General features: G+C 59.7%; 99 protein-coding genes (2 of these 99 cut by a window edge). 68 read left to right on the top strand and 31 right to left on the bottom strand.

Annotated features, from left to right (window positions below; all coding sequences use genetic code 11):
• From eccCa to CRD13_RS04455, 18 genes are all read left to right on the top strand, one after another.
• Window positions 1–1,376 carry the 3' portion of a type VII secretion protein EccCa gene (gene eccCa, locus CRD13_RS04540; protein WP_187401343.1) on the top strand. Its footprint begins 2,452 nt before the window's first position, so 1,376 of the gene's 3,828 nt are visible here — the last part of the coding sequence; its start codon lies off the left edge, out of view; its stop codon occupies window positions 1,374–1,376.
• Window positions 1,376–2,764 carry a type VII secretion-associated protein gene (locus CRD13_RS04535; protein WP_187401342.1) on the top strand — a complete coding sequence of 463 codons (1,389 nt, stop codon included), beginning with the start codon at window positions 1,376–1,378 and terminating at the stop codon, window positions 2,762–2,764. The genes eccCa and CRD13_RS04535 overlap by 1 nt, the downstream gene beginning before the upstream one ends.
• Before the next feature lie 202 nt (window positions 2,765–2,966).
• On the top strand, window positions 2,967–3,293 hold the full coding sequence (locus CRD13_RS04530; RefSeq protein ID WP_005510029.1) for a WXG100 family type VII secretion target: 327 nt from the start codon (window positions 2,967–2,969) through the stop codon (window positions 3,291–3,293).
• A 73-nt stretch (window positions 3,294–3,366) separates the two neighbouring features.
• A complete protein-coding gene (locus tag CRD13_RS04525) occupies window positions 3,367–3,654 on the top strand; it encodes a WXG100 family type VII secretion target (protein ID WP_016422090.1) in 288 nt (95 codons plus the stop codon).
• 316 nt (window positions 3,655–3,970) lie between these two features.
• Window positions 3,971–4,414 (top strand): 50S ribosomal protein L13, encoded by a 444-nt coding sequence (gene rplM, locus CRD13_RS04520; protein WP_005509852.1) that lies wholly within the window; start codon window positions 3,971–3,973, stop codon window positions 4,412–4,414.
• The gene (gene rpsI / locus CRD13_RS04515) at window positions 4,411–4,971 is read left to right on the top strand and encodes a 30S ribosomal protein S9 (protein ID WP_016422091.1); all 561 of its coding nucleotides are present in this window, start codon (window positions 4,411–4,413) and stop codon (window positions 4,969–4,971) included. Before rplM ends, rpsI begins: the two co-directional genes overlap by 4 nt.
• 219 nt (window positions 4,972–5,190) lie before the next feature.
• The gene (locus CRD13_RS04510; protein WP_187401341.1) at window positions 5,191–7,113 is read left to right on the top strand and encodes an acyltransferase family protein; all 1,923 of its coding nucleotides are present in this window, start codon (window positions 5,191–5,193) and stop codon (window positions 7,111–7,113) included.
• A gap of 43 nt (window positions 7,114–7,156) precedes the next feature.
• Window positions 7,157–8,845 (top strand): VanW family protein, encoded by a 1,689-nt coding sequence (locus tag CRD13_RS04505; protein ID WP_187401340.1) that lies wholly within the window; start codon window positions 7,157–7,159, stop codon window positions 8,843–8,845.
• 102 nt (window positions 8,846–8,947) lie between these two features.
• Window positions 8,948–10,291 (top strand): phosphoglucosamine mutase, encoded by a 1,344-nt coding sequence (gene glmM / locus CRD13_RS04500; protein WP_016422094.1) that lies wholly within the window; start codon window positions 8,948–8,950, stop codon window positions 10,289–10,291.
• Between the two features lie 16 nt (window positions 10,292–10,307).
• Window positions 10,308–10,964, top strand: a complete 657-nt coding sequence (gene idi, locus CRD13_RS04495) for an isopentenyl-diphosphate Delta-isomerase (protein WP_016422095.1) — start codon at window positions 10,308–10,310, stop codon at window positions 10,962–10,964.
• A 4-nt stretch (window positions 10,965–10,968) separates the two neighbouring features.
• Complete coding sequence (mvk, locus tag CRD13_RS04490) at window positions 10,969–11,994, top strand: mevalonate kinase (RefSeq protein ID WP_101687816.1); 1,026 nt, start codon at window positions 10,969–10,971, stop codon at window positions 11,992–11,994.
• On the top strand, window positions 11,991–12,968 hold the full coding sequence (gene mvaD, locus CRD13_RS04485; RefSeq protein ID WP_048731502.1) for a diphosphomevalonate decarboxylase: 978 nt from the start codon (window positions 11,991–11,993) through the stop codon (window positions 12,966–12,968). Before mvk ends, mvaD begins: the two co-directional genes overlap by 4 nt.
• Window positions 12,969–12,980: 12 nt before the next feature.
• Window positions 12,981–14,066, top strand: a complete 1,086-nt coding sequence (locus CRD13_RS04480) for a phosphomevalonate kinase (RefSeq protein WP_070862802.1) — start codon at window positions 12,981–12,983, stop codon at window positions 14,064–14,066.
• A 93-nt stretch (window positions 14,067–14,159) separates the two neighbouring features.
• The gene (locus CRD13_RS04475; protein WP_016422099.1) at window positions 14,160–15,215 is read left to right on the top strand and encodes a hydroxymethylglutaryl-CoA reductase (NADPH); all 1,056 of its coding nucleotides are present in this window, start codon (window positions 14,160–14,162) and stop codon (window positions 15,213–15,215) included.
• 210 nt (window positions 15,216–15,425) lie between these two features.
• A complete protein-coding gene (locus tag CRD13_RS04470; protein ID WP_016422100.1) occupies window positions 15,426–16,616 on the top strand; it encodes a hydroxymethylglutaryl-CoA synthase in 1,191 nt (396 codons plus the stop codon).
• A gap of 99 nt (window positions 16,617–16,715) precedes the next feature.
• The gene (locus CRD13_RS04465; protein WP_016422101.1) at window positions 16,716–17,051 is read left to right on the top strand and encodes a hypothetical protein; all 336 of its coding nucleotides are present in this window, start codon (window positions 16,716–16,718) and stop codon (window positions 17,049–17,051) included.
• A complete protein-coding gene (locus CRD13_RS04460; RefSeq protein WP_187401338.1) occupies window positions 17,051–18,364 on the top strand; it encodes a hypothetical protein in 1,314 nt (437 codons plus the stop codon). The genes CRD13_RS04465 and CRD13_RS04460 overlap by 1 nt, the downstream gene beginning before the upstream one ends.
• Window positions 18,364–18,645, top strand: a complete 282-nt coding sequence (locus tag CRD13_RS04455; protein ID WP_049190377.1) for a hypothetical protein — start codon at window positions 18,364–18,366, stop codon at window positions 18,643–18,645. The genes CRD13_RS04460 and CRD13_RS04455 overlap by 1 nt, the downstream gene beginning before the upstream one ends.
• A gap of 15 nt (window positions 18,646–18,660) precedes the next feature.
• On the opposite strand, the gene CRD13_RS04450 is transcribed toward CRD13_RS04455, so the two are convergent.
• On the bottom strand, window positions 18,661–19,512 hold the full coding sequence (locus CRD13_RS04450) for a dienelactone hydrolase family protein (RefSeq protein ID WP_049169967.1): 852 nt from the start codon (window positions 19,510–19,512) through the stop codon (window positions 18,661–18,663).
• A 111-nt stretch (window positions 19,513–19,623) separates the two neighbouring features.
• Between CRD13_RS04450 and glmS the strand changes: the two genes are divergently transcribed.
• Window positions 19,624–21,498 carry a glutamine--fructose-6-phosphate transaminase (isomerizing) gene (glmS, locus tag CRD13_RS04445; RefSeq protein WP_049190374.1) on the top strand — a complete coding sequence of 625 codons (1,875 nt, stop codon included), beginning with the start codon at window positions 19,624–19,626 and terminating at the stop codon, window positions 21,496–21,498.
• Here glmS and CRD13_RS04440 read toward each other — a convergent pair.
• Together CRD13_RS04440 and CRD13_RS04435 are read right to left on the bottom strand one after the other, a co-directional pair.
• On the bottom strand, window positions 21,481–22,833 hold the full coding sequence (locus CRD13_RS04440) for an HNH endonuclease signature motif containing protein (RefSeq protein WP_187401337.1): 1,353 nt from the start codon (window positions 22,831–22,833) through the stop codon (window positions 21,481–21,483). The genes glmS and CRD13_RS04440 overlap by 18 nt on opposite strands.
• A gap of 218 nt (window positions 22,834–23,051) precedes the next feature.
• Window positions 23,052–24,113, bottom strand: coding sequence for a triacylglycerol lipase (locus tag CRD13_RS04435; RefSeq protein ID WP_049190370.1), 1,062 nt, complete (start codon window positions 24,111–24,113; stop codon window positions 23,052–23,054).
• Between the two features lie 24 nt (window positions 24,114–24,137).
• On the opposite strand from CRD13_RS04435, the gene CRD13_RS04430 reads away from it, so the two are divergent.
• From CRD13_RS04430 to groL, 10 genes are all read left to right on the top strand, one after another.
• Complete coding sequence (locus CRD13_RS04430) at window positions 24,138–25,808, top strand: NAD(P)H-hydrate dehydratase (protein WP_070438147.1); 1,671 nt, start codon at window positions 24,138–24,140, stop codon at window positions 25,806–25,808.
• Window positions 25,805–27,418, top strand: a complete 1,614-nt coding sequence (gene alr, locus CRD13_RS04425; RefSeq protein ID WP_070545672.1) for an alanine racemase — start codon at window positions 25,805–25,807, stop codon at window positions 27,416–27,418. The genes CRD13_RS04430 and alr overlap by 4 nt, the downstream gene beginning before the upstream one ends.
• Window positions 27,419–27,448: 30 nt before the next feature.
• Window positions 27,449–28,099, top strand: a complete 651-nt coding sequence (gene tsaB, locus CRD13_RS04420; RefSeq protein ID WP_187401336.1) for a tRNA (adenosine(37)-N6)-threonylcarbamoyltransferase complex dimerization subunit type 1 TsaB — start codon at window positions 27,449–27,451, stop codon at window positions 28,097–28,099.
• Window positions 28,096–28,575 (top strand): ribosomal protein S18-alanine N-acetyltransferase, encoded by a 480-nt coding sequence (gene rimI / locus CRD13_RS04415; RefSeq protein WP_016422111.1) that lies wholly within the window; start codon window positions 28,096–28,098, stop codon window positions 28,573–28,575. Before tsaB ends, rimI begins: the two co-directional genes overlap by 4 nt.
• A 38-nt stretch (window positions 28,576–28,613) precedes the next feature.
• Entirely contained in the window at window positions 28,614–30,350 is a 1,737-nt protein-coding gene (locus CRD13_RS04410) for a pyruvate dehydrogenase (protein ID WP_016422112.1), read from the top strand.
• A gap of 56 nt (window positions 30,351–30,406) precedes the next feature.
• Window positions 30,407–30,835 carry a hypothetical protein gene (locus CRD13_RS04405; protein WP_042388422.1) on the top strand — a complete coding sequence of 143 codons (429 nt, stop codon included), beginning with the start codon at window positions 30,407–30,409 and terminating at the stop codon, window positions 30,833–30,835.
• A gap of 58 nt (window positions 30,836–30,893) precedes the next feature.
• On the top strand, window positions 30,894–31,973 hold the full coding sequence (gene tsaD, locus CRD13_RS04400; protein ID WP_070595976.1) for a tRNA (adenosine(37)-N6)-threonylcarbamoyltransferase complex transferase subunit TsaD: 1,080 nt from the start codon (window positions 30,894–30,896) through the stop codon (window positions 31,971–31,973).
• Window positions 31,974–32,076: 103 nt separating this feature from the next.
• Window positions 32,077–32,718 (top strand): hypothetical protein, encoded by a 642-nt coding sequence (locus CRD13_RS04395; RefSeq protein ID WP_187401335.1) that lies wholly within the window; start codon window positions 32,077–32,079, stop codon window positions 32,716–32,718.
• A 156-nt stretch (window positions 32,719–32,874) separates the two neighbouring features.
• The gene (gene groES, locus CRD13_RS04390; RefSeq protein ID WP_005510054.1) at window positions 32,875–33,174 is read left to right on the top strand and encodes a co-chaperone GroES; all 300 of its coding nucleotides are present in this window, start codon (window positions 32,875–32,877) and stop codon (window positions 33,172–33,174) included.
• Window positions 33,175–33,193: 19 nt separating this feature from the next.
• A complete protein-coding gene (gene groL / locus CRD13_RS04385) occupies window positions 33,194–34,798 on the top strand; it encodes a chaperonin GroEL (protein ID WP_070858131.1) in 1,605 nt (534 codons plus the stop codon).
• 119 nt (window positions 34,799–34,917) lie between these two features.
• On the opposite strand, the gene CRD13_RS04380 is transcribed toward groL, so the two are convergent.
• Both CRD13_RS04380 and CRD13_RS04375 read right to left on the bottom strand, forming a co-directional pair.
• On the bottom strand, window positions 34,918–35,241 hold the full coding sequence (locus CRD13_RS04380) for a WhiB family transcriptional regulator (RefSeq protein ID WP_016422117.1): 324 nt from the start codon (window positions 35,239–35,241) through the stop codon (window positions 34,918–34,920).
• A gap of 137 nt (window positions 35,242–35,378) precedes the next feature.
• Window positions 35,379–35,747, bottom strand: a complete 369-nt coding sequence (locus CRD13_RS04375) for a DUF5319 domain-containing protein (protein WP_069359475.1) — start codon at window positions 35,745–35,747, stop codon at window positions 35,379–35,381.
• A gap of 263 nt (window positions 35,748–36,010) precedes the next feature.
• Here CRD13_RS04375 and guaB point away from each other — a divergent pair, with 263 nt between their 5' ends.
• The 4 genes from guaB to guaA all read left to right on the top strand — a co-directional run bounded on the left by guaB (window position 36,011) and on the right by guaA (window position 42,195).
• Entirely contained in the window at window positions 36,011–37,540 is a 1,530-nt protein-coding gene (guaB, locus tag CRD13_RS04370) for an IMP dehydrogenase (RefSeq protein ID WP_187401334.1), read from the top strand.
• 50 nt (window positions 37,541–37,590) lie between these two features.
• The gene (locus tag CRD13_RS04365) at window positions 37,591–38,739 is read left to right on the top strand and encodes a GuaB3 family IMP dehydrogenase-related protein (protein WP_187401333.1); all 1,149 of its coding nucleotides are present in this window, start codon (window positions 37,591–37,593) and stop codon (window positions 38,737–38,739) included.
• Between the two features lie 119 nt (window positions 38,740–38,858).
• Window positions 38,859–40,607, top strand: a complete 1,749-nt coding sequence (locus tag CRD13_RS04360; protein ID WP_187400000.1) for an FAD-dependent oxidoreductase — start codon at window positions 38,859–38,861, stop codon at window positions 40,605–40,607.
• Window positions 40,608–40,620: 13 nt separating this feature from the next.
• Window positions 40,621–42,195: a glutamine-hydrolyzing GMP synthase gene (gene guaA / locus CRD13_RS04355; protein ID WP_187401332.1), complete on the top strand. Its 1,575-nt coding sequence runs from the start codon at window positions 40,621–40,623 to the stop codon at window positions 42,193–42,195.
• A gap of 4 nt (window positions 42,196–42,199) precedes the next feature.
• Here guaA and CRD13_RS04350 read toward each other — a convergent pair whose 3' ends face one another.
• Window positions 42,200–42,961, bottom strand: a complete 762-nt coding sequence (locus tag CRD13_RS04350) for a hypothetical protein (protein ID WP_016422123.1) — start codon at window positions 42,959–42,961, stop codon at window positions 42,200–42,202.
• Between the two features lie 65 nt (window positions 42,962–43,026).
• Here CRD13_RS04350 and CRD13_RS04345 point away from each other — a divergent pair, with 65 nt between their 5' ends.
• The 3 genes from CRD13_RS04345 to CRD13_RS04335 all read left to right on the top strand — a co-directional run bounded on the left by CRD13_RS04345 (window position 43,027) and on the right by CRD13_RS04335 (window position 45,908).
• Window positions 43,027–43,332, top strand: a complete 306-nt coding sequence (locus tag CRD13_RS04345; RefSeq protein WP_038629377.1) for an antibiotic biosynthesis monooxygenase — start codon at window positions 43,027–43,029, stop codon at window positions 43,330–43,332.
• A gap of 216 nt (window positions 43,333–43,548) precedes the next feature.
• The gene (locus tag CRD13_RS04340) at window positions 43,549–44,244 is read left to right on the top strand and encodes a hypothetical protein (protein ID WP_016422125.1); all 696 of its coding nucleotides are present in this window, start codon (window positions 43,549–43,551) and stop codon (window positions 44,242–44,244) included.
• A complete protein-coding gene (locus CRD13_RS04335) occupies window positions 44,244–45,908 on the top strand; it encodes a DNA polymerase Y family protein (RefSeq protein WP_187401331.1) in 1,665 nt (554 codons plus the stop codon). Before CRD13_RS04340 ends, CRD13_RS04335 begins: the two co-directional genes overlap by 1 nt.
• Before the next feature lie 23 nt (window positions 45,909–45,931).
• Here CRD13_RS04335 and CRD13_RS04330 read toward each other — a convergent pair whose 3' ends face one another.
• A complete protein-coding gene (locus tag CRD13_RS04330) occupies window positions 45,932–46,612 on the bottom strand; it encodes a hypothetical protein (RefSeq protein ID WP_070642893.1) in 681 nt (226 codons plus the stop codon).
• 164 nt (window positions 46,613–46,776) lie between these two features.
• Here CRD13_RS04330 and CRD13_RS04325 point away from each other — a divergent pair, with 164 nt between their 5' ends.
• Window positions 46,777–47,688: a sucrase ferredoxin gene (locus tag CRD13_RS04325; protein WP_187401330.1), complete on the top strand. Its 912-nt coding sequence runs from the start codon at window positions 46,777–46,779 to the stop codon at window positions 47,686–47,688.
• A gap of 24 nt (window positions 47,689–47,712) precedes the next feature.
• Here the strand turns inward: CRD13_RS04325 and CRD13_RS04320 are convergent, their stop codons facing one another.
• The 3 genes from CRD13_RS04320 to CRD13_RS04310 all read right to left on the bottom strand — a co-directional run bounded on the left by CRD13_RS04320 (window position 47,713) and on the right by CRD13_RS04310 (window position 50,391).
• On the bottom strand, window positions 47,713–48,345 hold the full coding sequence (locus tag CRD13_RS04320; RefSeq protein ID WP_224433327.1) for a methionine ABC transporter permease: 633 nt from the start codon (window positions 48,343–48,345) through the stop codon (window positions 47,713–47,715).
• Window positions 48,346–48,410: 65 nt separating this feature from the next.
• Window positions 48,411–49,460: a methionine ABC transporter ATP-binding protein gene (locus CRD13_RS04315; protein WP_049190340.1), complete on the bottom strand. Its 1,050-nt coding sequence runs from the start codon at window positions 49,458–49,460 to the stop codon at window positions 48,411–48,413.
• 64 nt (window positions 49,461–49,524) lie between these two features.
• Entirely contained in the window at window positions 49,525–50,391 is an 867-nt protein-coding gene (locus CRD13_RS04310; RefSeq protein WP_187401329.1) for a MetQ/NlpA family ABC transporter substrate-binding protein, read from the bottom strand.
• Window positions 50,392–50,638: 247 nt separating this feature from the next.
• On the opposite strand from CRD13_RS04310, the gene CRD13_RS04305 reads away from it, so the two are divergent.
• The 5 genes from CRD13_RS04305 (at window position 50,639) to CRD13_RS04285 (ending at window position 57,746) form a co-directional block, all read left to right on the top strand.
• The gene (locus tag CRD13_RS04305; protein ID WP_070827284.1) at window positions 50,639–53,878 is read left to right on the top strand and encodes an error-prone DNA polymerase; all 3,240 of its coding nucleotides are present in this window, start codon (window positions 50,639–50,641) and stop codon (window positions 53,876–53,878) included.
• Window positions 53,879–53,896: 18 nt separating this feature from the next.
• Window positions 53,897–55,861 (top strand): S9 family peptidase, encoded by a 1,965-nt coding sequence (locus CRD13_RS04300; RefSeq protein WP_187401328.1) that lies wholly within the window; start codon window positions 53,897–53,899, stop codon window positions 55,859–55,861.
• A 31-nt stretch (window positions 55,862–55,892) separates the two neighbouring features.
• Complete coding sequence (locus CRD13_RS04295) at window positions 55,893–56,432, top strand: tRNA (cytidine(34)-2'-O)-methyltransferase (protein WP_016422134.1); 540 nt, start codon at window positions 55,893–55,895, stop codon at window positions 56,430–56,432.
• A gap of 67 nt (window positions 56,433–56,499) precedes the next feature.
• The gene (locus CRD13_RS04290; protein ID WP_070429823.1) at window positions 56,500–57,357 is read left to right on the top strand and encodes a bifunctional methylenetetrahydrofolate dehydrogenase/methenyltetrahydrofolate cyclohydrolase; all 858 of its coding nucleotides are present in this window, start codon (window positions 56,500–56,502) and stop codon (window positions 57,355–57,357) included.
• A gap of 20 nt (window positions 57,358–57,377) precedes the next feature.
• Window positions 57,378–57,746, top strand: coding sequence for a DUF3017 domain-containing protein (locus CRD13_RS04285; RefSeq protein WP_005510063.1), 369 nt, complete (start codon window positions 57,378–57,380; stop codon window positions 57,744–57,746).
• A gap of 6 nt (window positions 57,747–57,752) precedes the next feature.
• Here the strand turns inward: CRD13_RS04285 and CRD13_RS04280 are convergent, their stop codons facing one another.
• The 4 genes from CRD13_RS04280 to CRD13_RS04265 all read right to left on the bottom strand — a co-directional run bounded on the left by CRD13_RS04280 (window position 57,753) and on the right by CRD13_RS04265 (window position 64,399).
• Entirely contained in the window at window positions 57,753–58,889 is a 1,137-nt protein-coding gene (locus tag CRD13_RS04280; protein WP_048731552.1) for a homoserine O-acetyltransferase, read from the bottom strand.
• Between the two features lie 45 nt (window positions 58,890–58,934).
• Window positions 58,935–60,257, bottom strand: a complete 1,323-nt coding sequence (locus CRD13_RS04275; protein ID WP_048731554.1) for an O-acetylhomoserine/O-acetylserine sulfhydrylase — start codon at window positions 60,255–60,257, stop codon at window positions 58,935–58,937.
• Window positions 60,258–60,921: 664 nt separating this feature from the next.
• Window positions 60,922–63,144, bottom strand: coding sequence for an NADP-dependent isocitrate dehydrogenase (locus CRD13_RS04270; protein WP_049190323.1), 2,223 nt, complete (start codon window positions 63,142–63,144; stop codon window positions 60,922–60,924).
• Between the two features lie 265 nt (window positions 63,145–63,409).
• Window positions 63,410–64,399 (bottom strand): molecular chaperone DnaJ, encoded by a 990-nt coding sequence (locus tag CRD13_RS04265; protein ID WP_147722401.1) that lies wholly within the window; start codon window positions 64,397–64,399, stop codon window positions 63,410–63,412.
• A gap of 395 nt (window positions 64,400–64,794) precedes the next feature.
• On the opposite strand from CRD13_RS04265, the gene CRD13_RS04260 reads away from it, so the two are divergent.
• Window positions 64,795–66,105, top strand: a complete 1,311-nt coding sequence (locus CRD13_RS04260) for an MFS transporter (RefSeq protein ID WP_016422141.1) — start codon at window positions 64,795–64,797, stop codon at window positions 66,103–66,105.
• Between the two features lie 43 nt (window positions 66,106–66,148).
• Window positions 66,149–67,105, top strand: coding sequence for an exodeoxyribonuclease III (locus tag CRD13_RS04255; protein WP_049171950.1), 957 nt, complete (start codon window positions 66,149–66,151; stop codon window positions 67,103–67,105).
• Between the two features lie 28 nt (window positions 67,106–67,133).
• Here CRD13_RS04255 and CRD13_RS04250 read toward each other — a convergent pair whose 3' ends face one another.
• Window positions 67,134–69,821, bottom strand: a complete 2,688-nt coding sequence (locus tag CRD13_RS04250) for a DUF6541 family protein (RefSeq protein WP_187401327.1) — start codon at window positions 69,819–69,821, stop codon at window positions 67,134–67,136.
• A 190-nt stretch (window positions 69,822–70,011) separates the two neighbouring features.
• On the opposite strand from CRD13_RS04250, the gene CRD13_RS04245 reads away from it, so the two are divergent.
• The 3 genes from CRD13_RS04245 to CRD13_RS04235 all read left to right on the top strand — a co-directional run bounded on the left by CRD13_RS04245 (window position 70,012) and on the right by CRD13_RS04235 (window position 72,683).
• Complete coding sequence (locus CRD13_RS04245; RefSeq protein WP_187401326.1) at window positions 70,012–70,443, top strand: hypothetical protein; 432 nt, start codon at window positions 70,012–70,014, stop codon at window positions 70,441–70,443.
• A gap of 96 nt (window positions 70,444–70,539) precedes the next feature.
• A complete protein-coding gene (trpS, locus tag CRD13_RS04240; RefSeq protein ID WP_049171954.1) occupies window positions 70,540–71,595 on the top strand; it encodes a tryptophan--tRNA ligase in 1,056 nt (351 codons plus the stop codon).
• Window positions 71,596–71,657: 62 nt separating this feature from the next.
• Complete coding sequence (locus CRD13_RS04235) at window positions 71,658–72,683, top strand: YhjD/YihY/BrkB family envelope integrity protein (RefSeq protein WP_070549728.1); 1,026 nt, start codon at window positions 71,658–71,660, stop codon at window positions 72,681–72,683.
• Here CRD13_RS04235 and CRD13_RS04230 read toward each other — a convergent pair whose 3' ends face one another.
• Window positions 72,684–73,934 carry a D-alanyl-D-alanine carboxypeptidase family protein gene (locus CRD13_RS04230; RefSeq protein WP_187271235.1) on the bottom strand — a complete coding sequence of 417 codons (1,251 nt, stop codon included), beginning with the start codon at window positions 73,932–73,934 and terminating at the stop codon, window positions 72,684–72,686. It abuts the gene before it with no gap.
• Between the two features lie 155 nt (window positions 73,935–74,089).
• Between CRD13_RS04230 and CRD13_RS04225 the strand changes: the two genes are divergently transcribed.
• Complete coding sequence (locus CRD13_RS04225) at window positions 74,090–75,319, top strand: adenosine deaminase (protein WP_154862957.1); 1,230 nt, start codon at window positions 74,090–74,092, stop codon at window positions 75,317–75,319.
• Window positions 75,320–75,348: 29 nt separating this feature from the next.
• Here CRD13_RS04225 and CRD13_RS04220 read toward each other — a convergent pair whose 3' ends face one another.
• From CRD13_RS04220 to CRD13_RS04210, 3 genes are all read right to left on the bottom strand, one after another.
• Window positions 75,349–76,590, bottom strand: a complete 1,242-nt coding sequence (locus CRD13_RS04220) for a hypothetical protein (protein WP_187401325.1) — start codon at window positions 76,588–76,590, stop codon at window positions 75,349–75,351.
• Window positions 76,591–76,722: 132 nt separating this feature from the next.
• Window positions 76,723–77,766 carry a C40 family peptidase gene (locus CRD13_RS04215; RefSeq protein WP_150963722.1) on the bottom strand — a complete coding sequence of 348 codons (1,044 nt, stop codon included), beginning with the start codon at window positions 77,764–77,766 and terminating at the stop codon, window positions 76,723–76,725.
• Window positions 77,766–78,086, bottom strand: coding sequence for a hypothetical protein (locus CRD13_RS04210; protein WP_150963714.1), 321 nt, complete (start codon window positions 78,084–78,086; stop codon window positions 77,766–77,768). Before CRD13_RS04210 ends, CRD13_RS04215 begins: the two co-directional genes overlap by 1 nt.
• Window positions 78,087–78,434: 348 nt before the next feature.
• On the opposite strand from CRD13_RS04210, the gene upp reads away from it, so the two are divergent.
• A complete protein-coding gene (upp, locus tag CRD13_RS04205) occupies window positions 78,435–79,070 on the top strand; it encodes a uracil phosphoribosyltransferase (protein ID WP_016422152.1) in 636 nt (211 codons plus the stop codon).
• A 9-nt stretch (window positions 79,071–79,079) separates the two neighbouring features.
• On the opposite strand, the gene CRD13_RS04200 is transcribed toward upp, so the two are convergent.
• A complete protein-coding gene (locus CRD13_RS04200) occupies window positions 79,080–79,766 on the bottom strand; it encodes a hypothetical protein (RefSeq protein ID WP_141747104.1) in 687 nt (228 codons plus the stop codon).
• Between the two features lie 196 nt (window positions 79,767–79,962).
• Between CRD13_RS04200 and CRD13_RS04195 the strand changes: the two genes are divergently transcribed.
• Both CRD13_RS04195 and CRD13_RS04190 read left to right on the top strand, forming a co-directional pair.
• The gene (locus CRD13_RS04195; protein WP_049171968.1) at window positions 79,963–81,189 is read left to right on the top strand and encodes a M20 family metallopeptidase; all 1,227 of its coding nucleotides are present in this window, start codon (window positions 79,963–79,965) and stop codon (window positions 81,187–81,189) included.
• 75 nt (window positions 81,190–81,264) lie between these two features.
• Window positions 81,265–82,674: an NAD(P)H-quinone dehydrogenase gene (locus CRD13_RS04190; protein WP_016422155.1), complete on the top strand. Its 1,410-nt coding sequence runs from the start codon at window positions 81,265–81,267 to the stop codon at window positions 82,672–82,674.
• A 122-nt stretch (window positions 82,675–82,796) separates the two neighbouring features.
• Here the strand turns inward: CRD13_RS04190 and CRD13_RS04185 are convergent, their stop codons facing one another.
• From CRD13_RS04185 to pgi, 5 genes are all read right to left on the bottom strand, one after another.
• Window positions 82,797–83,075 carry a mycoredoxin gene (locus tag CRD13_RS04185; RefSeq protein WP_038627805.1) on the bottom strand — a complete coding sequence of 93 codons (279 nt, stop codon included), beginning with the start codon at window positions 83,073–83,075 and terminating at the stop codon, window positions 82,797–82,799.
• A gap of 139 nt (window positions 83,076–83,214) precedes the next feature.
• Window positions 83,215–83,745 (bottom strand): dihydrofolate reductase, encoded by a 531-nt coding sequence (locus CRD13_RS04180; RefSeq protein WP_070429818.1) that lies wholly within the window; start codon window positions 83,743–83,745, stop codon window positions 83,215–83,217.
• 23 nt (window positions 83,746–83,768) lie between these two features.
• Window positions 83,769–84,605, bottom strand: coding sequence for a thymidylate synthase (locus CRD13_RS04175; RefSeq protein ID WP_069359434.1), 837 nt, complete (start codon window positions 84,603–84,605; stop codon window positions 83,769–83,771).
• Window positions 84,606–84,621: 16 nt separating this feature from the next.
• A complete protein-coding gene (locus tag CRD13_RS04170) occupies window positions 84,622–85,377 on the bottom strand; it encodes a 3'(2'),5'-bisphosphate nucleotidase CysQ (protein ID WP_187401324.1) in 756 nt (251 codons plus the stop codon).
• Between the two features lie 168 nt (window positions 85,378–85,545).
• Entirely contained in the window at window positions 85,546–87,183 is a 1,638-nt protein-coding gene (gene pgi / locus CRD13_RS04165) for a glucose-6-phosphate isomerase (RefSeq protein WP_101687773.1), read from the bottom strand.
• 203 nt (window positions 87,184–87,386) lie between these two features.
• Here pgi and CRD13_RS04160 point away from each other — a divergent pair, with 203 nt between their 5' ends.
• Complete coding sequence (locus CRD13_RS04160) at window positions 87,387–88,868, top strand: NAD-dependent succinate-semialdehyde dehydrogenase (protein WP_187401323.1); 1,482 nt, start codon at window positions 87,387–87,389, stop codon at window positions 88,866–88,868.
• 22 nt (window positions 88,869–88,890) lie between these two features.
• On the opposite strand, the gene CRD13_RS04155 is transcribed toward CRD13_RS04160, so the two are convergent.
• Complete coding sequence (locus CRD13_RS04155) at window positions 88,891–89,265, bottom strand: chorismate mutase (RefSeq protein WP_005509925.1); 375 nt, start codon at window positions 89,263–89,265, stop codon at window positions 88,891–88,893.
• Between the two features lie 65 nt (window positions 89,266–89,330).
• Between CRD13_RS04155 and CRD13_RS04150 the strand changes: the two genes are divergently transcribed.
• Complete coding sequence (locus tag CRD13_RS04150) at window positions 89,331–92,030, top strand: UvrD-helicase domain-containing protein (RefSeq protein ID WP_187401322.1); 2,700 nt, start codon at window positions 89,331–89,333, stop codon at window positions 92,028–92,030.
• A 67-nt stretch (window positions 92,031–92,097) separates the two neighbouring features.
• On the opposite strand, the gene CRD13_RS04145 is transcribed toward CRD13_RS04150, so the two are convergent.
• Both CRD13_RS04145 and CRD13_RS04140 read right to left on the bottom strand, forming a co-directional pair.
• Window positions 92,098–92,589 carry a hotdog fold domain-containing protein gene (locus CRD13_RS04145; RefSeq protein ID WP_038627827.1) on the bottom strand — a complete coding sequence of 164 codons (492 nt, stop codon included), beginning with the start codon at window positions 92,587–92,589 and terminating at the stop codon, window positions 92,098–92,100.
• Between the two features lie 152 nt (window positions 92,590–92,741).
• Window positions 92,742–93,449 (bottom strand): M23 family metallopeptidase, encoded by a 708-nt coding sequence (locus CRD13_RS04140; protein ID WP_016422164.1) that lies wholly within the window; start codon window positions 93,447–93,449, stop codon window positions 92,742–92,744.
• A gap of 534 nt (window positions 93,450–93,983) precedes the next feature.
• Here CRD13_RS04140 and CRD13_RS04135 point away from each other — a divergent pair.
• From CRD13_RS04135 to CRD13_RS04070, 14 genes are all read left to right on the top strand, one after another.
• Window positions 93,984–95,813, top strand: a complete 1,830-nt coding sequence (locus tag CRD13_RS04135) for a DUF6350 family protein (protein ID WP_187401321.1) — start codon at window positions 93,984–93,986, stop codon at window positions 95,811–95,813.
• Between the two features lie 57 nt (window positions 95,814–95,870).
• Complete coding sequence (gene purN, locus CRD13_RS04130) at window positions 95,871–96,524, top strand: phosphoribosylglycinamide formyltransferase (protein ID WP_016422166.1); 654 nt, start codon at window positions 95,871–95,873, stop codon at window positions 96,522–96,524.
• On the top strand, window positions 96,521–98,068 hold the full coding sequence (gene purH, locus CRD13_RS04125; protein WP_016422167.1) for a bifunctional phosphoribosylaminoimidazolecarboxamide formyltransferase/IMP cyclohydrolase: 1,548 nt from the start codon (window positions 96,521–96,523) through the stop codon (window positions 98,066–98,068). Before purN ends, purH begins: the two co-directional genes overlap by 4 nt.
• Before the next feature lie 199 nt (window positions 98,069–98,267).
• A complete protein-coding gene (locus CRD13_RS04120; RefSeq protein ID WP_016422168.1) occupies window positions 98,268–98,861 on the top strand; it encodes a TetR/AcrR family transcriptional regulator in 594 nt (197 codons plus the stop codon).
• Between the two features lie 307 nt (window positions 98,862–99,168).
• Window positions 99,169–100,749 (top strand): carboxyl transferase domain-containing protein, encoded by a 1,581-nt coding sequence (locus CRD13_RS04115; protein ID WP_187401320.1) that lies wholly within the window; start codon window positions 99,169–99,171, stop codon window positions 100,747–100,749.
• 54 nt (window positions 100,750–100,803) lie between these two features.
• Complete coding sequence (locus CRD13_RS04110; protein ID WP_069359441.1) at window positions 100,804–102,897, top strand: acetyl/propionyl/methylcrotonyl-CoA carboxylase subunit alpha; 2,094 nt, start codon at window positions 100,804–100,806, stop codon at window positions 102,895–102,897.
• A gap of 79 nt (window positions 102,898–102,976) precedes the next feature.
• Window positions 102,977–104,146 carry an acyl-CoA dehydrogenase family protein gene (locus CRD13_RS04105; RefSeq protein WP_069359442.1) on the top strand — a complete coding sequence of 390 codons (1,170 nt, stop codon included), beginning with the start codon at window positions 102,977–102,979 and terminating at the stop codon, window positions 104,144–104,146.
• Window positions 104,147–104,148: 2 nt separating this feature from the next.
• On the top strand, window positions 104,149–104,691 hold the full coding sequence (locus CRD13_RS04100) for a MaoC family dehydratase (RefSeq protein ID WP_069359443.1): 543 nt from the start codon (window positions 104,149–104,151) through the stop codon (window positions 104,689–104,691).
• A 7-nt stretch (window positions 104,692–104,698) separates the two neighbouring features.
• Entirely contained in the window at window positions 104,699–105,577 is an 879-nt protein-coding gene (locus CRD13_RS04095; RefSeq protein ID WP_069359444.1) for a CoA ester lyase, read from the top strand.
• A gap of 102 nt (window positions 105,578–105,679) precedes the next feature.
• The gene (locus CRD13_RS04090; protein WP_070601221.1) at window positions 105,680–107,434 is read left to right on the top strand and encodes an AMP-binding protein; all 1,755 of its coding nucleotides are present in this window, start codon (window positions 105,680–105,682) and stop codon (window positions 107,432–107,434) included.
• A gap of 4 nt (window positions 107,435–107,438) precedes the next feature.
• Window positions 107,439–108,191, top strand: a complete 753-nt coding sequence (locus tag CRD13_RS10985; RefSeq protein ID WP_016422175.1) for a CoA transferase subunit A — start codon at window positions 107,439–107,441, stop codon at window positions 108,189–108,191.
• Window positions 108,192–108,860 carry a CoA transferase subunit B gene (locus tag CRD13_RS10980; protein WP_005509864.1) on the top strand — a complete coding sequence of 223 codons (669 nt, stop codon included), beginning with the start codon at window positions 108,192–108,194 and terminating at the stop codon, window positions 108,858–108,860.
• Window positions 108,861–108,918: 58 nt separating this feature from the next.
• Window positions 108,919–110,127, top strand: a complete 1,209-nt coding sequence (locus CRD13_RS04075) for an acetyl-CoA C-acetyltransferase (RefSeq protein WP_038627863.1) — start codon at window positions 108,919–108,921, stop codon at window positions 110,125–110,127.
• Window positions 110,128–110,260: 133 nt separating this feature from the next.
• The gene (locus CRD13_RS04070; RefSeq protein WP_016422177.1) at window positions 110,261–111,124 is read left to right on the top strand and encodes a CoA ester lyase; all 864 of its coding nucleotides are present in this window, start codon (window positions 110,261–110,263) and stop codon (window positions 111,122–111,124) included.
• Here CRD13_RS04070 and hypD read toward each other — a convergent pair whose 3' ends face one another.
• A complete protein-coding gene (gene hypD / locus CRD13_RS04065; RefSeq protein ID WP_049172770.1) occupies window positions 111,125–112,276 on the bottom strand; it encodes a hydrogenase formation protein HypD in 1,152 nt (383 codons plus the stop codon).
• Between the two features lie 16 nt (window positions 112,277–112,292).
• The gene (locus CRD13_RS04060; RefSeq protein WP_049172773.1) at window positions 112,293–112,562 is read right to left on the bottom strand and encodes a HypC/HybG/HupF family hydrogenase formation chaperone; all 270 of its coding nucleotides are present in this window, start codon (window positions 112,560–112,562) and stop codon (window positions 112,293–112,295) included.
• Between the two features lie 123 nt (window positions 112,563–112,685).
• Between CRD13_RS04060 and hypE the strand changes: the two genes are divergently transcribed.
• Window positions 112,686–113,828: a hydrogenase expression/formation protein HypE gene (gene hypE, locus CRD13_RS04055; protein WP_049172775.1), complete on the top strand. Its 1,143-nt coding sequence runs from the start codon at window positions 112,686–112,688 to the stop codon at window positions 113,826–113,828.
• Here the strand turns inward: hypE and CRD13_RS04050 are convergent.
• Window positions 113,825–115,343, bottom strand: partial view of a carbamoyltransferase HypF gene (locus CRD13_RS04050; protein WP_222866639.1) — the 3' portion only. It continues 890 nt past the right edge of the window; only the last 1,519 of its 2,409 coding nucleotides appear in the window; the start codon falls outside the window, past its right edge; the stop codon is at window positions 113,825–113,827. The genes hypE and CRD13_RS04050 overlap by 4 nt on opposite strands.

Below are 115,343 nucleotides of genomic sequence, written 5' to 3'. Positions count from 1 at the left end.
CACGCACAGCGATCCTCGCGCTAGCCGACGGTATCAGCGCTCGTGACCTGCATTTTTATATCGTCGATTGTGGTGCGGGCGGCCTGAGCGACCTGGCTGAGTTGCCGCATGTCGCGTCGGTTGCACACCGCGGAGACGAGGAGCTTATTCGCCGTACGATTGGTTTCTTGCGTCGTGAGGTAAGTCGTCGGGAACAGCTCTTTCGCACTAATGGATGGCTCTCTCCGGAAGCAGCACGGGCGGCGGGTCAGCCGGATTCGGTGTTGGTCATTGACGGCTGGGGTGCGTTCAAAACGGAGTTTCCGGCGCTGAGCGACGATGTGCAGGCGCTGGTTGCAGATGGATTGGCGGTGGGAATTCATGTCCTGCTCACGGCCTATCGCTGGACGGACATGAGACCTGCCGTTCGCGACCTGATTGGTACGCGGATTGAGCTGCGGCAGGCGGAGTCGATGGATTCAATGATTGACCGTAAGGCAGCAGAGCTGGTGCCGGAGAGCCCAGGACGCGGAGTCGCGCCGGGCGGGTTTGCGATGCTGGTAGCTCTCACCGGCGCTGCAGACACTAAGCGGATTGCAGAGACAGCGCCGCACGGTGAGCAGGCACCAAAGCTCCAGTTGTTGCCACGGCGGATTGATATTGCGCGTTTGCCGCGACCAGCGGCCGCTGCGAGAGGTGCGATTGCAGTGGGGCTCGAAGAAGCCGGTCTGGGCGCGGTGATATTCCACCCAGATAAGGATCGTCACCTACTGATATTCGGTTCGGCAGGCAGTGGCAGAACCGCCGCGTTGAGGGGCATCGTTCACCAGTTGCGGTACTCGCAGTCGGACTCGAAATTCGTCGTAATTGACTACCGCCGTGGGCTAATGGAGGCCGTGCCCCAAGAGCGGCTGGCCGGCTATGCGGGCTCGGCTGCGGTGGCGACACCCATGCTGGCAGAGCTGGCAGAGGTACTGAAGGCCCGTCTCCCGCAACCGGATATCACCCCAGCGCAGTTGAAGGCCCGAAATTGGTGGAGTGGTCCAACCATCAATGTCATCGTGGACGACTATGACCTCGTGGCCGGCTCGCGGGGTAACCCCTTGCAGCCGCTGGCAGAAGTCATCGCTCACGCCGCCGACATTGGGCTCAATATCTTTTTTGCCCGTCGAATCAGCGGGGCGTTGCGATCCCTCCACGACCCGGTCATGGGTGCGGTTAAGGACCAGGGTGCCAGCGTCTTTGTTATGGACGGCACACGCGACGACGGCCCCATCCTCGGCGTAAAGCCTTGCGAGCAGCCGCCGGGCCGTGGCTATTGGGTGGCGCACGGCCAGAGTCCGCAGATTGTGCAGTTGGGTTGGTTGGATACCGCTGGTGACCAGGAGGACAGTTGATGATTCGGGTCGAATCTTCCTCCACCACCCAGACCCCGACGCTGCGCCACGGCACCTGGCACCTGTGGGGACTCGCGGCACCTGCAGACACCGCAGAACCGGCGGTGCATGGCCCTAGACCGCTTCTCGAGAGCATGCAAACAGTCATTGTGCCCAGCTATTGGGGTGCTGTGCGACAGTGCCGGTTGGCCTCCGCGCTATTGGCTGCTGAACTCAATCCGTACATCCTGACGCTTGCCGACGCCGTTGTGGAACTCGATGAGGCAACTGTGTCTCATAGCGTGTTGGTGGAAGTAGAGGAAACGCGTGTCTGTGTCACTCGTCTGAGCGGGGGCCACATTGCCAGTCGGATGACACATTTGGTCGGAGCGAACGACAGCGCACCATTGGTGGAAACAGTCATTGCGCTGGCTTATCAGCTGACCATGTATCCGGATGCGCCCCAGGGGATACCCGATGATGTGGAAGTTAGTGGTGGGCGCGGTATCACTGAGTATCCGCCCCGCTGGCAGGAGGATATTGAGTTCATCGTCGGCGAAGTTCCACCCGGGCTAGCGAACTCGCGGCGAGCTCTACTAGTCGATCGTCTGCGCGACCGTGGATTTTTAGTCTTCGACTGCCCAGCATCGCGGCTCGGGGAGTGCGTAAATCCGGCCTGGTTGAAAAACATCGGCGACGCTGAAGCCGGTGAAGTGGAGCCGTCGGAGGATTTCGCGGGGCGGCGTCCTGCAGCCAGGGCAGAAGTCAGCTCAGCGTCGAATCAAAGCACAGTTGTGTCAGTAGCTGCCGTTGGTTTGTTGACGGTGGTGGTTCTGATTGTTGGGATTGCTGCATGGCTCTTTAGTGGCGGCATAGTTAGGGAGAACGAAGGGAGACAGAAGCAGCGTGAGACATCGCACGCACAGGCTCCTCCTGTAACTACGCCTCCTGTAACGACGCCTCCATCCACATCGAAACCAGTTCCCGATTCTGCTCCAATAGTCAAACTGACCAATGCGGGCGTGGAAGCTCGGTTTCCCGGCGGGTGGGAGCTTGACTCGGCAAGTCCGTTAGACCGTCTGATTGCGGTGGATGGCGGAGATATGCGCGTCTTGGTGCTCGCTAGCCCGCTTTCGCAGTTCATGGCGCTTGAACATCTAGCCGCCGCTTTGAGCAGCTCCGTTGCCGGGGATGAGACAAAGTCCGCGCCGGAACGCAGACAAGTACTGGGCACCGATGTCGTAGTCGTAGAGGAGCGGCTGCCGTCAGGTAATTCGATAGTGCTCTGGCATCACAAAGTGATGTACGGAACTCAAGTCAGTGTGGGGTGCCAGTTCAGAGGAAGGACTATTGCGCCGGTACGGCCCGTATGCGACCAGGCAGTAGTAAGCGCTCGGCCGGTGCCGTAACACGCAAGGGGCGTAGAGAAAGTGACTGGGGGATGGGCGGGGGTAGGCAGGGGTAAAGGTTGGAAAACCAAAATGGAACCGAATCGGGGTTTTTCGCGCCAAACAATATGACGGGTTTTTAACGCGGGAAGCTGGCTGGCTCGCGCGGGGAGGTAAAAATGCCGTCGTTAATCAGTCACTCAACACGAATAAGGGGGAAACAGTGGCAAACCTATTTGCAGCCGAATCAGATCAAATGACCACTACCGCGGGGGACGTCGATGGCGTCAACTCGGAAGTACAGGGCGAGCTGGGGCGCATTCGAGGCGTCGTGGACGGTCTGGCGGGGGAATGGAAGGGCCAGGCTAAAGACAGCTTCGATGATCTGATGCTTCGTTGGGATGACGCAGCTATGCGTCTATCCAATGCGCTGACGGATATCGCGGATAACATCCGCGCAAATTCCAGCAGCTTCGATGCGGGCGAGGACGAGGGGGCGTCGTCGTTCAAGCAGGTGGCAGCAGCGGGTGCGTCGTTGCTGAACCTCTAAACGTTTTATCGAATCGCACAACCACAACACTGAATCACACAACACACATCACCTTTTGGGGAAAGGGTTCTTAATGCAACCAATTAGGTACAGTTTTGGCGGCATCGACGGTGCTGCCGATGACATTCGGTCCACTTCTGGCACCATCAACGGGCTGCTCGGAGATTTGAAGAAGCGCATCGCGCCGATGGTCTCTACGTGGGAGGGTGACTCTTCGGATTCTTACCAGGAGGCTCAGCGTGAATGGGACACAGCAGCGGAGGAGCTCAATATGATTCTCACGACTATCGCGGATACGGTCAGCGCAGGTAGCCAGCGAATGGCGGATATTAACCGCCGCGCGGCAGCTAGCTGGGGATAGCTTGGTTCCTGATTGAGGCACTTTTGATTGAGCTATGTAACCGGGGGAGGGGAGGACATTGCTCAATTGAGATCTTCAGTTAGGTATCTGCCTTTGAAGTATTCTTGCTAGCAGCACTCCAGGGGGGAAAGGCCAGTCTCAGCAGTTTGCGGCTGAGACTGGCTTTGGCATTTTTGTTCTAGCGTCATCTCAAGGTAAAGTAGCCAAACTGTGTGCGCACACGTGAATGTTGCCTCGGGTCTCCACCGGCCGCCGGGGAATAACAACAGTGTGCACGGTGGCTGGCAAATCTACACGGACCCTAAAAGGAGTCATGTTGTCTACTTTCCATCCGAAGGACGGTGACATCGAGCGCAAGTGGTACGTCATCGACGCTACCGACGTTGTTCTCGGCCGTCTGGCTACTCACGCCGCAGACTTGCTGCGCGGTAAGGGCAAGGCTTACTTCGCCCCTAACGTCGACTGCGGTGACCACGTCATCATCATCAACGCCGATAAGGTACACGTCTCCTCGAACAAGCGGGAACGTGAGATGCGCTACCGCCACTCGGGCTTCCCGGGCGGCCTGAAGTCGATGACCCTGGGTCGTTCCCTCGAGGTTCACCCGGAGCGTGTTATCGCTGAGGCTATTGAGGGCATGATGCCGCACAACAAGCTTTCGCGTGCGTCCATCAAGAAGCTGCACGTCTTCGCCGGTTCCGAGCACCCGTTCGCCGGTCAGAAGCCTGAAAACTACGAGATCAAGGCGGTGGCACAGTGACCAACCCACAGGACGTCAATGAGAACCAGAACGTAGAGGCCACCGAGGCTTCCTACGATGATGTTCAGGCTGCCGCTGCTGCTGCCACTGAAGAGTTCACCTCTTCCATCGGCGACGCAGTTGCTACCGAGACCGAGGCTGAGGCTGCTCCGGCTGCACCGCTGACCCTGGATCGTCCGATTCAGACTGTCGGTCGTCGTAAGCGCGCTGTCGCCCGCGTCGTTCTGACCGCTGGTTCCGGCAAGATTGTCTGCAACGGCCGCGAGCTCGAGGATTACTTCCCGAACAAGCTGCACCAGCAGGAGATCAAGGATCCGCTGGTCCTGGTCGAGCGCGAGAGCCAGTTCGACATCAAGGCCAACATCAACGGTGGTGGCCCGTCCGGTCAGGCCGGTGCTCTGCGCCTGGCTATCGCTCGTGCCCTGAACGAGTTCAACCCGGAGGAGCGCAGCGTTCTCAAGAAGGCTGGCTTCCTCACCCGCGACGCTCGTGCTGTCGAGCGCAAGAAGGCTGGTCTGCACAAGGCCCGTCGCGCACCGCAGTACTCCAAGCGTTAAGCTTTACTGCTTCGAAAAGCACCTCAGTTTGAGTATTACACGCAAGCCGAGGTGCTTTTTTGGTTAAAGTCCGCAGTGACCAGGCATGGCTGCATTTTTGGGACAAGCCCCGTACGTTAGACTTTTATCCGTTAAAAACTGCCGCGAGAATCGTTTATCGCGGTGCGATTGCAGTGCGATGAAAGTGCGATTGCAGTGCGATGGGAAGAAGGAAACCGTATGGCGGTGAGCACCACAGCCACCAAGACCTCCGACGCGAAGAGCTCCTCTAGCTCGTCGTCGGTGGCGAAGCATCCCTTCCGCATTCGACGCGTACCAGGCATTGATGGGCTGCGCGGTCTGGCCGTTGCCACAGTGGTGATCTACCACTACTTCGATAATGTGCTGCCCGGTGGCTACATCGGTGTGGATATCTTCTTCGTGCTCTCCGGATTTCTTATCACCTCGCTTCTGGTGCGCGAACGCGCGGTCACTGGGCGCATCGATCTAAAGGACTTCTGGCTCCGTCGACTGCGCCGCATCGCTCCGGCTGCGATGTTCGTGTTGTTTATTTCCATCGCCGTCGCAGGTCTGGTCGGCGGGGATCCCGCTGTTGGCTTGTCGACGCAGTTTCTCGGCACGGTCTTTTTCGTCAATAACTGGACGCAGATTGCGGGCTCTCAGTCCTATTTCGCGGATTCCGGAGTGCAGCTGTTAGCGCACTACTGGTCACTGTCGGTGGAGGAGCAGTTCTACTTGCTCTGGCCATTGATCTTTGTGGCTCTTCTCGCCCTGAAGCTGGCATCTCGCAAGCTGGCAGCAGTGGCGGGCATTGGGGCGGTTGCCTCTTTCGTGTGGATGGTCTCGCTCTATGATCCGAAGGTCGACCCCACGCGGGTCTACTACGGTACCGATACTCACGCCTTTGGACTCCTGTTTGGCGCGGCCCTCGCATTGTGGTTGACATCGACGTCGTCACGCGCGGAAGCGGACTCCTGGCCACGCACAGAACCCCTGCTGCGGGACTTCTTTGGCAGTTCCGCCCAGGCTTTCGTAGTGGCCTCGCTGCCGCTGATCTTCCTTTCGTTGGTTTTGCTGATGATGTCGGATACCGCGTCGGCGACTTACCGCGGTGGGTTGGTGTTCGCCTCGTTGCTGTCGGTGGCGATTCTCTATCTTGTCGTTCGCGGTGTCTCACCCGTGCGTCAGATTTTTGAGTTCAAGCCACTGTGCTGGCTGGGAAAGATTTCCTTCTCGCTGTACCTGTGGCACTGGCCGGTCATCGTGCTCATCCGCGAACTGCTGGAGCGCAATGAGGCCATGCAGTATGAGAACCTCGCTGCCTTCGCAGGCATCGCGCTATCGCTGCTTTTGGCGAACTGGTCGTACAAGAATGTGGAATCGCCAATTCGCCGGATGGGTTACCGCCGTTGGATGTTGCAGTTTTCGGGCACGCAGTTTGCCGGTTCCTGGAAGCCGCGCGTTGCAGCAGGGCTGGCGCTGGTCGTCGTGGTTGGTGCAGTTGTGGGAATGGCTACGGCGCCGAAGATGACGCGTTTGGAGGCACAGCTACAGGAGGCAGCTGAGCGCCGTGCACAGGCACAAAAGGCGGAGGAAGCCGAGTTGGCCAAGCGTGTTATGCCGCGTGGTGACCAGATCACCGCTATCGGCGACTCTGTGATGCTCGCCTCGGCGTCGGCGTTGGAAGAGAAGCTGCCCGGTATCTATATCGATGCGGCTGTTTCTCGTGGTTATCCGGCTGCGCCAGAGATTATCGCCAGTATGAAGGCGGCGGGTACGCTCGATCCATTCGTCGTGCTGGGTCTTGGTATCAATCAGTCGGCTGCGGCATCGGACGAACACCTGTTGGATGAGATCCTCGATTCGCTGGGTGAAGACCGCATCATTGTCCTCATCAACCCGTACGGTGATCGTGTGTGGATGCCGCAGTCGGAGAGGGAAGTCCTCGACGCGGCAAAGAAGCGCGACAATGTCTATGTGTCTGACTGGTGTCATGGTGTGCGTGATGATTTGTCCAAGCTGCGCGCGGACCTTATCCACCCGACCCCGGATGGCGCCGAGGTCTATGCCAATGCCGTGGTCGATGCTTTCCAGCAGTATGCGAAGAACAAGAAACGCATTCCGGACACCTGCGGAATCTAATAAAAATCTAGTTAGTAGTGTTTCCACGGTAAAGTAAGTGGCTGTGGCCAAACAAAAGTCTTCCTCCAGTCACCGTGGATTAAAGATTTTCCTCGGCATCGTCCTCGGTATCTTCGCACTCTTCGGTGTGTTTTACGCTGTCGATTACGTGCTGAACAAGGACCATGTCCCGCGCGGGTCTACCGTCGCGGGTATTGACATCAGCACGCTGAGCGCGAATCACGCTGAGGCGAAGCTCGAAGAGCAGCTCGGTGATCTTTCCACTCATCCAGTGGCGTTTCGTGCCGGCGAACGCACGGCGGAGGTTCTGCCCGAGGAGGCGGGGCTGAGCATCGACTGGGAGAAGACGGTCGCGCAGGCGGGTAAGCAGACGGCGAACCCAGTTACCTGGGTGCGCAGTTTCTTTACTACCCGTGAGCTGGATTTGGTCAGCGATATCGATAGCTCTAAGTTCGAGCCGCAGGTCGACCGTCTCGTCGGCGAACTGACTATTGCTCCCGTCGATGGCGAGGTCAAGCTTGTCGACGGCCGCGTGGAAACAACTCCACCGGTCATCGGCCAAGATGTCGACCGCAATGCGGTCAGCGGGGATTTGGCCGCCAAGTGGTTGTCGCCGGAGGGCATCGATGTAGAGACCACCGCGCACGACCCGGCTATCGGTGAGGATCAGGTCCGTGAGGCAGCTGAAGGAGAGGCCGCCGATGCGGTGTCGGGCCCCATTGTTGCCAAGGGCCGTGATGGCAAAGATGGTGTAATTCCGCCGGAGCGCATGGCTGAAATCATCAGCTTTGTGCCGCGCGACGGTGGATTGGTTGCCGATATCAATGTCGACCGCGCACGCGAGATCCTCGAGGAGGGGCTGGCTGCTTCCGAGGTTGATAAGCGCAATGCGTCGATACGCTTCAGCGGTGGTTCGCGTGAAGTGGTCCCCTCGGTTGATGGCGTAGCCGTGAAGTGGGATGAAACTATGAAGGACTTCGCCGAGCGTGTGACTTCGACGGATAAGCGCGAGTTTGATGCGGTCTACGAGGACAAGCCCGCCACCTACACCACCGAACAAGCGGAAAGTGCCACCTTCGATGATGTCATTGGTGAGTTCACCACCGGTGGCTTCAGCTCGGCATCGGGAACAAACATTGCCCTGGTGTCGCAGATGGTCAACGGCGCATTCGTGGCGCCGGGCGATACATTCAGTCTGAACGGCTACACGGGTCCGCGCGGTACTGCGCAGGGTTTTGTCGAGTCGGGCATTATCCTCAACGGCCATGCGGATAAGGCTGTCGGTGGTGGCATTAGCCAGTTCGCCACCACTTTGTACAATGCTTCGTACTTTGCGGGCATGGAGGATGTCGCGCACACCCCGCACAGTTACTACATTTCGCGTTACCCGGCCGGCCGTGAGGCGACGGTGTACGAGGGCGCAATCGACCTAGCGTTTAAGAACAGTTCCGACACTCCGATTCTTATCGAGGCCGTTACTACTGGTTCCGACGTCACTGTGCGCATCAAGGGTGTGAAGAAGGTCAACGTCGAGTCCATCAATGGTGGCCGTTGGGCATACACGCAACCACAGCGTATGCAGGTCAGTGGCAGCTCTTGCCAGCCGTCGTCGGGTGCGCAGGGCTTCACCACTTCTGATACACGCGTTATTCGGGACCTCTCGGGCGCGGAAATCTCGCGTGAAACTCAGACTACGGTTTATGACCCGCAGCCAATTGTGTCCTGTGGCTAGTCTGGATTCGCCTGCGCGACCGGCTAAAGTAATACAGCATTGACAATGCAATAGTCCGCGATACCAAAACTCATAAAACCCCCAAGGAGTGGTCTAGCAACAATGGCACGTCTTTTCGGAACTGATGGCGTCCGCGGTTTGGCGAATAAGACTCTGACCGCACCGCTGGCAATGCGGCTGGGTGCTGCTGCGGCCACTGTGCTGACTAGCGGCACGAATCCGTCGGGGCGTCGTCCCCTGGCCATTGTTGGCCGCGATCCGCGTGTCTCCGGTGAGATGCTCGCCGCAGCGCTGTCTGCCGGCATGGCTTCCCAGGGCGTCGACGTTTTGCGTGTCGGCGTGCTGCCCACTCCGGCTGTCGCTTTCCTCACCGACGACTACGGTGCCGACATGGGTGTGATGATTTCGGCTTCTCACAACCCCATGCCGGACAACGGCATCAAGTTCTTCGCCGCGGGCGGCACCAAGCTTGACGACGCGGTGGAGAAGGAAATCGAACACGCTCTCCACAACTTGCCGGAGACCGGACCCACGGGCACCGGAGTGGGGCGTGTCATCGAGGAGGCCCCAGACGGGCTCGACCGCTACCTGTTCCACCTCTCCCGTGCGGTCAGCACCAAGCTCGACGGCATTCGTGTCGTGGTGGATTGTGCAAATGGTGCTGCTTCGCAGGCCGCCCCCATGGCGTACGCGGCCGCCGGTGCCGACGTCGTCGCTATTCATGACAAGCCGAACTCCTACAACATCAACGACAACTGCGGTTCCACCCACATTGAGGTTTTGCGCGCGGCAGTGCTGGAGCACGGCGCGGATCTGGGTCTGGCTCACGATGGCGATGCCGACCGCTGCCTGGCTGTGGACTCGCAGGGCAACATCGTCGATGGTGACCAAATCATGGCCATCCTGGCCGTCGCCATGAAGGAAGAGGGGCTACTGCACCACAACACGCTGGTGGCCACTGTGATGAGTAACCTCGGCCTCAAGCTGGCGATGGAGGAAAACGATATCGCCCTGCGTACCACCAAGGTCGGCGACCGCTATGTGCTGGCTGATTTGAACGCTGGCGGTTACTCGCTCGGCGGTGAGCAGTCGGGGCACGTGGTCATTCCGGATCACGCCACCACCGGTGACGGCACCCTCACCGGTCTGTACCTCATGGCGCGGATGGCACGCACCGGTAAGTCTCTGGCTGAGCTGGCCTCCGTAATGAAGGTGCTGCCGCAGACTCTTATCAACGTGCCGGTGTCCAACAAGGCCGCAATTCTGGAGTCTGATGAGGTCAAGGCCGCCATCGATGCAGCCGAGGAGAAGCTGGGTTCCACCGGTCGCGTGCTGTTGCGCCCGTCCGGCACCGAGGAGCTCTTCCGCGTCATGGTGGAGGCCGCCGATGCGGAATCGGCCCGCAAGATTGCCGGGGAGTTAGCTGCGGTTGTGGCCGCAGTCTAGAGTCAGGAGTGTGGAAATGAATGACGCGCCAGAGGACATTAAAGCCCGCTTTGCCCCGGGTGAAGCCGACATCCAGGTAGAGGTGGTCGATCGTGACGGTCGGGTTCTCGGTACCGTCGGCAAGCTTGAAGCACACGTTCCACCGGGAATTTTGCACCGTGCTTTTTCTCTTTTCCTCTTCGATGAGCAGGGACGCATGCTGCTGCAGCGCCGTGCGGAGTCGAAGTATCACTCACCACTGCTACTGACGAATGCGACCTGCTCGCACCCACTGCCGGGGGAGCCGGTGGCCGATGCCGTTGAGCGTCGTGCGAAGGAAGAGCTCGGTGCGGATGTCTCCCAGTTGGAGGAAATCGGCATTGTTATCTACCAGGTCATCGATGATCGTTCGGGATTGGCGGAGCACGAGTACAACCACGTGTACGCCGGCATCGTCGATCCGAAGTCGGTGGATATCAACCCCGATGAGGTCGATGAAGTGGTGTACGTGACTCCGCAGGAACTCGCAGAACGTCGCGCGAACGAACCGATGACGGAGTGGTTTAACCACGTCTGGGGTGTTGGGGCGGAGAAGTTCTCCAAGTACGGTTTCGACATTGCGGGTGTGCCGGGTATCCATGGCCCAGCGGAGGCGCAGGCTGCCGCGCAGTCGGTTTCGGAAAAGGATGTGTAGCTTCGTGACCAGCGTAGAAAACGCCAGCGTCGACGACTTTGGCCTCGACAAGTCCGAGGAATTGGAGACCGGGGAGTTCTATGCCCTGGCCAATGAACAGGGTGCCGCATTCGGTGAAGGCCATGCCAAGTCGATTTTGTTGGGTGAGCACTCTGTCGTCTACGGCAAGCCGGCTATCGCACTGCCGGTGACGTCGCTGCGCACGATGGCGTGGATTGACCGCGTGGAGGATTCTCCCGTCCTGTTTTCCATGGACGGCGAGGTCATCGACATCGACGAGCTGCCGGAGCGCTTTGCCTCCATCGCCGCTGCACTCCGCGCTGGCCTGCGCACCTTCGGTATTCCCGAACGCGACCTGCTGGTTCGTCTCCGCTCCGGTATCCCACCCGCTGCAGGGCTGGGTGGTTCTGCCGCAGTGGCACATGCGCTTATCGACGCAGTGCGTGACCTCGCCGATGGCACTCTGACCGAGCGTCAGCGCTTTGACCTGGTGCAGGAAGCTGAGCGTCTGGCGCACGGTAACCCCTCTGGCCTGGATGCCACGGTTGCCCGTGCATCGCGTCCGGTCTACTTCAAGCAGGGTGAGTTCCATCCGCTGAAGGTGGCCAAGAAGATGTGGCTGGTGCTGGGGGATACCGGTGTGCGTGGTTCGACGTCGCTGGCCGTTGCCCGCGTGCGTGGTTTCGTCGATTCCCACCGAGTCCATGGCCAAGAGTTGCTGGACCACTTGGGGCAGCTGGCCGACGGCGCGGTGCACAACCTGGCCAAGGGTGATTTTGCCCGTCTGGGACATCGCATGGACTCGGCGCAGGAAGCGCTAGAAGAACTAGGTGTTGGGCATGAGTCCATCACCGATCTCGTCACTGCCGCCCGACTGGCAGGTGCCCACGGGGCAAAGCTCACTGGTGCCGGTTGCGGTGGCTGTGTGATGGCGCTGGCAGAGTCCGCCGATCACGCGGAACTGATTAGCCATGCCATGATGGGCGCCAATGCCGTTGCTACTTGGACTGTGGAGGTAAATCCCTCGTGACCACGACCGCTACCGCCGTCGCTCATCCCAACATCGCCCTGATTAAATACTGGGGCAAGCGCGATGAGGCCGTGCAGCTACCGGCCACAGGTTCGCTGTCCCTTACTCTGGGCATCGCTCCGACGACGACCACGGTGTCGCTTATCGACGATCCCAGCGTCACCGCCGACTCGGGCACTCTGAACGGCCAGGAGATGGTGGGCAAGGACCTCTCCCGTGTCCAGAAGTTTTTGGATTTGGTCCGCGAGCGTGCGGGCAGCACTAGCTTCGCAGAGGTGACCAGCACCAACGAGATTCCGACGGGTGCGGGTCTGGCTTCGTCCGCGTCGGGTTTTGGCGCGCTCGCGCTGGCCGCGGCGAAGGCCTACGGCCTGGACTACACCCCGGAACAGCTCTCGGCTCTGGCCCGTCGCGGTTCGGGCTCGGCCTGTCGCTCTATTTTCGGCGGCCTCGTTGAGTGGCTGCCCGGCGATGACGATGCTTCCAGCCACGCAGTGGCTCTGCCGGATTCCGGCCTGGATCTCTCCCTGGTCGTGGCGGTTTTGGCCCCGGGGCGCAAGAAGATTGACAGCCGTGCCGCCATGCGTCGCACGGTCGAGACATCACCGTTCTTCCCGGCCTGGGTGGAGCAGGTGCCTCGTGATATCGAGGACATGAAGGCCGCCATTGCCGCTGCGGACTTCACTGCGGTCGGCGAGCTTGCCGAGGCCAATGCCATGCGCATGCACGCCACTATGCTGGGGGCTCTTCCTCCGGTGCGGTACTGGAATCCGGATTCGGTGGCGGCTCTCGATCTCGTCGCTACGCTGCGTGACGAGGGCACCGAGTGCTACGCCACCATGGATGCCGGGCCGAACGTGAAGGTGCTGTGCCGCAGCGGCGATGCCGAGACCATCGCGGATCGTTTCCGCGCAGAGTTCGAGGATATTGACGTGCTGGTTTCCGGCTCCGGCCCTGGCGCATACCTGGTGTAGCTGGGGGAGTAGTTGAGCAACGCTAAAGGCGGACCTATCGAAGGCGAGTCCATCGGTCGTGGCTGCGGCAAGCTGTACCTCACTGGTGAGTATGCGGTGATGGATGTCGAGGGGCTGGCCGTCATCGCAGGTGTCGACCGCTATGTGACAGTTCGGTGCCGCGATGCCGAACCATCGCAGCCGGTCTCTCGCGTGTACTCCAGCTATTACGGCCCGCGGGGGCGTGTCATTGATATCGATGCACCAGATGACATCGCTACCCATACGATTTCCCTGGTCTATCGCATTGCTGCGGGCGAGTTGGAAAACACCCCAGAGCGCCCCATAAATATCGTCATTGAATCAGACCTCGATGACGCCGACAGTGGTGCGAAGTATGGCCTGGGATCCTCCGGGGCTGTCGCTGTGGCTGTAACTCGTGCGCTGGGGACGCACCTGGGTCTGGAGCTGGATTCACTGGACGTGTACAAGATTGCGATGGTGGCCACGCTTCTGGCTGGTGCAGCTGGTTCCGGCGGCGATATCGCGTGCTCCGCGCACGGCGGGGTGGTGCTCTATCGCCGGCCGAATCCGACGGCGCTCGCAGAGCTCGTGGCGGCTGATCCTGTCGCTGCCGTGGCGGCACCGTGGCCGAATCTTCGCATTGACGCCCGCACCGACCTCGGTGGGCTACAACTGTTGGTCGGCTGGACGGGCAGTCCGGTGAAGACGGACTCGCAGTTGAAGAAGGCCGGTGGCGCAGACCGTGATTTTGTGCGCGGGGTCTCGTCGATAAGCGAAAGACTCTGGCAGGCGCTTGCCGACGGCGACCACACCGCGGCGTTTGCCTGCCTGCGTGAGAATCGGACGCTGCTGCAGGACTATGAGCGTGAGCGTGCTGTATGCATCGAGACGGAGAAACTGAAAGCGCTCGCCGACATCGCCGATGGCGCGGGGGCCGCGGGCAAGAGCAGCGGCTCCGGTGGTGGTGACTGCGGAATCGCGCTGGTGGGAGTCTCAGATGGTGTCGATGCCGAGGAGACTGCCGCGGACATCACCGCGCGCTGGCAAGCAGCTGGCATCCAGCCGTTGCCGCTGAAGCTGGCCGCTCAACTTTGACCACAGTTTTTTGACCGTAGAATTTAAGACAGCTGAAATTTACAGAAGCTGGGAACCGAAGCTGCATGCAGCTAGAAAGGGTCGCATAGGACAATGGCTGAAAAGAGCTCGCACGACCTGGAATATGCACACGTACCGCTGAGCTGGATTGGTCCGGTGCGCATTAGTGGCAACGTCATGAATGACGAGGTGAAGATTCCGCTGGCGACTTACGAGACCCCGCTGTGGCCGTCGTGTGGTCGCGGTGCGAAGGTCTCCCGCATGATCGAAGGTGGCATTACCTGCACTTTCGTCGGTGAGAAGATGACCCGATCGGTGATTTTCACTCTCGACTCGGCAGCGGATGCCGTCATTGCGCGCGACAACATCCTGTCTCGTTATGACGAGCTGAAGAAGGTCGTGGAGTCCTCCTCGCGTTTTGCCAAGCTGGTAGATATTCACTTCCAGATCGCATCGCGTCTTCTCTTTGTCCGCTTTGACTTCTTCTCCGGTGATGCCTCGGGCCACAACATGGCCACGCTGGCGTCTGAGCGTTTGATGTCCTACCTGATGGAGCAGATGCCAGAGTTGGGCTATGGCTCCATCTCGGGCAACTACTGTACCGATAAGAAGACCTCCGCAGTCAATGGCATTCTGGGCCGCGGTAAGTACGTAATCGCCGAGGCCGTCATTCCGGAGCCGGTTGTCCGCGAGCGTCTGCGCACAACTGCCAAGCGCCTGGCTGAGCTCAACGAACGCAAGAACCTCGTCGGCTCCATCATGGCCGGTTCGCTGCGCAGCGGTAATGCGCACTACGCCAATATGCTGCTGGGCTTTTACCTCGCTACCGGTCAGGACGCTGCGAATATCGTCGAAGGCTCGCAGGGGCTGACGCAGGTAGAGGCGCTTGACGACGGCTCCGTGCGCTTTAGCTGCACCCTGCCACATTTGATCGTCGGTTCCGTGGGCAACGGCAAGGGCTTGGACTTCGTGGAGAAGAATCTCACAGCGCTGGGCTGCAAGGAGGACCGTGAGCCGGGCGAGAATGCCCGTCGTCTAGCAGCGTGCTGCGCGGCAATCGTCTGGTGTGGTGAGCTTTCCCTGCTCGCGGCACAGACGAACCCGGGGGAGCTGATGGAGGCGCACGTTTCTATCGAGCGTGCGAAGTAGTGCTTTGTGAATAGTCGTTTGCGACAATTCGCAAAACCTAAGACAAATCTCAGGTAAACGCGCTAGATTTCTGTAGTAGGCAATTAACATTTTGTGGGCAAAATATCCCGTGGTCTGATGACTGCTCTGATGGCCGTTCTGATGACATGGGGATGTTTCGTTGCCCGTTATTTCTTAAAAATCTGTAGAGGTAGTGAAGGCACGGTTTTGATGACAACAAGCAATGTGACCCCGATCGGTATTGATGACATCGCCTTTGCGACGGGTTCGTACTGCATTGACCTCGCCGATATTGCGCCCCGACTCGGAGCGGAACCGGCAAAGTACCACAAGGGCCTGGGGCAGGAACGCTCCAGCGTGGTTGCCTCTGATGAAGATCCGGTGACGATGGCCGCGACCGCGGTGAAGAAGATCGTCGACCGCCACGGTATCGACGGCGTGCGCACCATCATGTTCGCCACTGAGACCGGTATCGACCAGTCGAAGGCCGCTGCTGTCTATGTGCATGAGTTGGTCGGTCTTGACCCGCACGCGCGATCTGTCGAGCTGAAGCAGGCTTGCTACTCCGGTACCGCGGCGCTGCAGTTCGCGTGCGCTCTGGTGGCCCGCAATCCGGAGGAGAAGGTCATCGTTGTCGCCTCCGACATTGCCCGCTATGACCTGGACTCCGCTGCGGAGCCGACCCAGGGCGCAGGTGCTGTAGCCATGCTGGTGACCGCTAATCCGCGCATCCTGGCTATCGATGCCGCTTCGGGCGTCTTCACCCGCGAAGTTATGGACTTCTGGCGTCCGAACCACCGCAGCCAGGCGTTGGTGGAGGGCAAGCTCTCTATTAGTGCTTACATCGACGCTGTTCAGGGTGCTTACGAGGACTACCGTGCCCGCGGCGGTGTGGACTTCAGCGAGATTGACTACTTCAGCTACCACCAGCCGTTTACCAAGATGGCCTACAAGGCGCACCGGCAGCTTTCGGCCAATAACGGTGTGGAGCTCACCGCAGAGGACGAGGCCCGCCAGCTCGGCCCAACCACTGAGTACAACCGCATCATCGGTAACTCCTACACAGCATCGGCCTACTTCGGCCTGCTCTCGCTGCTGGACACCGAGAAGGACCTGGCTGGTAAGAAGGTCGCTGTTGTCTCCTATGGTTCCGGCTCGGTTGCTGAGTTCCTCACCGGCAATGTGGTCGAGGGCTACGAGTCCCAGCTGCGCGCCGAAGATAATGCTCGTGAACTGGATGAACGCGTAAAGCTCGATGATCCGACCTACTACCGCCACGCTCAGGTGACGCATGAAGATCCGGGTGAGTACTCCAACCTGGGAGACGACGCCCTGATTGGCACCGGCCCATTCAGCTTCACCGGTGTTGAGGGGTGTAAGCGCATCTACCGCGCTCGTTAGCCCCGGGGGCACCCGTGCTAGTACCTCAACGGAACCGAATCCCCTTTTTTCGCGCCTAACAGTAATAAGAACTGTTTTTCGCGGGGAAGGGGATTTTTCGTGTCCGCACGTTTTACTGGAGGCAGTGGCGGAGGCTTGCTGCACTTTTCGGAAGATGCAGTGACAGCGGCTGCCCGAGAGATCGAGCAGCGCGGCCGTGAAGGCCATGAGCGGTGGGGAAGCGCTCCCGATATTTCCGCGGCAGACTGTGGCCAGGGTTTTGCCGCCCAGGGGCGTCGTCTGCAGCAGGCGGCAGCGCGGCTGCGTGAGCACGGGCAATCGATGTACGCGGGACTTGGCAATCATGCTCCGGCAGTGCGGGAACAGTGGCGTGTCTTTGCAGGCTGTGACAGCGACGGGAGCGCCGACCTCGGTGGAATTGAGGTAGTGGACTGATGCCATGGGTTGCTCGAATTCTTCCGATATTGGTGCGTGTTATTGGCCGTGGAAGCCGTATTGGAGCCAAGCGCGGGGTTGGCGGCATCGGCAAGAATCTGCCCAAAGTCTTGGATAAGGTGCGACGCGCTGACGGCTGGAAGGGCAGCGCCCTATCCAAGTTCTCTAACTCCGTGGGGTTGATAGCCTCCGCGATAACTATTGCTATGGCTTTCGATTGGGGCGGTTTGAAAGGCGATGCCGCCGACGCCGCCAAGGAACGCTGTGATAAAGCCGCGCAGGACTGTGCGAATCAGGATGAGCAGTCCGCCAATGGCGCGCAGAGCGTCGGCGAGTGCGGCAAGAAAGTCGACGAGGTCCTGGAGGATTGCGAAAAGCAGGCCGAAGATATGGCTGAGCAAACCGACGGCATCCTCTCTCAGTGCGAAGCGCTTGTCGACGATCCGGAGGTCGGCGCCGAAGCCGCACAAGTGGCCCAGCAGGTGTGTAACAGTCTCGTCGACTCCACTGGTCAGCTCTACGATGCGCGTAATAGTTGCATCGAGCAGTGTCTTGAGCAGGCAGCGTGTGACACTGAGGCCGCGGTGGTCGCCACCCCGCCGCAGCCTCCTACTGTTCCTGCCAGTTCGGGTGCTACCTCGGCGGCCTGTGCAGAGGTGGCTGAGTCTGGGAGTGGCGAAGGAGCTACTGTAACCGGTGGCAACGGTGCTACCGCTGGTGGAATTGGGGTCGTTGCCAACGTTGATATTGGGATAGAGGCAGGCGTTGCTGCTGGAATATCCGTTGGAGGTGCCATTGGCGCTGCCGGGGCGGCCAGTATCGCTGGAATTGCGGGAGCTGTCGGGGTTGCAGGCAGTGTCGCGTCCTCACTGCTCAACTTAGACATGTGCACGGAGACGGAAGAGCCAGTGTGCGAACAGGCACCTGCGCCAGCACCAGCACCAGCACCAGCTCCTGCGCCGGAGGACTGTGTGCCGGAACCCGAACCAGAACCCAAGCCCGAACCTGAACCCAAGCCCGAACCTGAACCCGAGCCCGAACCTGAACCCGAGCCCGAACCTGAAAATGTTCCTGAACCGCCTCCTCCAGCTGAGAAACTAAAGCACTTGGGAATCGAGCTGCCACAGGAGACGCAAGCAGAACAGCGAGCGGAACCGCAGCCAGAACCACAAGCAGAGCCGCAGCCAGCACCAGCCCAGGATTCGGCAGCATCAGTGCAGGAATCTGCTTCAGCTGTGCCCGAGCCCCCTGAGCAGCCCAACGCCCAGGAGCTTGTGGGCGCGGTCAATTCGCCAACGGCAGGTGAGTGGTAATGGGGAGTAAGCATGCCGCGAAATATGACCGGATTGGGCAGGCCTATTACGACGCTGCTGCAATGACTAGGCAGGAGTTCGATACGGCGGTACAGAGGGCACAGAAAGAATTGCAGGGTTTGGAGGAGCGTCGTAAAGCACGCGAAATTAAGGAGAGGGAGGTGGCGGCGGGCGTCGAAAAGCAACAAAAAACCGCCCGACCGAAGGGAACCGTTACGCGGTTGTTCGGGCGGGCGGGGAAAGGGACGCCGACGGTGAAGTCGATTCGGGGCGTGTCCTGAAGCGTGGCCTAGTGACTACTTGCCGGGAATCAGCGAGTGCTCCGGGTTTTCCGGCAGCTCCTTGATGAGCCACTCCATGTCGCGGTTAGTTGTGCCCTTGATAGTGGCGGTCGGGTCTGCGAAATCTGAGTACTTCTTGTCGTCACCGACCGTGGCCAGCAGGAAGCCTGTGAGTGCGGCGCGCGCGACCTCCTGGTACTTCACCTTGGAGGAAGAGAAGCCCGCTAGACGACGGAGAAGAGTTGTTTCCGAGAAGCTGCCCTGGTCAGCCTTGTCTACTTCGCGGTAAACGACATCGCCCTTCCACTGAACAGCCAGGCGAGCCGGGTTGCCGCGATCGAGCCACTGATCCTCGCCAGGGGCCAGGACGAGGCCCGGGGCCGAGACATTAGTTGCAGCGGCGCTGGAGGAAGGCGCGGTAGTTGCGGGGAAGACGCAGCCAACGCCGGAGATGAGGTCGTGACCAGCAGCGGCGAGGACGGCTACACCCGCGCCCATGCCGTGACCGGCAACGCCAAGCTTCTTCGGGTGGACGACGACCTTGCCCTCACCGAGGCGGACACCAGCGAGAATCTGGAGCGCTGTCTCCAAATCGTTGGCGAGACCACGGTGATCTGCCACGATGCCATTTTCGGTGTCCGGAGCAGCGACCGCGATGCCCCACGAAGCTAGGTGACGCAGCGTGGCGTGGTACTCCTCAATCGGTGTGCGCCAATCGTGTGCGAAGGCGATACCGGGGATGCCATTGCCCTCGGCAGGCGTGTAGACCTTTCCCGGCAGGCCAGTAAAAGCGAGATCACCGACCATGACGCGGTGCGGTCCACGCTTGGAAAGATTAGATGTCAGAGTCTTCAAGTTGTCAGCCACAGTGAATAGCTTAACTATAAGGTGCATACCTTTGCTGAAAAAGTGCCAGGATGAGCGAGAATGTCTATTTCGTTATGACGATTTTCCGCTTCGCGGGTTATTCTGTAGGACATGTGTGGAATCGTTGGATATGTGGGCCATCAGCCCGCCCTGGATATTGCTGTCGATGCGCTACGACGCATGGAATACCGTGGCTATGACTCCGCGGGGGTTGCCATTGTCGACGATCAGGGGCATATCACTGTAGAGAAGAAGGCCGGTAAACTCGCCAACCTCGAGGCTGCCCTTGATGCGGATGGGCGCGACAAAATCACTGGAACCACCGGAATTGGGCACACCCGCTGGGCTACCCACGGTCGCCCAATTGATGAGAATGCCCACCCACACCAGTCCTATGACGGCAAGGTGGCTATCGTCCACAACGGCATTATCGAGAACTTTGCTCCGCTACGTCAGGAGCTGGAGGATGCCGGCATTGAGCTGAAGTCCGAAACCGACTCCGAGGTCGCCGCGCACATGCTCGCCCGTGCCCTGGACGGTTCCGACGGCGGATCTACCGCTGGTGATTTCGAGGCCTCTGCGCTGTCCGTGCTCAACCGCCTCGAGGGTGCTTTCACGCTGCTGTTTACTCATGCAGACCACCCGGATCGCATCATCGCTGCTCGTCGCTCCACTCCGCTGATTGTCGGGGTGGGCGAAAACGAAATGTTCCTCGGCTCCGATGTTGCGGCTTTCATCGCGCACACCCGCGAGGCCGTGGAGCTGGGGCAGGACAACGTCGTCATCATCACCGCAGATGACTACCGCATTCTGGATTTCGCCGGCAACGAGCAGCAGGGTCGACCATTCACCATCGACTGGGATCTCGCCGCAGCCGAAAAGGGTGGCTATGACTCCTTCATGATGAAGGAAATCCACGAGCAGGCTGCCGCCGTCCGCGATACGTTGGCCGGTCACCTCGTTGACGGCCGCATCGTTCTCGACGAGTCCCGCCTGAGTGACCAAGATCTGCGTGACATCGAGAAGGTCTTCGTCGTCGCCTGTGGTACCGCATACCACTCCGGTTTGTTGGCCAAGTACGCCATTGAGCACTGGGTTCGTATCCCGGTCGAGATTGAGGTCGCTTCCGAGTTCCGCTACCGCGATCCGGTGCTGGACCGCCAGACGCTGGTGGTCGCTATTTCGCAGTCGGGTGAGACTGCGGACACCCTTGAGGCCGTGCGACACGCAAAGAGCCAGGGCGCCCGCGTGCTGGCTGTCTGTAACACCAACGGTGCACAGATTCCGCGTGAGTCTGACGCCGTGCTCTACACGCACGCCGGCCCGGAGATCGGTGTTGCTGCAACCAAGTCGTTCCTGGCGCAGGTTGCCGCAAACTACTTGGTCGGATTGGCTCTGGCCCAGGCACGCGGCACTAAGTACCCGGATGAGGTCACTCGCGAGTTTGAAGAGCTGGAGACCATCCCGGCACTGATTGACAAGGTCGTCGCTAAGGGCGATGAGTTCATCGACATGGCCAAGGAAATCGGTGCTATTCCGACGATGCTCTTCCTCGGCCGACACGTTGGTTTCCCAGTCGCACTTGAGGGTGCGCTGAAGCTCAAGGAGCTTGCCTACATTCACGCAGAGGGGTTCCCGGCAGGCGAGCTCAAGCATGGCCCAATTGCACTCATCGAGGATGATCTTCCGGTCGTCGTCGTAGTGCCATCGCCGAAGGGGCGCGCCGTGCTGCACTCCAAGATTGTCTCCAACATCCAGGAAATTCGAGCCCGAGGTGCCAAGACCATCGTGATTGCCGAAGAAGGGGATCAGTCGGTGGTTCCTTTTGCGAACTACCTGATTGAGATCCCGGAGACCTCCACGCTGCTCCAGCCGCTGTTGTCTACGATTCCAATGCAGTTCCTGGCAGCTGAGATTGCTCGCCAGTGCGGTAACGAGGACATCGATAAGCCGCGCAACCTGGCTAAGTCAGTCACCGTCGAGTAGTTCGTCCTGCTTTCGTCGGTACTGCTCAATCTCCGCATCGAGTTCTTCATCCGTGAGGGACTCGATGCGTTTTGCTTCTTCCTCGGATAGGTCCCAGACCTCATCGGATACATGGCAAAATGACAACATCCAATCGAGGTTGCGTTTCTGAATCGTCTTTATCTTCCGTGTCACACGCTGATGAAAAGTTTGCTTGCCGACGTTCTTTAGCGGCCCAACCGGAACGCTAGTCGCGGTGTCCCCATTACGGGAAGTCCACACTTCTGTTCCGTCGGGGTATCTGTCGATATCCCAGCCCTCGTGCGTTTTTAGATTGTGGTGTCGGCGGCAGAGACAGTGCAGATTCTCAGTGTCAGTCGGCCCGCCCTGCTTGGGATTGTCGTGGTTGTACGGCTGAATATGGTCCAGGTCGCACTTGGCTGCCGGGACGTCGCAGCCGGGGAAGCGGCAGGTACCGTCACGCCCACGGACGCGAGCCACCTGGCTCTCGGTGGGGCGGTAACCATCCACCTTGCTGTCGGCGGAGATACGGATGTGAGTTGCGCGGGCAAGCCATTCTTCGGTGGCTACCTCGCTCAACCAGCCGACGCCATCAATCCATGCTGGCCCACCGCCGACCTCGCGGTAGACATTGATGACAATCTCGGCATTGGTCGATTTCTGTGCCAGCTGTAGTAGCGCTTCCGCCTGCGTGCACTGTTCACCACGATTGATTGCTGTGTTGCGAATCCCCTGAATCCTGGCCATGAGCTCGGTCGCGCGGTCGTTTTCAAGGATTGCTGTGACCTTTTTGTGCTTGCCATCGCCCGTGTCGGAGAGTGCGACCGCTTCGCCTTCTGGAACCCGTTGGGTGCCGTCGTTGCGGGCGCAGTCGTTGTACTCAGAAACCAAGTCGCCGATTAGACGAGACAGCGTGTAGACACCAACCATTGCTTGTCGAGGTCGCGTCGGAGTGAGCATTTCCAAAAGATGGGGCTCTACCGTGTCGAACTGATCTGGTGACAGCCCGGCAACGCCATTGGCGATGGCGCGGAGATGGGCTAACGAGAAACAGAAGGTGGATTCGATGAGAGCCCGGACTTTTGGTAGGCGTTCGAACATCAGCGCAATTTCGCACAGCGTAGAACACTTGCCGCGGCTAAGGCCGGTTCGAATGCTTATGCGGGCAAGATGGTGATTGACATCGACCTCCTCACCGGGAGCGCAGATATCGATCAGTTGAAGGTCTGCGGCGTTGATGGCACGGGCCGCGCTGCTAATCGGGTCGTCGGATTGCTGGTTGGCCCATGAGGGCTTTTGACCTGGTGCTGGAAGTTCTGTGGGCGGCGATGACATTGGTTATCCCCCTGATTACTACGTGTCCGCCGGAGAATTGAAGATTGAGTTCTGTGGTGGAGAGAAGCATGGAGAGGCTGTGTCAACCAGTCCCGCCAACCCCTGTGCACCGGACAAAGAACTTTCGCTTACAAATTTTCCCTACAACCCAAATCGTACACCTGTTTGAAAAACTGTCAATAGAATTCTGGAAATATGTTCTAAAATTCTGTGCTGAATTAGATCCGGCCCCTCCGTCCGAGCCTCCTCCGTCCGAGGCCCCTCGGCAGGGCGCCGTACAAAGGCAGGACTCGCTGTCGCGGATGATGCGGAACATCACCAGCTTCAGCGCCATCCAGTTCCTCCAAGAACTCGTGAATGCGTTCGAGCGTATTGGGGGAGTAGAGCAGTGCGAGGTGATCAGACCAGTCGCCACCGCCAGTGGCATTGTTGACGTTCGTAATGTGGTGACCCTCTTGTTCGGGCAAAAAGGCGCCGGTCCACGGGCGAACCACGGTGTCAAAAGGGGTGCCGATATTCAGGTAGTGCGGACCACGTCGGGTAATGCCACGCGCTGCGCGGTTCAGAGTCGCAATGTAGTCAGAGTCCAGCAGCTGTTGAATGCAGGCACGGCCGACAAGGCGGTCGACGAGCTTGTGCATCGGTAGGCCGCATCGCTCAAGGGCACTGAGCCTTCGGCGCATGCCCCACGCAGTAGTGCCGCGATGGTTTCCCGCAAGCGAGATCACTGCCCGCACGGGGCTGTTGTCGGAGGCGTACTGCTCGGCTTCTTCTTCGTTGAGGCCATGGTTGAGGGCGTCGTCGTAAAGCGAATCGATGCTCGCGTTGGCGTAACTGCGGCAGTGTAGACCGCCCTGGGAATGACCGATGAGGTCGATGCGGGGTAGGGAGAGTTGGGCTCGGAAGCGGTCGAGAAGGTCGGTGACTTCGGCGAGCGCATCGCTTAAATCGGTGGTGGCTTTGACGCTACGGAGACGGCTGACCAGCGTGGCGGGGTCGGAGCCGTAATCGAGTGAGAATACGGGGCGATTCCGGGCGAGGAACGGCCCCAACATGGCGAAGGAGTTGAACGAGTTCATCCAGGTGCCGTGAACCAGGACAATTGGTATGCGACCGTTGTATCTGTCCAGGTCGGGAGTGATTTTGCCGTCGAGGATTTCGCGAACGTCCTGCACGCCGTGGGGGATCCATTCGGGATGACGCAACGAGCGCAGGTATGCCTGGGGAAAGGCGCGCAGTAGAGGGCCGAAAACTCGCGTGCTCGGGGAGTAGTCATCCATAGGGGCTAATCGTAGGCTGGGTTTATGACGTACTGCTACACAGCTGCCGAAATTCGCGCCGCGGAACAGCCCTATCTGGACGCACAAACGCGTGACGACGAACTCATGCGCCACGCAGCCGCCGCTGTGTCGGAGGTGGCGGAGCGGATGCTCTCAGAGGCATCTCCGGAGCCTGGTCGCGGTCGCGTGCTGCTGTTGGTTGGATCGGGAGGCAATGGTGGCGATGCACTCTATGCTGGCCGAAACTTGTCCTCGGATGGGCATGGCGTGGATGCGGTTTTGCTGGGCTCGAAGCCACACGAGCGGGCACTGAAAGCTTTTGAACTCGCAGGTGGGCGGGTGCTGCCGTTGGGGTGTGACCGGGAGACGGATTTATCGAAGATTCTGTGGTCGATTAGTGAAGACTACGCACTGATCATCGACGGCATCGTGGGGCTCGGAGGTCACGGCGCGCTGCGTGAAGAGGCCGCGTGGTTGGTGCGCGAAGCGCGGTTGGGCAAAGTTCCCATTCTCGCGGTTGATGTGCCGAGCGGCGTAGAAACCGATACTGGGCGTGCTTTTGACCCGCCTGCCCAGACCATCAATCCAGACCCTGATTTGGAGGAGAGACAGAACCCGTACTTGCCATCTCACGTGGAGGCCACGACAACGGTGACTTTCGGCGGTCTGCGCTACGCGCACTCGCTGTCCGAATCCTGTGGCACCGTCGAATTACACGAAATTGCGCTCGATGCCTTCTCCCTCGAACTTCCAGGACTGGGGCAGACGCTCTATGAAAACGGTACCTACAATGCCGTCCACCACCAGACTCCGACCGTGGAGTTCTACGAAGCCCTAGGCGGGAGCTTTCCGGCACCACTTGGCGCGATGACCCCGCTCGAACCCGGTGCAGCTGACCACAAGTACTCCACTGGAGTTACAGGAATCGCTGCCGGAAGCGAAGCGTATCCGGGCGCAGGTCAGCTGTGCGCCACCGCTGCCGTGCATGCGACCAGTCCCGCGGTCATCTATGTCGGCGACGCGGCCGCACGCAACCGCATCACCGCAGCCTTGCCGACGGTCATTGCGCAGCAGGACTCGGTGGATCGCAAAGAGGTACGCGTCGATGCCTGGGTCGTCGGTCCCGGTCGGGGCACTGATGAGAAAGCCGCCGAGGAACTGCGAGACATTCTGACCACTGACAAACCAGTGGTCATCGACGCTGACGCACTGACACTGCTGTCGAAGCATGAGGACATCCGACAGCTCGTTCGTGAGCGCGGCCAGGAGCGCAACCTGCGCACTGTTCTCACGCCGCACGCCGGTGAATTCGAGCGCCTGACCGGGCACGAGGTCACTAACCCCATCGCAGATGCGCGTGAACTTGCCGAGCAGTTCTCCTCCGAAGTGTTGCTCAAGGGACGCCGCACTGTGATGGTCAATCCGACAACGCAGCGCACAGTCGTGGTTGACGCGGGTAGCTCCTGGGCAGCCACGCCGGGCTCTGGCGATGTACTGTCCGGGCTCCTCGGCGCCTGGGTAGCGCGTGGCGAAGCCCTCTATCTACCAGCAATTATTCATGCGCGCGCCGCATTTTTGGCCGCGCAGACAGAGTTCGGACCAGCACCCTGCAGCGCCCAGGACATCGCCGAATCCATCCGAGATGCCACCGCATGGTTCACCAACGAAGGCAGCAGTGGCAAAATACGGCTATGACTTCCTCGGCACCAGCCATCCTGACCCATACCGTTAATCTCGACGCGATCACCCACAATGTGAAGACCGTCAAGGCCATCGCAGGGGTGTCGGAATTCATGGCCGTCGTCAAGGCGGACGGCTACTCGCAGGGTGCGCTGCAGACCGCGCGTGCCGCGCTGGCCGGCGGGGCAACGCAGCTCGGTGTCGCAACAATCGACGAGGCGCTCTCCCTCCGCGAGGAACTCCGCGCCACGCTTGACGACGGCCACACCATCCCCATCCTCGCCTGGATCTGGGACGCAGCAGCCACCTCGTTGGTGCAGCGCGCTGTGGCTGCAGATATTGACCTCGGTCTGCCGTCGATGGCTCATGCGCTGGCCGTGGCCAATGCCGGGCGGGCGCTGTCGGTGACACCACGTGTGACGGTGATGGTCGATACGGGTTTGGGCCGCTCGGGATTCTCTATGGCCAATGGGGACTTTGAGCATGCGGTCGCTCAGCTGGTTGAGCTGCACAAGACCGGTGCTCTGAATATCACCGGTGCTTTCACGCACTTTGCGTGCGCGGATGAGCCGGGCAACGAGAGCGTCGATAAGCAGGCGCAGAATTTCCGTGCTGCGATTGCGGCACTGCGTGAGGCGGGGCTGGACGAGCTGATTAACCATGCGGCGAATTCGCCGGCATCGTTGTCGCGTCCGGACCTGGCCTTCGACATGGTGCGCCCAGGGCTGGCGATTTATGGTGGCGAGCCAATTGTGGGTGCCACCCATGGATTGCGTCCGGCGATGCGGTGGGAGGCGTCGGTCATTTTGGTCAAGAAGCTGCCGGCGGGGCAGTCGGTGTCCTACGGGCAGACGTGGACAGCTGACCGCGATACCACCGTCGGCATCGTGCCCTGTGGCTATGCCGACGGCATGATGCGCTCGGCCTCCGGGCATTTCGAGGTGAGCATCAATGGCACGCGCTATCCGCAGGTAGGGCGCGTGTGTATGGATCAATTCGTCGTCGACCTGGGACCCGACACCGATGTCGAGGCCGGCGACACTGCGGTTATCGTTGGTGATCCCGCACTGGGGGAGCCCGGTCTCGATGACCTCGCGAAGGCATCCGGCACCATTAACTACGAAATCCTCACTGCGCCAAAGGGACGCAGCGAGCGAAAGTGGGTGCGCAGCCGCATCGCGCCAACCGCAGAGGACATGCGTGACCTCGGCGAGGAAATTGGCCGGGAGTTGGCAGCTGGGGATCTGGTGATTCTCGATGGCCCACTCGGCGCGGGCAAAACGACCCTCACGCAGGGCATCGCCCGCGGCATGAATGTGCGCGGTCGCGTGACGTCGCCGACGTTCACAATCGCCCGCGAGCACCGTCCGCTGGCAACCGACGGCGTCACCCTCATCCACGTCGACGCCTATCGACTCTTCGGCGAAGAGGGACCCGGCTCCGATGGCGAGGCCTTCGATGCGCTGGACTCGCTCGATTTGGACACCGACCTTGAGGACAGCGTCGTGGTCGCCGAGTGGGGAATGGGGCTCGCCGAGGTGCTCTCCGAGCGCTATCTACAGGTGAGTATCGATCGTTCGCGTGACGACGATGCCCGCGTCGTCACCTGGACGTGGAGCAAGTAGCTTCAAGTCGGTTCAAGTAGGTTACTGAGTATGAACATTTTGGCCGTTGACACATCGACTCCACAGGTCACCGCGGGAATTGTCCGCGATGGTGAAACCGTGGCCGAAAAGCTGCACCTGGATGCCCGTGCGCACAACGAGGTGCTGGTGCCGCTGATTCAGCAGTGCCTCACTGACAGTGGGGTGGCGGCAACCGAGCTAGATGCCGTGGTTGTCGGCTGTGGGCCGGGGCCGTTTACGGGCTTGCGCGTTGGTATGGCCACCGCAGCCTCCTTCGCCGACGCTCTGGGAATTCCCTGCTGCGGCATCTGCAGCCTGGATTCGCTTGCGGGTGGGGTTGGCGATGAACTGGTCGTCACCGATGCCCGCCGCCGCGAGGTGTACTTCGCCGCCTACCGCGATGGCCAGCGGGTTTTCGGTCCGGCAGTGGCCAAGCCAGCCGACGTCATGGAGCTGCTCAAGGAAGAACTTGCAGCAGAAGCCGCCGACTTCGCGCCGAGCCAGGCCCGCGGCAGTCTCAGCCACATCGAGCAAATTGCCGGGCTTGAGGTTGCTGCCGAACAAGTCTTTCCCACTCCGACAGCCATGGTTGAAGCGGTCGACTTTGACTCCGCGCCGGGCCCACTGGTGCCGCTGTACTTGCGCCGTCCGGATGCCGTTGTCCCGAAGGCTATGAGATGAGCGTCGTCAAGCTAGTGCGTCTCGGGCCTCCTGCGGCCAAGGCGTGTGCGGCGATTGAGGCGGAGCTATTTGCCGGCGACGATCCCTGGTCGGAATCGGCCTTTATGGCCGAGCTGGCCGCGCCGAACAATTTCTACGTCGGGCTGATTGCAGATGTAGACGAGGACGAAGAACTGTGCGGCTATGCGGGGATTACCAAGCTGGGGCCTGCGGGTGCCGCCGAGTACGAGATTCACACCATCGGGGTGGGGAAGAAGTGGCAGCGCCGGGGCTTTGGGACGCAGCTGATGGACGCGCTGATGGCAGCTGTGGCGGAGGATTCGGGCCCGGTGTTTTTGGAAGTTCGCACAGATAACGAACCCGCAATCGCCATGTATCGGCGCTATGGCTTCGAAAATATGGGGCTGCGAAAGAACTATTATCCGGGCTCTGGGGCGGATGCGTACACGATGTGTCGGCCTGAGTTGGCCAGCTAGATGTTGACGTATTGACTAATCTGCGTTAAACCAGGCACATGGCTAAAACCTTTGCAAAACAGCTCGTAGAAACCCTAGAGAAGCAGGGTGTCAAGCGAATCTTCGGACTCGTTGGAGATAGTTTGAACCCCATTGTCGACGCTGTGCGCGAGTCCTCCATTGAGTGGGTGCACGTTCGCAACGAAGAGGCTGCCGCCTTCGCCGCCGGCGCGGAGTCCCTGGTCACCGGCGAATTAGCAGTGTGTGCGGCCTCCTGTGGCCCGGGTAATACCCACCTCATTCAGGGCCTGTATGACTCCCACCGCAACGGCGCAAAGGTGCTGGCGCTGGCATCGCACATTCCTTCCCGCCAGATTGGCTCGAACTTCTTCCAGGAGACCCATCCGGAGTTCATCTTCAACGAGTGCTCCGGTTACTGCGAGATGGTCAACTCCGCTGAGCAGGGTGGCGTCGTTTTGCATCACGCTATCCAGTCGACCATGACTGGCCACGGTGTTTCCGTGCTGGTTCTGCCGGGCGACATTACAACGCATGAAGTGGAAAATGATGAGTTCGTCACCTCCACTATCAGCAGCGGTCGCCCAGTCGTATTCCCTGACGCCGGCCAGGCCGCCGCGCTTGCCGACGCAATCAACGAGGCTAAAACCGTCACGCTTTTCTGTGGCGCAGGTGTGAAGGACGCCCGCGAACAGGTGCTCAAGCTTGCGGAGAAGATTAAGTCGCCGGTGGGACATGCGCTGGGTGGCAAGATGTACATCCAGTACGACAACCCCTATGACGTCGGCATGTCCGGCCTGCTGGGCTACGGCGCCTGCCACGATGCCTCCAACGATGCTGATCTGTTGATTCTGCTCGGTACTGACTTCCCGTACAACGACTTCCTGCCGACCAAGAACGTCGCCCAGGTCGATATCGATGGTCGTGCCATCGGTCGTCGTACCACGGTGAAGTACCCAGTCGTCGGCGATGTGGCTGCCACGATTGAAACCATCCTGCCGCACCTGGATGAAAAGACTGACCGTTCCTTCCTGGACAAGCAGCTGCGGAACCACGAGCGCCTGCTCAGCCACGTCATCGAGGCATACACCCACGACGTTGAGAACATGCGACCGATTCACCCGGAGTATGTGGCCGACCTGATTGATAAGTACGCCGATGACGATGCCGTCTTCACCGTGGATACCGGCATGGGCAATGTCTGGGCTGCACGCTACGTCACGCCGAATGGCAAGCGAGAGCAGATTGGTTCTTTCCGTCACGGCACTATGGCCAATGCACTGTCGCAGGCCATTGGTGTGCAGGCTGCTGACCGGGACCGTCAGGTCATTACCTTCAACGGTGACGGTGGCCTGTCAATGCTGCTCGGTGAGCTCATCACCGTGAAGCAGGAGCAGCTGCCCATCAAGATGTTTGTGTTCAACAACTCCTCGCTCGGCATGGTCAAGCTGGAAATGCTGGTTCAGGGGCTGCCGGAGCACGAGACCGACCACGACGCAGTGGACTACGCCGGAGTCGCAGAGTCGTTGGGTATCAAGGCCATCCGAATTGAAGATCCGGCCGATGCGCCTCGCCTGATTCAAGAGGCGCTGGCATACGACGGCCCGGTGCTGGTGGATATGATCACCGACCCGAATGCCCTGTCCATCCCGGCAAACATCACCTGGGACATGCTGATGGGATTCTCCAAGGCCGCTACTCGCACCGTCTTCGGCGGCGGCGTTGGTCAGATGATCAACATGGCACGGTCGAACCTCCGCAACATCCCGCGGCCATAGTGGGGGGTAGCGCTCTCGAGATGCGGGAGTGGGTGCGGTGCGGTACCTCTGTTTCCATGATTAAAGGTTTTCTGGTGAACCCTGACCTGACGCATCGCATCGTCGAATTTGAGTTGGAGGCCGCTGCTACATTCCTCGGCGGAGTTTCCTCCGACCGTGTTTCGGTGGCGTTTCAGGAAGACGGCGCCGATTACGCCGCTCTCTACAACCCGACGGCCAAGGCTGAGGGCGCTGAACCGAATCCGGTCGCGTCCCTCGGCCGCAATGAGGCTGCTACGGGCAACTCGGCTTTCTTTACCGACCCCACCACCGCAATTTGCGGAACGGTCGTATTTGTCGACGCCGAGGGCAAGGATATCGGCGACGAGGAAATCGAGCGTATTAAGCACGGTATGCGCGCCGTGCGCCACTACCGCGATGACTACCCAGAGGAATACGCTCTCTGGCGTGCCGCTGTGCGGAACCTCGGTCGCCTCGAAATTTAAACTCGGTCGCTGGTAAGCGACCCGGTGGTGCGCTAGTACCATGACTGCTATGACCGAGTTGACCCTGCTGGCAATCGAGAGTTCCTGCGATGAGACTGGCGCTGCAGTGATGCGTGTGCGCTACGACGACACCGACACCAGCACCCCCGCCATTCCCGAGGTGGAAGTGCTTGCCGACGTCGTCGCATCCTCCATGGAGCAGCACGCCCGCTTTGGTGGTGTGGTCCCGGAGATTGCTTCCCGCGCTCATTTGGAAGCCTTGCAGCCAGTAGTCTCCGAGGCGCGCGCGCAAGCAGCTGCCAAGCTCGGTATCGATACTTTTATCCCAGATGCCGTCGCCGCTACCGTGGGGCCCGGTCTCGCCGGTGCGCTGCTGGTCGGTTCGGCAGGCGCGAAGGCTTATGCCGCCGCCTGGGGTGTGCCTTTCTACGGCATTAATCACCTTGGTGGCCACGTTGCTGTCGGAGCTCTCGATGGCGCAGATCTATCCAACGCAGTGGCGCTGCTAGTTTCCGGCGGGCACACGCAGCTGCTGCGCGTACAGGGGGTTGGTCGTCCGATGGGGGAGCTCGGATCGACGCTTGACGACGCGGCCGGAGAGGCATACGACAAGGTTTCGAGGTTGCTCGGATTGGGTTACCCGGGCGGCCCGATTATCGATAAGTTGGCTAAGCAGGGTAACCGCAAGGCCATCGCGTTTCCTCGCGCCATGATGCGCCAGCAGGATGCGCGCCATGACTTCTCCTTCTCCGGCTTGAAAACCGCCGTGGCCCGCTATGTCGAGGCGGCGGAGAAGGAAGGTCGTGAATACTCCGTAGAGGACGTCTGTGCTTCCTTCCAGGAGGCGGTCTGCGATGTATTGACCAAGAAGGCCGTTCGCGCAGCTCAGGATGTGGGGGCCACTACGCTGCTGCTCGGTGGTGGTGTGGCTGCGAACTCGAGGTTGCGTGAACTCGCAGCGGCGCGAGCTACCTCGGCAGGAATTACGCTGCACGTGCCACCGATTAAGCTGTGCACCGACAACGGTGTCATGATTGGCGCAGCTGCCGCCTACCTCATTGCCGCGGGGGTCAAGCCCTCTGGCTACGCCTGCCCGACCGACCCCTCCATGCCTGTGGAAGATCCTGTAATGCAATAAGCAGTGATTGCCCCTCGGATCCATGTTAAATTTCGTTAACTGACTTTGACTTGTTTCTCTGCCATGGATCGCAGGACAATTACAGGAAAGCGCTTGCCCAAAAATGAGTAAAGACTACAGCGAGTGGGAACTTCAGCCATCCGATAATTCGCATAATCAGACTGAGCTGTTTGCGCCGCAGGGTGAACTGCAAACAACGCAAGCACCGCAAGTTGAACATCAGCGCGGTCGTGCTCGGGGAGTGCTATGGGCAGTCATCGCGCTGCTGCTTGTGGTGATTGTCGCTGTAGCGGCGGTGCTTTACCTAGTTGTGAGTGGTCGAGGTGAGCAATGGTTTGGTGCAGGTGCCAAGGATGAAGTAACGCCGAAGCCCACTGTTACTGCGACTGCGACGGAGACCGTGAAGGTGAAGTCGCCGGAGAAAGCCAAGAAGGAAACTACGAGTACGGCTACGCCCGATTATCCGATTAGTGGGGATTGCGAGGCATCGGCGTTCCCGACTACGGAGGAAAACTTTACGATTGTCGCCTGTGACGGATGGTGGGCGCTGGGTGGGCGCGCAAACAGTGGTGGACTTGCGGTTTACCAATGGGACGAAGGTGCCTGGCAAAGGAGGGAGCCAGACAGTCGTTACACAACCGGTTCTGGTGGCCCGTGCTTTAGCGATGAGTACATCAAGGAACACAGAATGACGGTTACTGTGTTCGGTCGTATGGCGTGTAACCCCGACAAGCTGACCAATTAGCATTAGCGCTCACTATTGTTGAGTGTTAGCACTTGCAGGGGTAGAGTGCTAACGAAGGTTGTTTGACACACAGTTGTTCACCCGCGACGACGGCTGTGCACGGCAGACCAACCGGCACAAGAACATCACATCACCGCATGTATGGAGGAATTCATCGTGGCGAACGTCAACATCAAGCCGCTGGAGGACCGTGTCCTCGTCCAGATCAACGAAGCAGAGACCACCACGGCTTCTGGCCTGGTTATCCCGGACTCCGCTAAGGAGAAGCCGCAGGAGGCTACCGTTATCGCAGTTGGTCCGGGTCGTTGGGCCGATGACGATGACCGCATTCCTATGGACGTCAAGGAGGGTGACATCGTCATCTTCTCCAAGTACGGCGGCACTGAGCTGAAGTACCAGGGCGAAGAGTACCTGCTGCTGTCGCAGCGCGACATCCTGGCTGTTATCGAGAACTAAAGGGAGGACGTACCCACACATGGCGAAGCTTATTGCTTTTAACGAAGAGGCTCGCGAAGGCCTCAAGCGCGGTGTGGACACGCTTGCCGACGCAGTCAAGGTCACGCTTGGCCCGAAGGGTCGCAACGTTGTCCTGGACAAGGCCTTCGGCGGTCCGCTGGTCACCAATGATGGTGTGACCATCGCCCGCGACATCGACGTTGAGGATCCGTTTGAGAACCTCGGCGCGCAGTTGGTTAAGTCCGTTGCGGTCAAGACCAATGACGTTGCCGGTGACGGTACTACTACCGCAACGCTGCTGGCACAGGCGCTGGTCCACGAGGGTCTGCGCAACGTTGCAGCCGGCGCAAACCCGATTTCGCTGAACCGCGGTATTCACGCTGCATCCGACAAGGCGGTTGAGTTGCTGAAGCAGCGCGCCACCCCGGTCAGCAGCTCTGCTGCCATCGCACAGGTGGCAACCGTTTCCTCGCGCGACACTGAAATCGGTGACCTGGTTGCAGGTGCCATGGACAAGGTCGGCAAGGACGGCGTCGTCTCTGTGGAGGAGTCGCAGTCGATTGCCACCGAGCTGTCCGTGACCGAGGGCGTGTCTTTCAACAAGGGCTTCCTCTCGCCGTACTTCATTACCGACGTCGAGGCTCAGCAGGCAATTCTTGACGGTGCACAGGTGCTGCTCGTTCGCGAGAAGATTTCCTCCCTGCCGGAGTTCCTGCCGATTCTGGAGAAGATTGCCGAGTCCGGCAAGCCGACTCTGATTATGGCTGAGGATATCGAGGGCGAGGCTCTGTCCGCACTGGTCATCAACGCTATGCGCAAGACCTTGAAGGTTGCCGCAGTGAAGGCACCGTACTTCGGTGACCGTCGTAAGGCGTTCATGGATGACCTGGCAGTTGTCACCGGTGCAACCGTCGTTACGGCTGACACTGGCATGCAGCTGAAGGACGTTGGACTTGAGGTGCTGGGTAACGCACGCCGTATCACCATTACCAAGGACGAGACCGTTCTGGTTGACGGTGCCGGCACCGCTGAGGCTGTGGAAGAGCGTCGTAACCAGATTCGTGCCGAGATTGAGCGCACTGACTCTGACTGGGATCGCGAGAAGCTGGAAGAGCGTCTGGCGAAGCTCTCTGGCGGCGTGGCTGTCATTAAGGTCGGCGCTGCTACCGAGACCGAGGTCAACGAGCGCAAGCTGCGCGTCGAGGACGCCATTAACGCTGCTCGTGCGGCAGCTCAGGAAGGCGTCATCGCCGGTGGCGGTTCCGTACTGGTGCAGATCTCCCGTGAACTCGAGGCATTCGCTGACGAGTTCGAGGGCGACGAGGCAGTCGGTGTCCGTGCAGTTGCCAAGGCTCTGACCCGTCCGGCTTTCTGGATTGCTGAGAATGCTGGTAAGGACGGCGCTGTCGTTGTCTACCACATTGGTGAGCTGGAGAACGGCAACGGCTACAACGCTGCTGCTGACACTTACGAGAACCTGATTGAGTCCGGCGTCATTGACCCGGTCAAGGTCACTCACTCCGCAGTCGTCAACGCAACCTCCGTGGCGCGTATGCTGCTGACCACCGAGGCTTCTGTTGTGGACAAGCCGGAGGAAGAGCCGCAGCACGATCACGCTCACTAATTGTCAGTGAGCTAGTGCCCGGGCCTTTGGCACGTAAAATGCTCCCCACCTTTCAATCTGAGGGTGGGGAGCATTTTGGTTTTTATGTGAACTGGATGGAGTCCGAGAGAGGAGAGGGACTACATGGCAGTAACTAGAACGCGTTCAAGTTCGCGTTCACGTGCGGCCGGCTTAGCTCGAAGGATTTCATTTCGTTCAGATTCGCTGAGACCGCCCCAGACACCGTATGGCTCACCAACCTTGAGTGCGTGACTACGGCACTGCATAAGAACAGGGCAAGAACGGCAGATAGCCTTCGCACGGGCTTCACGCAGGCTGCGTGCGCGTCCGCGCTCGCCTTCCGGGTGGAAGAAGGTCGCGGAGTCCTGCCCGCGGCAAGAGCCGTGCAGCTGCCAATCCCACAAATCCGCATTGGGCCCGGGCAAGTGGTCGATGTACGTCATCGGAATTGATGTCTCCTTCATTGAGCTTTCTTGAAGCAGTGAGCTCAAGTGTGGAGGCCAACAATGAACGGTTGGTAAACCTAAGGAGGCCAGCCGGGATACTACGCAAACAATTCCGTCAAACTCTTACCAAATTTTTAGAAACGGCCAGGTCGTCGAGAACGCAAACCGTCGACAAAGCCTGCGCAGTAGTCCCATGGGGCGTAACGGGAGGGGTCTGGATCGAATTGTGGCTCGTGAACCGGAGATGCCTGGCCAGACAGGAGCATCAGGTAGTGGTTTTCCAAAACCTCCCAGGTATAAAAGTGCTCGTCACCGCAGTCCTCACACAACATGCAGACGCCCAGTAATCCCTCTGGGCTCAAAGCGGTGCGGAATAGGCGAACTGCGGCCAGATCTTCAAGAACCTCTCGACGTTCCTGGTCTGTCAGTGGAGCAAACGGCTCATCCGGCTCGAGAAAGCTTGCCGGGTCATTGGGATCTCCTTCGAACGGATCCCGCGGCATGGATGAGAAAAAGTTGTGGTTCACAACCACTACCGTAACAGCTCTGTACGGCAATCCTGTCGATTGGCGATGCACTTAGTTGGGGTTTAGTTCACCTTGGAATAACCCTCAGCTAGCTTTCGGCTAACCCTTGTCGGGCACCTGTCGCTCCGCCTAATTGTCGCGTTTCATCACTTAAGGACTACCCTGTATATAACGTTTGGCAACCACGAAGCGATAGCGCCCCTGGCCGGATGTCGGCAAGGGTGGAGCAGGAGGAGTCCATGACCAACCCCACGGGAATTAGCCTCGGCGGAGACAATCCCAACAAGATTCCACTAGTCGGCCTTACATTCGATGATGTCCTGCTTCTGCCGGACGCTTCGGACGTTATCCCCTCCGGCGTTGATACTTCGACGCAGCTCACTCGTGAGCTGCGTCTGAACATTCCGGTTGTGTCCGCTGCTATGGACACCGTCACCGAGGCCCGCATGGCTGTTGCTATGGCCCGCCAGGGCGGTATGGGTATCCTGCACCGCAACCTGTCCATTGAGGAGCAGGCGCAGCAGGTCGAGATTGTGAAGCGCTCTGAGGCTGGCATGGTGTCCGACCCGGTGACCTGTTCCCCGGATGACACCATCGCCGAAGTAGATGCCAAGTGCGCTCGTTACCGCATCTCGGGCCTGCCGGTCGTCGACAAGGACGGCAAGCTGGTCGGTATCTGCACCAACCGCGACATGCGTTTTGAGGCAGACCTGAACCGCAAGGTTTCCGAAATCATGACACCGATGCCGCTCGTCGTGGCTGAGCAGGGTGTGTCTGGCGATGCGGCGCTGAACCTGCTGCGCGCTCACAAGGTGGAGAAGCTGCCGATCGTCGATGGCGAAGGCCGTCTGACTGGTCTGATTACCGTCAAGGACTTCGTCAAGAAGGATCAGTACCCGAATGCTTCCAAGGATGGTTCCGGCCGTCTGCTGGTCGGTGCTGGCATCGGTACCGGCGAGGACTCCTGGAAGCGCGCACACGCATTGGCTGACGCAGGCGTAGACGTGCTCGTTGTTGATACCGCTCACGCCCACAACTCAGGTGTACTTGGGATGGTCTCCCGCGTTAAGAAGGAATTCGGCGAGAACATCCAGATTATCGGCGGCAACCTGGCTACCCGTGGCGCTGCACAGGCCATGATTGACGCGGGTGCAGATGCCATCAAGGTCGGTATCGGCCCGGGCTCGATTTGCACCACTCGCGTTGTCGCAGGTGTAGGTGCCCCGCAGATTACCGCCATCATGGAAGCCTCTGTCGCAGCTAAGAAGGCTGGCGTTCCGATTATCGCCGATGGCGGTATGCAGTTCTCCGGCGACATCGCCAAGGCTCTGGCGGCCGGTGCATCCTCCGTCATGCTCGGTTCGATGCTGGCCGGTACCGCTGAGGCTCCGGGTGAGGTCACCTTCGTCAACGGCAAGCAGTACAAGATGTACCGCGGCATGGGCTCGCTGGGCGCCATGCAGGGCCGCGGCCTGACCGGTGAGAAGCGCTCCTACTCCAAGGATCGCTACTTCCAGGCTGACGTCAAGAGCGAAGAGAAGCTGGTTCCGGAAGGTATCGAGGGCCGTGTTCCGTTCCGCGGCAGCATCGACTCCATCGTTCACCAGCTGGTTGGTGGTCTGCGCGCAGCTATGGGCTACACCGGTTCCGCTACCGTCGAGCAGCTGCACGACGCACAGTTTGTCCAGATCACCGCTGCAGGCCTGCGCGAGTCGCACCCGCACGATATCCAGATGACTGTCGAAGCGCCGAACTACTACCAGCGCTAAACTGGCTTAGTCGAGTTAAATTCCACGGAAAGGGCATGTGAGGAAAGCTCATGCGCGACATCGTTGAAATCGGTATTGGCCGCGAGGCACGCCGGACCTACGAGTTGGACGATATTGCACTCGTTCCCACTCGTCGTACTCGGTCGTCCAAGGACGTCGATACCTCCTGGCGAATTGACGCCTACGATTTCGAACTCCCGATGATGATGCATCCGACAGATGCCATCGCCAGCCCGGAATCCGTCGCTGAATTTGCTCGCCTAGGCGGCTTGGCGGTTCTCAACGCCGAGGGTATCTGGGCCCGTCATGCCGATGCGCAGGACAAGATCGCAGAGTTGGTGAAGTTGGCAAAGAATGCCGCCACCAAGCGCGAATCCGAAGCAGTGAACCGCAAGCTGCAGGAACTGCACTCTGCTCCGATTGATACGGAGCTGTTGGTTGAGCGCATCAAGGAAATCCGCGCAACCGGCGCGATTACTGCAGTTCGTGTCTCCCCGCAGCACGCCCGTGAGTTGGCGCCGCTGGCTATTAAAGCTGGCATTGACTTGTTGGTTATCCAGGGCACGCTGATTTCCGCAGAGCATGTCACTGCTCAGGGTGCGCCGCTGAACCTCAAGGACTTCATCGGCAGCCTGGACGTTCCGGTTATTGCCGGTGGCGTTGTCGACTACCAGACTGCGCTGCATCTGATGCGCTCAGGCGCCGCTGGTGTAATCGTCGGTACAGGCTTTACGACGTCCCCGGATGCGCTCGGCATCGATGTGCCAATGGCTACCGCTATTGCGGATGCTGCAGCTGCTCGTAAGGACTACCTCGATGAGACCGAGGGGCGCTACGTCCACATCATTGCCGATGGCGGCATTGATACCGTCGGTGACATTGCCAAGGCAATCGCCTGCGGTGCGGATGCTGTGGCACTGTCCAGTGTGCTGGCAACCGTCCACGAAGCTCCGGGGCAGGGCTACGCCTGGCCGTCTGTTGCGGCACACCCGAAGTACCCGCGCGGTGCGGTGTGGCCGGTCGTCAACGATGAGAAGGAATTGGTCAGCCTGGAAGAGGCTCTGTTTGGCCCGTCCGCTTCGCCGTTCGGTGACCGCAATCTCGCCGGTGGCCTGCGTCGCGCGATGGCCAAGTGCGGCTTTACCAACCTGAAGTCCTTCCACCGCGTTGAGCTGTCGGTACGTCCAAAGGGTTTTTAATCAAAGTAATCGGATAGTTTTTTCGCAAAACTACCTTACTGAAAAGCCACCTCCGCTTAGGGTTAGGAACATGAGTTCCGCGCATTAGCGTTACGCCCTTAGAGAAGGTGGCTTTTCCCATGAGTAAACAACGCGATTTCGATGTTGTAATCGTCGGTTCCGGTTTCGGTGGTTCTGTTTCTGCTTTGCGGTTGACTGAAAAGGGCTACCGAGTGGCAGTTCTCGAAGCTGGTCGACGGTTCGAAGATAAAGACTTTGCCAAGACCAGCTGGCGGCTTCACAAGTACCTGTGGGCTCCTAAGCTGGGACTCTTTGGTGTCCAGCGTGTGCACATGTTGAAAGATGTCATGATTCTCGCTGGTGCTGGAGTCGGCGGTGGTTCTCTTAACTACGCAAACACTCTGTATAAGCCGGGCACCGAGTACTTCCAGCACCGTCAGTGGGGGCACATTACCGACTGGGAGTCAGAACTCACTCCGCACTATGACAATGCATCTCGCATGCTCGGGGTGGTCACCAACCCATCCGACACGCCTGCCGACGTCGTCATGCGTGAGGTAGCCGAAGATATGGGTGTGGGCCATACTTTCCGCTCGACTCCGGTGGGTGTGTTCTTTGGCGCCAAGACAGGTGGACAGGGTGCGCCAGGGCAAACAGTTTCCGATCCTTACTTCGGGGGGATTGGCCCGGACCGTACTGCTTGTACGGAATGTGGTGAGTGCATGACTGGTTGCCGTCACGATGCCAAGAACACCCTGGTTAAAAACTACCTCTACTTGGCGGAGAAGTTCGGTGCGCAGGTCTTTGACCGCACTACCGTTACCGGCCTGCATCCTCAGGCTGATGGCTCCTGGGTTATTGACACTGAGCGCACTGGCCGTTGGGTAGCTAAGGGCAAGCAGCAGTTTAGCGCTAAGCGCGTCATTCTCGCCGCCGGTGCCTGGGGCACCCAGAATTTGCTGCATCGCCAGCAGGCCGATGGGCACTTGCCGCTGCTACCGAAATCTTTGGGCAAGCTGACCCGCACCAACTCCGAGGCTATTTTGGGCGCGATGGGTACGAAGGTGGACCCGGAAAATGACTTCTCTAACGGTGTAGCCATCACTTCATCATTCTTCCCAGACGAGGACACCCATATCGAGCCAGTGCGCTACGGTAAGGGCTCTAATGCCATCGCAATGCTGCAGATGATTATGACCGAAGGAGGTCGTGCAACTCCGCGATGGTTGCAGGCTGTGGGGACCGTCGTAAAGCATCCTAACTACCTGACGCAGCTCGTGAATCTGCGTAAGTGGTCGCAGCGCACCGTGATTTCTCTGGTGATGCAGAATCGCGACAACTCGATTACGACGTACCTGCAAAAGATCGGGCCGGTGCGTTTCCTGATGAGTAAGCAGGGCGAGGGGGAGCCGAATCCGACGTGGATTCCGTCGGGTAACGAAGCTACGCAACGTGCGGCGGACAAGCTCAGTGCACGTGGTCGGAATGGTCGTGTGCTGGCTGGGGGCACTATCGGTGAGTTGGCAAACATTCCTTTGACAGCTCACTTCATTGGCGGCGCAACGATTTCGGATTCACCCGAAAACGGCGTTGTTGATCCGTACTTGCGTGTGTGGGGTTACCCGACGCTCTCGATTCACGACGGTTCGGCGATGGCAGCCAACCCGGGAGTGAACCCGTCACTGTCGATTTCCGCGAATGCGGAGCGTGCAACGTCGCTGTGGCCGAATAAGGGTGAGGAAGATCAGCGTCCGGCGCAGGGTGAGTCCTACGTGCGCCTGGATCCGATTGCTCCGGTGAACCCGGCTGTGCCGGAAGATGCTCCGGCTGCACTGAACCTGGGTATGCCTGCAGTCCGTAAGTCTTGATAAGCTTTAGGGCGTGTCTGAACAGGTGACTAAGCCCGTCCTCGTCGTGGACTTCGGTGCGCAGTATGCGCAGCTCATCGCGCGACGTGTGCGCGAGGCAAAAATTTATTCCGAAGTGGTCTCGCATGATGCGACGACCGAAGAAATTAAGGCCAAGAACCCGGCTGCGCTGGTGCTGTCCGGCGGCCCGTCCAGTGCCTACGCCGAAGGTGCCCCGAAGCTCAACCCAGAGTGGCTTGAGCTGGGCATTCCGGTGTTTGGTATTTGCTACGGCTTCCAGGCGATGACTGAGGTGCTCGGCGGCACGATTGCTGCTACCGGTGACCGTGAGTACGGCCGCACGCAGCTGAACGTCGTCGACGGTGGCGGTGTCGCTCACACTGGTGTGCCGGAGACACACGAGGTGTGGATGAGCCACGGTGACGCGGTGTCTAAGGCGCCGGAGGGCTTCACCGTTACGGCGTCCACCAAGGGTGCTCCGGTAGCGGCTTTCGAGTGCTTGGAAAAGCGCATGGCCGGTGTGCAGTACCACCCGGAGGTCAACCACTCGCCGTATGGTCAGCAGGCTCTGGAGAAGTTCCTGTATGAGATTGCTGGCCTGGAGCCGGACTGGACTGCCGCTAACATCGCGGAAGAGCTGATTGAGCAGGTCCGTAATCAGGTCGGTGAGACCGGTCGCGCAATTTGCGGTCTGTCTGGCGGCGTTGACTCCGCAGTTGCCGCCGCGCTTGTGCAACGCGCTATTGGTGACCGTCTGACCTGTGTCTTCGTCGACCATGGGCTGCTGCGCCAGGGCGAGCGCGAGCAGGTTGAGAAGGATTTCGTTGCCGCAACTGGTGCGAAGCTGATTACCGTCGACGATTCCAAGGTCTTCCTGGATGCTCTGGCTGGTATCACCGATCCGGAGACCAAACGTAAGACCATCGGCCGTGAGTTCATCCGCTCCTTCGAGCGCGCTGTCGCACAGGCGCTGGAGGGCGCTCCGGAGGGCGAGACCGTGGACTTCCTGGTCCAGGGCACCCTGTACCCGGATGTGGTTGAGTCCGGTGGCGGTTCTGGTACCGCCAACATTAAGAGCCACCACAACGTCGGCGGTCTGCCGGATGACGTTGAGTTCACCCTCGTTGAGCCGCTGCGCCTGCTGTTCAAGGACGAGGTCCGTGCGGTCGGCCGCGAACTGGGGCTGCCGGAAGAAATCGTCGCTCGCCAGCCGTTCCCGGGCCCGGGTCTTGGTATCCGCATCATCGGCGCTGTCGATGAGGAGCGTCTGGATACCCTCCGTCGCGCCGACGCCATTGCACGCGAGGAAATGACGGCCGCAGGTATGGACGAGGTTGTCTGGCAGTGCCCGGTCGTCCTGCTTGCCGACGTCCGCTCGGTCGGTGTCCAGGGCGATGGTCGTACTTATGGCCACCCAATCGTGCTGCGCCCGGTTTCCTCTGAGGATGCGATGACCGCTGACTGGACCCGCGTTCCGTACGACACTTTGGAGAAAATCTCCACTCGTATCACCAACGAGGTGCCTGAGGTCAACCGCGTGGTCCTGGATGTGACTTCCAAGCCACCGGGAACCATTGAGTGGGAGTAAGCCACTAGTTGGCAAGGGCCGTGTCTGTGAGTTGTGCAAACTCGCGGGCACGGCCCTTTTCCGTCAGGGCCGAATTGTTCTTGGCGATGGTGATGCGCTTATCGGCGGCTAGGGTGTGGAGAGCTGCGCTCACGGTATCGTCGTCAAGCATGGCGAAATAGGGGAGCTGGTCGGTGAAGAAGACGTAGCCGTCGCGTAGACGTGCGATGAAGAGGACTGTGAGGATGCGGGCCTCTGGTGAGTCGGCGGGGTAGGGGCAGCGCTGGGCGAAATTGTCAGGAAGATGCGCGGCGAGAGGGAGGAATCCGAATTGCCGCGGCAGGATTGCGCAGGTAGCGGTGATGGCGGACAGAACTAGGGTCATTATGCAGGCGACCGGTGTAGAGGAAATTCGTTCGGCGACGGCGGCAATGATCCATGCTCCGGGGAAGATGAGCAGCACGCTTATACTGCTATTCCACGAGATGTCGTTTGGTGACTCACGCATCGGCTCTGCGAAGTAGGAGGGCCGAGTTTCTTTGGTGGGTGTTTTTGCCTGGCGCACGAAAAGTGTGGTGCCGATGAGTACCAGTAAAAGCGCTATCATGATCCACCAGCCAATGGAGCCGATGATGTGGGCTTTAAGCAATGCGAGCAGTGCGATCACTGCGGTGGTGACGCCAATTGCCGTCCCCAGGCGCACGGGACTATTGATAAATTTTGTCGTGCGTTCGGCCCCGTCTTGGTAAGAGCCTGAAGAGTGTTGGTGCCGGCTGGAATCTGTCATACTTCTTAATTTTAGTAGCGATGGAACTATAGATTGTTGAGAGTTGTGTGGCTAGTGTTATGACCATGAGCATTGTAAAAATTAACGCTATTACCGTTCCTGAGGGTGCGGGAGAAGAGCTCGAACGTCGCTTTTCCGCTAACTCTTCAAAGATGACCGATGTGCCGGGCTTCATTGGTTTCCAGCTGCTGCGTCCAACTGCAGGAGAGAGCCGCTACTTTGTCTTTACCGAGTGGGAGAGCGAGGAGGCCTACCAGGGGTGGCGTGAGGGCCGTGCCTTCAAGGCTTCGCATGAGGGCGAAAAGCGCAAGCCGGTGTCGTCGTCGGCTGATTTGCTCGAATTCGATGTAGTTCTCGATGTGAAGGCCTAAGTAGTACGAAATGTAGTACTCGGCTGAGGTTAGAGCGTCGCGCGGTGGTGTGCGGCGCTTTTCTTCGCACATTAATATCGAACGTACATTCTATTTAGGGTAGTGTTTAATCCGCTTGTTGGGAAAGAATATTCGAGCAGTGTTCGTGGTGGGCAGGGCAGTGGGGATGGCAGTGAGATGGCAGTGGGATAGCAGCGGGATGAGGTGGAACAAGAAGTGACAACGGCGGTCAATATTGCTGCGGGGCAGTCTAGGGAGCAGACTATTGCGGCATTGCGGCAGGCGATGGCGGCCCAGTCTGGTGGGACTGCAACTGGTGCAACCTTTGGGCTCGGTGAGGCTCTGCCGGTGCCGGTGGCGTTGGAAAATACGTTGGCGGGAGCAGTGCGAAAAGGGGCTGTCAGTGTCATTGAACAGCCCGGTGCGGTATTGGCAGGCCTAATCGCGGAAGTTACGAAGACAGGTCATGTTGCGCTAGTTGGACTCGCTGAACAGGGGTTGCTCTCCGTGGTGGAGTTGGGCGGGAAGCTATCGAACATTGTCTGTGTACCAGATCCTGGAATGCAGCCACTTGAAGTAATTGGGCTGTTGGCGGACGGCGTTGACTTGGTGGTGGCTTCGTTGGCGCGCACTCCGCCGCCGTCGAAGGCACGTCCGCTGCAGGCACGACTGCGCACGAGTGGTTGTGCTCTGGTTTTTGTCGGGCAGCAGTGGCCGGGCGCTGAGTCGGAAATTTCCAGCTCTGTTGCTGGCGTTTCCGGGCTTGGTACTGGTTATGGCCGGATTCGAGCAGTGGATTACCAAGTCAGTGTGTCGGGGACGCGGTTTCCGCGGAGGCAGTGCCGTTGGCGGGTGGGGGAACAGGTGGAACAGAACAATGTGGTCGCCTTTCCCGCACAGAGGAGGTCCTAGTGGTAGCGGCGCAATCGAACCGTGTGGTGGCGCTCTGGCTTCCTGATTGGCCAGTGCAGGCAGCGCATCTAGCATCTGTGACGTCACAGGCTAATCCGCTCAGTCCAGTTGCGATTGTGGGTGATAGCGGAGTAGCTGTTTGTTCTCCGAGTGCGCGCCGTGCAGGGGTACGGCGCGGGCAAAGTCGTCGGCATGCGGAAGCGTTGTGCCCGGAGCTGGATGTTGTCGAGGAAAGTGCGGTGCGCGACGCTGCGGAATTCGAGTCCGTGCTGCAACGGTTGGAGGCGGTGGCAGCTGGGGTTGAAGCTCTACGGCCAGGCTTGGCGGTTGTGGCAGCGCGAGGGGTAATGCGTTATTACGGCGGACAGGATGTGGCCTTGGAAAAGCTGCTTGATGCCGCTGCGGTACCGGGCGTGGACTGCAGCTTGGGGCTCGCGGACGATATTGTGACAGCTATTTTGGCAGCGCGCAGGGGAGTGCTGGTAGCTCCCGGGGAAGATGAAGGCAAAAGATTTCGGCAGGGAATCTCTCTGGTGGAGCTGAGGGCGGAAAGTGCACTGGAGATGCCCGCAGAGCTTGCGAAGTCGTGGCAGGAACTCGGCCTGCGCACATTGGGGGATGTCGCTGCGTTACCGAAGCGGGATATAGCCAACAGGTTTGGGGCGCAGGGGGCTAGATGGCACGATTTGGCCTGCCGTGGGGAAGTGCGGTTGGTGGCGCCGCGATCTTTGCCGCCAGGACTGGCGGTGAGCTACCAGTCTTGGGAGAGTCCACTCCGAAGAGTGGATGAGGCCTCATTCGTCGCGCGCTTTCTAGCTGGGCAACTGCATGAAAAACTTTTTAACCATGGGTATTCGTGTTACCGCTTAGCGGTGGTGGCGCAATTTAGTGACGGCTCAGAGGTGCGCAGAGTATGGCGCTGCACTGAGCCACTGGCAGAACAGACTACGGCTGACAGGGTTCGGTGGCAGCTCGATGGCTGGCTGAATAACAGGAATCGGCAGCAGCCACGAGGAGGCAGCGGCACTGTTGCTGGAACTGTTGACGGCGCTGAGGAAAATGATGGAGATGACAGCCGCGGAATTGTAGAGCTGCAGTTAGAGCCACTGGATGTGGTCGCCGCCGGTACTGTAAAACAGGATCTGTGGCACGGCAGCGATGATGCGCGAGCCAAAGCGCGCCGGGCTGCCGAGCGTGTGCAGGGGTTACTGGGGTCAGAGGCAGTACAGCAACCAATCATGCAGGGCGGGCGTGGCCCAGGAGAAAGAGTGGGATTTGTCGCTTTCGGAGAAAAACCCAAAAGCACAAAAACCGCGGAAAATAATCAGCCGTGGCCGGGAGCCGTTCTTGCCCCCAATCCGGCAACTATTCCCGCGACTGCTAATGCTGAGGTGGAAGTGCTCGATGCCAATGGGCAGACCGTGGGCGTAACTGGGCGAGCGACCATGACGGCGGAACCATCTCTGGTGCGGCATGGAGTGACAACGTACCGCGTGTCATCGTGGGCTGGGCCCTGGCCGATTGATGAGCGCTGGTGGGTGCCCGATGAGGCTCGTCGAGCGGCAAGAATACAAATCCGTGCGATGGCGAATGACGGTACCATCGCCGCCTGGTTGCTCATAGGGCATGCCGGCGCATGGAGAATCGAGGGGGCTTACGCGTAGAGGCGTAGCGCGGGGCAACCCGATTACTTCGATTGGAAGTCAATAACCAGGCGGTTCGGGTTGTTCAACGAGAAAACCTTGAACGGGGTCTTATCGCCCTTGAGCCCGACGACATACTGAGTCTGTCCCTCGAAGGTGCCGGCGCCAACGACTTCCTTAATAACGGACGTCGATGTCGGCTTGACCGGGTCAGAGGGGAAGTCCTCCATCTGGAAATCAAAGGGGTAACCCATGCCCCGCAAGTCGATTACCAGCTTGGCTGTGCCGTCGACCGAAATCGGTTTGCCGGAGCCCTGTTGGGTCGGCACATCCTCGTAACGGACGAAATATCCCGGAGTGCCCTCGCCCGTGAGTTCAAAGACAATGCGGTCGTAACCGTCGTGGGAACCGACACGGACATCTTCAATACCCAAGTAAGCGCCATCGGAAGGGGCAGCTTCTGAGGAGGAACTATTGAAATCGCCCTCCGGAGCAGCATCGTCATCCATGGTGGTTTGCGCCGCCGCAGATGAGCTAGTGGAGCTGCTAGAGCTGCTTGACAAATCGGAGGTGCCAGCGGTTGAGTCAGTCTTCATAGACACTGCAGCAGCCGAGTCTGGGGATGAGTCAGAGGAGCAAGCGCCGAGAGCCAGGCCCAATGCGAGGCACAGGGATGCCGCGATACGGGTACGGGTGCGCGAAACATCCAGCGATTTCGTATTCATACGTCTGACGGTATGTGCGCAGTTACGGAATTTCAACAAGCTGAACTACAAAAGTCGAGGTCAGAAGTATTTGTTGTCAAAGTGTTGCACAATAGTAACAAAACAGGGGTGAACGCTGCGACCTAAGACCCAATCGCAGGGGGCACTCAATTACGCTTAGGCGTATGAGCCAGGCCAAATTTGATACCACCTGTTCCGCTCAGATGACTGAGCCGCTTCCCGGTACTGCGAAGACCGGAAAGCTCTTTATTGCGTTGGAGCACCAACTCGGTTGGTCGCACGATATTTTTGACGGCGGGGTATGGGGAGCAGAGATCACCGGTCAGGTAGAGGCCTGGTTGTCTGAACGCGGCGGCGCGTTGCAGCTGATTCGAAAGCCAGGCCGAATCGGCCAGCAGCCGTGTGATGGCGTTAACGTCTATATCGCGCATTGTGAATCAGTGGATGGCTCTGAGGTTTTTCTCGAACATCGCATGGTTGCCGATGTTGAAGACCTGATGACTCTGGATATCCGCCCTGGCCAGCCCACCGAGGGGGCCACTCGTCTGGACCATCCACTGTTTCTCATCTGTACGCACGGTAAGCGCGATCGTTGCTGTGCGATTAAAGGTCGCCCGCTCGCTGCTGCGATGCACAATCTCTACCCAGAGGTTGTGTGGGAAACCTCGCACTCTAAGGGGCACCGCTTTGCGCCGGCCAGCGTGCTGTTGCCATGGAATTACAGCTTTGGACGTCTGAGTGCGGTGGATGCCAAGGGGGTCATCGAAGACGCTCAGCAGGGCATCGTGCATGCAGAGGGCTGTCGCGGCCGTGGTGTCTACACCCCGCAGGGGCAGGCGGCCGAGTTGGCTGTGCGTCGTCAAGCAGATGCGTGGGGCGTAGACGATGTCGCACGCGTTGACGTCGACGGCACGACTGCAGTCGTCGCGCTTTACGACGGCCCCAGCGACCGCGACAAGGTCGTGGAATATGAAGTGGCCCTGGAGAAAATCACCACGGAAGGCGTTGTGTCTTCCTGCGGTGATGCTCCAGGGCCAAAGAAGGGCTGGGCTGCGGTCGAGGTAACCCGCCGCTAGCTAGTGGCTAGCTAATGTGCGCGGCTACCTGCGCATAATCTTCTTGGAGAGCCAGTTGCCGAAGATCTGCGCCAACTGGACGATGAAGATGATGACCAGGGTTGTCACCAGGGTGACGTTCCAGTCGAATGCCTGGTAACCGTAGGTGATTGCGAAGTTGCCCAGTCCGCCACCGCCGATGTAGCCGGCCATAGCTGACATGTCGACCACGGCGATGAATGCGAAGGTGTAGCCCAGTACCAGCGGGCCCAGTGCCTCCGGCACGACGACCGTCCGGATGATGCGCCACGGACTTGCGCCCATCGCACGGGCGGCCTCAATCACGCCGGGGTCGATGGACATCAAGTTCTGCTCCACCAGGCGCGCGATGGCGAAGGTGGCGGCAATCGACATGACGAACACTGCGGCTTCGGTGCCGATCGTGGTGCCGACCACGTTCTTTGTCAGTGGGCCGATGGCCGTAACCAGGATGATGAACGGGATTGGTCGAACAAAGTTAATCAGGACATTGAGGACCTGGTAGACAAACTTGTTGCGCAGTACGCCACCATCGCGGGTGGTGTAGAGCAGCACGCCGATTGCTAGACCTGCGACACCGCCAATCAGCATGGCGACACAGACCATGTAGAGCGTCTGGCCGAATGCCTCGCCCAGCATCGGGCCGAGGCTATCCCAGTTGGTGTCCTTGCCACTCACCGATGGCAGAGAGTTTAAGAGACCGATCATGATGCAAGCTCCTCTACCTGTGTCAGTTCGGAAATAGCAGCAATGGCGGCATCGAAATCAGAGGAATCCGAGGCGGAATTACCTGTCAGCGGAGTCAACCGCAAAGTAAGGCGGCCGTAGGACTTCGCCTGCACATTGGCGACCGCGCCGTGTGCCACCGAGGCGGCGACACCGTGGGCACTAGTGGCCTGTGCCAGGGCACCGAGGTCAACACCGTCATTGATAGTGATGGTGACCAGGCGAGCTGCTGCGCTCTCGGCAGACTGATTCACCGAATCGCGTTCACGACCAATTGGAACATCGCGCAGTGCGGTGGTGGCGAAGCGGCGGCCAACCTCAGTCTTGGGGTTGGCAAAAACCTCGTGGACCGTACCGGTTTCGACGATGTGACCATTTTCCATGATGGCCATGCGGTCAGCGATACCGCGTACAACCGACATATCATGGGTAATCAGCACGATAGTGACACCCATTTCGCGATTGATGCGACGCAGCAGATCCAGGACGCCGGAAGTAGTTTCCGGGTCGAGTGCCGAGGTGGCTTCGTCGGCAAGCAAGAGCGTCGGTTCGGTGGCGAGCGCACGGGCGATGCCGACACGCTGCTTCTGCCCACCCGAGAGCTGCTCGGGGAAGGACTCCGCCTTGTCGCCGAGACCGACGAACTCCAGCAGCTCCTGGGCGCGAGCGCGGCGCTTAGCCTTCGGCATACCGGCCAGTTCCAGCGGATATTCAACGTTGCGAATCGCGTTGCGCGAATGGAAGAGGTTGAAGTGCTGGAAAATCATGCCGATATTGCGGCGCAGACCCCGTAGCTGGCGCTCGGAGATGCCGACGATGTCGGTGTCATCCAGCAAAACCTGCCCGGAGGTTGGCTTTTCCAGGCCGTTAATCATACGGATGAGCGTTGATTTACCAGCGCCGGAATAACCGATGACGCCGAGGATTTCGCCGGGTTCAACGGTTAGGTTGATGTCGGCGAGCGCGGTGACGTCGCCGAATTGCTTGTTCAGCTCGCGGAATTCGAGCTTCGTTCCCTTGTTGGTCACGAGTGAATCAGTGCCCCTTGGTCTGTGTTCCCTGGTGTTGGGCGGTGCTTAGGTGGCAGTGGCGTTAGTTCTGCTCGCGCTGCTGCTCTTCGACGCGATTCAGAATGTCCTGCAGCTCCTCAGCCGAACGGTCAACCGGAACCGAGGTGCCCTTGGAGTCCTCTGCGACTGCGTCCTGGACCTCCTTGGAGTGCCAGATCTTGGAGAGCTCCGCGTACTTCGGGTTGTCAGCATTTTCAGCTTTGGTGACAAAGACGTTGATGTACGGCTCTGCCTCCGTGGAGTTCGGGTCATCCTGGAAGATAGCGGTGTTCGGGTCGATGCCGGCGCGGTCCAGGAAGGAGTTATTGATAATGGCGGGCTTACCCTCGCCGTAGGCGGCCGGAGTCTGAGCGGCATCCACCGGCAGAACCGTGATCTTGGAAGCTTCCTTATCGATGTCAGCAGGGGACGGGGTCAGCAGGTCATCCTGCTTCAGCTTCAGCAGGCCAGCCTGAACCAGCACGTTAATAGCGCGGCCCTGGTTGGACGGGTCGTTCGGGATGACGACCTCGGTGCCCTTCTTCAGCTCATCAACCGACTTGTGGTCCTTCCAGAACAGAGCCAGCGGGACAATTTCGCTCGAGCCAATCGGAGTCAGGTCCGACTTAGCGCCGGCGTTGTACTCAGCCAAGAACTTGATGTGCTGGAAGAGATTGACGTCGAGCTGGCCCTCATCGAGTGCGCGGTTCGGGGTCTGGTAGTCGGAGAAGGACTGAACATCCAGATCGATGCCCTGTTCGGAAGCCTTCTGCTCGAAAACGGTCCAGGCCTTCTTGCCGGCATCCGTGGTGCCGATGCGAATGGCATCATCCGAGCTGCCACAGGCGGTAAGGCCGGTTGCGGCGAACGCGACAGTAAGTACACCGGCGGAAAAACGCTTGAGGTTCATCGAGGGGTCTCCTTATTTAATGGGATTTGTTAGCTGAAGTTTTAAGGCAGAACTAGACCAAGCTGTCTTTAATTCTGGGGTTAAGGCTAGCACTTGCCCAGGTAGTGCTGAAAATTCAACTTCAGCCTAAACAGTCGAACGTGGCTGAGGTGTGACTTACGGATGCGTCCCGGGGGTGGCGCTTAATGCACATACTAATCGAAAATACGTTTGAATGTAGTCCGTAGGGTGGGTTAATGTTCATGGCATGGAAAACATCTCGGACGGACAGTCGGAGCAGTCCGGTCGGCCACTGAGCTGGTCGCGGATTGAGCGTATTCTATCGGGTAAATTTTCAGGAAAACTACAGCCTAATGGCAGCTTCAATGGCTGGCGGGGGCAGCTGTCAGATTCCATCGTTGGGGCTTTTGAAGCTCCGGAAAGCGGTGTTAGTGGCGGAGGTGGCGTGTCATTTTCGCCTGCGGATATTAAGGCGGAATTGCACTGTCGTTCGAGCTATTCATTCCTGCATGGCGCATCGGATCCGGAAGAATTGGTGTCCGAGGCTGCGCGTTTGGGGTTAAACGTGTTGGGGCTCGCAGATCGCGATGGTTTCTATGGAATCGCTCGTTTTGCCGAGGCTGCAGCGGAGGCTGGTATCGCCACAATCATCGGCGCGGAGCTGGGGCTTCCGCAGCGGCCCCTCACAGTGCTGGGGCGGGGGCCCGAGGGCTATCGGCGCCTGAGCCACACGCTGTGTGATGCGCATATGTCGGCAGGGGAGAAGTCCGTCGTCCGCTATCCCTCGCTGCCAGAGTTAGGGGAGGCCGCAGGTGGTTTCTGGCAGGTGCTTGCCGACGTCAGCTGGGTCGGCGACTTGGAAGAGCTCATTGCGGCCTTCGGTGCGGAGAACGTGGCGCTCGAGCACCGCCTGAGCTCCACAGCAGAGGCGGCCGATGATGAGGAGGCTATTTCGGCCGCAGCTGTGAAGTATGGCCTGCGGGAGGTGGTTTCCTCTGCTGCGACGGCGGCCTCGCCTGCGGCAAGCCGGTTGGCCGGGGCGAAGCAGGCCCTTGCTGTGCGGGAGGACTTAGACGGGTTCGAGTCACGGCTGGAGCCCGCAGGCGGAGCTTGGTTGCGTTCGTGGGAGGAGCTATCGGCGGCAACACGGTATCTGGGGGCGCAGGTGCTGCAGGCAACACAGGACATTGCAGGTGAGTGTGCTTTTACGCTTGATCTCATTGCGCCTGAGTTGCCTCGCTGGGAGGTTCCTGCTGGTCACGATGAGGATTCGTGGCTACGGGAAATTGCTCGTGCGGGGGCGCGGCGGCGGTATGGTCCGGCCGATGGAGCTGGGGATAGCTCCGTGCAAGCGCGGGCGTGGGCGCAGTTAGAGAATGAGCTGACTGTGATTCGAGAGCTGGGTTTTCCAGGCTACTTCCTCATCGTGCATGACCTCTGTGAGTTCTGTCGCCGGGCGGGAATTCTGGCGCAGGGGCGCGGTTCGGCCGCTAACTCGGTGGTGTGTTTTGCGCTGGGGATCACCAATGTTGACCCCATTAGTGCCGGGCTGTTGTTCGAGAGGTTTTTGTCGCCAGAACGGGATGGGCCACCGGATATCGATGTAGACATTGAGTCTGGTCGTAGGGAAGAGGTCATCCAATACGTCTATGAAAAGTATGGTCGTGACAATGCCGCGCAGGTGGCCAATGTCATTACCTACCGGCGGCGCGGTGCATTGCGCGATGCGGCGCGGGTGTTGGGGTACTCGCCGGGCGTTATCGATGCGTGGGTCAGAGACCGGGAGGCGTGCCCGCCGGAGCCGGTGCAGCAACTGGCGGAGCAGCTTCGTGGGCAGCCTCGTCATTTAGGTATTCACTCTGGCGGAATGGTGATTTGTGATCGGCCGATTGCGGATGTCGTGCCAGTGGAATGGGCACGCATGGAAGGTCGCTCGGTAGTGCAGTGGGATAAGGATGACTGTGCGGCAGCGGGACTGGTGAAGTTCGACCTGCTTGGCCTCGGAATGCTGGAGGCCATCCACCATTGCATTGACTTGGTCTATGAACAGCATGGGCGCCGAGTGAACCTGTGGGAAATAGATGTCGCCGAGCCGGGGGTCTATGAGATGTTGGCACGCGCGGACGCGGTGGGCGTGTTTCAGGTGGAATCGCGCGCGCAGCTGGCCACCTTGCCCCGACTGAAGCCGAGGGAGTTCTTTGATCTGGTGGTGGAGGTGGCACTCATTCGCCCAGGCCCCATTCAAGGCGGTAGCGTGCACCCCTACATTCGCCGCCGAAATGGACTCGAACCAGTGACCTATGAGCATCCAGTGCTGGAGAAGTCCCTCGGGAAGACACTGGGCATCCCGCTATTTCAAGAGCAGCTGATGCAAATGGCCGTCGATGCGGCGGGTTTCAGTGGGGCGGAAGCGGACTCGCTGCGTCGCGCTATGGGGTCGAAGCGCTCAGTGGCCAAAATGGAAGCGCTTCATGCCCGTTTTCTGGCTGGGCTGGAGCGCACCAGTGGCATTGATGCGGATATTGGGGAACAACTGTGGAACAAGATAGTGGCCTTTGCCGCCTACGGTTTCCCGGAATCACACGCGCAGTCGTTTGCCTCCTTGGTGTATTTCTCGGCTTGGTTTAAGTACCACTATCCGGCGGAGTTCTGTGTCGCATTGCTCCGTGCTCAGCCCATGGGGTTTTACTCTCCGCAGTCGTTGATTGCCGATGCCCGCCGGCACGGTATCGGCTGCGATGGTCCGGATATCGCGGTTTCAGGCGTGGAAGCCCGCGTCATCGATGGGCGTATTCGTTTGGGGCTCGGCGCCATTGCCAGTGTGGGCAATGACGTGGCGGAACGTATCGTTGCAGCGCGGCCATTTGTCAACGCAGCAGATGTCGCCCGCAGAGCTCGGCTGGGTGTTGGGCACATGGAAGCACTGGCGCGTGCAGGGGCACTTGGGTCGCTGGGGATTGACCGTCGTCAAGCACTGTGGGCGGCGGGCGTGGCGGCGACGGAAAGTGAGGGCATGCTGCCGGGGCTCACGCTTGCCGACGCACCTGCGTTGCCCGGCATGACGGAGTTTGAGCTGGCAGCTGCCGATTTGACTGCAACGGGAGTGACCCCGGGGCAGTACCCGGTGGCCGCGTTGCGGGCAGACCTGCAGGAACGTGGAGTGGTGCCTGCGGCGGAACTGAAAGCAGTGCCCGACGGAACACGAGTAGAAGTGGCGGGAGTCGTGACGCATAGGCAACGTCCGGGGACCGCTGGCGGAGTGACATTTTTGGGAATGGAGGACGAAACTGGGCTGGTGAATGTGCTATGTACGCCGGGGCTGTGGAATCGATTTCGGCCGGTAGCGGTGAATTCGCGGGCGATGGTGGTGCGCGGTATCGCGCAGACAGCCTCTGGTGCGGTGACAATCGTGGCCGATCGTCTGGTGGATATGTCCGAGGCTCTGGGTCAGCCAGTGGTGGCAGGTCGAAGTAGAGATTTTCGCTGACTACTAGAATGGATTGTCATGCGCCAGACCTATGAATCCTCGTTAGCACCGGATGGGAGTGCAATCGCCTTTATTGTCCGCGATAGCGGCTACCCGCGTGCGGTACAGCAGGAGATTACTCCGGAGGGGCTAGGTGTGGAGCGCCCCGTGAAACTGCCGGTGGAAGGCCCGGTTACCAGGGTGCTGCACTCCCCGGATGGAAAGTGGATCGCCTGCGAGGTCTCTCCGTACGGTACGGAGCGACTGCAGACCTGGCTGGTATCCACCAATCCGGAGGTCGACGGTGCCCGCCCCCTGCGTATGGATGCGGATATGCGCGCCACACTGGTGGAATGGGATAATGATCTCCTAGCGATGAACGCGGTCGATGCCCAGGGCATTAACTATGCGCGTTTGGTCAACCCGACGGACTCAAAGTATGAGGTCATTGATAAACGCACTGACAGCCAGCTGGTAGCGGCTGAAGGTGGGTTTGGCCTCGTGCGGGTGGGGCCACGAGGTCACCGTGAGCTACTGCTGGTCGGACCGGGGCAGCAGTGGCAGCCGCTGCTGCCGTCCGATCCCGGCTCCACCACAGATGCCGGTGTCTTATTGGCGCATCCGGGGCAGGAGAAGCTGACCGCATTCGTACTCTCAGATCATGGCGCGGAACAGCGTCGCATCCTGCGCCTGGGTATTACTCCCGATAGCGGTATCAGCACTACTGAGCCGCGCACAGCGGAATCGACCGCAGCGGAGATTTTGGATATGAAGATCGGCATCGAAGTTGATGTCGAGGAGTTCATTGGCAATCCGGATCAAGACGTCGAAGAATTTGTCATCAGTGAGGATTCCTCCACTGCGGCTGTGCTGTGGAACAGCGGTGGGGTCAGCACGCTTGAGGTGCTTACCCTTGGCCTTCACCCGCAGACTGACGACATGCGGGTGATGGTGCGCCGCAATGTGGAATTGCCGGGCATGGTTGCGCGTGAGCTGTCAATCTCCGGTGACGGTGAGCTGATCTCCCTGACAGTAGAAGGGCCAGGCCTTGCGCCAACGGTGGAGATTCTGCGCAATATCGGTGGTGTCATTGAGCCATTGGACATGGATCGCACCGAACGGATTTTGGCTCTGGAAGAGAAGAATCTGGAGACTATGCCGGCCCCAGAGCTGGTCTACTTTGTCTCCCGCGATGGGTTGGAACTGTCTGGTTGGCTCTACCTTCCAGAGTCGGTGCGCAATAGTTCTAATGACGTTTCCGGAAACGCACTACCGCCGGCTTTCATCCACATCCACGGCGGACCAGAACTGCAGGCGAAACCCATCCACCACGATGTTCTAGCCAGCATTGTGGAGGCGGGCTTCGTGGTGTTCACTCCTAATGTGCGCGGTTCCTCGGGGTCCGGTAGGTCATTTGAGCACGCGGGCGACCGCTATGGGCGCTTTGCCGCTATTGCGGATATCGCAGCGGCGCGTTCCTTCCTCGTTGATGCCGGGTTGGCGGACCCAGAACGCATTGCTCTGGGCGGGCGCTCCTACGGTGGCTTCATGTCGCTGTTGGCCTCGGCATGGTACCCGGATCAGTTTGCGGCCATCGTCGATGCCTGCGGAATGACAAGTTTTGAAACCTACTACCAATCCACCGAGCCTTGGTTGGCGCAGGCCGCGTTCCCTCGATACGGCTACCCGTACCAGGATGCTGAGCTTCTGCGCGATATCTCGCCGCTGCACCGTGCGGAGGAAATGAAGGTTCCAACGCTCTTTATCCACGGCGAGTGGGATACCAACGTGCCTCCGCGAGAGTCCGGTCAGATGCGCAACGCCATGGACGCATACGGCGTGGCCACCGATTTTCTAGTGGTCGAGGGAGAGGGCCATAAGTTCTCGAAGCCGAGGAGCCGAGCGCTAATCGGTGAGACCATCATCGCGTTTTTCACCGAGCACGGTGTGTGCGATGCGGCGCCTGCCACGACAGCGGCAGCAGAAACCAACAACGAGCAGTAAAAGAAACAGCGGAAAAGAACTGACGGAAGAAATGAATAGCGCCACGACCGAGCCAACGAACTCCGAGCCAACGAACTCCACAGACTGGATTACGAGCCACACCTGCCACGTGCTTTTTGACCGGCCTGTCATCCCGCCGAACACCGGAAACGCTATCCGCATGTGTGCGGGCTCTGGAGCTATGCTGCATCTGGCCAAGCCATTGGGGTTCAACTTCGATGACAAGAATCTGCGTCGCGCCGGGCTGGATTACCATGACCTGGCCGATGTGCGTATTCACGATTCCATCGATCAAGCGTTGGAGGCCTTTGCCAGCCAAGGGTGCCGCATCTTTGCCTTTACCGCACACGCTGACACGTGGCACACAGATATTGAGTACACGAACACCGATGTACTGCTCTTTGGTCCAGAGCCAACCGGGTTGGAACAGTCAGTGCTCGATGATCCGCGAATTACACAATTAATCCGAATTCCGATGCTGCCAGCTCGTCGCAGCATGAATCTTTCCAACGCCGCAGCAGTGGCTGCTTATGAAGTCTGGCGTCAGCAGGGCTTTATGGGCGGTAAATAGGGGCAAGGCGAGAGCGGCTACGAGGCGTTTCTGGGCATTATTCGCTCCTGTGCCTAAGATAAATGCCATGGCAGCGACAAAGCTTGATGGCAAACTCTACCGAGACGAAATCTTTGAAGACCTGGAAAAGCGCGTTGAGCGTTTAAAGGAAGCCGGCTACACCCCGGGGCTGGCCACCGTGTTGGTTGGTGATGATCCAGGCAGCCACTCTTACGTCAAGATGAAGCATCGTGACTGTGAGCAGATTGGTATCGCCTCTATCCGCCGTGACCTTCCTGCTGATACCACGCAGGAAGAACTCGAGGCAGTAATTAACGAGCTGAACGAAAGCCCGGAGTGCACAGGCTACATTGTTCAGTTGCCACTGCCGAAGCACTTGGATGAAAACCGTATTCTGGGGCTCATCGACCCGGAGAAGGACGCCGATGGCCTCCACCCGGTAAACCTGGGCAAGCTGGTCCTCAACGAGCCAGCACCACTGCCGTGTACCCCAAACGGCTGTATCCACCTGCTGCGACGCTTCGGCGTCGAGCTCAACGGTGCCAAGGTTGTTGTTATCGGCCGCGGTGTCACCGTTGGTCGTCCAATCGGCCTGATGCTCACTCGCCGCAGCGAGAACTCTACCGTGACACTATGTCACACCGGCACCAAGGACTTGGTCGCTGAAACCCGTCAGGCTGATGTCATCATCGCCGCTGCTGGTGTCGCTCATATGCTTACTGCAGACATGGTCAAGCCTGGCGCCGCTGTGCTCGACGTGGGAGTTTCGCGTGTCGACGGCAAGCTGGCCGGTGACGTTGCTGATGACGTCTGGGACATTGCCGGTTACGTATCCCCGAACCCAGGTGGTGTCGGCCCACTGACTCGCGCTTTCCTCGTACGCAATGTCGTCGAGCGCGCTGAAAAGCTCGCTGGCCTGGCCTAGTCAGCCAGGAGGAACAACTCGTGTCGAAAAGGGAAATTGCGCAGCGTGCCCGGCGGGAAGATCTGCCGGATCCAATGCTGAACCCGCACAGCCCAAAGACCCCGCCGCCGGGGGCATCGTGGCCAATGTGGGTGCAGTATACGATTTACGGCGCGCTCTTTTTCGGCATGTCCGCCTTCGTTGTGTTCCTGGGGCTGGAGCGGTGGCGACGCGCCACATTCATGCTGGGAAGCACAATGATGCTGCTCGGCGTGGCTAGGCAGTACCTGCCTGACAGCATTTTAGGTGTGTTCTCCGTACGATCCCGGGCCTTTGACCTATGGTTTTGCTCCATAATCGGGATGGGAATCGTATTCCTCGCAGTCAGCGTGGATGCGCTGGGAAGCTAGCTGACATTAACTGACATCGCGAGCGAGGAAACTACGCACAATCGAATCCACTCGCTCGAACTCCGTCAAGAATCCGTCGTGACCCACGGCGGATTCAATCTTTTCCAGCCCCAAGCAGTTGCCCAGATTGCGGGCGAGGTGCTCCTGCTGGTGGAAGGGGTAGAGAATGTCCGTGTCCACACCGGCAACCATGGTCGGCACGGTTGACGAGTGCAGCGCCTCGTTGAGGCCACCGCGATCACGGCCAATATTGTGCCGATTCAAGGTATCGGTGAGCACGACATACGAGCCGGCATCGAAACGCTGAGCCAGCTTCTTCGCCTGATGATCCAAGTAGCTTTCTACCTGGAATCGATCTTCCGTGCGCATCGCGCCCAACGGATCCTCACCGGGCTGCGCTGCCGCGCCAAAGCGGTCATCCATCTCCAGCTCGCCACGGTACGTCAAATGCGCGACCCTGCGTGCAAAACCCAGACCTCGGGCCGGAGTCACACCGCGGTCGTAGTAGTCGCCGCCATGCCAATCGGGATCGGACTCAATGAATTGAATCTGCGCAGACTGAATACCAATCTGCCAAGCAGACGCACGTGCGCCGACACACATCACCAATGCCTTGCCGACGAAATCCGGGTGCATCAGTGACCATTCAAGTGCGCGAGCCCCACCCAGGGAGCCACCAATGACAGCTTGGAGGCGGGAAATTCCCAGTTCTTGCAGCGCCAGGTGCTCCACCGTCACCGTGTCGCGCACGGAGATTGCGGGGAAGCGAGAGCCCCAGGGCTTGCCGTCGTCCGGATGTGGACTGGAAGGGCCGGTTGTACCGCGACAGCCACCGATGACGTTGGTGCAGATAATGCAGTACTCGTCGGTATCCAGTGCGCGGGCAGAGCCAATCATCCCGTTCCACCAACCCGCAGTCGGGTGGTACTCATCCGAGGGGCCGGAAGCGTGGGCGTCGCCGGTTAGAGCGTGCTCGAGGAGGATGACATTCGAGCAGTCGTCGTTAAGCCGACCCCAGCGTTCGAACTCGACAGTGACGTCGGGGATGACCGCGCCAGCCTCGGTTGTGACATCGCCGATAAAGACACGCCCCGGCTCGCCCTCGGGTGGGAGGGCGGCCGGGGTAGATGGGGAAAAGCTCATGCCTTATAGACTACTTAGTCCGTTCTGTGTCCGTGTACAAACGGTCTACGCGAGTGCTGCGAAGCCGCCCTCGAGATCGGCGATGATGTCATCGATGTTCTCGATACCGACAGAGAGGCGAACGGTGGCCTGGGAAATACCGGCGCGAGTCAGACCCTCCTCATCGGACTGGGAGTGAGTGGTGGTGGCCGGGTGGACAACCAGCGAGCGGACATCACCGATGTTGGCGACGTTGGAGTGCAGCTTCAGAGCGTCAATGAACTTCCAAGCCTTGGCGGTGTCGGCATCCTTCAGGTCGAAGGAGAGCACGCCGCTGGCGCCGGAAAGGCCCAGCTTGTTCAGGGTCTCGTACCACGGGGAGCTCGGCAGGCCAGCGTAGTTGACCTTGGCGACCAGCGGGTGGTTCTCGAGGAACTCAGCGACAGCCTTGGCGTTCTCATTGTGGCGCTCGATGCGCAGAGCCAGGGTGTCGAGGCCCTGAGCCAGAACCCAGGCGTTGAACGGAGCCGGGGCAGCGCCGGTGTCGCGGAGAATGCCAGCGCGAGCACGCAGTGCGAAGGCCGGGGCGCCCAGGTCGGCGAACTTCAGGCCGTGGTAAGCCTCGTCGGCCTCGGTGAAGTTCGGGAAGATGGAACGGCCGTTGCGGGTCTGAGTCCAGTCGAACTTGCCACCGTCGACGATGACACCGCCAAGGGAGGAGCCGTTACCAGTCAGGAACTTGGTGGTGGAGGAAACCACGACGTCAGCACCGTGCTCGAGCGGGCGCAGCAGGGCCGGGGTCGGAACCGTGTTGTCGACAATCAGCGGAACGTTGTTGCGGTGTGCAACCTCGGCGATGGCCGGGATATCGAGGACATCGATCTGCGGGTTGGCAATGGACTCACCGTAGAAACCGACGGTGTTGTCCTGAACTGCTGCCTGCCAGGACTCCGGGTCATCCGGGTTCTCGACGAAAGTGCAGTCGATGCCAAGGCGCGGCAGGGTGACCTTGAACAGGGTCTCAGTACCGCCGTAGAGGCGTGGCGAAACGACGAAGTGGTCGCCTGCACGAGCCAGGGTGAGGACAGCAGCGGTCTCAGCTGCCTGGCCGGAGGAGAACAGTACGGCAGCGACGCCGCCCTCGAGGCTGGCGATGCGCTGCTCGACGGCATCCACAGTCGGGTTGGTCAGGCGGGAGTAAATCGGGCCTGCATCCGAGAGGTTGAAGCGGTTGGCAGCGTGCTCAGCGGAATCGAAGACGTAGGAGGAGGTGTTGTAAATCGGCAGGTTGCGCGCGGAGGTCTGTGCGTCCGGAGCGAAGCCGGCGTGAATAGCGCGAGTGGACAGGCCCCAGTTGGCGGCGTTGCTGTTGTCGTACTTGGTGGTCATTTCAGATACTTCCTTGCGGTTTTTGAGATTGTTCAAAACGTTGCTTACAAACAATAGTGAACCAAGCTGTCTATTGCAAAGTTTTGGAAAAACCCAAGGTAAGAGGGTGTGTGTATCTGTGTCGAGAGTGCTATAGCCCGCTTAGTACGGATTGGTTTGATTGGCTCTGGGGCGTGGCCAGTTGTGGGGGGTGGGGTGTGTAGGGAGCTGTGGCTAGGTGTGTGTGGAGGCTGCTGTGTATGGGGGGGCGTGGGTGGTGCGTGGCGAGTGGTGTTCGACGGGTGGCGGTTTGCCGAAGGAGTTAGTGACTACCTTTATGACAGTTTGAAGGCAATTTTTTGGACAAAAGTGTCATAAAGGTAGTCAGTAACTCATGGGGTGAGGCACTGCGGTGCCGGGGCATCGGGCGCTGCGGTGCCGAGTGTCGAGGTGAGCCAAACAGGGGACTGAGTATGGGCGAAGGGTACCGTAAAGCGCCGAAAAGCACTGGGTACTGTCAAGACCGTTACGGAAGTCAGGGCATAGAAAAAGCCCCTCGCGCCATGTGCATCAAATGCAACATGAGCGAGGGGCTATCGCCCGAAACCGGCGGTCAGCCTAGGTCGGCCTAGACCAGCCTGGGCCAACCAGGTCAGCCAGACCAGCCAGGAGCAAGCAGCTAGTCCTACTTCTTCAGACCGTCGATGATCTCGTTGAACTCAGCGGACGGACGCATAACTGCGGAGGTCTTCTCATCGTCCGGCAGGAAGTAGCCACCCAGATCAGCTGGGGAACCCTGAGCATCAATCAGGGTCTTGGCGATGGACTCTTCCTTCTCCGTGAGAGCCTTAGCGACCGGTGCGAAAACTTCCTTCAGCTCGGAGTTCTCGTCCTGCTTGGCCAGCTCCTGTGCCCAGTAGAGAGCCAGGTAGAAGTGGGAGCCGCGGTTGTCGATTTCGCCAGCCTTGCGGGACGGCGACTTGCCCTCGTCGAGCAGGGTAGCGGTTGCCTTGTCCAGGGCCTCAGCCAGGACGCGTGGACGTGGGTCGTCGTCATGCTCAGCGGCGTAGCGCAGGGACTCGGCCAGTGCCAGGAACTCACCCAGGGAGTCCCAGCGCAGGTGGTTTTCTTCCTGAACCTGCTGGACGTGCTTCGGTGCGGAACCGCCTGCGCCGGTCTCGAACAGGCCGCCCCCGGCCATCAGCGGCACGACCGACAGCATCTTGGCGGAGGTGCCCAGCTCCATGATCGGGAACAGGTCGGTGAGGTAGTCACGCAGAACGTTACCGGTTACGGAAATGGTGTTCTCGCCGCGGCGGATGCGCTCGAGGGAGAACTTGGTAGCGGACACCGGATCCATGATGCGGATATCCAGCCCCTCGGTGTCGTGGTCTGCCAGGTACTCGTTGACCTTGCTGATCAGGTTGTTGTCGTGCGCACGCTGCGGGTCCAGCCAGAACACTGCAGGGTCGCCAGTGATACGAGCGCGGTTGACGGCCAGCTTCACCCAGTCGCGGATTGGGGCGTCCTTGGTCTGGCAGGAGCGCCAGATGTCACCCTCGGCGACGTGGTGCTCAATCAGAACCTCGCCAGCGGAGTTGATGACCTGCAGGACACCGTCAACCGGGATCTGGAAAGTCTTGTCGTGGGAGCCGTACTCCTCAGCCTTCTGGGCCATCAGGCCGACATTCGGGACAGAACCCATGGTTGCCGGGTCGAAAGCGCCGTTGGCGCGGCAGTCCTCGATAACAGCCTGGTAGACGCCGGCGTAGGAGGAGTCCGGGATAACAGCGAGAGTGTCGCGCTCCTCGCCGTCCGGACCCCAGCCCTTGCCGCCGTTGCGGATCAGGGCCGGCATGGAAGCGTCAACGATGACGTCAGACGGAACGTGGAGGTTGGTGATGCCCTTATCGGAGTTGACCATGTAAAGGGCCGGACCTTCCTTCAGGTCCTTCTCGATAGCGGACTTGACGGCCGCCGCAGTAGCGTCGTCAAGCTTGTGTAGACCATCGAGCATGGCGCCCAGGCCGTTGTCCGGAGTCAGGTTGGCGGCAGCCAGCTTGGACTCGAACTTCGGGAAAACAGATGGCAGGAAGGCCTTGACAACCTCGCCGAAGATTAGCGGGTCGGAGACCTTCATCATGGTGGCCTTCAAGTGGACGGAGAACAGGATGTTCTCGCGCTGTGCGCGACGGATCTGAGCGCGCAGGAAGTTGTCCAGGATGTGGACGTTCATGCCCGTGCCGTCAATAATCTCGCCCTTGAGGACCGGCATGTCCTTCTTCAGGGTGATGATCTGGCCGTCGTTAGCCTCGAGCTGGTAGGTCAGCTTGTCGTCGGCCGGCATGACAACGGACTTCTCGTTGTGGCGGAAGTCGTTGGAGGCCATGGTGGCGACGTTGGTCTTGGAGTCTGCGGACCAAGCGCCCATGCGGTGCGGGTGCTTGCGGGCGTAGTTCTTCACCGGCTCCGGAGCGCGGCGGTCGGAGTTGCCCTCACGCAGTACCGGGTTAACGGCAGAGCCCTTGACCTTGTCGAACTTGGCGCGGTCGGCGGTCTCTTCCTCGCCTTCCGGCTGCGACTTGTACTTCGGAATGTCATAGCCCTTTTCCTGCAGCTCTGCGACAGCGCGCTTAATCTGCGGGACGGATGCAGAGATATTCGGCAGCTTGATGATGTTGGCGTCCGGCTCCTTGACCAGCTTGCCCAGGGCTGCCAGCGCATCCTCTACCTTCTGTTCGTCCGAAAGACGCTCCGGGAACTGAGCCAGAATGCGGCCTGCGAGGGAGATGTCGCGGGTTTCAACATTGACACCAGCCTGGCTTGCAAATGCCTCCACGATTGGCTTCAGCGAGTAGCTCGCCAGCAGAGGGGCTTCGTCAGTACGGGTCCAAATAATTGTCGCCATAATTCATGTCTCCTATCTGTTTTGTTCCACGATAACCCAGTTTTGAATCTTGGGTTGTGTCGGGGCATAGCGCAAAAACAGTGATAGTGATATGAATAACGCAATTATGTGAGGTAAGTCACGAAATGCGCAATTATTTGTCGCTTATTCGCCGCTTTTCATTCCATTTTTCGCTTTACGACGGCCCCCGCGCTCAAACCCTTCAAATACGAAAAACCGCGCTGGGGTGTCGTGCACGCCGGCGCGGTTGTTCAGGGCAGCCTAGTTAGTTCTGTGTATTGTTCGGAGGATTGTTCTGGCCGAACTGGTAGCCCTGAGTGTTCTGAGACTGGGGGTACTGCGGAGCATAGCCCTGCCCCGGCGCCGACTGGGTAGTCCTGACCAGTTTCTGGCCGCGGAACCATGCGCGCATGTCCTTGAGGAACATAAGAACGCAAGCCGCGATCAGCATGGCACCTGCGAGGAAGAGGACTACATCCACCCAGGAGCTCAAGAACAGGAGGGGGATGATGGTCATAGCCAACGCCAGTGGTGCCACGGTGACGCAGAAAAAGATTGGTGCCGTCGAGTCTTCACCGCGGAGGATGGAGTGAATCCAGTATGCGGTCAAGGTGACAAGCATCATTCCCAGCAGTAACAGGAGTGGAACAAGAACGAGGGCGGCTGCAGCGCCCATAATGTAGCCGATGTCATCCCAAGTGCCCCCCAATGATGACTCTAGGCTGCCGAGATCGTTGGCGCCCTGGATGCCGAGCGTGATTGCGTACAGAACTGCGATGATGCCAATCAGAGTTGAAAAACCGACCAAGCCGGTAGTGATTCGGGGGATGAGTGGCATGCGCTGCCACATGTTCTGCAGTGTGGCGTTTGCAGGCAGCGGTGGTACATCCGTGGTCACCGTGGTGGTTACTGTCGCAGGACTGGTTTGAGTGGGGGCGGACCACTGTGCTTGCTGGGTTTGCGTCTGGAACGAGGATTCCTGCGCAGTGGGTACCGGGCGATTTGCCAGCCCGCGCAGCGTCGCAATGGTGATGGTGGCGTTCTCATCGGCCAGCAAAGCGTCGTATTCGCGACGACGTCCCTCATCGCCAAGCACCTGCAGCGCAGTGAGCTTCTCCTGGAACTCGCCGGAGTACTCCGAGACGCCAGCATCTCGCAGTTCGGAGAGCTGATTAGAAAGATTTGCATGGAGTTCTTCGGTGCTGGCTGCGCTATCCAGCTTCAGAGACTCGTAGAGGTTATAGCGGTCGCCCATAGTGGATCAAGATCCTATCGGTATTGCAGTTCGAAATATCTTTTAAAACAATTTACCCGGTAGCTAGTACGGAAGCATCGAAGACCCGGAGCGCTCGATGGGTAGGAAGTCCGTGGCGCTCGGAGGGAATGGTAGTCCTCGGCAAACAATGCCGATTGCAAAATGGTTTAGAAGAACTTGAGTGAGCGACTTCCACTAATGGCCGTAGATGTTATTCCGCGCACAAATACCCGGGGAACAGGCGGATTAAATAGCGAAATTTTTGTGTTGCGGAGTAGAGTCTCATTTTTCCCTTGCGGCTCCCCTCACGGTTTTGGGAGCCCGTCTTGGGTCGAAAGTCGAGGGGAACTGAGAGTCCACCAACTGGCGTAAGAAGAGAAAAGGAGACGGTCGCAATGACGTCGTCAAGCGAAGTAACAACCCACAACGACGACCACAAACCGCGTGCGCGTCGTGCGGGAGCGTTTAGCTCGCATCGCCGTCCTGTTCCGGTGCAGGACGACATCTCTGATCTACGCCGAATCTTGGTGATTGTGGCTCTGTCGGTCGGTGCATTCGGCATCGGCGTTACCGAGTTTGTGGCCATGGGCCTGCTGCCTTACATCGCTGATGCCTTCGGACGTGATGAGGATGCCGCAGGGCGCATGATTTCGATGTACGCACTCGGTGTTGTCGTGGGCGCACCCCTAATTACCGTGCTGACCGGCTCGATTCCGCGCAGGCGCATGCTCCTGCTGCTGATGGCGGCATTTACCATCGGCAATGGTGCCACGGTTTGGGCAGGCACACTGGGCTCTTTCGAAGCGGTCATGGTCTCGCGCTTCATCGCCGGTCTGCCGCACGGCGCGTATTTCTCGGTGGCGGCGCTGGTGGCTGCCTCCCTGGCTAAGCCGGGACAGCGCGGCAAGATGGTGGCTCTGTCGGGCGTGGGGTTGTCGGTGGCGACTGTGATTGGTGTGCCGGCCGCGCAGGTGCTGGGACAGATTTACGGTTGGCGCAGCGCCTTCGCGTTTGTCGCGGTCATCGGGCTGATTGCATTTGTTTCGCTGTGGTTCGCCGTGCCGCATATGAACCGCATGCCGAAGACACGTCCGATGGATGAGCTCTCGGCTCTGGTGACACCGCAGGTGCTGCTGACCGTCGCAATCGGCACCGTTGGTTTCGGCGGCATGTTCGCGGTTTACACCTACATCACCTGGACTATGACTCGCGAAGCGGGCATGAGCGAAAACCACATCTGGATTGTGCTGATGGCCTACGGCATCGGCATGGTTGTCGGTACTTACATCGGTGGCTGGCTCTCCGACCGCATCGGGGAGTGGGGCATCATGGTTGCGCTGGTGCTGATGGTAATCATGCTCAGCGTCTTCTACTTCACCTCACAGAATGCTGTGCTGGGCACGATCAACTTCCTCCTTATCGGTCTGCTGGGATCGGTATTGGTGCCAAATCTGCAGACCCGTCTGATGGATGTCGCCGGTCGCGCACAGACGCTGGCGGCAGCTCTCAACCAGGCCGCATTGAACATGGCCAACGCCTTTGGAGCGGCGCTCGGTGGTTGGGTCATTGCGTCCGGTTATGGCTACCGCGCACCGGCTTTGGGCGGCGCGACGTTGGCGATGTTGGCTATCTTCATCGCTCTGCCGACCATTGTTCTTTACCGCCGCTCACAGGCGAAGAAGGCTGAGCGCATCGAACTGCGCTAGGGGTCTTCAAGGCGTAGTGCACGCATAGGTAACGTATGAGGGCATGAGCCTTACAATCGCGACAATCAATGTCAACGGCATCCGCGCCGCCGTCAAGGAGCGCAGCGAAACCAACCTGGGATTGCTGGAGTGGTTGAAGCACACCAGTTCCGATGTCGTTTTGTTGCAGGAAGTCCGCGCCACCGACGACCAGGCACGCAAGGCCCTCGCGCCCGCTTTTGATGCCGGATGGCATTGGGTCGGCGCTGAAAACCTGGGTGCAAAGGGGCGCGCCGGCGTGGGCATTCTCTCGCGCTTTCCGCTTAACGACGTCCAGGTGGGCATCGGCTCCGAGGAGTTCGAAGAATCCGGTCGGTTTATCAGTGGTATTGCCCCGGCAGCGGACACCGGCCTGGATGTGGATGTCCAGATTGCCAGCCTCTACCTGCCCTCTGGTGCTGCCCTGAGCGAGAAGCAGGATGAGAAGTACCGCTTCCTCGATGCCTTCTCCGACTACCTGGCGGAACTGGGTGCCAAGGGGCGCGACGGTCACCACGCAGTCATCGGCGGCGACTGGAACATCTGCCACCGCGAACAGGATTTGAAGAACTGGAAGACCAACCGCCGCAAGAGCGGTTTCCTACCGCAGGAGCGTGCCTGGATGGACTCGGTCTTCGGCTGCTGGCCCGATGAGGTTCCCCAGGATTCGCAGGTTCAGGCCAGCGAAAAGGAGCTGGAATCCGGTGCCTTCTCCGATGGTTCTGTGTGGGAGGCCCCGAAGCTCAATGCAGATCCGGTGTGGTTTGATGTCACTCGCCGTCTGCACCCAGAGGCCGACGGCCCCTGGTCCTGGTGGACCTACCGCGGTAAGGCGTTCGATACCGATGCCGGCTGGCGCATCGACTACCAGGCGGTAACCGAACCAATGCTCAAGCGTGCCGTCAGCTCGGTAGTGGATAAGCCTGCCGCCTACGACCTTCGCTGGACGGACCACGCGCCGGTGATCGTGGAGTACGCCTAAACCCGGCATACGCCTAAACCCGAGCGGACTAGTGTGCTCCGAGGTCAGCGAACTCTGGGATCAACTCCGGCTCGGGAGCGGTTACGAGATGCCGGTTCTGCCGCAACATGGAGGCGATGCCGTCAACGATGGCGTCGGCCCATTTGTCCTGCATAGCGGGGTCGGCCAAATCGCGGGTGAGTTTTTCAGCGCCCACCGCTCCCAGCGATAGCGCAATTGTCGGCGCATGCGGCCGCGAACTCTGGTTCACCGCCACTGCCGGCGCCAGGCCGGTGCGAAACTCGGTTGGCACCCCGTTTGTGCTGTAACTGCTGTGCGGATTGAAACCTCGGTAAACCATTCCGTCGCGCACACCCGCCGCCAACTGCCAATCGGCAGGAGCATCGTCCTCAGGTTCGAGAGACTTCACCACAGCGGATACCGAAAAGCCACGATCGCCGATGTTATCCCCAGAAAGAGTCTGGCCCTCTGATGAGCGACCGACGATTACGGTGGCTGCGCTCGCCGTGTCGTCGGCAAGCGAATGCGCGCCAACGATTGCGCCGCGCTGACGGAGCTTGTCGCTGGCGCGTTGCACGATGCTGTCGATGTGAGCGGAAGTATCCCCACTCAAACGCAGCGCGCGAGGCAGGTCGGCGTTGATAGCCTCGATGGCCTCGCGGCGAGAGTCGACGGTGATGTGCGCGCCGGCGAGCGGATCGACAGCCTCGTCGGGGGAGGGGACGATTGGCTGGCGCGGAGGCATCCACAGCGGATTGGGGCGCGCCGGGCGGTGTGGGGAACTGTTGACAACAGCGTGCAACTCTTCCGGTGAAAACATCTTGTTGACCGCGAAAATCATCACCGAGCTGTTGTGATACACAGGCGTGAGCCCCGGCGCGTGCCATGCCCAGGAACGCATCGACAGCGCCTCCGTGCCATCCGTATTCACACCCGGCGGGGAACTAATGATGTAGTGCACACCCAGTTTCTTCGCCATGGCATCGAATTCCGGATGTGAGCCCAGCAGGTCAACGTTTATCGGCAGCTTGTTGCTCGCCTCGGCAGTTTTGTCAGAGAAGGAGAAATGGCGGAACAGGGTCGGCAGTCCGGCGATGGCATACATCCACGCAGAACCGTCACGACGGTCATTGAGAATATGCCCCTCAAACGCATGCGGCTGTGCGGACAGCCAATCAATAGCTTCCATGTCCGCTGCGGTCACAAACGTGCTTCCGAAACTCTGGCGAATTGCCTCGCGCTGAGCAGGCCCACTCGCCCAGGTCGCAGGCACAATCGCCAGTGCCGCTACGAGCCCCATCGCCAGCGCAGGATTCCACGACTTGGTCGGCTGATCTCGCTTTGCGACGATCCACTGCGCCACAGCCACAATCGTGACAACGGCAGCCGCGACTGCGTAGCCGACCAGCACTGCGCGCAGAATTCCCATAACCGCCTGCATGCGGTACGGCATGTCGTAGAAGAAAGTGCCAATAAACTTCAGATAGGTGCCGAACGGCTCAGACCAACGGGACTGCGCACTATCGGACACCACAAAGAGCAGCCCGAAAACCAGTGCCGGCCACGGAGCCCATGGGCTGTCTGGCAGGCGAGAGACAAGCGCCACCACCAGGCCGATGAGCACAAGAACCAGAACAGTCCGGGAAAAGATGGGCTCGTCAGCATAGCGGGAAAACCCAATCAGAGTTCGCCACAGTGATTCGGAGCGGGAAATCTCAATTTGGCCGGTAAAGCCCGCAACGGATTCGCCTTGCCCCCTCGCGGACAAAGCTGCCGGGAGAGTCATCACCAGGGCGAGCGCGCCGATAATTAGCGTGCGAACTAGGCCACTGACGCTCGGTTGGGTAATCAACCACAAGCCAACAAAGAGCACGGCAGCAATTGCGCCGGCCGGGTGGGTGATAAACGTGCCGACCAGGGCAAGCGCAGCGGGGACAATATAGCCCCGCATGGTCAAAGCCGCAGCAATCGGCAAAGCGGCCACCGCGAGCAGATACGGCATGGAGGAGGTGCGCCAAAGGGCCACCCAAATCTCCGGAAGCATCAGCGTCGCGACGGCAGCTGCGGGACCGGCATAGGCCGCCCACTTAGGACCAACTGCGGTGCGGGCTAGCACCGCAGTTGCTGCGGGAACAAGCAGCGCCGGGGCCAAGAACGCAAACACGTTGGAATCGAGGAAGACCGAGCCGGGCAGCAGCCCCGCCATGGCATGCCAGCCGGTGGGGTAGAACATTTCGGCCCCGGTCTCCTGATTCATCAGGTCACCGGCCGCGGTGGGCGAGGCTATTGCATGCTCGTCAATGAACCGGAGGAAGTTGGTATGCCAGAGCATGTCCCAGGCTTCGCGGATAGCGCCGGGGCCGCCAGGGACGTCGTTAAGCACGAGCATGGCGCGCATCGAGCCGACTACCGTAACTCCGACGACAATCATCGCGGTGACAACGCCGGAATCGAAGCCGTCTTCGGGCGTTGCTCGGGGGACGAATCTGCGCACCAGATAGCCAATAGCACAGAACCATGCCCACATGCCGGCCACGAAGAGCCAGGTGTAATCCAGCCCGAGCACGTGAGACAACCATGCGGAAAAACCGGTCACACCCAGCATTAATGGGCCGGCAGATGCCAACGCGAGCGTGGGACGTAGCCCACTGGCCCAACCGAGAACTGCGCCTGGGACCAGCAGGATGAAGACGGCAACCGCAATGGCAGCGAGCATGGGACTCCTGACGGATAAGAGAATTGAATTAGTCCAATAATACCTGTGGGTTAGTTCGGCACTTGGGACGCGAGCGCCTAAGATTTGAAGAAGGACTGATGGGACTTCAGCCGCTGTAAAACCCAAGCGCGAATCTGCGCGGGACTTGAAGCGAGCTCGGTGCGGACCAGGAAAGGAGAGGACATCCCCAGTGAAAAACGGCGAGAGCGATAACAAGCGGCACCAGATGGCCGATTTGGAAGCCATCGCACGGAGTCTGCAGAACGACCCTGGCACTGCTGTCAATGTCCCAGTGGTCGTGACTTCCGGTGTCATTGTTGCGTTTATCGTGCTGTCTTTTGCCTACGCGTGGCCACTGTGGATTTCCATCGGACTCATTGTTCTGCTGGGAGCCGTGATGGTCGTGTCCTACACCCGTAGGCCACCCGTAGCCCCGCTCGAGTTGACCCAGGGGGAGCGTGAGCGTGTTCACCGTGTTCTCTCTGAACACGGCATTCGCCCAGCGATCACGTTGGTGCGCGCACTGTACCCCGAGGAATCGCCAGCTGCTGCGGCGCGCACCGTCAAATTGCTATCCGATCGAATGCTTGTGGAGCAGGGGGACGAGGGGCGTCGGGGCTAGCTTTTGGCAGTCGGTTTCCTGCAAAAGCCCGTGGTGTTGTCGAAACGGGTACGTCGTCGACTCTCAACTGCGGGCCTCGCGCTAGACTTATTGGCTATGAGTGAAAGCAAGGGTCCTGAGGCAACTAATCCTGCACCGAGTGCTCGTAAGCAGCGCGTTCTGTCCGGCATTCAGCCGACCGCAGATTCCTACCACCTGGGCAACTACCTGGGTGCATTGAAGAACTGGATTAATCTGCAGGATGACTTCGACGCTTACTACTTCATTCCAGACCTGCACGCCATCACTGTTGAGCAGAATCCGAAGGAGCTGCGTCAGCGCACTATCGCAGGTGCCGCACAGCTGATTGCACTCGGTATTGATCCGGAGAAGTCGGTGCTCTTCGTGCAGTCGCATGTGCCCGAGCACGCGGAGCTCGGATGGGTGTTGACCTGCTTGACTGGCTTTGGTGAAGCCAGCCGTATGACGCAGTTCAAGGACAAGTCCTCTCGTCAGGGCGCGGAACATACCTCCGCTGGTTTGTTCGCGTACCCCATGTTGATGGCTGCCGACATCTTGCTCTACCGCCCACAGCTGGTGCCGGTGGGGGAGGATCAGCGCCAGCACCTCGAACTGACGCGTAACCTGGCGCAGCGCTTCAACTCCCGCTACAAGAAGACCTTCGTGGTGCCGGATCCACACATCATGGAAGGCTCCGCGAAAATTTACGACTTGCAGGATCCGACCTCGAAGATGAGCAAGTCGGGTGCAAATCCGAAGGGCATTATTAACCTCTTGGACGACCCGAAGGTCTCCGCCAAGCGCATTCGCTCGGCCGTTACCGACAATGACGGAGAGATCCGCTTCGACCGTGAGAACAAGCCGGGCGTTTCCAACCTGCTGGTCATTCAGTCGGCGTTGACCGACAAGCCTGTCGACGAGCTCGTTGCCGGCTACGAAGGCGCTGGCTACGGCCAGCTGAAGGCTGATACCGCAGATGCGCTGGAGGCATTCACCACGCCACTGCGTGCACGCTATGAGGAGCTCATGGCCGATCGTGGTGAGTTGGAACGGATCCTGGCCGAAGGCGCTGACCGTGCCCGTGAAGTTGCCGCCAAGACACTTGCAGATGTGTACGAGCGAGTCGGGTTCCTGAAGGCCGCCAACCGTTAATTCAGCTGTAGACTCTGCGCTTCAGTCTCCGTACCGAAAGCTGGCACGTTAAGGTAGGGGACATGGCAACCTCTACTCAAAAAGATCCGAAGAGAACGGACCGCTATGGCATCGAGCGTGTACACGCCGATGAACCGAGCGCAATCGACCGCCTCCGCGAAAAGTGGGCGTGGTTCGATCACGTTATGCGGATGCAGGAGCGCTACTCCGAGCAGGGCGGTAACTTTTTTGCCGCCGCTGTCACGTACTTCTCCGTGCTGTCGATTTTCCCCCTAATCATGACGGCATTTGCCATCCTCGCGCTTGTGTTGCGTGGCAATGAGCAGCTGCTTGAGCAAATCCAGTCCGCTATCACCGACTCCATCGATGGGTCGATGGGCGACACCATCAACGCAATTATCGAAGGCGCGATCGATCAGGCAGGTGGCGTCTTCACCGTCGGTTTCATTGCCACCCTGTGGTCGGGGCTTGGTTGGATGGGCAACCTCTCCAACGCAGTGACACAGCTGTGGAAGCGCCCGCTAGGCGCTAGCAACTTCGTGATCGGAAAGGTTCGCGACCTGCTGCGTCTGCTGGGCATGCTGGTTATGATCCTGCTGACCTTCGCTGTCACTGCAGCCGGCTCTTCCGGACTGACCCAGTCCCTGCTGGACAAGATTGGTCTGGCCCATGTCCCGGGAATCACAATTATTGCGGGATTGATTGCCATCGCCATTGGTCTCGTCGCCAACTGGCTGCTGTTCTTCTGGATGCTCGCTTTTCTGCCACGCGGGGGCGCCCCGTTCCGCTCTGCGGCAAAGGGTGCGATTATCGGTGCGATTGGCCTTGAGGTTGTCAAGCAGCTCGGTAGCGTCTTCTTCTCCAACGCCCTGTCGAACCCGGCCGGTGCAGTTTTCGGTCCGGTCATCGGTTTGATGGTCGTTTTCTACCTCATCTGGCGCATCACTATGTACGCCACCGCCTGGACCGCGACGACCGAAGAAGCGCTTGCCGACGAGGAGCTGGATGCACCTGCTCCTGCTGTCATTAACGTCCGTGCGGAAGCGGCCAACCCGTCCGGATTGAACCGCCTGCTCGGTTCGAAATAATTAGCCGCGATCGCGTCTGCCGAAGCGGTAGGTGACCATCGCAATCAATGCGATGACACCTACGATGGCAGCGCTGACAGTAATTTTTAGCCCGGTTCCTGTTGACTCGCTGTCCAGGATATCGGGCAATTTTTCTACCAACTTATCCTCAGTCGCTTCCGCTTCGAGGACACCGACAGAGCTGTCCTGCGGTGCCGCGAAGCCGGCGTCGAGAAGCGATGCCGCCTGCTCCCAGGGGCGCGGTGAATCCTCAATAGTGACGTCGAGAACGATGACGCCGAGACGACGGCCATCGCGCTCAGCCACCCCAGCGAAGGTGTGACGGGCATCGTCGGTAAAACCGGTTTTGCCTCCAAGCGCGCCGGGGTAGTCTTGGGCAATCAGCTGATTGTCGTTGGCAATTTCGAAGTCATCGACCTCGAGAGCCTTGTCTCCGGGGATGGTGGCCAGGCGGGTGGCCGAGAGCTTGCGATAGGTCTCATTGTTGAATGCGTACTGGAAGAACAGTGACATGTCGTATGCCGACGTCATCTGTCCGGGAGCATCGAGACCAGTCGGGTTGACCACTCGCGTATCCGTCGCCCCCAACTTCTTTGCCAGGGCATTGACCTTCTCTGTGGTCTTATCCATGCCACCAAGTTCGCGGGCCAAGGCGTGGCCGGTGTCGTTGCCGGAGTTAAGCAGCAGACCAGTCAGGAGCGTTTCTACCGAGTAGTTCACGTCCTCGACGATGCCGACACGAGAGCCCTCCATGTTCGCGTCCTCGAAGGTCGCCTTGATTGGGGTGTCGAGCTTCAAATCCTCGATTGCCTCCATCGCCAGCAGCACCTTAATAATCGATGCCGGACGGTAGCGGCCGTGCGGGTCCTTCGCCGCAAGGACATCGCCGGATTTCAAATCGAACACCGTCCATGCAGAGGCGGAGAGGTCCTTCGGAACGTCAAACCCCTCACCGCTGACAATGCCGCAGGCGGACATCTTGCTACCTCCAGCCGGCTTTTGAGGAACTGGAAGTGGAGCGGGAGATGTTTCGCCGGGAGCCGGAACCTCAGAGGAATCCACTGGTGCTGGTGGAAGGGTCTTGTAGGGGCAGCCCTCCGTGTCACGGATATCAGGTGCGGGACCGACAATCGGGGCGTCGTCGGTAAGCGAGGTGCTCTGCGCCATGGCTGCGGGGGCGGTGCTCGGCAGAAGCAGAGCGCTGGTGGCTAGCAGCGTAACGGCAGACGAGAAGCGGCGAGAGGGAAACATGATGAAATAAGGGTAGTAAAACGTCACTCGGAATGACGTATTTCTCGTGTGTGGATGGGGGAAACGGGGGAGAGAAAGCCTTTGTGCAAAGCAGAAATACGATTCCGCGGCAGTGAAGTAGAAGCGGAGGGCGCAGTACCGATAGTCTGGCCATTATGACTAATTCTTTGCACAGTGATGCTCAGTCTCTGGACACACAGTCTTCGGCATCGAATCTCGATGAGATGCGCAAGGTTGTCGCCAGCCTGCCCAAGGTACTGCTTCACGATCACCTCGATGGCGGCCTGCGCCCGCAGACCGTTATCGACCTGGCCGCGGACTGCGGTTACACCGATCAGCTGCCCACCACCGACGCGGATGAACTGGAGAAGTGGTTCATTGACACCGGCAACTCTGGCTCGTTGCCGAGCTACCTGACTGCCTTCGCGCACACCTGCGCCGTCATGCAGACCGCTGAGTCGCTGACGCGCGTGGCGCGTGAGGCCGTTGAGGATTTGGCTGCCGACAACGTTGTCTACGCTGAACTGCGCCTCGCTCCGGAAAACCATCTGGAAAAGGGCCTGGATATGCAGGCTGTTATCGACGCTCTGGTCGAAGGCCTGGCGCAGGGTGAAGCCCATGCCGCCGCTGAGGGAAAGCACATCACCGCACGTCTGTTGGTCTGTGCGATGCGCCAGAATAACAATTCCAAGGAAGTCGCACAGCTGGTCATCGACAACTACGGGAAGAACTCCGACGGGTACGTTGTCGGTTTTGACATCGCTGGACCGGAAAACGGCTTCCCGCCGGCTAACCACGCCGAAGCATTCACTATGCTGCGGGAGAACCTCATTCCGGTCACCATTCACGCAGGTGAAGACGCCGGTGTGGATTCGTTGCAGGACGCTGTCGTGCAAGGTGCTCGCCGCCTGGGTCACGGTGTGCGCATCTACGAGGACTTCGGTGCTTCCCTCGAGGGCATCGAATGTCAGGAGGTTGCCTCCGCTATTCGTGACCGCCAGATTCCGCTGGAAATCTGCCCGACCTCCAACGTTCAGACGGGTGTCTGTGACAGCGTTGCGGATCACCCGTTCTCGCTTCTCGACGATATGAGTTTCGCCTGCACCGTCAACACGGATAACCGCCTGATTGGTGCGACTTCCATGACCAGGGAATGCATGGAGCTGGTGGAGAACTTCGGCTACGGCTACAGCGAGCTGTTCGAACTGACCTCGAATGCGCTAAACAATGCATTCGTGGATCTGCCGACCCGCGAACACATCATGGACACCATTATTTACCCCGCTTACCTGCAGCTTATCGACAACAGCGACGAGGACATCGAAACTGATGTCAACGGTGCGGGTTTCGGTGCCGAAGATGAGCTGAACCTGACGCTGGACTAGCCAGCGCCGGCCAGCTTTGCTGGGAGGAGCTAGATCTTGGTTGTGAACCGAGCGGCCAAGTCCTTCTCCAGCTGCCTCCAGCCCTCGGCCTCATCGTCGTAAGGCGGAACTGGCTCGGACAGCTCTCCGGTGTCCAGCAGGAAGTTCAGCAGCCACTGCAGCTGCTGATTGCCCGCCAGTACCTCGTTCACGGCATCATCACCAGCCCAGTCAGCGGCGTCTGCGAGTAGCTCGTACGCGCGGGCGAGCTGGGCGGTGTCCACGGCGTTCGGGCCCTTTTCAATATCCTCGGCCAGACCGGTAAACGAGTACTCATTGTCCTCGTGCACCACGGCCTCTAGCTCACCTGCGTTGGCTGCAGTGATGATTTCATCCCACGTCATCAGCGCCGACATGTCGTGATGCTTGTTCTCCAGCAGCCAACGCACCATCGTGCGGGGCTGTGAGAACGTGTGAATCTCACCGGCGCTGCCCAGGAATAGCGGGCGACGCCCCATGTAACAACGCAAGGTGTAGAGCGTGCGGCCAGCGATGGAGATCTTGATCGGGTCGATGCCAGCGTTGGCCCACACCGTCTGGTCGTACGGATCGCCGGCGGTCTCCTCTGCGGACTTCTTTTCCTCTTCGCGCTTCTTCTCCGCTGCTTCACGACGCTCACGCTCCGCGGCCTCCGCTTCCTTTAATGCGGCTGCAGCAGCGGTTTCAGACTCTTCATCGATGCTCGGAGTATTTGCGCCGATGGCGTCGATAGCGTCAATGCAATTGTCCCAGTTGGTCAAGATGACATTGCCGATAGCCGACCACTGAGCGGCGCCACTGCCCTGGAAGTGATCAGCACCATTTTGTGTGGCAGCCAGGACAGAGTGAGAGGCGAACATCTGGTTGATCGGAGTGAGATCCGCGATTGCACCAATCGAGCGAGTGATGGCAAGAATGCGATCTGCGCGCGAAACATGGTCGTAGTCGGCCCGGCCGGCCAGAATCTCTGGCAGCCCAATCAGGTCATAGCGGTGGCGTGGCGCCGCGATGGCCGCTCCCGGTAGCTGCTGGTTGAAGTTTCGCCAGCTGGGGTGCTGCGTGAAGTCGTGAGGGGCATCCGACTGTAGGAAAGCCAGGAGCTTTGCCGCCGATGAGAACAAATAGATGTCATCACCGCGGCCGAGCAGAGCCTGCCACTCGGAGCCACCCTCACGCCAGCTTGGAGCCCACAACGTGTAAAAGGTGCCCGAGGTCAGCTCGAGTTCGATAGGAACGATGCCTTTCCTGGCCATAGTTTTCGTCGCAGCCCTTCTGCTTGTCGGTGATTATTAAAACTCAAAAATTGTCATACCTGCAGCGCCCCCACGGGTGGCAAGTTTGCGTATTCCTATCTTAGAAGTTTTACGACGCAGATACCCACCGCACTATCCGGTCGGACGGTAGAACCCCTTAAACGGCATGCCGATGTTGGTCGTACGCACGGGGTTTACCTGCACCGGATCGCCCGCTTCGACCATCTTTCCGTCACCGATAACCATGGCGACATGGCCGTCCCACACTGCAAGATCGCCAGGTAGCAGTTCATCCTGTCTCACCTGTCTGCCGACGGCCTGTGCTTCTGCCGTGCGGGGAATATCAACACCAGCTTGCCCGTAGGCCCAGTGCGTTAAACCTGAACAATCGAGCGCCTGCCCCGGAGTATTTCCGCCCCAACCATAGGGCGTTCCGACGGCACTGAGTGCAGCCTTCACCGCAGCTTGGGCCTCTGGTGTGGGCGCGCCAGCCCCCGCATCCGCAGGCACCGGTGCGCTGCCCGAATCGGACGACGCCTCCGAACCATCTGCAGCGTCGGTAGCGCTAGCCGATCCTGGGGTGTTCGTAGACGTAGAAGCGAGGGCGGCTTGAGTGGTACCTGGGGCCTCCAACTGTGCCGAGTGAGGTGGGGTAGGGGTGTCCACCGCTGTACTTGCTTGCTGTATCAGCGACTGCACCAGAGGTCGTAGTTCTTGCTCTAGTTTCATGAGCCGCGCAATGGCCTGTGAGATCGCGGAACTGGCCGCTGAGGCTAGGCTGGCGCCGGTCGCGGCGAGACCAGCGGGCCCCGCAGCCGTCGCAGTCAACGAGCCCATGGCAGAACTGACAAAATCCATGGCGATCCGGGCCAAATCAGTGGCCGCTGACATTACTGCGGCCAGGCCCTTGGCAATGTCACTGTCAATGGTTCCGGCGCGAGTTTCCAAGTCGGCTGCCGCATTTGCAGCCCGTTTGAGACTTGTTCCCGCGGCCCCTGCTCCGGAACCAGCACCATCGCCCCAGTTGCGGTCAACGGAATCTGCCACTGAGCGCCAGGCAGTACTCGCGGCGGGGATTGCGGCCCCAGCAAGTCCTGCCAGTGCGGGTGCGATGGCAGGACTTAGCTGTTGTGCAATCGCGCTGGGGACCTCCGTAAGTAGATTGGTGGGAAGCATCACGCACCACCAATCCCGCGAGCTGCAACCGTTCCCATTTTCGGCGAGATGGACTGCAGCGCATATGCGCCGGCATCTTCAGCAGTGGACACCGCAGAGACAAGAGCGTTCAGTGCACGAGCAGCGCTGGTGCCGTACTCATTCAGCTCAGCCACATGCTCATGCTGGCGCTGTAGAGCAGTGGCTACAGCGTGACAGAAGGGGCCAGCAAACGGGACGTCGCCAAGCGAGAGCAGTGCGCTGATGCCCAAGTCAGTGCCGCTGACCTGCTGCGACAACGCGTCGAGGCGCGTGGCATCGGCAGAAATAAGCTCTGGCACCAGCGTAAAGACTGAGTCATTCCCGCTAGTGGCCGGAGAGAGAAACGATTGGCTGTGGGAACTGTGTGGTGATGGACGGGACAATGTTGACGGCCTCTCTAGGAAATTCGCGTGTGGTTCAACACTCAGTGCTGTGGCTGAACGGCTAGCGGGGTTCGGACGGCGGCTGAGCGGCAAGTGGTTTGGTAGTAAGCGGGCTTACGCAAATGGGGCGCAGTAAAAAGCCCTCGTATTGTTAGGCGCGAAAAAGGCCGATTCGGTTCCATATTTTTTTGGGGAACGCGTTTTCAGAAATTTGCTTTTGCCGGCACCAGAGCAGCAAAAGCAAAGCAATGTATTTTGGAAGGCATGGAGATTACCGTTGTCAACCATCCCTTGGCACAGTCACGTTTGACCATTCTGCGCGACGCGCGCACTGATAATGCGGGCTTCCGTGCGGCACTCGCCGATCTGGGCGCAATGCTGATTTACGAGGCAAGCCGGGAGCTGCCCGTCGATAACTTCGATGTTCAGACCCCAATCACCACCGCGCCGGGTTACCGTCTGCAGGATCCGCCGATCATTGTTCCCGTCATTCGTGCGGGGCTTGGCATGATCGATCCGTCGCTGTCGATGATTCCGGATGCGCAGGTGGGCTTTATTGGCTTGGCTCGTAATGAGGAAACCCATGAGCCGGTGCCGTACCTCGAGGCGCTGCCGGAGGATCTGTCCGGTCGCACTGTCTTCCTGGTCGACCCAATGCTGGCAACCGGCGGTTCACTGCTGCATGCCCTGAAGCTGTTGGTGGATCGCGGAGCGGACAACATCACGGCCGTGTGCATCATTTCTGCACAGCAGGGTGTCGACGCCTTGAAGGAGTCCGGTTTCCCGGTGCGTCTTGTCACCACTGTGGTGGACCCGGATCTCAACGAGGATGCCTACATCGTGCCGGGTCTGGGAGATGCGGGCGACCGCCTCTACGGTCCCCGCAACATTGATCTTTAAATTGATCTCTTAGGCAGTTCCCCAGGCTTCTGCCGCGTACTTCTTGACGACCTCGTTGTCCTTGGTCACAAGAACTCCGTCGGGGGACATCTGGTACTTGTACGAGCCGTTTTGTGCAACAACGCGGTCGCCCTCATCGACGATGATGTCCATCGATCCGGAACCCTGTGGTGTATCCGAGCGGTAGTACTTCTCGCCGGAGCGCGTCTCACAAGCAGCAGCCTTAATTCCCTGTTCAGCGGCGATAACAGCAAAGGCGCGGTCACCGTTGTCGCAGCGTGCGGAGCTGCCCACGAAGCCCAGGCCGTCTAAGTCGGAGCGGCCAGTGCCGAAGTCCTGTCCCTCCGGAGCTGTTGTCGGCTCTGAGCTCGTCGTCGTGGATGGCGAAGACGTGGTGCTCGGCGTGCTTGACGACGAGGACGATGTCGAAGTGCTCGGCGTGCTTGACGACGTCTCGGAGGACTTCGACGTAGTTGTGGTCGTGGTGGTCGTCTTGCTCGTAGAAGTCGAACTCGTCGAGGACGGCGGTGTCGAACTGGGCGACGTCGGCTGCGAGGGGGAGGGAACCTCCGGACGCTGGGGCTCATCACTATTGTTCAGCGACAGGCCGATGGCGATGCCGATGACGACCACGAGTGCGGTGGCCACGATGATGATGGGGATGCTGAGAGACTTAGGTGTGCCATTGCCGGACATGCCTATTATCATCGCAGACTTCCTCAAAATGTGAAACATCTGATAATTGAAGAGGCCAAAGTTAAAGAAGTGACTCCTGGTCATGAGTACGTCTGGCGCCGACATTCAAGCGCTTGCCGGCCACTGCTGTCGCTGGCGCAGTCGTCGGTAGGCCTCTTGTTACGGCCTGTCGGTGGAGCGCTTACACTGGAGAATTGTGATTGAGGAGTTTATTAAGCACTGGTGGGCCGAGCACGCGAACGAGATTCTCGAGTGGCGGCGGCATCTTCATGCGCACCCAGAGCTATCTCACATGGAGCACGCCACCACGGCTTTTGTGGAGGAGAAGCTGCGTGCTGCAGGGCTGAAACCAGTGCTGTTTCCCAACACCGGCTTGATGGTCGACATTGGTGAAGATGAACTCGCCGGTAGCGAAGCCGGAGGTGAATTGCCGGGGCGTCTCGCTTTCCGCGGCGATATAGACGCGCTTCCAATTACAGAGACCACGGGGCTGGAGTTTGCCAGCACCAACGATGGCGTCATGCACGCCTGCGGGCATGATTTTCACACCACGATTACGCTCGCGACGGCTCTGGCTATGGCTGAGTACCACGAGAAGCACACGTTGCCGACGCCGCTGCGTTTCATTTTCCAACCCGCCGAGGAGGTCATGGTTGGCGGTGCACCCGAGGTTATCGCTGCCGGTGCGCTCAATGGCGTTGAGCGTATTTTTGCCGTCCACTGTGAGCCGAAGCTGCGCGTCGGTCACGTCGGCGTTCGAACAGGTGCCATCACCTCTGCGGCCGACACGTTGGAGATTCAGGTGCATGGCCCGGGCGGGCATACTTCCCGTCCGCAGATGACAGCCGATGTTGTCTATGCGCTGGGCAAATTGATTGTCGATTTGCCCGGCTTGCTGTCACGACGCGTCGACCCACGCACTGGCACCGTGCTCACGTTCGGCTCCGTTCACTCCGGGTATGCACACAACGCGATTCCGTCGGAAGGCAGCGTCAGCGGCACCCTGCGCACCGCGGACATCAAGACCTGGCGCGACATCGATCCACTGGTTCGCGAACTCATTGAACAAGTCCTCGCCCCGACCGGCGCAGAGTGCACCATCAATTACGAGCGTGGCGTGCCGCCTGTGCTTAACGACGAATACTGCACCGCCCTGATTGCGGAAGCAGTGCGACGAGTGGACGAGAATGCTGTCATTCAGGCCCCACAGTCGTCCGGTGGCGAGGACTTCGGTTGGTATCTCGAGCACGTCCCGGGCGCGATGGCCCGCTTGGGCTGCTGGTCCGGCCGCGGCGACAAGCACGATTTGCACCGAGATGACCTAATCGTGGACGAGCGTTGCCTGGGCGTTGGTGTGAAACTCTTCGCTGGCATTGTTGCTCGCTATGAGGACGGCGCGCAGTCAACCATGACTGTCCGTTAGACTATGGGGGCAAAGCGGGGAAAATGCCTCCCGCGGTAGTTACATTGTGATATCCACGGCAACTTTGGAGGATTTGTGGCACAGAGGATCGTAATCATTGGCGGCGGCCCAGCCGGCTACGAAGCAGCGCTGGTTGGCGCCAAGTACGGTGCTGAAGTCACTGTGGTTGAGGATGCCGGGATGGGCGGTTCTTCCGTCCTGTGGGATTGCGTTCCCTCTAAGGCCTTCATCGCGGCGACGGGCGTTCGTACCGATATGCGTCGTGCGGACGAGATGGGTCTGCGTCCGGACTTTTCCCAGCGCAAAATCGACTTCACTGCGGTCAACGAGCGCGTTAAGCGCCTGGCTCAGCAGCAGTCCGACGATGTTCGCGCGCAGATGGAGCGTGAGGGCATCAAGATGCTGCAGGGCCGCGGTCGCCTCGATGACCACGACCCGGGCCGTGTAACTCACTACGTCACCGTCGACTTGCTCGAGGGCGGCGAGGTCACTCTTGAAGCCGACCTGGTGCTGGTCAGCACCGGTGCGTCCCCGCGCATTCTGCCGGGTGCGATTCCTGATGGTGACCGTATTCTGACCTGGCGTCAGGTCTACGAACTGGAGGAGCTGCCGGAGCACCTCATTGTGGTCGGTTCCGGTGTGACTGGTGCTGAGTTCGTATCCTCGTTCACCGAGCTGGGTGTGAAGGTCACCATGGTCGCCTCGCGTGATCGCATCCTGCCGCACGAGGATGCCGACGCTGCAGATGCCCTAGAGGAAGTCCTACTGGAGCGCGGTGTGGACGTTGTTAAGAACGCCCGCTGTGATCTTGTCGAACGCACGGAGGACGGCGGCGTTCGCGTCGTCACTTCCGACGGCCGTGAGGTCTTCGGTTCCCACGCGTTGATGACCGTCGGTTCGATTCCGAACACCGCGGATATGGGCCTGGAAGCAAGTGGCGTAAAACTGACTCCTTCTGGCCATATTCACGTCGACCGTGTTTCCCGTACCAACGTGCCGGGTATCTACGCTGCCGGTGACTGCACCGACTTGTTCCCGCTGGCTTCCGTTGCAGCTATGCAGGGCCGTATTGCGATGTACCACGCCCTCGGTGAAGGCGTATCTCCGATTCGCCTGCGCACCGTTTCGTCGGCAGTGTTCACCCGCCCAGAGATTGCGACTGTCGGTGTTTCCCAGGCTCAGATTGAGTCCGGTGAGGTCTCCGCTCGCGTTGAGGTTTTCCCACTGGCAGGTAACCCGCGTGCGAAGATGCGCTCGCTGCGCCACGGTTTTGTCAAGCTGTTCTGCCGTAAGAACTCCGGCATGATTATCGGTGGTGTGGTGGTCGCTCCGACTGCCTCGGAGCTGATTCTGCCAATTGCGGTGTGTGTTTCCAACCAGCTCACCGTCGATGACCTGGCAAGCTCCTTCTCCGTCTACCCGTCACTGTCTGGCTCGATTACTGAGGCTGCTCGTCAGCTGATGGCACACGACGATCTGGACTAATGCTGGTATCGCGACTGGCAGCATGACCGGTCGCGCTCGTAATTAAAACAAGCCGAGCCCCGAAAGTGGGGCTCGGCTTTTTGGCTGTGCAATAAGAACGTACCGATGCGCTTATGCTGCGCTTACTTGCTGGAGAGTTCAGCGTACTTAGCGGTGACTTCCTCCACAGACGGATTCGTGGCGTGCTCGCCATCGGAGTACAGCACAGTCGGCACAACGCGGTTGCCGTCATTGACGGACTCAACCCACTTCGAAAGGTCGTCGTGCTTTTCGACGTCCCAAGCCTCAAACGGAGTGCCGTTTTCCTTCAGGCCAGCAATGAGGTTCTGGCAGAAAGGGCACCAGGCCGCAGCGTAAATGGTCACGTGTTCGGTGGTCTGTGGAGTCTTCACATCAGTCATACTTAGTCCAACGCGCGGACCAAGGCCGATATTCCATTGCGCAATACGTCCGCCGGGCAGTAGCCCCACCTCAGAGCCTTGCTCGGCACCCTTCCCAGATGCTCTTCGGAGGCTTTCCTTCCGAGGCTTTTAAAGGAAGCTAATCCTCTAGACGCCGCCACGTGCAGAAGCGGTAGCGTAGGCCGGTCGTTGACGTCTGCCACGGGCCATCCTCGACACGAACCCAGTCGTAGAGGTCGGGAGCCATGACCGGTACCGGGACATTGACATCAGTATCAATGTCGGTGACCACGCATTCGTCGGCAAGCGAAAGTGCATCGCGATAGACACGCCCGCCTCCGATAATCCAAGCCGCGGGCGCGTCGGCGACGGCTGCGAGCGCGGCTTCGAGGCTGGTTGCGGACTCGGCGCCGGGGAAATCGGACACGGAGCGTGAAAGGACGATGTTTCGACGACCGGGGAGTGGTCGGAACTTGGGATTCAGCGAGTCCCACGTGCGACGCCCCATGATGACCGGTGCGCCCATCGTCGTTGTTTTGAAATGCTGAAGATCTTCAGGCAGATGCCAGGGCATAGTCGCACCGTCGCCGATAATGCCGGCCCGAGACTGCGCCCAAATCATCCCTACAAATGGGGGCCTTGCGCTGGTGGAAGCGGTGGACTCGTTCATGTCGACACTCACCTTTCGCTGACTTAGACAGCCACCTGACCGCGAATCAGAGGATGCGGGTCGTAGCCGATGACCTCAATGTCCTCGTAAGCGTAGTCGAAAATGCTGTCGGCCTTCCGAAGCTTCAGCGTGGGGTAGGGGCGTGGCTCACGGGAAACCTGCAGTTCGCACTGTTCAATGTGGTTGTCGTAGATGTGGCAATCACCACCGGTCCAGATGAACTCACCAACATCCAAGCCCGCCTGCTGCGCCATCATGTGCGTCAACAGTGCATAGGAAGCGATGTTAAATGGCACGCCTAGGAACATGTCCGCGCTGCGCTGGTAGAGCTGGCAGCTGAGCTTGCCATCCGCGACGTAGAACTGGAACAGCAGATGGCACGGCGGCAGCGCCATATTGGAAATCTCGGAGACATTCCAGGCGCTGACGATGTTGCGGCGGCTATCCGGGTTGGACTTCAAAGCCTCCAGCGCCTGTGCAATCTGGTCGATGTGGTGCCCATCTGGAGTGGGCCAGGAGCGCCACTGTACGCCATAGACTGGGCCGAGGTCGCCGTTGTCGTCTGCCCACTCATCCCAAATAGTCACCCCATGATCCTGGAGCCACCGGACGTTTGAATCGCCGCGGAGGAACCACAGCAGCTCGTACACGATGGACTTCAGGTGCACCTTCTTAGTGGTGATCAGTGGGAAGCCCTCGCTCAGATCAAAGCGCAGCTGGCGGCCGAACACTGAGCGAGTGCCCGTGCCAGTGCGGTCTGATTTAGCTGCTCCGTCAGCGAGAATTTCGCGCAGCAAATCCTCGTACGGAGTCTTAATGCCCTGATGAGCCTGTGTCGTGATGTCAGTGGAGTCGGTCATAGCCGCCCTAGCTTACCTACTTCTGCTCTTGATCCTTGAATTCCTTTACCAGTGCCAGAATCCCCTCCGACAGGTCCGGTCGGCAGAACAGCATATCCGGCAGGAAAGTATCGACATTATTGTAGGTCGGCGCGGAGCCGTCTAGGCGGCTGACAAAAAGTCCTGCGGATTTAGCGACACCAACCGGCGCTGCCGAGTCCCACTCGTACTGACCACCGTCGTGGATGTAGGCGTCGTAGTCACCGAGCAGCACGTGCATTGCCTTCGCACCAGCGGAGCCCATCTCCACCAGCTCCATGCCTAGCTTGTCAGCGACGTACTTCGCCACAGCCGGTGGGCGAGTACGCGATACGACAATCTTGCCCGCACGCGGCCCCTGCACAGCCTTGGCCTCACCCGTGTGGAAAACCTGGCCGTGATCCGGCAGACCAACAGCAGCGTGGGTCGGCTGACCGTCCTCTACTAGAGCGACATGAACTGCCCAGTCCTGGCGCCCCGAAGCGAACTCACGCGTGCCATCGAGTGGGTCAATAATCCACACCCGCTTTGAGTCCAGGCGCTCACGGTTATCCGCGGCTTCCTCCGACAGCAGTCCGTCGTCCGGACGGTGCTGCTCTAGTACGCGGGCAATCCACTCCTGTGCCAGTGCGTCGCCGGCATCTCCCAGAATGCGGCCACGCAGCAGGCCTACGTTGCGGACACCCTTGAGAATTTCACTGGCGCCCACGGCAAGTCGATAGGCAAGAACATCATCTTCAATGTAGGCAGACATGACTTAGATACTATTCGCTTTTTCCCGACCCCGCTTTACGACGGGATGCCGCGCCCCATCCTCACCGCAACCGAGTGGCCATACAAATAACAAAAGTCCGCCCGCAGCGAGAATCAGTTCAAGCCGAAGGCGGACTCTTAGCTATCTAGGCCAATTGGCCAGAAGACGTTAGCGCTTGTCGCGGTACCACGTCAGCAGCGCATCGGTAGAAGCGTCGCCAGAATTAGGCGCCACTTCACCGGTAACTGCAGGCAACAGGTCACCAGCCTGCTGCTTGCCCAGCTCGACGCCCCACTGGTCGAAGGAGTTCAGGCCCCAGACAATGCCCTCGACAAAAGTAATGTGCTCGTAAAGTGCAATCAGCGCACCGACAGCGTCCGGGGTCAGTTCCTCAGCCATGATGGTCGTAGTCGGACGGTTACCCGGCATGACCTTGTGCTCCACGAGCTCCTCTGCAATGCCCTCTGCGCGAATTTCTTCTGCGGTCTTACCGAAGGCCAGCACCTTGGTCTGTGCGAAGAAGTTACTCATCAGCAGGTCGTGCATGGAACCTTCGCCAGATGCCGTCGGCAGATCCTGGCGTGGGCGGGCAAAGCCGATGAAGTCAGCCGGAACCAGGCGAGTTCCCTGGTGAAGAAGCTGGAAGAAAGCGTGCTGGCCGTTCGTTCCCGGCTCACCCCAGAAGATTTCTCCGGTGTTGTAGTCCACCCTCTTGCCGTCGGTACGCACGGACTTACCGTTCGATTCCATGGTGAGCTGCTGAAGGTACGCCGGGAAGCGAGAGAGATCCTCGGAGTAGGGCAGTACGGCATGCGACTGGGCGTCGAGGAAGTTTGAGTACCAGACATTCAGCATGCCCATCAGTACCGGCACGTTCTGCTCCAGCGGAGCGTTGAGGAAGTGCTCATCCATTGCTCGGAAGCCCTGCAGGAAGCGCATGAAGTCCATCGGGCCAACGACTGCCATGATGGACAGGCCGATGGCGGAGTCGACGGAGTAGCGGCCGCCGACCCAGTCCCAGAATCCAAACATGTTCTCAGTGTCGATGCCGAATTCGGCGACCTTTTCGGCATTCGTGGAAACGGCAACAAAGTGCTTGGCGACGGCTTCTTCGCTACCCAGCTGCTGGATAAGCCAGCGGCGAGCTGCGTGAGCGTTGGAGAGCGTCTCCTGCGTGGTGAAGGTCTTGGAAGCGACAATAAACAGCGTGGACTCCGGATCGACCTCATCCAGAACCGCCTGCAGGTCAGATGGGTCAACATTAGAGACAAAGCGGGCATCAATGCCGGCAGTGGCGTAGGTGCGCAGCGCCTTGGTCACCATTGCCGGGCCCAAGTCGGAGCCACCGATGCCGATGTTGACCACAGTCTTAATAGTGTGACCCGTGTATCCCAGCCAGTCTCCACTGCGGAGGCTGCGAGCGAAATCGCGCATGCGGCCGAGCGCCTCATGCACGTCGGCAGCGACATCCTGGTCGCCGACGGTCAGATTTTCCTCTGCTGGCAGGCGCAGCGCGGTGTGCAGCACGGAGCGGTTTTCAGTGGTGTTGATCTTGTCACCGCGGAACATCTTCTCGCGTGCTTCTTCGATTCCAGCTGCACGAGCGAGCTCAACCAGCTCGGCAAAACCGTCGAGGCACATCAAGTTCTTGGAGAGGTCAACGTGGAGAGTGCCCGCATCGAAAGTCAGCTTCTCAGCGCGGCTATCTTCATTCGCGAAAAGCTCACGCAGCGAGGTGGCGCGAACATTGTCCACGCGCTTAGCCAGCTGAGCCCACTGCTCGGTTCCAGTGATATCTACAGTCATTCCTGCTCCCAGGTAATTTTTGACGAAATGCACTTTATACATCCCCAGACTAGTTGCGTTTTGGCGCTCTCGCCGGGCGGCTGGATTCGACCAGGCGTGACCACAATCTGCCAGCAACTCGAGTCCGCTGTGCTTATGCGTCGCCCCATCCGCCACCTACGAGCCCCTAGCCCGCTTCAGCAAAGACACCTACCCTGGAAAATATGACTGATTTCACTCCCGATTACGACAACATCCTCAAAGACGTCCCCACGGGTCTTCTGCTCGGCGGTGAGTTCCGTCCTGCGTCGAATGGCGAGACCTTCGATGTAATTAATCCCGCCACAGATAATCCGCTGGTCAAGGTCGCTTCTGCCACTGAAGAGGACGCGAAGCGGGCGCTTGACGACGCCGTCGCCGCCCAGAAGGAGTGGAAGGCAACCCCGCCCCGCAAGCGCAGCGAGATTCTCTACCGCGCATTTGAACTCATCCGTCGGGATGCAGACAAGTTGGCCCAGCTGCAGTCCCTGGAGATGGGCCGTGCGCTGCCGGATTCCAAGGCCGAGGTCGGCTACGGTGGCGAGTTTTTCCGTTGGTTCGCTGAGGAGGCTGTGCGTATCTCCGGCGATTACCGAATTTCTCCGAGCGGAACCTCGCGCGTCGCGGTGATTAAGCAGCCGGTCGGCCCGGTTTTGGCTATTACGCCGTGGAATTTCCCGCTGGCTATGGGTGCCCGCAAGATCGCCCCGGCACTCGCCGCCGGCTGCCCGGTCATTATTAAGCCCGCGTCCAAAACTCCGCTGACCATGCTCTACCTGGGCAAACTGCTTATCGAGGCCGGTGTCCCCGCAGGCGTGATCTCCGCGCTGCCAACAGGACACTCAGCCAACGTTTCGGCCCTGCTTTCCGATGACCGCCTGCGCAAGTTCACCTTCACCGGTTCCACCGAAGTTGGCCAGATGCTCGCTGCGAAGGCCGCGGAAACCTCGATGAAAGTCTCCCTTGAACTCGGCGGAAATGCTCCGTTTGTCATTCTCTCTGATGGCGATGTCGAAAAGGCTGTGCAGGCAGTCAGTGACGCCAAGCTCCGCAATGGCGGCCAGGTGTGTATCGCCCCGAATCGCTTTATTGTTCATGAATCCAAGAAGGATGCGTTCGTCGAGGGCGTCGTCAAGCGTTTTGCGGAACTGAAGTTGGGCGAGGGCACCGACCCTGCGACGGACCTTGGGCCACTCGCGCTGCGCGATCAACAGGAAAAGGTTCGTGATCTGGTTGATGATGCGATCAAGCGCGGTGCGAAGGTCGAGTGCGGCGGCAAGATTCCAGATCTCGGCGGCGCGCTTTCCGACGGCTACTTCTTCGAGCCCGCAGTTCTGACCGATGTGCCCGAGGATGCGGATATTGTCCGCGAAGAGATTTTCGGTCCAGTGGTTGCGGTGACAACCTTCACAGACGACGACCGTGCGATTGAGCAGGCAAATGACACCATCTTTGGCCTGGCTGCGTATGTGTTCAGTGAGAACCTGACCAAGGCGCTTAGTGCGGCAGAGGCGCTGGAGTCCGGCATGGTTGCGGTCAATAAGGGATCGCTGTCGGACCCGTCGGCGCCGTTCGGTGGTGTCAAGCAGTCCGGCCTTGGCCGCGAGGGTGGCTTCACCGGTATCGATGAGTTCCTAGAGGAAAAGCTGATTTCCCTGGAAGGCTAGACGGGCGAGTAGCTGGCGAGGGTTAGCCCAGGCGACCGCGTCCCATGCGCAGCAGCGCCGACGCGATCGCCGGGCCCTCTGGGCCAAGTGCGTCGCGGAACTCGTTGATGATCTGCACCTCTCGGCCGTGCACGAGACGTGTGCCGCCAGATCCCAGGCGGGTTTTGCCGACGGCCTTACTGATTGCGGTGCGGCGTTGAATGGCATCGATAATCAGCCCGTCAAGGCGGTTGATTTCCTTGCGGTACTGTTCGATCTCCGCGGAGCTCAACGGGTCATCGGTGCCGGTGGGGGTGCGGACTTCAAAAGGGGATACTGCCGCAGCTTGCTGGCTGTGCTCAGCGCCGTCGGTGTTATCGGTGTGTGCGGCGGGAGTGTCCGCAGGGTTTTCGCTCATAGTTCTTATTGTGCCAAAGGATTCGAACAGTCCAATCCGGGGGCTCGGCTACTGTAGTAGCCATCATGGGAAATGAAACTGGAATGCTGTTCGGGTCCTTCAATGCTGACGATGGCCGCAGTGGCGATAGCCATGCTGGTTCGAACCACGGTGAGTCGGGCGGTGCTACGCCTGGCCGCGGTGGTTTCGGCCACTTCGCCGGCGCTGGTAGCAATAGCGCGCCGAGTGGCGCTGCCAGCTTTGGCGGCGGTTTTGGCGGCGGCTTCGAGCCCAGTTTTGATTCAGAGTCGCTGCTAGAGGGGCTTAATCCGCAGCAGCGCCAAGCAGTGGAGCACATTGGTTCACCACTGTTGATTGTGGCTGGAGCTGGTTCGGGAAAGACGTCTGTGCTGACGCGCAGGATTGCATACCTAATCGGTGCGCGTGGAGTGCTGCCAAGCCAAATTTTGGCTATTACCTTTACCAATAAGGCCGCTGCCGAGATGCGCGAGCGTGTGGCCGGTCTGGTCGGTGACCAGGCGCAGCGTATGTGGGTGTCCACGTTCCACTCCATGTGTGTGCGCATCCTGCGCATGCAGCATGCGCTAGTACCGGGGCTTAATTCCAATTTCTCTATTTATGATTCGGACGACTCCCGGCGTTTGCTGTCCATGATTGCTAAGGACATGGACCTGGATGCCAAGAAGTTCACCGGCCGCGTGCTCTCGTCGCGTATCTCCAATCTCAAGAATGAGTTGATTGACCCGGAGAAGGCCATCGCGGATGCCTCGACGACGCGCAATCCTTTTGATGACGTCGTTGCACGGGTTTACCTGGAGTACCAGACCAGGCTGCGGGCGGCTAATGCCGTGGATTTTGACGATCTAATCGGTGAGGTCGTTCGGATCTTCACCAGTCACCCGCAGGTTGCAGAGTATTACCGTCGCCGCTTCCGGCATGTGTTGGTGGACGAGTACCAGGACACCAACCATGCGCAGTATGTTTTGGTCTCGACGCTCGTCGGCAAGCCCGGTGGAGATGTGCCTCCGAGTGAGCTGTGTGTGGTGGGCGATTCGGACCAGTCCATTTATGCCTTCCGTGGTGCGACTATTCGCAATATTGAGGAGTTTGAGAAGGACTATCCGGAGGCCACGTCGATTCTGCTGGAGCAAAACTATCGCTCGACGCAGACGATTCTGTCGGCGGCCAATGCGTTGATCGCGCGCAATGAGAATCGCCGGGAGAAGAAGCTGTGGACCGATCTCGGTGAGGGCGGCAAGATCAAGGGCTACGTAGCGGACAATGAGCACGATGAGGCCCGGTTTATTGCTAACGAGATTGAGCAATTGGTCGATTACGGGCCGCACTCGTACTCGGATGTGGCGATTTTCTACCGCACCAATCATTCCTCCCGTGCTCTAGAGGATGTCTTCATTCGTATGGGCGTGCCGTACACGGTGGTTGGTGGCACCAGGTTTTATGAGCGTAAGGAAGTACGCGATATTGTCGCCTACCTGCGCGTTATTGAGAACTTCGACGATGATGTTTCGCTGCGTCGCATTATCAATACGCCGCGGCGTGGAATCGGTGACCGTGCGGTGGCGCATGTGTCGCTCTATGCCGAAGACGAGCGGTGCTCGTTTGGCACGGCGCTGCGTGCCGTAGCTGAGGGCAAGGTTCCGGCGGTGGCGGCGCGGAGTCGAAACGCGATGGCGGCGTTCGTCGAGATGATTGATGCTCTGGCGGCGGATATGGCATCCGGTGAACTGGCCGATATCGGTGACTTGGTCAACGCGATTATTGACCGCAGTGGATACAAGTCGGAGCTCGAGCGCTCCAATGATCCGCAAGATGCCACGCGCCTGGACAACCTCAATGAGCTCGTCAGCGTTGCGCGGGAGTTCTCTGCAGAGGCGCGGATGATGTCGTCGGTGGATATTAGCGCTGATGTAAATGAAGGCTCTGGCGCTGCAGCTGATGCTGAAAGCGGTGCTGATACCAGTGGCGAGTCCGAGGTGGAATCTGAGATCGCGAATGACCTCGCGCGTGATTTCACGGCCGACTTCGACAACGATGGGGAAGCAGAGCCGGGAAGTCTGCAGGCATTCCTCGAGCGAGTTTCTCTGGTGGCGGATGCGGACCAGATTCCGGATGATGACACCGGTGTAGTGACGTTGATGACGCTACATACGGCCAAGGGCCTGGAGTTTCCGGTGGTATTTCTCATCGGCTGGGAAGACGGACTGTTCCCGCACCTGCGCGCCCTGGGCGATCCGAAGGAGCTGGCCGAAGAGCGGCGTCTGGCCTATGTCGGTATTACCCGTGCTCGCAAGCAGCTGTATCTCACGCGAGCTGTGACTCGGTCCTCGTGGGGTTCGCCGCAGAATAATCCTCCCTCACGTTTCCTGGGGGAAGTCCCAAGCGACCTGATTGATTGGCTGCGCGAGGCTCCGGCTCGAAGCTGGGGCGCCGGTTCTGGTGGTTTTGGCTCTGGTGGCTACGGCGCGGGCAGCGCGTTCGGTCGTGGCCATGGTGCCTCGTCGGGCTTCGGTTCCAGCTCGGGCTTCGGCTCTGGTGGATCCTCTAACTCTGGTGCGTCATCCCGAAAGAAGAATCAGGTCTTGCACCTAGAGCCCGGTGACAAGGTTGTTCACGACAAGTACGGCTTAGGCACTGTGCTTGAGGTCCAAGGGGCCGCGCCCCGGGCAACTGCGATGATTGACTTTGGATCCGCAGGTAAGGTCCGCATGATGCTTATCGGCGGCGTGCCCATGGAGAAGTTGTAAAAGAACAACCACCGCCCGACTGGCCGTCCCTACCCGCGGCCGTGCACGTGCCACTATCGCGTGGAGGCTACTTAGGCTTCTTCGCTGTCACCCAGCAGTTGATGGTGGCATCTTGTACTTCGGTGCCGTTGGCATCGGTCAGCACGATGTGGACGGGAAAATCTACCCCACCAGTCTCCGGTGTGATGGTGGAGAAGTCCGGCAACTCAGCCTTGGCCACAGCCGTCAGGCCACCAACGGAGATGCGCTTGTAGTTCGTCGTCATGCCCTTTGGAACCCAGCGATGCGTTGTCGGTACGCTGGCCTCACAGAGCATGCCCATCGCGAATTCAGCGAGGTTACACGCAGCAATCGCATGCACGGACTTAATGTGATTACGCACGCCCCACCAAGCGGGCATGCGCGCTACCGCCAGTCCAGGCTGCATCGTCTCTAGCTTGGGACAGATTGTGCGGAAATATGGCGCCGTCAATGCGGCGGTTAAGGAAAATAGACGCTTGCCGACGACTGGAGTCGCAGCCAACTTCTTCCACATGCGGAATGTTTGAGTCTCTGCCATGTGTCAAGAGTAAAGCCCCAGTACCGGCGGCGATGCCGGTTTCTGAAAAATTTAATCAGGGGAGGCTTGCAGCCGCGGTCAAACAGGGGCCGGTGCACAGGTAGGGCCTTCGCAGAGCGGCCAGGCTTGCTCGTACCTGTGCCGATACCTGATTAGTTCAGGTTCAGACCACGCTGGATGAACCAGGTCACCGGGTCGACCGGAGTGGTGCCATCCGGGTGGATCTCGAAGTGGAGGTGCGTACCGGTGGAGAAGCCGCGGTTGCCCATACCGGCGATGACCTGACCAGCTCGGACAGCTTCTCCGACAGCAACGTAGATGGACTCGATGTGGCCGTAGACGGAAACAGAGCCGTCGTCATGGCGAACGCGAATCCACTGGCCGTAGCCCTGAGCCGGGCCTGCATCGATAACAGTGCCGTCCATGACGGACATGATTGGGGTGTTGGTGACGTTAGCCAGGTCGACACCGTAGTGGAAGGTTCCCCAGCGTGAGCCGAACGGTGAGGTCAGCAGCCCCACGGTCGGGATGGAGAGTTTCGGAGCGCGGGCAGCCTGGTCGCGAGCAACGCGCTCCTGGTTGTACTGCAACGCCGTAGCGAGGTGGTCGCTGAGGTTAGTGCTCGGATTGAAGGAGCTGGAGGCCAGCACCATCGGAGCGTTGTTCTTCGGCTGAGCAGCGCGGGTCTGAGTCGAAGCTGAGTTCTCCGGAGCCTTATTCTCGGTCTCAGCTGCGTGGGCGACCGCGTTGGAGGAAGCGATCGTCGATGCGGACAGTGCGACCAGTGCTGCGCGAGAAGTTGCGGAAACCTCTACCTTGCGGTGCTTTCCGCCTCCGCGACGAGCATTGAAAAACGTCACTTCAATCTCCCTGCCAACGAAACTCTTTGTAACCCAACTGTTATCTAACTTCTGCGATAATAACGGTTCGATATAGGGCAAGCAACTTGTTTTTAGAGAACTTGTTCGCTGATTCGTCAGTTTCAGTTCAATAGGGCCGTGCTGTGGCCGTGGGGCTGTTGTCTTGTATCACGGATCCGGTGAAGCGCAACCGGTGTGTTGCCAGGGGATTTATGGCGGATGCCCCTTAATCGAGGGGCTGGGTAGGGGGATCGGCAAGTAGTTTCCGGGTGAACTAAGGGTGTGGTCGCGGGGGTGGCAAAAAGTAACCCATCGGCGTTGACAAATGGAAACCAAAGGTGAAGCCACTTTGGGGGGGGAGGGGGCAAAAGGAGATCGGACTCAACGGATACCGTCCGTCCTGGGATCCGTACCTTCAAATTAGACTCTGCAATGCCTAAACAAAGAGGCGTTGTATGTATGGCACTATATGGCCATGGCTGTGACGCACCCTTGCGTGGCACCCTATCTATATAGGTGGGCAATCAGCTGTCAATGATTAGACGCGGGAAGGACGATGTCACTGTGAAAGGCGCGGATTCGCGGAGAGGTTCCTCCGGTAGCGATCGAAATCGGCGAAGCCGCACCGGTGCCGGTGGCAGCGGCGGGGGTTCCCGTAGCGTCCGCAGCGAGCGCACTGCCCGCGCATGGCAGAATACGCAGGCCGGTCAGACTGGCGGTGCGCGCAGCGTCGGTGCCGACAGCAATCGAGCCGCCACGACGAAGATGAAAGCGGGGGGCTCCGGAACGTCGTCACGCAAGGGGCGTCCCTCGGGGTTCCGTCGTTTCATTAACTCGCCTCGTACACGCCGGTTTGGGCTGTCTGTTGCCGGTTCTTACGGCGTCGTATTGCTGTTCATCATCTCGGTAGCTCTGATTGGCGTCATCGTCAGTGGCGCTGGAATGTCTCCGCTTCCAGCGAGTATCGCGTCGATGTGGATGATCTTTAACCTCGCGCCGTTCCGTTTTAACGGCACGACGCTGGGGCTCACACCAGCACTGCCCGCGGTGCTGATGGTGTTGTTCATCGCCTGGCGTGTACGCCGCGAAGTCGCTGACCGCATCAGCATCAAGGATGTCCGCGCGTTGGTCGGCGCGTATCTGGGCACGCCCATTGTTCTCACCATCATCGCGTGGCTCATGCTTTACGACGCGTCGAAGGTGTTTCCCCGCGTTCAGACCCCTAGTTTCGGCCTTGCGATTGCAGCCGCGCTGCTTGTAAATCTCGTGGCCTTGGTGCTGGGAATGGGGCAGCGGTTGCTGCGTGCACTACTGCTGCGCCGGAAGCTGCCGGAGTGGTTGCTCGGGTCGGCCCGTCTGGCGGGCAGCTACGTGGCATGGCTGTGGCTGGCCGGTGTTGTGGTGACACTCGTTTCGCTGATTTGGCATCGAGAGTTGCTGGCAGAGACATTTGCAATCACGGATACCGTCGGTGAAAGTGTTGCGGTCAGCGGCCTCTCGCTGCTGTACCTGCCAAATGTGGCCTTCGGTGCTGTCGGTGTGCTGGTGGGCGGAAAATCGACGTTTGGGCCAGCGGAGGCTGGGCTGTTCGCAGTGCACCCGGCTCAGCTGCCACCGCTGCCGATTTTGGCTGCCATGCCTCAGTCGCTGGTGCACTGGGCTTTCGGAGTGCTGATTGTGCTACCGCCAGCCGTTGCGGCTTGGCGCGTCGTGGCATTCCTGAAGAAATCTGCACCGAAGCAGCCCTACCTGGTCGTCGTTCTCGCTGCCGTGTGGTCGATCATCTTCCTCATGGGGCTGGCTTGGCTGCTCGGCGGTGAGGTTGGCATCTTTGGGTGGGCCGGTGCCTCCTGGTGGCTGACTGGACTGCTCGGCTCGATGTGGCTGGTTGTTCCGGGGGCCATCGTGGTTGTTGCGATGACCGGTGTGCCGTCACTTGGTAGGGACAATGGAGTCTCGGAAGTGGCCGCCGAGAAGTTCCCGCCGAAGCCTGCGGGAGATGGAAACGGTCATGCTGAGGCTGAGGATGCCGGCGACGCCGATAAGTCCGACAATGACGGGAGCGGTTCGGAGGAGTCGGAGGAGATTGTCGACGGGGAAGTCGTAGCGACCTCCGAAGATGAAGCGACCTCCGAAGACGAAGCCGAGTCCGACACAGAGGAGGAATCAGAGTCCGGTGCTGAGTCTGAAGACACTTCAGAAGACGCTGAGGAATCGGACGACTCTGAAGAGGATTCAGAAAGCGCCGCAGGCGGAGAAGCATCGGGCGAAGTAGATGCGACCGACGAGGACGAATCCGATGAGGACACCGAAGACTCGGAGGAAGGCGGCGACGGGGAACCGTCGTCAAGCCAAAAGAGCTAAGCCAACTTAGGGGGAGCGGAATTTGGGGTCTCTGCCGGGCTGGGTAAGCTAAACGCCGTGACTGAAGCACAGCCCGTCGCAGAAATTTCGCACAATAATTCCTCCAGCAAGCAGCTCCGCATCGTAGTCCTGGCCTCTGGCCTGGGCTCCCTTTTGCAGTCGATGCTGGAACTGCTGGACGCTGAAAAGGTTCAGATTGTCGCGGTTGGTTCGGACAAGGATTGTCCGGCGCTGGAGAGGGCTCAAAACCTCAATATCCCAACTTTTCGGGTGCCTTTCGATGCTGAGGCAAAGAAGGACCGAGAAGGTTGGGATATTCGTGTTTTAGAGGCCGTGAACAGTTTTTCGCCGGATATCGTTGTCTCGGCGGGTTTCATGCGCATTCTGGGGCCATCATTTGTGGAGGCCTACAGCAATCGCATCATTAATACGCACCCAGCGCTGCTGCCGTCCTTCCCAGGGGCGCGTGCGGTACCGGATGCACTTGACTACGGGGTGAAGGTCACCGGCACGACCGTGCATATCGTTGATAATGGAGTGGACACCGGGCCGATTCTGGCGCAACAGCCAGTGGCCGTCGAGGACGACGACACGGTGGAGACCCTGCACGAACGAATCAAGGTTGTCGAACGCCGACTCCTGGTTGATGTATTGCACTCGATTGCCGATCACGGAATTGAGCGTGACGGACGAAAGGCTTATCTGAAATGACCAACGACAACACGCAGCGTAAACCGATCAAGCGCGCTCTGATTAGCGTCTACGACAAGACTGGGCTCGAGGAGCTGGCTCGCGACCTGCACGAGGCTGGCGTGGAAATCGTTTCCACCGGTTCCACGGCTGGCAAGATTGCTGCAGCTGGCGTGCCTGTGACCCCGGTTGAGGATCTCACTGGTTTCCCGGAGTGCCTCGAGGGCCGCGTGAAGACGCTGCACCCGCGTGTTCACGCCGGCATTCTGGCTGATACCCGCAAGGAAGACCACCTGGCTCAGCTGAAGGAGCTCGGTGTGGAGGCTTTCCAGCTCGTTGTCGTTAACCTGTACCCGTTCCGGGAGACCGTTGCCTCGGGCGCTTCCTACGACGAATGCGTGGAGCAGATCGACATTGGAGGCCCGTCGATGGTTCGCGCTGCGGCGAAGAACCACCCGTCGGTTGCCATCGTCGTCGACCCGGCTCGTTACGGCGATGTCGCTACCGCCGTGAAGGAAGGCGGCTTCACCCTCGAGCAGCGCCGTGAGTTCGCTCGCGACGCATTCCTGCACACCGCTGATTACGACGCAGCTGTGTCCAACTGGTTTGTTGAGCAGCTCGGTGGCGCTGAGGGATCCACTCCGACTCCGCTGCGCTACGGCGAGAACTCTCACCAGTCGGCAACTCTGACCCGCATTGGTACCAAGGGGCTGGCAAACGCCAAGCAGCTGAACGGCAAGGAGATGTCGTACAACAACTACCAGGATGCCGACGCCGCATGGCGTGCCGCCTGGGATCACGAGCGCCCGTGTGTGGCAATCATCAAGCACGCTAACCCGTGCGGCATCGCAGTCTCGGATGAGTCCATCGCCGCAGCTCACCGCGCAGCTCACGCATGTGACCCGATGTCCGCATTCGGCGGTGTCATTGCCGTCAACCGCGAGGTCTCCGTTGAGATGGCCGAACAGGTCAAGGACATCTTCACCGAGGTCATCGTCGCTCCGTCCTACGAAGACGGTGCCGTTGAGGTGCTGAAGGCCAAGAAGAATCTGCGTATTCTCGTCGCCGAGTACGAAGCACCGACCACCGAGAACAAGTTTATCTCGGGTGGTCTGCTCACCCAGGATCCGGATACTTACCAGGCAGAGGGTGATAAGCCGGAGAACTGGGAGCTGGCCACCGGCGAGGCATTGAATGCTGAAGAGCTGGCTGAGCTCGAGTTTGCATGGCGCTCCGTCCGCGCTGTGAAGTCCAACGCCATCCTGCTGTCCAAGAACAACGCCACCGTCGGCGTCGGCATGGGCCAGGTCAACCGCGTGGACTCCGCAAAGCTCGCCGTTGAGCGCGCAAATACGCTTGCCGACGGAGAAAACCGTACTCAGGGGGCCTACGCTGCGTCCGATGCCTTCTTCCCGTTCGCTGACGGTCTGCAGGTCCTGATTGATGCCGGTGTGAAGGCAGTTGTCCAGCCAGGTGGTTCCATCCGTGACGAAGAGGTCATAGCTGCTGCCAAGGAAGCTGGCGTCACCATGTACATGACAGGTACTCGTCACTTCTTCCACTAATTCCTTACTGGATTAGGGGCTAACCGCCGCGGTGCTAACTGTCACCTCGGCGGTTTTTCTCTACCCGGACGTGTGGGGACCTGTGGGCGAGGATGTGTGTCTGTTGTCGAGCCGTGGTCTATGTGAACACACGCTGAGGGCAGGCGCTGGTGATAATTATGCAGACGAAATGGCTCCAATGCGTTTAACATAAGGGCTTATGTCACGTAGAACCGAAGCGCGACGGCGTCGAGAAGCAGAGATTCTCTCCGCTGCTGCTGCGATCCTGGCCGACCGAGGGTTTCATCAGACTCGGTTGGAGGATGTTGGCTCCGCTGTCGGCATTTCTGGCCCAGCTCTTTACCGTTACTTCAGCGGCAAGGAAGAGCTGTTGGCGCAGATCCTCATCGATATTTCTATCCGACTTGTCGATGGTGCGCGAGCAGTTCTCGATCGAGCAAAGAGCAATGATTGGGAGCCAGAGGAGACTCTTCGGGGCCTCCTTGCGCATCACGTGCATTTTGCAGTCACGGAGCCCGATCGCATTCGTGTCCAAGAGCGCGAAGGGGGAAATCTGGCGCCAGAGCAGAGCGCAAAAGTGCGTTCCTTGCAGCGTCTTTACATGGTCTTATGGGTGGACGCTCTGCGTGAACTACAGCCCGAACTCACCTCCGACGAGGCGCAGCTTAAAGTCCAGCTCACCGCTGGGTTGATTAACTCTTCCAGGCATGTGCTCAAATGGGCGGGCCCCGAGGCGACAAGGGAAAATGCCTTTGAGATGGCCCTCGCTGCGCTGGGCATTAACAACCAATAATCCGTATTCATTCTTCTGCCGTCTGGCCTCACTGTGCTCAGCAGTGTGAGGTCAGGCGGCTTTGTTGTGCGGTGCAGGGCGCTCACATTCAGTTGAATTCACCCCCGAAACAGATTTCTAGGGGAAACATAAATCTCTATTGGAAACATGTTGCGACCTCGGGGAGAGGTGTGTATTTCAAGCTGCATAAAAGACTTCCGGGGGTGAAAGTGTGGTCTAAGAAACAAAATTTGTTGTGAGGTGACTGGGGTCACATTAATCTTTTCGTCAAGAAAGTTAATAGTCATTAACGGAAAGTATTTCGCCCATGACTCACGCTCCAGCATTGACCAACCGACAGCGCCACGAAGAGCTCGTCGCAGAGCTCAAAGAGCTGCTTAGCACAACAGCACGCGGTGGTTCCGAACGTGCCCGTGCTCGCCATATTTCCCGCGGTAAGCTGCTGCCACGTCAGCGCATCAACCAACTGCTTGACCCCGGCAGCCCTTTCCTTGAGGTCGCACCGCTAGCGGCCCACGAAATGTATGGCGGCAAGGTTCCGGCTGCTGGCGTCATCGCCGGCATTGGCATCATCGAAGGTCGTCGCTGCCTGGTTGTAGCCAATGACGCAACCGTTTCCGGCGGAACGTACTACCCGTTGACTGTCAAGAAGCACCTGCGCGCACAGGAGATTGCCAGCCTTAACCACTTGCCGTGCATTTACCTGGTCGACTCCGGCGGGGCCATGCTTCTCAACCAGGATGAAGTTTTCCCTGATCGCGATCATTTCGGTCGCATTTTCTACAACCAGGCCAACCTTTCCGCTCGCGGGATTCCGCAGATTGCCGCCGTGATGGGATCCTGTACCGCCGGTGGCGCCTATGTGCCGGCGATGAGCGATGAAGCGGTCATTGTGAAAAACCAGGGCACCATCTTCCTGGCAGGCCCGCCACTGATTAAGGCTGCAACTGGTGAAGATGTCACACCAGAGGAACTCGGTGGCGGCGAACTGCACTCCAAGACCTCCGGCGTTACTGACCACCTCGCGGTTAACGATGCCGACGCACTGCGTCGTGTCCGCGATATCGTCGCAACGCTCCCCAAGGACCCGGAAGTTCCGTGGGACACAGAATCCACCGTCTCGCCGACTCGCAACCAGACCGATCTTTACGATGTCGTCCCCGTCGATGCCAAAGTGCCTTACGACGTTCACGAGGTTATTGAAATTATTGTGGATGGAGGTCAATACCAGGAGTTTAAGGCCGAATTTGGTACGACCCTGGTCACTGCTTTCGCCCGCATCCACGGCCACCGCGTCGGCATTATCGCCAACAACGGCATTCTCTTCGCGGAATCTGCGCAGAAGGGCGCGCACTTCATCGAGCTGTGTGATCAGCGCGGCATCCCACTGGTATTCCTGCAGAACACCACGGGCTTCATGGTTGGTCGCGAATACGAGGCCGGCGGTATCGCAAAGCACGGCGCCAAGATGGTCAACGCCGTGGCTACCACCCGCGTGCCCAAGTTCACCGTAGTCATCGGTGGTGCCTTCGGCGCCGGCAACTACTCCATGTGCGGTCGCGCATATTCGCCGCGCTTCCTCTGGATGTGGCCGAATGCTCGCATTTCCGTCATGGGCGGTCCACAGGCGGCGATGACGCTGTCGACGGTTCGTCGCAACCAGATTGAACGCTCAGGTGAGAGCTGGTCGCAGGAAGAGCAGGAGGAGTTTGAAGCTCCGATCCGCGAGCAGTTTGAGCGCCAGTCGCACTGCTATTACTCATCGGCTCGCCTGTGGGATGACGGTGTCATCGATCCCGCAGATACCCGCCGAATTCTTGGCATGGCCCTCGATGTGGCAAGTGGCGCGCCCCTGGATGAACAGGGCTTCGGCGTCTTCCGCATGTAGTAACCAGCTAAAAACTCTCGACACCGCATTTTCTGGAAAGGAAACACAGGGCACATGACAGCGCACAACACGCAGCCCCACGCAGCTGGCGGCAGCCTGAGTACCGTATTGGTCGCAAACCGCGGGGAGATTGCCTGCCGCATTATTCGAACCCTTCGTGACAACGGAATTCGCTCCGTCGCGGTCTACTCGGATGCCGATGCCGACGCCCCTCACGTCCGCATGGCGGATATGGCCATCCACATTGGCCCATCTCCGGCACGTGAGTCCTACCTGGTTATCGACAAGATTATCGATGCCGCTCGCCGCTGCGACGCAGACGGAATCCACCCCGGTTACGGCTTTCTGTCTGAAAACGCAGACTTCGCGACCGCCTGTGAGGAAGCAGGTATTGAATTCATTGGCCCACCGGCCAGTGCCATCAACACCATGGGTGACAAAATCTCCGCCCGCGCTGCCGTCGAAGCCCGCGATGTTCCCACCGTGCCGGGTCTGTCTCGCCCCGGGCTTAGCGACGAGGACCTCATTGAGGCAGCCCCATCGATTGGCTTTCCGGTACTGATTAAGCCGTCGGCAGGCGGTGGCGGCAAGGGGATGCACCGCGTGGAAAACGCTGCTGACCTGCCGGCTGCGCTCGCGACGGCCCGTCGTGAAGCGGCGGGTGCCTTCGGCGATGACTCCCTGTTCATCGAGCACTTCGTCGACACCCCGCGGCATATCGAGGTGCAGATTCTCGCAGATAAACACGGCAATGTAATCCACTTGGGCGAGCGTGAGTGCTCGCTGCAGCGACGCCATCAGAAGGTCATCGAGGAAGCACCGAGCCCTCTGCTGGATGAGGAAACGCGCAGCGCAATTGGTGAAGCGGCCTGTGACGCGGCCCGCTCGGTCGGCTACGTCGGCGCGGGCACGGTGGAGTTCATTGTGCCGGCGAAGGACCCGTCGTCGTTCTTCTTCATGGAGATGAATACGCGCCTGCAGGTTGAGCACCCCGTGACTGAGCAGGTCACCGGCCTGGATCTGGTGGCGCTGCAGGTTGACATTGCCTCGGGACGCCCACTGCCGGTTGCTCAGGAAGATGTAACTCTCACCGGTCACTCGATTGAAGCTCGCGTGTATGCCGAAGACCCGGCGGCGGGATTCCTGCCCACCGGTGGCACGGTCACACGTGTCGTCGAGCCGAGCGGGGCGGGAATCCGGGTGGATTCCGGCATTGTCGACGGTTCCGAGGTCTCATCTCTCTATGACCCGATGTTGATGAAGATCATCTCCCATGGGGAAAACCGTGAGCAGGCGCTCGAGCGGTTGGACCGAGCGCTCGGAGACACCGTTGTCGCAGGTGTCGGAGTCAATATCGACTTTTGTCGCTACCTGCTGAACGTCCCCGAGGTTCGCGCCGGCGATCTTGATACCGGTCTGCTCGACCGCGTGGCGGAAGGCTTCGCCACCTCCGAAACACCGGACGATGTCTACCTCGCCGCTGCGATGGACTGGCTGACTTCCCGCTTTGAACAAGCCACCGACTCACCGTGGCTGACCCCGGATGGCTGGCGTGCCAGTGCGCCTGCCGCGCAGCGCATTCGCTTTGGGGCAGGGGAGGACTCGCGTCTGATCTCGATTGTGGGCACCCCGGCGAGTGCTGACGTCGTTGTCGGTGACGTAGTCGCAGGTCTGTCGGCCGAAGCGGAGAACGAAGATATCGACGTTCCAGAACCGCGAAATTACAAAGTTTCGGTCTTTCGCGACGGGGAACATCTGCGCATCGTCCGCGACGGAGTCGCACAGCACTTCCTGGTCGAGACCATCGACAATGCGGGGTCGGCGAACCACGAAGAGTACGTCGTCGCCGGTGCCCACGGCACCTGGGTATTGCCCCGCACCGAGGTAGTCACCACCGGTGCCGAAGCCGATGCAGGCGGCTCTGGCGTCATCCAAGCTCCGATGCCCGGCGCGATTATCGCGTTGGCGGTGGAGGAGGGAGCCCGCGTCGAAGCTGGTGAGGCTCTGTTGGTCATGGAGGCCATGAAGATGGAGCACACTCTCACTGCCGAAATTGCAGGTGAGGTTAGCTTCACCGTCGCGCCGGGCGATCAGGTCACCGGTGACCAGCAACTGGCGGTCATCACTGTGGCCGAAGCCGAGGAATAAAAACCCACACGAAACGCACCAACCAGGTCTAACGCCAATCAAGTCCCACACCTACAAAATCTTTTAAGGAGCACTCATCATGTCCGAAAGCACCAAGATTGCAACCGCCATCCTCGACGACGAATACGTGGAACTGCAGAAAGTAGTTCGCGAATTTGCCAACGAAGTTGTCGACCCGGTTTCCGCCGAGCACGACCGCAACCACACTTTCCCGTACGAGGTTGTCTCGCAGATGGGCGAAATGGGCCTGTTCGGTCTGCCATTCCCCGAGGAAGTCGGTGGCATGGGCGGTGACTACCTGTCCTTCGGTATCGCCCTGGAGGAGCTGGCTAAAGTCGATCAGTCGGTCGCTATCACCCTGGAAGCCGGCGTTGGTTTGGGCGCCATGCCAATCTTCCACTTCGGCAATGACAGGCAGAAGGAGATCTACCTGCCCGAGCTGACTGCTGGTAAGAAGCTCGCTGGCTTTGGTCTCACCGAGCCGGATGCAGGTTCCGACGCCGGCGCCACCCGCACCACAGCCCGTGAAGACGGCGATGATTTCGTCATCAACGGCGCCAAGCAGTTCATCACCAACTCCGGCACGGATATTACTTCGCTGGTTACTGTCACCGCAGTCACCGGCCAGAAGGAAGATGGCAAGAAGGAGATTTCTACCATCATCGTGCCGAGTGGCACGGAGGGCTTTGTCGCGGAACCGGCTTACGACAAGGTCGGTTGGAATGCCTCCGACACCCACCCACTGACCTTCACCGATGTTCGCGTCCCGCAGGAGAACCTGCTGGGCACCCGTGGTCGCGGCTTCGCTAACTTCCTGTCCATCTTGGCCGAGGGGCGTGTCGCAATCGCAGCGCTTGCCACCGGTGCTGCGCAGGGTTGTGTTGATGAGTCGGTCCGCCACGCCAAGGAGCGCCACTCCATGGGCCGTGCGATTGGTGAGTACCAGGCCGTTTCCTTCAAGATCGCACGAATGGAAGCGCGTGCGCATGCCGCACGTATGGCGTGGTACGACGCAGCCGCAAAGATGGCCGCGGGCGCAGAGTTCCGTCGTGAAGCGTACATCGCCAAGATGATTGCCTCGGAGGCTGCGATGGACAACGCGCGCGACGCGACGCAGATTTTCGGCGGCTACGGGTTCATGAACGAGTACCGCGTGGCACGCCACTACCGCGACTCCAAGATCCTGGAGATCGGCGAGGGCACCACAGAAGTGCAGCTCATGCTGATCGCGCGCGGATTGGGGCTGTAAAAATGGCTGACAACAACGCAACCGAAGTCACCCACGACGTCGTCCAGCGCGGACTGTGGTTCGAAGAGTACGAGGTTGGCGCGCGTTACCTGCACCGTCCGGGGCGAACCGTCACTGAAACCGATGACGTCCTCTTCACGACGCTGACCATGAACACCCAGCCACTGCATCTGGATGCGCACTGGTCGAGCCAGCAGCCGGGATTCGGAGGCGAGCGCCTGGTCAATTCGATGTGGACGCTGTCGACGGTTGTCGGGCTGTCTGTCGGGCAGCTGACGCTCGGCACCATCGTCGCCAACCTCGGCTTCACCGAAGTGGCGTTTCCCGCACCGATGTTCCACGGCGACACCCTGTACGCAGAGACCGTCTGCCGTAACAAGCGCCTGTCCAAGTCCCGCCCCAACCAGGGCATCGTCGAGCTCGAGCACATCGGACGCAACCAGGACGGCACCGTCGTCTGCCGCGCAGTCCGTTCCACGCTCGTCCAATGCGCACCGACTTCGCTTGACGACGGCTCCGAGAACGCAGCTTCAGCGGGGAAGTGAGTGGCTCATGTCTACGCATAACTCCTGGCAGCCGCTGGGCCCTGCAATTCTGTTTGCGCCGGCCGATCGGCCAGAGCGATTCGGCAAAGCTGCTGACCGCGCCGACATGGTGATTCTGGATCTGGAGGACGGCTGTCGCGCAGAAAACCGTGAGGCTGCCCGCGAGGCTATCGTCTCCTGTGACCTCGATCCGGCCCGCACCATTGTGCGTGTCAATCCACCGGAGGTTGAGGACTACGCAGCGGATATTGACATGCTGCGTGGCACCGCTTTCCGCCAGGTGATGCTGCCCAAGGCTTCCTCGGCGCAGCAAGTGGATGAGTTGGTAGCGGCACTGGGGGAGAAGACCCAGGTCATTGCCCTTATCGAAACTCCGCTTGGGGTCATGCGCGCCGAAGAGCTGGCGCAGGCCGATGGCGTCGTTGCGCTGTTCTGGGGCGCAGAGGACCTGGTGGCGGGCTTGGCGGGAACGTCATCACGCTTTAGCGAAGCAGAGGCTGCACTCGCGCCGGGCCGTATCTATGCGGGCAGCTACCGCAGTGTGGCGGTACATACCCGCAGCCACGTTCACCTGGCGGCAGCGGCGCACGGTAAGGCCAGTCTGGATTCCATCTACGTCAATATCTCCGACGCGGATGGGCTAGCTGCGGAGGCAGCCGATGCCGCTGCGTTGGGATTCGCTGCCACCGTCTGTATTCACCCAGGTCAGGTCCCGACAATCCGCCAGGCTTATCGCCCTAGCGACGAGGAGATTGACTGGGCGCGTCGGCTCTTGGCGGAAGCGGAAAAGAACACCGGTGCCTTCAGTTTAGACGGCCAGATGGTGGATGCGCCGCTCTTCCGTCAAGCAGAAGCCATTGCTCGGCGAGCCGCTGTAACCGGTTAGTCCCACAGCCGGTAACTACCACTGATTTATCCCCCCTAAAGAACACAATTCCCTCTCACACTCCGCACTATGCGGAGTCACTTAAACCAAGGAGATCTCCCCATGACCGCGACATTGAAGAACCACGCAGAACAGCGCACTGCTGATCCTTCGAAGCTGCCGGAGGGCTTCACCACTGTGCCGGCACCATACGGCAAGGATGTTGTCGATGCCGATGGCAACAAGATGAGCCACGTGTTCGGCGCCGGTGTCGAGCAAGGTGCCGCTCCACTTCGCGATGAGACTCTCGGTGAGAACCTGCGTGCGATTGTGGAGAAATTCCCGTCTCGCGACGCCGTCGTTGACGTCTACGCGGATGTCTCCTTTACCTTTGAGCGTTTCTACAACCGAGTTCTGCGTCTGGCCAGCGCTTTCATCCGTGAGGGCTACCGTCCAGGAGATCGTATCGGCATTTGGTCCACCAACCGCTGGGAGTGGACCGTGGTGCAGTACGCCTGCCACCACATCGGCCTGGTGCTGGTCAACATCAACCCGGCTTACCGCCAGCACGAGCTGAACTACGTGTTGGAAAAGGCAGGTGTGCGTATGGTGTTTGCCGCCCGCCGCTACAAGGACTCCGATTACCGAACCATGCTGATCGAGGCCTCCAAGCAGCGCGGTGTGCGCCTGGACAAGGTCATCTACTTCGGCTCCTCCGAGTGGTACGAGCACATGCACAGCGAAATCGATGACCTGAGCGAGTACACCTCCCAGCTGAAGCCGGATGATCCGATCAACATCCAGTTCACCTCGGGCACGACAGGCTTTCCCAAGGGCGCTACGCTGACGCACCGCAACCTGCTGAACAATGGTTACTTCATCGGTGAGCTGTTGGGCTACACCGAGGCCGACCGCATCTGTGTGCCGGTGCCGTTCTTCCACACCTTCGGCATGGTGATTGGCACCTTCGCTGCCTTCACCCACGGTGCCGCTATTGTCATTCCGGCTCCGTCGTTTAAGGCGCGTGAAACGCTCAAGGCTGTGCACTCGGCTAAGGCCACCAGCCTCTACGGCGTGCCGACGATGTTCATCAATGAGCTTGAAGAAGCCCACGACCAGGAGGAATACGGCTCCCCTTACGACCTGTCGCTGCTGCGCACAGGTGTGATGGCAGGTACCTCGTGCCCGTCGAAGACCATGCGTGATGTGATGGACAAGCTCAATATGCGTGAGATTGCCATCTGTTACGGCATGACCGAGACTTCGCCGGTGTCCTTCCAGACCCGCGCGGATTCCCCGCTGGAAAAGCGCGTCAACACCGTCGGGCAGATCATGCCGCACCTGGAAGCCCGCATCATCTGTGAAGAAACCGGCGAGACCCTACCACGAGGTGAACAGGGCGAGGTCGTCGTCCGTGGATACTCCGTGATGAAGGAGTACTGGGAGCACCCGGAAAAGACTGCCGAGGCCATCGACGCCGACGGCTGGATGCACACCGGCGACTTGGGTGTGCTTGACGACGAGGGCTACCTGTCCATCACCGGACGTATCAAGGACATGCTCATCCGCGGTGGTGAGAACATCTACCCGCGCGAGATTGAAGAGTTCCTGTTCGCTCACCCGGCTGTTGTCGATGCACAGGTCATCGGCGTGCCGGATGACAAGTATGGCGAAGAAATCATGGCATGGGTAATTCTGCACGACGATGTGGAAGACCTCACCGCTGAGGACGTGGCGGCCTTTGCCCACGGCAAGCTGTCGCGTCACAAGATTCCGCGCTACGTCCACGTCGTCGAGGAGTTTCCGATGACCGCGTCGGGCAAGGTTCGCAAGGTTGAGATGCGTGAGATGGCTCCGCGAATCCTGGGCTGGGTGTAGAACAATGTCAAAAACAACTGATCAGACCGGTCGCGAGCTTGTCGCAGGCCTCGTCACTGATGGAATGACCCTGGCAGTCGGCGGTTTCGGCCTTTGCGGTGTGCCATATACCCTCATCGAGGGCGTGCGCGACTCCGGGGCAAAAGACCTCACCATCGTGTCCAACAACATGGGCATTGACGGTACTGGGCTCGGCATTCTGCTGGAGAACAAGCAGGTGGCAAAGGTAGTGGCCTCCTACGTCGGCGAGAACAAGGAGTTTGCTCGCCAGTACCTCGAAGGAGAAATCGAGGTGGAGTTCACCCCACAGGGCACTCTGGCAGAGCGTCTTCGCGCAGGTGGCGCAGGTATTCCCGCGTTCTACACCGCAACCGGCGTCGGCACGCTCGTTGCAGAGGGCAAGCCCCACGCCGACTTCGACGGACAGACCTACGTGCAGGAGCGTGGCATCGTTGCCGACATCGGCCTGGTGCACGCCTACCACGGCGATATTGACGGCAACCTTGTCTATCGCCGGACCGCGCAGAACTTCAACCCGCTGTGCGCAGCATCCGGCAAGGTGACCGTTGCAGAGGTGGAGTACTTGCTTGGCCGCGGCGAGATCGACCCGGATCTGGTGATGACTCCGGGTGTGTATATCCAGCACATCGTTCGCGGTGACGGACGCGAGAAGCTCATTGAAAAGCGCACAACTCGGCCACGCAATACCGATTCCAGCCACGATGCCGGTGACGCGGCAGCAGGGGAGGAGATTTAAATGGCACCTGCGAAGACAATTATGGACAAGGGCTGGAGCCGTGACGAGATGGCACAGCAGGCCGCTGAAGAGCTGCGCGATGGCGACTATGTGAATCTGGGTATCGGCATTCCGACACTGGTGGCAAACCATATTCCCGAAGGCGTGCGCGTTCTGCTGCAGAGTGAAAACGGAATTCTGGGAATGGGTGCCTTCCCATATGAAGGCGAAGAGGATGCTGACCTCATCAATGCGGGGAAGCAGACCGTGACATTGGTGCCGGGCGCGGCAATCTTCGACTCCGCCACCAGTTTCGGCATGATTCGCGGCGGTGCCGTGAAAATGGCCGTGTTGGGTGCGATGGAGGTGAGCCAGTGCGGTGACCTGGCCAATTGGATGATTCCGGGAAAGATGGTCAAGGGCATGGGCGGTGCGATGGACTTGGTCGCCGGTACCCCTCGAGTGGTGGTTTTGACCGATCATGTTTCCAAAGATGGCAAACCAAAATTGGTAAAAGCCTGCGAACTGCCCCTCACAGGTGCAAAAGTAGTGAAAAGGATTATTAGCAACCTGGGAAGCTTCGATGTCGCTGATGATCACCTGGTGCTACGCAGGCTGGCACCTGGGGTGACGCTGGCAGATATCGAGGCCAACACCGAAGCCGCATACGTGGTTGACCTCGAGAATTAAATACGCAGCAATCATGGTCAGTCCACACTCATCAGTTTTGACTTAGGAGAATCCATCCATGAGTAACCTTCCAGCTCCCAGCCCGAATGATGTCGTTATCCTCGCTGGTGCCCGCACCCCGCAGGGCAAGCTGCTCGGTCAGCTGGCACCGCTTACTTCCGTCGAACTTGGCGCTCATGCTGTCAAGCACGCTGTCCAGCGTTCCGGTGTTGCCCCGGAAGAGGTTCAGCACGTCGTTCTGGGCCAGGTGATTCTCGCAGGTGCTGGCCAGAACCCGGCTCGACAGGTCGCCATTAAGGCGGGTCTGCCATGGAATACGACTGCTGAGATCGTTAACAAGGTCTGCCTCTCGGGCCTAAACGCTGTCATTCACGCCGCTCGCTTGATTCGTCTCGGTGATGCAGACGTCGTTGTTGCAGGTGGTCAGGAGTCCATGACGCACGCTCCGCACGTTGCACGCGGTGTTCGTCAGGGCAAGTCCTTCGGTGCGCTGAAGCTGGAGGACACCTTGGAGCGCGACGGTCTGGTCGACTCCTTCGATGGTGTGTCCATGGGTACGCTTACCGACGGTCCGAACAGCGACCTCGGCATTAGCCGCGAGCAGCAGGACGAGGTTGCGGCCGCTTCTCACCAGCGTGCGGCTAAGGCGCAGGAAGACGGTATTTTCGCGCAGGAAATCGCTCCAATCGAGATTCCGCAGCGCAAGGGTGACCCGGTAGTTGTCGACACCGACCAGGGCATTCGCCCGGAGACCACGGTGGAGACCCTGGCTAAGCTGCGCCCGGTCTTCCTGAAGGAAAACGGCACCATCACTGCCGGTAACTCCTCGCCGATTTCCGACGGTGCCGCAGCAGTTGTGCTGGCATCGCGTGCTTACGCAGAAAAGCACGGACTGGACTACCTCGCAGTTGTGGGCAAGGCTGGCCAGACCGCAGGTCCGGATAACTCCCTGCACGCTCAGCCTGCGGACTCTTTGAAGGAGGCCCTGCGTCGCGCTGAGTGGGACGCGCAGGAGCTCGACTTCATCGAGATCAACGAGGCATTTGGTGCGGTGGCCGTCAAGTCCCTGCGTGAGCTGGACTACCCGCTGGAGAAGACCAACATCCACGGTGGCGCGATTGCCCTCGGCCATCCGATTGGCTGCTCTGGTGCCCGCCTGACTCTGACCGCTGCGATGGAGCTGAACCGTCGCGGTTCGGGTCGCGCTGGTGTGTCCCTGTGCGGTGGCGGCGGTCAGGGCGATGCGCTGCTGCTGTACCGCGACTAATCGCGAAAGGCTGAAAAACTCAGCAAGCCCGCGTTGTGGTTTCCACTCTATGGATGCCACAACGCGGGTTTTGTTGTCTCCTGGGGGAGCCCCTGCGCGAAGGTGATTCGAGTTTTCAATTAGGTTAGGAGCTATGACAGGCTTTAGCTCCCTCGATGGTGAACAGACCTTCCCTTGGCTTCCCTCTGGCCCGGCGCTACTCTTCGCCCCGGCTGACCGTCCGGAACGTTTCCAGAAAGCTGCTGAACGATCGGACATGGTCATCATTGACCTGGAAGACGGCGCTGCCGTTGACAATCACGAGCAGGCACGTGCGAACATCATCAACAATCCGCTCGACCCGGAGACGACTATTCTTCGGATCACCGGTCCCGGGACTCCGACCTTCGCGGAGGATGTCGCCTTTGCCCGTGCATGTGATTACGACATCGTCATGGTGCCCAAGATTCGAGACTCCATCCCCGCAGAGCTCGAGGGGTTGAAGATCATCGCGATGATTGAAACCCCGCAGGCCATGATTAATATCCAGCAGATTGCCACGCACCCGGACGTTGTGGGTCTGTTCTGGGGTGCCGAAGACCTGACCGCCGAACTCGGCGGGGTGTCCTCGCGGCAGAGTGTGGATGAAAACCCACGTCGCCACTACCGAGACCCGCAGCGTCTGGCGCGAGCACTTGTTCAGGTCCATGCAGCTGCAGCGGGCATTGCCGCCATTGATGCCATTCACGCTGATTTCCGGGATGAGCGTGGCCAGTATCTCGAGGCACTCGACGCAGTGGGGTGCGGATTCCTGGCTACTGCCTGTATTCACCCGGCGATGGTGCCACCGGTGCGTAAGGCATACAAGCCGTCGGACGCAACGCTGGCCCGCGCCCGGGAGATTGTCAAGCACGCTGGAACGCATACCGGCGCCTTCCAGCTCGATGGTGAAATGATTGACGCGCCCGTCGTAAAGCAAGCCGTGGCAGCGCTCGCGCGAGCGGGAATTACGGAGTAACTAGCGGCGAGATTTCGCCAGGTTCTCGGTGACCTTCCGATCGATGCGGCCGAAGTTGTAGTACGCCGCACAAGCGCCTTCGGGGGAGACCATGCAGGTGCCGATGGGGGTCGCCGGGGTGCAGGCAGTGCCGAAGACCGCGCACTGCCAGGGCTTGATGTGGCCGGTGAGCACAGAACCGCATTCGCAGGTCACGGGATCTGGGATACGGCGCCCCGGCACCTGGAAACGACGCTCGGCGTCGAATGCCGCGTATTCCTCAGAGATGCCGAGGCCGGAGTTTTCAATCCAGCCGAGGCCACGCCACTCGAAGGTGTCGCGGAGAGAAAAGACGCGGTCCATAAGTTTCTGCGCGGTGGTGTTGCCGGAGGAGCGAACGACGCGCGCGTACTGGTTGTCCACCCGCGACTTACCGGCAGCAACGTCGCCGCTGACGAATTGATCCAGCAGCATGACGACGGCCTGGAGCACATCCAATGGCTCAAAACCGGTGACCGCCACTGGCAGATTAAACTCGCGCGGCAGGAACTCAAAGGCGTCCGTGCCGGTGGTTGTAGCCACGTGACCTGGGCCGATGAAACCATCGACCTTGGTTTCGCCGCCGTTGACGATGGCGCGCAGTGGCGGCTCGATGAGTACGTGGTTGGAAAATACGGAGAAGTTTTCCACCCCCTGCCGGCGCGCGGCCTCAACGGTCACGGCAGTCGACGGGGCGGTTGTCTCAAACCCGACGGCGAAGAAAACGACCTGCTTATCGGGGTTATCGGTGGCAATCTTCAGCGCGTCGAGAGGCGAGTAGACAAAGCGCACATTGGCGCCGCGCGCACGTGCCTGCATCAGCGACGTTTCGGACCCCGGAACACGCATCATGTCGCCGAAGGTCGTGAAAATGACGTCTTCTTGCTGTGCCAGCCAAATGGCATCGTCGACGCGGCCCATGGGGATGACGCAGACGGGGCAGCCGGGCCCGTGGATCAGCTCGATGTTCTCGGGTAGGAGGTTTTCCAAGCCGTAACGGTAAATGGTGTGCGTGTGCCCGCCACAGACTTCCATCAGCGCGATGGGCTTTTCCAGCTTGGTGGCCTCGCGTTCAATGCGTGCGAGCAGCTTCTTCGCAGCGGCGGGGTCGCGGAATTCGTCAACGTATTTCATGGTGCCGTCCAGCCCCTCAGTTGATCTGTGACGATGAGAAGGATTCCAGCTCATCCTCGTAAGTGTCGCCGCCTAGCTGTTTGATTTGCTGGAGCGAAAGTCTGGCTTCTTCCTCGTCGATCTTGCTCATGGCGAAACCGACATGTACGAGAACCCAGTCACCGGCGGTGAGGTTCTCGTCAACAAGTAAATCGGTGGAAATCATGCGTGCGACGCCACCAATTTCCACTGTTGCACGGGCAGCATCGTGGACTTCTGTGATGACGGCAGGGACACCAAGACACATACGCTTCTCCTCGTTTGCAATACTTATCGAGACTACCATCAGAGGCAGCGAACCTCGTTTTCGAAGGACGAGTGACGCAAGCAGTTTTGTCCGCCACCAGCTGTGAAGTTAGGGATAGTGAGCATGCAGCCGAAGAATCGTCTGAACACCAACGAAGCCAAGGTAAACACCAATATTGGTCGCGTTCGGGCACGTCCGTTCAGGCTTCTCGACGATTACGTCACCTTGCAACACGGCTCCGGTGGAAAGGCCTCCGCAGCTCTGGTTGAACAGGTCTTTTTCGACGCCTATGGCAATGAAATTTTAGGGCAGGGTGGCGACTCCGGGCTGTTCGCTGCCGAAGCCGTCGTCGAGGCTGCGGCAGCTTCTGCACATGGTGGGGCGCGGTTGGCAATGTCCACCGACTCCTATGTGGTCAATCCCATCGAGTTCCCGGGCGGCGACATCGGGGATTTGGCCGTCAACGGCACGATTAACGATCTGGCGGTAGCTGGAGCCAGGCCCCTGGCGCTGACCGCATCGTTCATTCTGGAAGAGGGGCTGGAGATTGCGACTCTGCGCCGCATTGTGGCGAGTATGCGCGTCGCTGCCGATGCCGCAGGGGTGAGCATCGTCGCCGGCGACACCAAGGTTGTGCCGAAGGGCGCAGGTGACCAGGTCTACATCACCACGGCCGGGATGGGCGTGGTCCGCGGCGACTACGCCGGTGCCGCTACGAAAGGATCTGTCTACGCAAACATCGAGGCCGGAGACCGCATCCTCGTCTCCGGTCCAATCGCCGATCACGGCATGGCCGTCATGCTCGCCCGCGGCGACTTGGCTCTGGCCGCGCCTATCGAGTCCGATACCCGTGCCGTCAACGGCCTGGTCGAGGCACTACTTGAAGCTGCCCCCGGCACTCGCTGGATGCGCGATGCCACTCGTGGCGGCCTCGGCACGGTCGCCAACGAGCTCGCCCGTGGCACCGGTCTTGGTGTCGTACTTGACGACGATTCCATTGCGGTCCGTGAAATGACCCGTGGCGCCTGTGACATGCTCGGCATAGATCCGCTCTACGTCGCCAATGAAGGCACCTTCGTCGCCGTTGTCCCCGCCGGGCAATCCGAGGCAGCGCTCAGTGCGCTCCACGCAGCCGGGGCTTCCGAGGCTTGTGATATCGGCTCCATCGAGGACGAGCCCGCCGCTTCCGTGGTACTGGTCACCGGATTCGGTGGCACCCGCATGGTGGACATGTTGGTCGGCGACCCGCTGCCGCGCATCTGCTAGACATCCATGCCCGTTGCCGCCAGCAGGCGGCCGGCCACCGCCTGACCAAGACTCAATCCGCCATCGCCCGGCGGCACAATTTGATGCTGCAACAGAGTAATGCCCTCAGCTGCAACTTCGCGCCGCAGCAGCTCCATCAACAGCGCATTATTCGCGCAACCCCCGCTGACGCCGACAACATCGGTGCCGGCTTCCTCCGCAGCCTGCACCAATCGCTTGCCGACGACACCCGCGACCCCACCGTGAAACACAAATGCGGCCTGCTCAGCGTCAGGCGAAGCTACCGCTTCCCGAATGACGTCCTGGAAGGGCACTGGCTTGGTCTCTGAACTGACCGCTCCAAGCGCTTCCGCATGTGACCTCACGTAGCGAGTCGCCGCTGCCTCCAACTCCATGGCCGCTTGCGCCTCGTAGCTGATGGCTCTGCCACCGCGCCAGCGAGGAAGCAGCAGTGCTGCGGCGGCATCGAATATGCGGCCGAGAGATGAAGTTTGCACTGTGCCAACTCCCGTCGCCAACTGGCTTTTAACCAGGGCTACTTCGCGCTCGTTGGAGAGGTTGCGCACAAGGTGGTCGTCGTTAAGCTCCCATGCGTGAGTGAGACCGAGGGCGAGCCGCCACGGGTGTGTGACGGCGCGATCTCCGCCGACCAACGGGAAAGTGGGGCAGTGCCAGGTGCGTTCCCAGTTTGCGGAACTGCGACTGAGCGTGAGGATCTCGCCGCCCCAGATGGTGCCATCAGTGCCGTAGCCGGTGCCGTCGAGGGTGGCGACGACGGCGCGACCCGCATTGGGGGAGAGGAGACGGTGCTCCGCGAGTAGGGAGAGCGCGTGTGCGAAGTGGTGCTGAACTGCGAGGAGTTCGATGTCGTGCTCGGCGGCGAAGCGTTCGGCGAAGGCGGTAGTGGCGTAGCCCGGATGAAGATCGCAGACGACAAGATCCGGGGTCGCATCGCGCATGGAAAGGAGCTGGTCAACTGCTCTCTGGTAGGCCTTCTGGCTGGCCCACGAACCCATGTCGCCAATGTGCGCGGAGACGTGAGCGAGGTCCCCATGCGCGATAGCGAAAGTGTTCTTCAGCTCTCCGCCGGTCGCGAAAATGGTGGGTTGGGACGTGTTCCGGGCGCTGGTGCCAGGGCCAGTGTCAGTGCCAGGGCCAGGGCCAGTGTGGCTACGAGAATCGGTGGGCGTGATTGAAACGGGGACGGGAGCGAAGCCGCGGGACCGGCGTGATGGGGCGGTGCCGATGAAAACCGAATCTTCAACGGGTACGTGGATTTCGCGGTCGTGGAGGATGAAAGCGTCGGCGATGTGACCGAGTTTCTTCAGCGCATCGACATTGTCGGTACACACGGGCTCGCCACTGAGGTTGCCGCTGGTGACCACGAGCGGGCGATCGCAAAGCAGCAGGTGAATGCCTGAGTACGGAAGCATAATCCCGAAGCTGTCGAGGCCCGGTGCGATGAGATTGGAAAGCGGCCCCGACCGCTGCTTCGGTGCAATCACAATCGGTGCC

Origin of the sequence: Corynebacterium sp. LK26, assembly GCF_014335085.1 — a bacterium.
Taxonomy (GTDB): Bacteria; Actinomycetota; Actinomycetes; order Mycobacteriales; family Mycobacteriaceae; genus Corynebacterium; species Corynebacterium jeikeium_D.
Note: the sequence above shows the minus strand (reverse complement) of the source record. Positions and strands in the feature narration are given on the sequence as shown.

Coding starts and splice junctions, on each gene's coding strand:
- CRD13_RS04535 (WP_187401342.1), top strand. CDS start 1,376: ATGATTCGGGTCGAATCTTCCTCCACCACCCAGACCCCGACGCTGCGC.
- CRD13_RS04525 (WP_016422090.1), top strand. CDS start 3,367: ATGCAACCAATTAGGTACAGTTTTGGCGGCATCGACGGTGCTGCCGAT.
- CRD13_RS04510 (WP_187401341.1), top strand. CDS start 5,191: ATGGCGGTGAGCACCACAGCCACCAAGACCTCCGACGCGAAGAGCTCC.
- glmM (WP_016422094.1), top strand. CDS start 8,948: ATGGCACGTCTTTTCGGAACTGATGGCGTCCGCGGTTTGGCGAATAAG.
- idi (WP_016422095.1), top strand. CDS start 10,308: ATGAATGACGCGCCAGAGGACATTAAAGCCCGCTTTGCCCCGGGTGAA.
- CRD13_RS04475 (WP_016422099.1), top strand. CDS start 14,160: ATGGCTGAAAAGAGCTCGCACGACCTGGAATATGCACACGTACCGCTG.
- CRD13_RS04470 (WP_016422100.1), top strand. CDS start 15,426: ATGACAACAAGCAATGTGACCCCGATCGGTATTGATGACATCGCCTTT.
- CRD13_RS04460 (WP_187401338.1), top strand. CDS start 17,051: ATGCCATGGGTTGCTCGAATTCTTCCGATATTGGTGCGTGTTATTGGC.
- CRD13_RS04455 (WP_049190377.1), top strand. CDS start 18,364: ATGGGGAGTAAGCATGCCGCGAAATATGACCGGATTGGGCAGGCCTAT.
- glmS (WP_049190374.1), top strand. CDS start 19,624: ATGTGTGGAATCGTTGGATATGTGGGCCATCAGCCCGCCCTGGATATT.
- CRD13_RS04440 (WP_187401337.1), bottom strand. CDS start 22,833: ATGTCATCGCCGCCCACAGAACTTCCAGCACCAGGTCAAAAGCCCTCA.
- CRD13_RS04435 (WP_049190370.1), bottom strand. CDS start 24,113: ATGGATGACTACTCCCCGAGCACGCGAGTTTTCGGCCCTCTACTGCGC.
- CRD13_RS04430 (WP_070438147.1), top strand. CDS start 24,138: ATGACGTACTGCTACACAGCTGCCGAAATTCGCGCCGCGGAACAGCCC.
- alr (WP_070545672.1), top strand. CDS start 25,805: ATGACTTCCTCGGCACCAGCCATCCTGACCCATACCGTTAATCTCGAC.
- tsaB (WP_187401336.1), top strand. CDS start 27,449: ATGAACATTTTGGCCGTTGACACATCGACTCCACAGGTCACCGCGGGA.
- rimI (WP_016422111.1), top strand. CDS start 28,096: ATGAGCGTCGTCAAGCTAGTGCGTCTCGGGCCTCCTGCGGCCAAGGCG.
- CRD13_RS04410 (WP_016422112.1), top strand. CDS start 28,614: ATGGCTAAAACCTTTGCAAAACAGCTCGTAGAAACCCTAGAGAAGCAG.
- CRD13_RS04405 (WP_042388422.1), top strand. CDS start 30,407: ATGATTAAAGGTTTTCTGGTGAACCCTGACCTGACGCATCGCATCGTC.
- CRD13_RS04395 (WP_187401335.1), top strand. CDS start 32,077: ATGAGTAAAGACTACAGCGAGTGGGAACTTCAGCCATCCGATAATTCG.
- groL (WP_070858131.1), top strand. CDS start 33,194: ATGGCGAAGCTTATTGCTTTTAACGAAGAGGCTCGCGAAGGCCTCAAG.
- CRD13_RS04380 (WP_016422117.1), bottom strand. CDS start 35,241: ATGACGTACATCGACCACTTGCCCGGGCCCAATGCGGATTTGTGGGAT.
- CRD13_RS04375 (WP_069359475.1), bottom strand. CDS start 35,747: ATGCCGCGGGATCCGTTCGAAGGAGATCCCAATGACCCGGCAAGCTTT.
- guaB (WP_187401334.1), top strand. CDS start 36,011: ATGACCAACCCCACGGGAATTAGCCTCGGCGGAGACAATCCCAACAAG.
- CRD13_RS04365 (WP_187401333.1), top strand. CDS start 37,591: ATGCGCGACATCGTTGAAATCGGTATTGGCCGCGAGGCACGCCGGACC.
- CRD13_RS04360 (WP_187400000.1), top strand. CDS start 38,859: ATGAGTAAACAACGCGATTTCGATGTTGTAATCGTCGGTTCCGGTTTC.
- CRD13_RS04350 (WP_016422123.1), bottom strand. CDS start 42,961: ATGACAGATTCCAGCCGGCACCAACACTCTTCAGGCTCTTACCAAGAC.
- CRD13_RS04345 (WP_038629377.1), top strand. CDS start 43,027: ATGAGCATTGTAAAAATTAACGCTATTACCGTTCCTGAGGGTGCGGGA.
- CRD13_RS04330 (WP_070642893.1), bottom strand. CDS start 46,612: ATGAATACGAAATCGCTGGATGTTTCGCGCACCCGTACCCGTATCGCG.
- CRD13_RS04325 (WP_187401330.1), top strand. CDS start 46,777: ATGAGCCAGGCCAAATTTGATACCACCTGTTCCGCTCAGATGACTGAG.
- CRD13_RS04320 (WP_224433327.1), bottom strand. CDS start 48,345: ATGCTGGGCGAGGCATTCGGCCAGACGCTCTACATGGTCTGTGTCGCC.
- CRD13_RS04310 (WP_187401329.1), bottom strand. CDS start 50,391: ATGAACCTCAAGCGTTTTTCCGCCGGTGTACTTACTGTCGCGTTCGCC.
- CRD13_RS04305 (WP_070827284.1), top strand. CDS start 50,639: ATGGAAAACATCTCGGACGGACAGTCGGAGCAGTCCGGTCGGCCACTG.
- CRD13_RS04300 (WP_187401328.1), top strand. CDS start 53,897: ATGCGCCAGACCTATGAATCCTCGTTAGCACCGGATGGGAGTGCAATC.
- CRD13_RS04295 (WP_016422134.1), top strand. CDS start 55,893: ATGAATAGCGCCACGACCGAGCCAACGAACTCCGAGCCAACGAACTCC.
- CRD13_RS04290 (WP_070429823.1), top strand. CDS start 56,500: ATGGCAGCGACAAAGCTTGATGGCAAACTCTACCGAGACGAAATCTTT.
- CRD13_RS04280 (WP_048731552.1), bottom strand. CDS start 58,889: ATGAGCTTTTCCCCATCTACCCCGGCCGCCCTCCCACCCGAGGGCGAG.
- CRD13_RS04275 (WP_048731554.1), bottom strand. CDS start 60,257: ATGACCACCAAGTACGACAACAGCAACGCCGCCAACTGGGGCCTGTCC.
- CRD13_RS04270 (WP_049190323.1), bottom strand. CDS start 63,144: ATGGCGACAATTATTTGGACCCGTACTGACGAAGCCCCTCTGCTGGCG.
- CRD13_RS04265 (WP_147722401.1), bottom strand. CDS start 64,399: ATGGGCGACCGCTATAACCTCTACGAGTCTCTGAAGCTGGATAGCGCA.
- CRD13_RS04260 (WP_016422141.1), top strand. CDS start 64,795: ATGACGTCGTCAAGCGAAGTAACAACCCACAACGACGACCACAAACCG.
- CRD13_RS04255 (WP_049171950.1), top strand. CDS start 66,149: ATGAGCCTTACAATCGCGACAATCAATGTCAACGGCATCCGCGCCGCC.
- CRD13_RS04250 (WP_187401327.1), bottom strand. CDS start 69,821: ATGCTCGCTGCCATTGCGGTTGCCGTCTTCATCCTGCTGGTCCCAGGC.
- trpS (WP_049171954.1), top strand. CDS start 70,540: ATGAGTGAAAGCAAGGGTCCTGAGGCAACTAATCCTGCACCGAGTGCT.
- CRD13_RS04235 (WP_070549728.1), top strand. CDS start 71,658: ATGGCAACCTCTACTCAAAAAGATCCGAAGAGAACGGACCGCTATGGC.
- CRD13_RS04230 (WP_187271235.1), bottom strand. CDS start 73,934: ATGTTTCCCTCTCGCCGCTTCTCGTCTGCCGTTACGCTGCTAGCCACC.
- CRD13_RS04225 (WP_154862957.1), top strand. CDS start 74,090: ATGACTAATTCTTTGCACAGTGATGCTCAGTCTCTGGACACACAGTCT.
- CRD13_RS04220 (WP_187401325.1), bottom strand. CDS start 76,590: ATGGCCAGGAAAGGCATCGTTCCTATCGAACTCGAGCTGACCTCGGGC.
- CRD13_RS04215 (WP_150963722.1), bottom strand. CDS start 77,766: ATGCTTCCCACCAATCTACTTACGGAGGTCCCCAGCGCGATTGCACAA.
- upp (WP_016422152.1), top strand. CDS start 78,435: ATGGAGATTACCGTTGTCAACCATCCCTTGGCACAGTCACGTTTGACC.
- CRD13_RS04200 (WP_141747104.1), bottom strand. CDS start 79,766: ATGTCCGGCAATGGCACACCTAAGTCTCTCAGCATCCCCATCATCATC.
- CRD13_RS04185 (WP_038627805.1), bottom strand. CDS start 83,075: ATGACTGATGTGAAGACTCCACAGACCACCGAACACGTGACCATTTAC.
- CRD13_RS04180 (WP_070429818.1), bottom strand. CDS start 83,745: ATGAACGAGTCCACCGCTTCCACCAGCGCAAGGCCCCCATTTGTAGGG.
- CRD13_RS04175 (WP_069359434.1), bottom strand. CDS start 84,605: ATGACCGACTCCACTGACATCACGACACAGGCTCATCAGGGCATTAAG.
- CRD13_RS04170 (WP_187401324.1), bottom strand. CDS start 85,377: ATGTCTGCCTACATTGAAGATGATGTTCTTGCCTATCGACTTGCCGTG.
- pgi (WP_101687773.1), bottom strand. CDS start 87,183: ATGACTGTAGATATCACTGGAACCGAGCAGTGGGCTCAGCTGGCTAAG.
- CRD13_RS04160 (WP_187401323.1), top strand. CDS start 87,387: ATGACTGATTTCACTCCCGATTACGACAACATCCTCAAAGACGTCCCC.
- CRD13_RS04155 (WP_005509925.1), bottom strand. CDS start 89,265: ATGAGCGAAAACCCTGCGGACACTCCCGCCGCACACACCGATAACACC.
- CRD13_RS04150 (WP_187401322.1), top strand. CDS start 89,331: ATGGGAAATGAAACTGGAATGCTGTTCGGGTCCTTCAATGCTGACGAT.
- CRD13_RS04145 (WP_038627827.1), bottom strand. CDS start 92,589: ATGGCAGAGACTCAAACATTCCGCATGTGGAAGAAGTTGGCTGCGACT.
- CRD13_RS04135 (WP_187401321.1), top strand. CDS start 93,984: ATGATTAGACGCGGGAAGGACGATGTCACTGTGAAAGGCGCGGATTCG.
- purH (WP_016422167.1), top strand. CDS start 96,521: ATGACCAACGACAACACGCAGCGTAAACCGATCAAGCGCGCTCTGATT.
- CRD13_RS04120 (WP_016422168.1), top strand. CDS start 98,268: ATGTCACGTAGAACCGAAGCGCGACGGCGTCGAGAAGCAGAGATTCTC.
- CRD13_RS04115 (WP_187401320.1), top strand. CDS start 99,169: ATGACTCACGCTCCAGCATTGACCAACCGACAGCGCCACGAAGAGCTC.
- CRD13_RS04110 (WP_069359441.1), top strand. CDS start 100,804: ATGACAGCGCACAACACGCAGCCCCACGCAGCTGGCGGCAGCCTGAGT.
- CRD13_RS04105 (WP_069359442.1), top strand. CDS start 102,977: ATGTCCGAAAGCACCAAGATTGCAACCGCCATCCTCGACGACGAATAC.
- CRD13_RS04100 (WP_069359443.1), top strand. CDS start 104,149: ATGGCTGACAACAACGCAACCGAAGTCACCCACGACGTCGTCCAGCGC.
- CRD13_RS04095 (WP_069359444.1), top strand. CDS start 104,699: ATGTCTACGCATAACTCCTGGCAGCCGCTGGGCCCTGCAATTCTGTTT.
- CRD13_RS04090 (WP_070601221.1), top strand. CDS start 105,680: ATGACCGCGACATTGAAGAACCACGCAGAACAGCGCACTGCTGATCCT.
- CRD13_RS10985 (WP_016422175.1), top strand. CDS start 107,439: ATGTCAAAAACAACTGATCAGACCGGTCGCGAGCTTGTCGCAGGCCTC.
- CRD13_RS10980 (WP_005509864.1), top strand. CDS start 108,192: ATGGCACCTGCGAAGACAATTATGGACAAGGGCTGGAGCCGTGACGAG.
- CRD13_RS04075 (WP_038627863.1), top strand. CDS start 108,919: ATGAGTAACCTTCCAGCTCCCAGCCCGAATGATGTCGTTATCCTCGCT.
- CRD13_RS04070 (WP_016422177.1), top strand. CDS start 110,261: ATGACAGGCTTTAGCTCCCTCGATGGTGAACAGACCTTCCCTTGGCTT.
- hypD (WP_049172770.1), bottom strand. CDS start 112,276: ATGAAATACGTTGACGAATTCCGCGACCCCGCCGCTGCGAAGAAGCTG.
- CRD13_RS04060 (WP_049172773.1), bottom strand. CDS start 112,562: ATGTGTCTTGGTGTCCCTGCCGTCATCACAGAAGTCCACGATGCTGCC.
- hypE (WP_049172775.1), top strand. CDS start 112,686: ATGCAGCCGAAGAATCGTCTGAACACCAACGAAGCCAAGGTAAACACC.